General features: G+C 57.7%; 89 protein-coding genes, 1 tRNA gene and 1 pseudogene (1 of these 91 only partly in view). 43 read left to right on the top strand and 48 right to left on the bottom strand.

The window, feature by feature from the left end:
* Positions 1-63: 63 nt before the first annotated feature.
* Together UH5x_RS14690 and UH5x_RS14685 are read right to left on the bottom strand one after the other, a co-directional pair.
* The gene (locus UH5x_RS14690) at positions 64-4,071 is read right to left on the bottom strand and encodes a PVC-type heme-binding CxxCH protein (RefSeq protein ID WP_482632829.1); all 4,008 of its coding nucleotides are present in this window, start codon (positions 4,069-4,071) and stop codon (positions 64-66) included.
* A 633-nt stretch (positions 4,072-4,704) separates the two neighbouring features.
* Positions 4,705-6,288 (bottom strand): alkaline phosphatase D family protein, encoded by a 1,584-nt coding sequence (locus UH5x_RS14685; protein ID WP_482632828.1) that lies wholly within the window; start codon positions 6,286-6,288, stop codon positions 4,705-4,707.
* Between the two features lie 420 nt (positions 6,289-6,708).
* On the opposite strand from UH5x_RS14685, the gene UH5x_RS14680 reads away from it, so the two are divergent.
* The 3 genes from UH5x_RS14680 to UH5x_RS14670 all read left to right on the top strand — a co-directional run bounded on the left by UH5x_RS14680 (position 6,709) and on the right by UH5x_RS14670 (position 10,192).
* Complete coding sequence (locus tag UH5x_RS14680; protein ID WP_047815698.1) at positions 6,709-8,145, top strand: alkaline phosphatase PhoX; 1,437 nt, start codon at positions 6,709-6,711, stop codon at positions 8,143-8,145.
* Positions 8,146-8,694: 549 nt separating this feature from the next.
* Positions 8,695-9,744, top strand: a complete 1,050-nt coding sequence (locus UH5x_RS14675; protein WP_482632827.1) for a DUF1559 family PulG-like putative transporter — start codon at positions 8,695-8,697, stop codon at positions 9,742-9,744.
* A gap of 19 nt (positions 9,745-9,763) precedes the next feature.
* Positions 9,764-10,192: a peptidase associated/transthyretin-like domain-containing protein gene (locus UH5x_RS14670; RefSeq protein ID WP_236696414.1), complete on the top strand. Its 429-nt coding sequence runs from the start codon at positions 9,764-9,766 to the stop codon at positions 10,190-10,192.
* A gap of 47 nt (positions 10,193-10,239) precedes the next feature.
* Here UH5x_RS14670 and UH5x_RS14665 read toward each other — a convergent pair whose 3' ends face one another.
* Together UH5x_RS14665 and UH5x_RS14660 are read right to left on the bottom strand one after the other, a co-directional pair.
* Positions 10,240-11,202 carry a TFIIB-type zinc ribbon-containing protein gene (locus tag UH5x_RS14665; protein WP_047815722.1) on the bottom strand — a complete coding sequence of 321 codons (963 nt, stop codon included), beginning with the start codon at positions 11,200-11,202 and terminating at the stop codon, positions 10,240-10,242.
* Between the two features lie 7 nt (positions 11,203-11,209).
* Positions 11,210-12,148, bottom strand: a complete 939-nt coding sequence (locus UH5x_RS14660; protein WP_047815699.1) for a TFIIB-type zinc ribbon-containing protein — start codon at positions 12,146-12,148, stop codon at positions 11,210-11,212.
* A gap of 486 nt (positions 12,149-12,634) precedes the next feature.
* Between UH5x_RS14660 and UH5x_RS14655 the strand changes: the two genes are divergently transcribed.
* On the top strand, positions 12,635-14,989 hold the full coding sequence (locus UH5x_RS14655) for a hybrid sensor histidine kinase/response regulator (RefSeq protein WP_482632826.1): 2,355 nt from the start codon (positions 12,635-12,637) through the stop codon (positions 14,987-14,989).
* Positions 14,990-15,028: 39 nt separating this feature from the next.
* Here UH5x_RS14655 and UH5x_RS14650 read toward each other — a convergent pair whose 3' ends face one another.
* The 5 genes from UH5x_RS14650 to UH5x_RS14630 all read right to left on the bottom strand — a co-directional run bounded on the left by UH5x_RS14650 (position 15,029) and on the right by UH5x_RS14630 (position 19,612).
* Positions 15,029-15,778: an MIP/aquaporin family protein gene (locus tag UH5x_RS14650; RefSeq protein WP_482632825.1), complete on the bottom strand. Its 750-nt coding sequence runs from the start codon at positions 15,776-15,778 to the stop codon at positions 15,029-15,031.
* A 61-nt stretch (positions 15,779-15,839) separates the two neighbouring features.
* Positions 15,840-16,595 (bottom strand): SDR family NAD(P)-dependent oxidoreductase, encoded by a 756-nt coding sequence (locus UH5x_RS14645; RefSeq protein ID WP_482632824.1) that lies wholly within the window; start codon positions 16,593-16,595, stop codon positions 15,840-15,842.
* Positions 16,596-16,649: 54 nt separating this feature from the next.
* Positions 16,650-17,780, bottom strand: a complete 1,131-nt coding sequence (locus tag UH5x_RS14640; RefSeq protein WP_482632823.1) for an Mrp/NBP35 family ATP-binding protein — start codon at positions 17,778-17,780, stop codon at positions 16,650-16,652.
* Positions 17,781-17,819: 39 nt separating this feature from the next.
* A complete protein-coding gene (locus UH5x_RS14635; protein WP_482632822.1) occupies positions 17,820-19,157 on the bottom strand; it encodes a hypothetical protein in 1,338 nt (445 codons plus the stop codon).
* Between the two features lie 251 nt (positions 19,158-19,408).
* The gene (locus UH5x_RS14630) at positions 19,409-19,612 is read right to left on the bottom strand and encodes a hypothetical protein (protein ID WP_047815705.1); all 204 of its coding nucleotides are present in this window, start codon (positions 19,610-19,612) and stop codon (positions 19,409-19,411) included.
* A 352-nt stretch (positions 19,613-19,964) separates the two neighbouring features.
* Between UH5x_RS14630 and UH5x_RS14625 the strand changes: the two genes are divergently transcribed.
* From UH5x_RS14625 to UH5x_RS14585, 9 genes are all read left to right on the top strand, one after another.
* Entirely contained in the window at positions 19,965-21,338 is a 1,374-nt protein-coding gene (locus tag UH5x_RS14625) for a prolipoprotein diacylglyceryl transferase (RefSeq protein ID WP_482632821.1), read from the top strand.
* Positions 21,335-22,333 (top strand): 2-hydroxyacid dehydrogenase, encoded by a 999-nt coding sequence (locus UH5x_RS14620; protein ID WP_047815707.1) that lies wholly within the window; start codon positions 21,335-21,337, stop codon positions 22,331-22,333. The genes UH5x_RS14625 and UH5x_RS14620 overlap by 4 nt, the downstream gene beginning before the upstream one ends.
* Positions 22,330-23,085, top strand: a complete 756-nt coding sequence (locus UH5x_RS14615; RefSeq protein WP_047815708.1) for a methyltransferase domain-containing protein — start codon at positions 22,330-22,332, stop codon at positions 23,083-23,085. Before UH5x_RS14620 ends, UH5x_RS14615 begins: the two co-directional genes overlap by 4 nt.
* Positions 23,028-24,413, top strand: coding sequence for an NAD(P)/FAD-dependent oxidoreductase (locus tag UH5x_RS14610; RefSeq protein ID WP_482632820.1), 1,386 nt, complete (start codon positions 23,028-23,030; stop codon positions 24,411-24,413). The genes UH5x_RS14615 and UH5x_RS14610 overlap by 58 nt, the downstream gene beginning before the upstream one ends.
* On the top strand, positions 24,410-25,516 hold the full coding sequence (locus UH5x_RS14605; protein ID WP_047815710.1) for a type III polyketide synthase: 1,107 nt from the start codon (positions 24,410-24,412) through the stop codon (positions 25,514-25,516). The genes UH5x_RS14610 and UH5x_RS14605 overlap by 4 nt, the downstream gene beginning before the upstream one ends.
* 83 nt (positions 25,517-25,599) lie before the next feature.
* Complete coding sequence (locus UH5x_RS14600) at positions 25,600-26,463, top strand: fumarylacetoacetate hydrolase family protein (RefSeq protein WP_047815711.1); 864 nt, start codon at positions 25,600-25,602, stop codon at positions 26,461-26,463.
* A 28-nt stretch (positions 26,464-26,491) separates the two neighbouring features.
* Positions 26,492-27,400 carry a hypothetical protein gene (locus UH5x_RS14595; protein WP_482632819.1) on the top strand — a complete coding sequence of 303 codons (909 nt, stop codon included), beginning with the start codon at positions 26,492-26,494 and terminating at the stop codon, positions 27,398-27,400.
* On the top strand, positions 27,337-28,149 hold the full coding sequence (locus UH5x_RS14590) for a class I SAM-dependent methyltransferase (RefSeq protein ID WP_482632818.1): 813 nt from the start codon (positions 27,337-27,339) through the stop codon (positions 28,147-28,149). The genes UH5x_RS14595 and UH5x_RS14590 overlap by 64 nt, the downstream gene beginning before the upstream one ends.
* 185 nt (positions 28,150-28,334) lie before the next feature.
* Positions 28,335-29,117: a hypothetical protein gene (locus tag UH5x_RS14585; protein WP_482632817.1), complete on the top strand. Its 783-nt coding sequence runs from the start codon at positions 28,335-28,337 to the stop codon at positions 29,115-29,117.
* Positions 29,118-29,550: 433 nt separating this feature from the next.
* On the opposite strand, the gene UH5x_RS14580 is transcribed toward UH5x_RS14585, so the two are convergent.
* Positions 29,551-31,389, bottom strand: coding sequence for an AAA family ATPase (locus UH5x_RS14580; protein WP_482632816.1), 1,839 nt, complete (start codon positions 31,387-31,389; stop codon positions 29,551-29,553).
* A 198-nt stretch (positions 31,390-31,587) separates the two neighbouring features.
* On the opposite strand from UH5x_RS14580, the gene gyrA reads away from it, so the two are divergent.
* Positions 31,588-34,536 (top strand): DNA gyrase subunit A, encoded by a 2,949-nt coding sequence (gene gyrA / locus UH5x_RS14575; protein ID WP_482632815.1) that lies wholly within the window; start codon positions 31,588-31,590, stop codon positions 34,534-34,536.
* Between the two features lie 946 nt (positions 34,537-35,482).
* Here the strand turns inward: gyrA and UH5x_RS14570 are convergent.
* Positions 35,483-35,767: an acylphosphatase gene (locus UH5x_RS14570; RefSeq protein WP_482632814.1), complete on the bottom strand. Its 285-nt coding sequence runs from the start codon at positions 35,765-35,767 to the stop codon at positions 35,483-35,485.
* A 130-nt stretch (positions 35,768-35,897) separates the two neighbouring features.
* Between UH5x_RS14570 and UH5x_RS14565 the strand changes: the two genes are divergently transcribed.
* The gene (locus UH5x_RS14565; protein WP_482632813.1) at positions 35,898-36,824 is read left to right on the top strand and encodes an alkaline phosphatase family protein; all 927 of its coding nucleotides are present in this window, start codon (positions 35,898-35,900) and stop codon (positions 36,822-36,824) included.
* Position 36,825: 1 nt separating this feature from the next.
* On the opposite strand, the gene UH5x_RS14560 is transcribed toward UH5x_RS14565, so the two are convergent.
* The 4 genes from UH5x_RS14560 to UH5x_RS14545 form a co-directional block, all read right to left on the bottom strand.
* Positions 36,826-38,688 (bottom strand): alkaline phosphatase D family protein, encoded by a 1,863-nt coding sequence (locus UH5x_RS14560; protein WP_482632812.1) that lies wholly within the window; start codon positions 38,686-38,688, stop codon positions 36,826-36,828.
* Positions 38,689-38,764: 76 nt separating this feature from the next.
* Entirely contained in the window at positions 38,765-39,760 is a 996-nt protein-coding gene (locus tag UH5x_RS14555; protein ID WP_047815906.1) for a cation diffusion facilitator family transporter, read from the bottom strand.
* A gap of 23 nt (positions 39,761-39,783) precedes the next feature.
* Entirely contained in the window at positions 39,784-40,725 is a 942-nt protein-coding gene (locus tag UH5x_RS14550) for a ZIP family metal transporter (protein ID WP_482632811.1), read from the bottom strand.
* Between the two features lie 40 nt (positions 40,726-40,765).
* Positions 40,766-42,352: an ABC transporter permease family protein gene (locus tag UH5x_RS14545; protein ID WP_482632810.1), complete on the bottom strand. Its 1,587-nt coding sequence runs from the start codon at positions 42,350-42,352 to the stop codon at positions 40,766-40,768.
* A gap of 95 nt (positions 42,353-42,447) precedes the next feature.
* Here UH5x_RS14545 and UH5x_RS14540 point away from each other — a divergent pair, with 95 nt between their 5' ends.
* Positions 42,448-44,154, top strand: a complete 1,707-nt coding sequence (locus UH5x_RS14540; RefSeq protein ID WP_482632809.1) for an ABC1 kinase family protein — start codon at positions 42,448-42,450, stop codon at positions 44,152-44,154.
* Positions 44,155-44,453: 299 nt separating this feature from the next.
* On the opposite strand, the gene UH5x_RS14535 is transcribed toward UH5x_RS14540, so the two are convergent.
* Positions 44,454-44,630, bottom strand: coding sequence for a hypothetical protein (locus UH5x_RS14535; protein ID WP_482635999.1), 177 nt, complete (start codon positions 44,628-44,630; stop codon positions 44,454-44,456).
* Positions 44,631-44,867: 237 nt separating this feature from the next.
* Here UH5x_RS14535 and UH5x_RS14530 point away from each other — a divergent pair, with 237 nt between their 5' ends.
* Positions 44,868-45,974, top strand: coding sequence for a hypothetical protein (locus UH5x_RS14530; RefSeq protein ID WP_482632808.1), 1,107 nt, complete (start codon positions 44,868-44,870; stop codon positions 45,972-45,974).
* 2 nt (positions 45,975-45,976) lie between these two features.
* On the opposite strand, the gene UH5x_RS14525 is transcribed toward UH5x_RS14530, so the two are convergent.
* Complete coding sequence (locus UH5x_RS14525) at positions 45,977-46,426, bottom strand: nucleoside deaminase (protein WP_482632807.1); 450 nt, start codon at positions 46,424-46,426, stop codon at positions 45,977-45,979.
* A gap of 123 nt (positions 46,427-46,549) precedes the next feature.
* Between UH5x_RS14525 and UH5x_RS14520 the strand changes: the two genes are divergently transcribed.
* On the top strand, positions 46,550-47,509 hold the full coding sequence (locus tag UH5x_RS14520) for an alpha/beta hydrolase (protein WP_482632806.1): 960 nt from the start codon (positions 46,550-46,552) through the stop codon (positions 47,507-47,509).
* Between the two features lie 1,741 nt (positions 47,510-49,250).
* On the opposite strand, the gene UH5x_RS14515 is transcribed toward UH5x_RS14520, so the two are convergent.
* Entirely contained in the window at positions 49,251-49,889 is a 639-nt protein-coding gene (locus UH5x_RS14515; protein ID WP_482632805.1) for a protein phosphatase 2C domain-containing protein, read from the bottom strand.
* Between the two features lie 714 nt (positions 49,890-50,603).
* Complete coding sequence (locus UH5x_RS14510; RefSeq protein WP_047815896.1) at positions 50,604-51,359, bottom strand: RNA polymerase sigma factor; 756 nt, start codon at positions 51,357-51,359, stop codon at positions 50,604-50,606.
* A gap of 808 nt (positions 51,360-52,167) precedes the next feature.
* Between UH5x_RS14510 and UH5x_RS14505 the strand changes: the two genes are divergently transcribed.
* Together UH5x_RS14505 and UH5x_RS14500 are read left to right on the top strand one after the other, a co-directional pair.
* Entirely contained in the window at positions 52,168-53,118 is a 951-nt protein-coding gene (locus UH5x_RS14505) for a ComF family protein (protein WP_482632804.1), read from the top strand.
* A 47-nt stretch (positions 53,119-53,165) separates the two neighbouring features.
* Positions 53,166-54,349: pseudogene (locus UH5x_RS14500) on the top strand (DUF502 domain-containing protein).
* A gap of 41 nt (positions 54,350-54,390) precedes the next feature.
* Here UH5x_RS14500 and UH5x_RS14495 read toward each other — a convergent pair.
* Positions 54,391-54,885: a 6-pyruvoyl trahydropterin synthase family protein gene (locus tag UH5x_RS14495; RefSeq protein WP_482632803.1), complete on the bottom strand. Its 495-nt coding sequence runs from the start codon at positions 54,883-54,885 to the stop codon at positions 54,391-54,393.
* 638 nt (positions 54,886-55,523) lie between these two features.
* Between UH5x_RS14495 and UH5x_RS14490 the strand changes: the two genes are divergently transcribed.
* The 4 genes from UH5x_RS14490 (at position 55,524) to UH5x_RS14475 (ending at position 60,599) form a co-directional block, all read left to right on the top strand.
* On the top strand, positions 55,524-56,369 hold the full coding sequence (locus UH5x_RS14490; protein ID WP_482632802.1) for a hypothetical protein: 846 nt from the start codon (positions 55,524-55,526) through the stop codon (positions 56,367-56,369).
* Between the two features lie 116 nt (positions 56,370-56,485).
* Positions 56,486-57,865, top strand: a complete 1,380-nt coding sequence (locus tag UH5x_RS14485; RefSeq protein WP_482632801.1) for a Gfo/Idh/MocA family protein — start codon at positions 56,486-56,488, stop codon at positions 57,863-57,865.
* 188 nt (positions 57,866-58,053) lie between these two features.
* Positions 58,054-58,977, top strand: a complete 924-nt coding sequence (locus UH5x_RS14480) for a dihydrodipicolinate synthase family protein (RefSeq protein WP_047815893.1) — start codon at positions 58,054-58,056, stop codon at positions 58,975-58,977.
* Positions 58,974-60,599, top strand: coding sequence for a sodium:solute symporter family protein (locus UH5x_RS14475; protein WP_482632800.1), 1,626 nt, complete (start codon positions 58,974-58,976; stop codon positions 60,597-60,599). Before UH5x_RS14480 ends, UH5x_RS14475 begins: the two co-directional genes overlap by 4 nt.
* Here UH5x_RS14475 and UH5x_RS14470 read toward each other — a convergent pair.
* Entirely contained in the window at positions 60,566-61,261 is a 696-nt protein-coding gene (locus UH5x_RS14470) for a GntR family transcriptional regulator (protein ID WP_482632799.1), read from the bottom strand. The two genes, UH5x_RS14475 and UH5x_RS14470, sit on opposite strands and share 34 nt — an antisense overlap.
* A gap of 188 nt (positions 61,262-61,449) precedes the next feature.
* Here UH5x_RS14470 and UH5x_RS14465 point away from each other — a divergent pair, with 188 nt between their 5' ends.
* The 5 genes from UH5x_RS14465 (at position 61,450) to UH5x_RS14445 (ending at position 69,670) form a co-directional block, all read left to right on the top strand.
* Positions 61,450-62,820, top strand: a complete 1,371-nt coding sequence (locus tag UH5x_RS14465; protein ID WP_482632798.1) for a YidR family protein — start codon at positions 61,450-61,452, stop codon at positions 62,818-62,820.
* A gap of 105 nt (positions 62,821-62,925) precedes the next feature.
* Positions 62,926-65,271, top strand: a complete 2,346-nt coding sequence (locus tag UH5x_RS14460) for an FG-GAP repeat domain-containing protein (protein WP_482632797.1) — start codon at positions 62,926-62,928, stop codon at positions 65,269-65,271.
* A 112-nt stretch (positions 65,272-65,383) separates the two neighbouring features.
* Positions 65,384-67,057, top strand: a complete 1,674-nt coding sequence (locus UH5x_RS14455) for a ribulokinase (protein WP_047815890.1) — start codon at positions 65,384-65,386, stop codon at positions 67,055-67,057.
* A 20-nt stretch (positions 67,058-67,077) separates the two neighbouring features.
* Positions 67,078-68,706 carry an L-fucose/L-arabinose isomerase family protein gene (locus UH5x_RS14450; protein WP_482635998.1) on the top strand — a complete coding sequence of 543 codons (1,629 nt, stop codon included), beginning with the start codon at positions 67,078-67,080 and terminating at the stop codon, positions 68,704-68,706.
* Positions 68,707-68,842: 136 nt separating this feature from the next.
* Positions 68,843-69,670 carry an endonuclease/exonuclease/phosphatase family protein gene (locus UH5x_RS14445; RefSeq protein WP_047815888.1) on the top strand — a complete coding sequence of 276 codons (828 nt, stop codon included), beginning with the start codon at positions 68,843-68,845 and terminating at the stop codon, positions 69,668-69,670.
* Positions 69,671-70,071: 401 nt separating this feature from the next.
* On the opposite strand, the gene UH5x_RS14440 is transcribed toward UH5x_RS14445, so the two are convergent.
* From UH5x_RS14440 to rho, 4 genes are all read right to left on the bottom strand, one after another.
* Entirely contained in the window at positions 70,072-71,187 is a 1,116-nt protein-coding gene (locus UH5x_RS14440) for a Gfo/Idh/MocA family protein (RefSeq protein WP_047815887.1), read from the bottom strand.
* A 338-nt stretch (positions 71,188-71,525) separates the two neighbouring features.
* Positions 71,526-72,839 carry an L-serine ammonia-lyase gene (locus tag UH5x_RS14435; protein WP_236696467.1) on the bottom strand — a complete coding sequence of 438 codons (1,314 nt, stop codon included), beginning with the start codon at positions 72,837-72,839 and terminating at the stop codon, positions 71,526-71,528.
* A gap of 225 nt (positions 72,840-73,064) precedes the next feature.
* A tRNA-Ser gene (locus UH5x_RS14430) sits at positions 73,065-73,147 on the bottom strand.
* Between the two features lie 52 nt (positions 73,148-73,199).
* Complete coding sequence (gene rho / locus UH5x_RS14425; RefSeq protein ID WP_047815885.1) at positions 73,200-74,546, bottom strand: transcription termination factor Rho; 1,347 nt, start codon at positions 74,544-74,546, stop codon at positions 73,200-73,202.
* Between the two features lie 862 nt (positions 74,547-75,408).
* Here rho and UH5x_RS14420 point away from each other — a divergent pair.
* The 9 genes from UH5x_RS14420 to UH5x_RS14380 all read left to right on the top strand — a co-directional run bounded on the left by UH5x_RS14420 (position 75,409) and on the right by UH5x_RS14380 (position 87,586).
* Positions 75,409-76,452: an AAA family ATPase gene (locus UH5x_RS14420; RefSeq protein WP_047815884.1), complete on the top strand. Its 1,044-nt coding sequence runs from the start codon at positions 75,409-75,411 to the stop codon at positions 76,450-76,452.
* 3 nt (positions 76,453-76,455) lie between these two features.
* Complete coding sequence (locus UH5x_RS14415; protein WP_482632796.1) at positions 76,456-77,331, top strand: DUF58 domain-containing protein; 876 nt, start codon at positions 76,456-76,458, stop codon at positions 77,329-77,331.
* Between the two features lie 2 nt (positions 77,332-77,333).
* Positions 77,334-78,338, top strand: a complete 1,005-nt coding sequence (locus UH5x_RS14410; protein ID WP_482632795.1) for a hypothetical protein — start codon at positions 77,334-77,336, stop codon at positions 78,336-78,338.
* A complete protein-coding gene (locus UH5x_RS14405; protein WP_482632794.1) occupies positions 78,335-79,408 on the top strand; it encodes a vWA domain-containing protein in 1,074 nt (357 codons plus the stop codon). The genes UH5x_RS14410 and UH5x_RS14405 overlap by 4 nt, the downstream gene beginning before the upstream one ends.
* Positions 79,405-81,474: a vWA domain-containing protein gene (locus UH5x_RS14400; protein ID WP_482632793.1), complete on the top strand. Its 2,070-nt coding sequence runs from the start codon at positions 79,405-79,407 to the stop codon at positions 81,472-81,474. Before UH5x_RS14405 ends, UH5x_RS14400 begins: the two co-directional genes overlap by 4 nt.
* A gap of 8 nt (positions 81,475-81,482) precedes the next feature.
* Positions 81,483-84,371, top strand: coding sequence for a BatD family protein (locus UH5x_RS14395; protein WP_482632792.1), 2,889 nt, complete (start codon positions 81,483-81,485; stop codon positions 84,369-84,371).
* 311 nt (positions 84,372-84,682) lie between these two features.
* Positions 84,683-86,122, top strand: coding sequence for a hypothetical protein (locus UH5x_RS14390; protein WP_482632791.1), 1,440 nt, complete (start codon positions 84,683-84,685; stop codon positions 86,120-86,122).
* Between the two features lie 75 nt (positions 86,123-86,197).
* Positions 86,198-86,362, top strand: a complete 165-nt coding sequence (locus UH5x_RS14385) for a hypothetical protein (RefSeq protein ID WP_482632790.1) — start codon at positions 86,198-86,200, stop codon at positions 86,360-86,362.
* Positions 86,363-86,494: 132 nt separating this feature from the next.
* Positions 86,495-87,586 (top strand): DUF1349 domain-containing protein, encoded by a 1,092-nt coding sequence (locus UH5x_RS14380; protein WP_482632789.1) that lies wholly within the window; start codon positions 86,495-86,497, stop codon positions 87,584-87,586.
* A gap of 320 nt (positions 87,587-87,906) precedes the next feature.
* Here the strand turns inward: UH5x_RS14380 and UH5x_RS14375 are convergent, their stop codons facing one another.
* Genes UH5x_RS14375 through aroH form a run of 6 tightly spaced genes read right to left on the bottom strand, consistent with a single transcriptional unit; the run spans position 87,907 to position 93,141 of the window.
* A complete protein-coding gene (locus UH5x_RS14375; protein ID WP_482632788.1) occupies positions 87,907-88,821 on the bottom strand; it encodes a dihydroorotate dehydrogenase in 915 nt (304 codons plus the stop codon).
* Positions 88,822-88,827: 6 nt separating this feature from the next.
* On the bottom strand, positions 88,828-89,484 hold the full coding sequence (locus UH5x_RS14370) for a phosphopantothenoylcysteine decarboxylase domain-containing protein (RefSeq protein WP_482632787.1): 657 nt from the start codon (positions 89,482-89,484) through the stop codon (positions 88,828-88,830).
* Positions 89,481-89,921 (bottom strand): tellurite resistance TerB family protein, encoded by a 441-nt coding sequence (locus UH5x_RS14365; protein ID WP_047815877.1) that lies wholly within the window; start codon positions 89,919-89,921, stop codon positions 89,481-89,483. Before UH5x_RS14365 ends, UH5x_RS14370 begins: the two co-directional genes overlap by 4 nt.
* Positions 89,918-91,723, bottom strand: coding sequence for a sigma-54-dependent Fis family transcriptional regulator (locus tag UH5x_RS14360; protein ID WP_047815876.1), 1,806 nt, complete (start codon positions 91,721-91,723; stop codon positions 89,918-89,920). The genes UH5x_RS14365 and UH5x_RS14360 overlap by 4 nt, the downstream gene beginning before the upstream one ends.
* A 4-nt stretch (positions 91,724-91,727) precedes the next feature.
* A complete protein-coding gene (locus UH5x_RS14355) occupies positions 91,728-92,711 on the bottom strand; it encodes a hypothetical protein (RefSeq protein WP_173442701.1) in 984 nt (327 codons plus the stop codon).
* 4 nt (positions 92,712-92,715) lie between these two features.
* Positions 92,716-93,141, bottom strand: a complete 426-nt coding sequence (gene aroH / locus UH5x_RS14350; protein ID WP_047815875.1) for a chorismate mutase — start codon at positions 93,139-93,141, stop codon at positions 92,716-92,718.
* 370 nt (positions 93,142-93,511) lie between these two features.
* Here aroH and UH5x_RS14345 point away from each other — a divergent pair, with 370 nt between their 5' ends.
* The gene (locus UH5x_RS14345) at positions 93,512-93,850 is read left to right on the top strand and encodes a DUF4430 domain-containing protein (RefSeq protein ID WP_482632786.1); all 339 of its coding nucleotides are present in this window, start codon (positions 93,512-93,514) and stop codon (positions 93,848-93,850) included.
* 635 nt (positions 93,851-94,485) lie between these two features.
* Here UH5x_RS14345 and UH5x_RS14340 read toward each other — a convergent pair.
* The 13 genes from UH5x_RS14340 to UH5x_RS14280 form a co-directional block, all read right to left on the bottom strand.
* On the bottom strand, positions 94,486-95,562 hold the full coding sequence (locus tag UH5x_RS14340; RefSeq protein WP_047815873.1) for a sugar kinase: 1,077 nt from the start codon (positions 95,560-95,562) through the stop codon (positions 94,486-94,488).
* 197 nt (positions 95,563-95,759) lie between these two features.
* On the bottom strand, positions 95,760-96,569 hold the full coding sequence (locus tag UH5x_RS14335) for a D-mannonate oxidoreductase (protein WP_482632785.1): 810 nt from the start codon (positions 96,567-96,569) through the stop codon (positions 95,760-95,762).
* Between the two features lie 113 nt (positions 96,570-96,682).
* Positions 96,683-98,482 carry a single-stranded-DNA-specific exonuclease RecJ gene (recJ, locus tag UH5x_RS14330; RefSeq protein ID WP_482632784.1) on the bottom strand — a complete coding sequence of 600 codons (1,800 nt, stop codon included), beginning with the start codon at positions 98,480-98,482 and terminating at the stop codon, positions 96,683-96,685.
* Between the two features lie 39 nt (positions 98,483-98,521).
* Positions 98,522-98,686 carry a 50S ribosomal protein L33 gene (rpmG, locus tag UH5x_RS14325; RefSeq protein ID WP_007324504.1) on the bottom strand — a complete coding sequence of 55 codons (165 nt, stop codon included), beginning with the start codon at positions 98,684-98,686 and terminating at the stop codon, positions 98,522-98,524.
* A 210-nt stretch (positions 98,687-98,896) separates the two neighbouring features.
* On the bottom strand, positions 98,897-99,754 hold the full coding sequence (locus tag UH5x_RS14320; RefSeq protein ID WP_482632783.1) for a DUF1559 family PulG-like putative transporter: 858 nt from the start codon (positions 99,752-99,754) through the stop codon (positions 98,897-98,899).
* Between the two features lie 94 nt (positions 99,755-99,848).
* A complete protein-coding gene (locus UH5x_RS14315; RefSeq protein WP_482632782.1) occupies positions 99,849-100,175 on the bottom strand; it encodes a hypothetical protein in 327 nt (108 codons plus the stop codon).
* 197 nt (positions 100,176-100,372) lie between these two features.
* A complete protein-coding gene (locus tag UH5x_RS14310) occupies positions 100,373-100,912 on the bottom strand; it encodes a hypothetical protein (RefSeq protein ID WP_482632781.1) in 540 nt (179 codons plus the stop codon).
* On the bottom strand, positions 100,909-101,334 hold the full coding sequence (locus tag UH5x_RS14305; protein ID WP_047815868.1) for a type IV pilus modification PilV family protein: 426 nt from the start codon (positions 101,332-101,334) through the stop codon (positions 100,909-100,911). Before UH5x_RS14305 ends, UH5x_RS14310 begins: the two co-directional genes overlap by 4 nt.
* Positions 101,334-102,404: a type II secretion system F family protein gene (locus tag UH5x_RS14300; protein ID WP_482632780.1), complete on the bottom strand. Its 1,071-nt coding sequence runs from the start codon at positions 102,402-102,404 to the stop codon at positions 101,334-101,336. The genes UH5x_RS14305 and UH5x_RS14300 overlap by 1 nt, the downstream gene beginning before the upstream one ends.
* The gene (locus UH5x_RS14295; protein ID WP_482632779.1) at positions 102,401-103,489 is read right to left on the bottom strand and encodes a type II secretion system F family protein; all 1,089 of its coding nucleotides are present in this window, start codon (positions 103,487-103,489) and stop codon (positions 102,401-102,403) included. Before UH5x_RS14295 ends, UH5x_RS14300 begins: the two co-directional genes overlap by 4 nt.
* Positions 103,486-104,553 carry a hypothetical protein gene (locus tag UH5x_RS14290; protein ID WP_482632778.1) on the bottom strand — a complete coding sequence of 356 codons (1,068 nt, stop codon included), beginning with the start codon at positions 104,551-104,553 and terminating at the stop codon, positions 103,486-103,488. The genes UH5x_RS14295 and UH5x_RS14290 overlap by 4 nt, the downstream gene beginning before the upstream one ends.
* Positions 104,550-105,167 carry a hypothetical protein gene (locus UH5x_RS14285; RefSeq protein WP_482632777.1) on the bottom strand — a complete coding sequence of 206 codons (618 nt, stop codon included), beginning with the start codon at positions 105,165-105,167 and terminating at the stop codon, positions 104,550-104,552. Before UH5x_RS14285 ends, UH5x_RS14290 begins: the two co-directional genes overlap by 4 nt.
* Positions 105,160-105,732: an RNA polymerase sigma factor gene (locus tag UH5x_RS14280; protein ID WP_482632776.1), complete on the bottom strand. Its 573-nt coding sequence runs from the start codon at positions 105,730-105,732 to the stop codon at positions 105,160-105,162. Before UH5x_RS14280 ends, UH5x_RS14285 begins: the two co-directional genes overlap by 8 nt.
* Positions 105,733-106,005: 273 nt before the next feature.
* Here UH5x_RS14280 and UH5x_RS14275 point away from each other — a divergent pair, with 273 nt between their 5' ends.
* From UH5x_RS14275 to UH5x_RS14265, 3 genes are read left to right on the top strand one after another with little or no spacing between them, the layout of a single operon-like run.
* Positions 106,006-106,401 (top strand): GntR family transcriptional regulator, encoded by a 396-nt coding sequence (locus UH5x_RS14275; protein WP_482632775.1) that lies wholly within the window; start codon positions 106,006-106,008, stop codon positions 106,399-106,401.
* Positions 106,398-107,393: an ABC transporter ATP-binding protein gene (locus UH5x_RS14270; RefSeq protein WP_482632774.1), complete on the top strand. Its 996-nt coding sequence runs from the start codon at positions 106,398-106,400 to the stop codon at positions 107,391-107,393. The genes UH5x_RS14275 and UH5x_RS14270 overlap by 4 nt, the downstream gene beginning before the upstream one ends.
* A complete protein-coding gene (locus UH5x_RS14265; protein WP_482632773.1) occupies positions 107,390-109,219 on the top strand; it encodes a hypothetical protein in 1,830 nt (609 codons plus the stop codon). Before UH5x_RS14270 ends, UH5x_RS14265 begins: the two co-directional genes overlap by 4 nt.
* 151 nt (positions 109,220-109,370) lie before the next feature.
* Here the strand turns inward: UH5x_RS14265 and UH5x_RS14260 are convergent, their stop codons facing one another.
* From UH5x_RS14260 to UH5x_RS14245, 4 genes are all read right to left on the bottom strand, one after another.
* The gene (locus UH5x_RS14260; protein ID WP_482632772.1) at positions 109,371-111,818 is read right to left on the bottom strand and encodes a serine hydrolase; all 2,448 of its coding nucleotides are present in this window, start codon (positions 111,816-111,818) and stop codon (positions 109,371-109,373) included.
* A 58-nt stretch (positions 111,819-111,876) separates the two neighbouring features.
* Positions 111,877-112,959 (bottom strand): dipeptide epimerase, encoded by a 1,083-nt coding sequence (locus tag UH5x_RS14255; protein WP_482632771.1) that lies wholly within the window; start codon positions 112,957-112,959, stop codon positions 111,877-111,879.
* Positions 112,923-113,990, bottom strand: coding sequence for an N-acetyltransferase DgcN family protein (locus UH5x_RS14250; RefSeq protein WP_482632770.1), 1,068 nt, complete (start codon positions 113,988-113,990; stop codon positions 112,923-112,925). The genes UH5x_RS14255 and UH5x_RS14250 overlap by 37 nt, the downstream gene beginning before the upstream one ends.
* Positions 113,991-114,200: 210 nt before the next feature.
* Entirely contained in the window at positions 114,201-114,569 is a 369-nt protein-coding gene (locus UH5x_RS14245) for a hypothetical protein (protein ID WP_482632769.1), read from the bottom strand.
* Between the two features lie 193 nt (positions 114,570-114,762).
* Here UH5x_RS14245 and UH5x_RS14240 point away from each other — a divergent pair, with 193 nt between their 5' ends.
* Positions 114,763-115,343: the beginning of an MBL fold metallo-hydrolase RNA specificity domain-containing protein gene (locus UH5x_RS14240; RefSeq protein ID WP_482632768.1), read on the top strand. The gene runs 754 nt beyond the window's last position; only the first 581 of its 1,335 coding nucleotides appear in the window; the start codon lies at positions 114,763-114,765; its stop codon lies beyond the right edge, outside the window.

The following is a 115,343-nucleotide window of genomic DNA, read 5'->3' as shown; positions in this document are numbered from 1 at the left end:
TTCAAGATAGTCGGTATGAAAACCTAGGAGTTGCTGAGAAGGAGAAGCGAATTTCCTTGCGGATCAGTTTTTGATCTTCGCTTTCTTCTTCAACTGGTTCAGCGTCTTCGTGCCGCCTTCGTTGACTTCGAAGATGAACTTGGCGAGATCCAAGAACTCTTGTCGATCCTTCAGCATGTTGACGAGTCCGGGCGGCATGGTCGAGTTTTGTGACTCGAGCACGTCTTCCACATCATCGATTGGGATGGTGCGGGGTTTGCCTTGATCGGCGGCGATGCTGAGCGTGATCTTGTCGTCGGTTTCTTCCACCAGGAAGCCAGACAGGATGGCACCGTCGACCGTGATCACGTTCACGGTTTGGTAGCCTTCCAGAATCTTCTCGGAGGGTTTCAGGATCGATTCGATCAAGTGCTCATGCGTGATGTCCTCCCGTGTTTTGGTGAGGTGAGGTCCAAGTTGGTACCCTTCGTTGACATCGTGGCAAGTCGCACAGGCGGTCTTGGAACCATAGAAGGATGTGGCACCTCGAACGGCATCGCCTTGTTCACGAGCATCGCGAACCAGATCGCTGAGTGACTCCGCGAGGAGTTCCGTTTCGAGTTGGTTGGTGGCTGGTTCCTCCTCCATCAGTTCTGGGCGGCTGCCCTCGGGGAACGGATGCATCTCGATCAGTTCTTCGGGGCTGTAGAAGCGTTGCCGGTCCTCGGTCACCGCACGGATGCGTTTGACTTCGTCGGGTGTGATTTCGCTGGCGTCATTGCCCCAGCTGTTTCGAACATAAGTCAGAGCGGCCGCGATTTCTGCATCGGAGAACATGTTGCCGATCGCGGTCATTGGCGGCACGCCTTGGGTTGGTTCAAAGACCTTGCCGCGAACACGGATTTCTCCCCAGATGCCGTGCAGAGTCAGCTTGATCAGGCGTTCGGAGTCGCCGGTGATCCATTCACTGCCAGCAAGCGGCGGGTAGATTCGAGCGATGCCTTCCCCGTTGTCACGGTGGCAGGCGTAGCACGATCCTTCTTCGAAGAAGACTTGCTGACCCAGGTTGTAGGTCTGAGCAAATTGCTTGTTCTTGAACTTCTTTGACTTGGTGCGGTAGTCCTTGGGTTTGGCGGCACCTTCCAATTTGCCAGCGAGCAATTGCTTGTACTCCACCAGCAAGTTTTCCGGATCGAACGCTTTCGCTTCAATCAATTGTTCGACATCGTTTTTCAGCAGCGGCATGGCGCTGTTGAGTGCATTGCGAATCCAGCGATCTGTCTTGTAGGAGGCGACCGTGAGTAGCACTTCTGCACCGGGTTTGCCGCCCAGCCAAGAACCGGCCGAGAGAGCTTCCAGGCGAACCCGGGGGTGTTCATCCGCGGCAGCGGCCATCAAGTAAGTTTCGGGATGGTCGAGCAAGTGCAGGCAGTGCCGGACGACTCGAACCGCTGCGGAGCGAACCCGGTGGTCTTCGGCTTGCAGGCACTGGTCAATCAACTCGGTGGACGGTTCTTGGTGACCCCAGGTTGCCCAAAGAGCTTCCAAGACCAAGCGTTCGTTGTCCGCATTGTCGCTGGCGAATTTCATCGCGGCAGAGATCACGGCTTGTTTGTCACGACCGCGTAATTCGAGGTGTGAACGTTTGCGAGCGTTGAGTTCCGGCAACTTCATGTTCTCGAACAATTGTTCGATATCGGCGCCGTCAACCGTTGGCGGTTCGACCAAGTCACGTTCCGCGTAGGTGATGCGATAGATGCGGCCGTATTCTGAATTCCGCATCGGATCACGAGCGCTGTGTTGCATGTGACCGATCAACGTGTTGTGCCAATCGATGAAGTACAGGCTTCCATCGGGAGCCACTTCCAGATCACAAGGACGGAAGTTGCCATCGGAAGACTGGATCAAGTCTTGGCGGAATTTGCCTTTGATCTCAACGCCGTCTTCGACCGTCTTGTATTGCTTGATTCCCAGGAAGCCAATTGTGTTGGCGTACATGTAGTCGCCTTGGACTTCGTCTGGGAAGTGACGGCTGTAGAGGAATTCCGATCCGGAAGTCGGGCGTGTGTGGTGTTCGTAGTTGAACTTCGAAACCTTTGGAATCTCTTTCGAGTGGGGGACCTTGATCGAGTAACCCAGCATCCAGTACTGGGCACCACCGGAGGCATCGTTGACAAAGGTTTGGCCGTATTCGTCGTGGGCGACGCCCCATGGATTGTTGACGTCCGACTGCATGACGCGTTCGACTTTCCATGACTTGGGATCGAAACGCCAAATGCCACCGTCCGTCATGCGTTCAGGGCCCCAAGGGGTTTCGACTTGCGAGTGCAGGAAACGACCTTCGCACATGTAGATCCCGGCACCGTGGTCGACATCAAATGCTGAGATGGCATGGTGCGTGTCGTGCGGGTCGAAGCCGTCGAGCAGGACTTCTTTCTTGTCGGCGCGGCCGTCGCCGTCGGTGTCCTTCAGCAGCACCAAGAACGGTTCTTGCGAAAGGTAGACGCCTTCGGGAGCCAATTCAAAGCCGATCGGCATGTGCAATCCATCGGCGAAGACGGTTTCTTTGTCCGCGCGTCCATCCCCATCGGTGTCCTCGTAGATGAGGATCATGTCGTTGGGTTTGGAGTCACCCGGTTTGTAGTGCGGGTAGCTTGGCAGGGTCGAAACCCACAGACGGCCCTTGTTGTCAAACCGCATTTGGGCTGGGTTGCCCAGGTTCGGGAAGTCTTGCTCGGAAGCAAACATCGAGACTTCGTAACCTTCTGGCAGCGTGAACGTTTTCAGGGCTTCTTCTTCGACCTTGAGGTAGTCCGGGTTGCCGTTCTTCTCGCTCATTTGGAAGTTCGTTTCCACCGTCGACAAAGGCCGAGTGATCGAGTCATCGACTTCGAGGGTGGACGATTTTCCTTGCGCGATCGCCCAAATGTTGTGGTCTCGCAAGACCGTCATCTGACGGATCTTTTCGATCTCTTCGGGATAGTTGAAGTTTCCGTAGGGAGCCCAACGACGGCCATAGGCGTGCACACCGTTGAGCATGCGGAAGTCATTTCGCCAGAACCAGGCTTTGTCTTGGACGGCCGCATGCAGCAACGAATCAGCCGGGGCGACACCCGAATCAGCACCAAACAATTGCTGCATGATGACAGGAGCGAGTTTGCGATAGCCTGCTTCGGACAGGTGGACGCCGTTGATTGTCAGAGGTTCATTGGAAGACTGAAACCATTCCAAGGTGGGCGAATAAAGGTCGATGAAGCCGACATGTTTTTCATCGGCCACCGCACCCACGGCATCCGCGTACGCCTTCAGAATCGCGTTGCGATCATCCGCGTTGGGGAGATTGAATTCGGGAAGTTGCTGCGTCGCGATCGGGGTCGCCAGCACCAGACGAGGTGGTTTGGATGCGTCACGTTCGTAGGAACGCGAGAGGGTGTGATCGACGAAGGCACGCAGTTCGTTCTTGAAGTTTTCGACCCCGGCCAGGCCGTCGAAGGATTCGTTGAACCCGAAGAAGGCGACGATCGTGTTGGCTTGGACGATGGTCAGCCATTCGTCTGGTTTGGGGTAGTGGCCTTCGCCGTAGTGCCCCTGGATTTCAGGACGGAACTTTTCGGCACCTGGAAATGCCCAGGGATCGTCTTTGCCGGCTTCGGGACGATAGGCCGGGGTGTGGCCGGGAAAGCCCATGTTTCGGAAGGTCAATTCCTTGTCGGGGAACTGCCGGTAGAGCGCTGTCTCAAACGCATTGAACAACTCCATCCGCGAGGCCAAACCGCTGCCGAGGAAGGTGATGGTTTCGCCTTGGGTCGGCTTCAGCGGCAACGACGTGGCGGCGGCTTTGGTTTCCACCGCGACGGGTTGCAGGTATTCCGGACGGACCTTTTTGGTCTGTTGGGTTTCATTGTCGGTGAGGGTCGTGATGACCTCCGGTGCCTTTTGTGCGTCGCCGGATTTCTCATCCGCTTTCGCCAGCGACAAACCGCCTGTCAGCAGACAGGCGAGGCAAGCAAGACCAAGGGGAGTCAATGTCGACGCGGGGCGTCGCAATTGGTTCTCTGTGAGTCGCAAATTGTTTGGGAGTGTCGGATTCATTTTGAGGCAGGTTCTTAGCAGCGAGTTTGGGACGCCGAAGACGGTGAGAGGAGGGAGGATGTGTAAGGGGGTCATTCTAGTTCATCGGGCTCGCTTGGGGATCAGGGAAGCTCGCTAGAGGCCAACCTTTTTGTCGCGTTCGGGGCTTCGGCCAGCGTTTGATCTCGATCGATTCACGCCGCCAGCAGACGAAACAATCCCGGCTGCGACGAATGTTGCTTTGTCACTACGAAAGCATCTCGTAATAAGATCGGGATCCAGCGGAACGTCGCAGGCGGGCTGTTGGTCTATTGAGCCGTTTCGGCGTTCGCCTCGGTTCCACCATCACCGAACCGGGGCGAACGCCCAAACGGCTCACGTTCAAAATCGAATACGGCCTCAATCAACAGCGGGAAGCCGTCGGGTGCCGCGAATCCGGAAGTCTTTCGGCCAAGGCTGCTCAACTTGAAACCGGGAAAATGGATTCGGGACCGTTCCTCGAGAGCCCAGTTGCGAGAGGGATGGCTCGCGTTTCCAGAGTGTGCTTCGGTCGTGTTCGTCGTCGCTGCGATCGACCGAGCATCAGGGAAGAAGAGGCGTCTCGCCAGCGGTGGGCTGGCGAGACGGAATTGAAAAGAAGCAGCAAGCGAACGATCAGGCTTGATTCAGTTTGGGGGAGCCCGATTCGACGACAAAGGAATTGCGGACGAACGTTTTGCCGCCTGGTTTCAGCACATCGTCCACGACCATGTAGTCGGACGTCCAGCTGTCGGGAGTGACGTCGCAGCGGATGTAGCCACGTTCGGCATTGTGCCATTTGACACAAGCGTTTTCTGCCAGCACTGCGTCCACGTTCTTGGGTTTGTCAGGGCCGTTGCCGCCACTGGAAAGCGAGGTGGCAACGAACTCGGTGGCGACGAGTCCTTGTTCCGTTTGTCGATCGTCGACGCGAAGTTCGTTGGCCCAGTTGGAATGAATGTCGCCGGTCAGGACGACGGGATTGCTGACTTGTCGGTCACGAATGTACCGCAGCAATTCCATTCGTTCGTGGGCGTAACCAGGCCATTGGTCCATCGAGAACTGATGATTGTCTGGATCGCCTGAGCGATTGACCATGCCCATCATGACTTGTTGTGCCAGCACATTCCAAGTCGCGTTGGAGCGGATCAAGTTGCGGGACAACCAACCGCGTTGCTTGGTTCCCAGCATCGACTGCGTTGGATCCAGTGCGGCTTCATTCAGTGGGCTCTTGCGATCGTCATTGGGTTGGTCGGATCGGTACTGCCGGGTGTCCAGGATCGAGAAATCGGCCAGTCGTCCGAACTGAGCCGAGCGATACAAACGCATGTCGCTGCCACGAGGAATCTGGCGCAGTCGAAGCGGCATCATTTCGTAGTACGCTTGGTATGCGTTGGCTCGCCGCGAAAGAAAGGAGGGTGAGTCGACGCCGGCCTGCTCTGAAACATCGCAAGCACAGTTGTTGTCAAATTCGTGATCATCCCAGGTCACCCACCAAGGGCACTGGGCGTGCATGTTCTGCAGCAAAGGGTCGGATCGGTATTGAGCGTGCCGCACGCGGTAGTCGCCCAACGACATGATTTCGGACCCATGGTGCGTGCGGACTTTCCCGTTGCGACCGGCTTCGTATTCATAGATGTAGTCGCCCAGGTGAAAGACCAAGTCGACATCGTCGGCCGCCATTTGTTCATAGGCAGTGAAGAGGCCTTGTTCGTAGTTTTGACAGGAGGTCACGGCGAAGCGGACCTTGTCAGGGAGTTGGTGCGGCAGTGGCATCGTGCGGGTGCGAGCGATGGGGCTTTCGGCGTCGCCACATCGGAACCGATACCAGTACCACCGATCGGGTTCAAGTTGGTTCAGTTCGACATGAACGGAGTGGCCAAGTTGAGGTGTTGCCAGTTGAGTGCCGGATGCAACGACGTTTCGCATCGTGTCATCGGTGGCAACTTCCCAGGTCACTTCCACCACTTGAGCGGGCATGCCGCCATCAGGCAGCAAGGGTGAAGGGGCCAGGCGAGTCCATAGCACCATGCCGCGGTGATCGGGGTCGCCGGAGGCAACGCCCAGGCTGAACGGGTCATTGGAAAATGAAACCTTGGCATCCGCCCAGGCGTGCTGGGTCGAGATCACAAACGCGGGAAGGGCACTGGAGAAAGCGAGGAAGCGTCGGCGATTCCAAGCGGCGTCAGAGACGCGAGCGGCGGCGGAAGGTCGTGGCATGAGTGGCTGTGGGGGAAGGAGGGTGCGGCGAAACGAATGTCAACAGGCAATGCGTTGGCCGCGGGGCGGGGACGTTCCTTGGTTTGTTCCCGCGGTCTCGAGCGACCATTTCGCGGGAAGTGTATCGATCGCTCATTTTGAACCAATGCGATCGCGTCTTGCCTGCTCGGATTTCAAGAAATCTTCACAACTTCTTGGGGCGGTCTCTCCGGCGGAGCCAACCATGTGAACATACCGTGAAATTTCGTCGTCTCTGAGGAACTGCGAGAGGCGGTGCGAACCAAATGGGATACTCTGTCGCGAACGCAGGGGAGCGGTGAGCAGGTGTTCTCAGGCGTCTTTCATTCCCGTTCAATTCAACGGATCACTGGGGCGTTTTTCGCTCTGGATGGTCCTCTCTTGGTAGGAGCGACTCTTCTGATGACCGATCGCAATCGACGGCAATTTCTAAGTGATAACTTTTCCGCTTTGGGTTCTTTTGGCGTGACCGCTGCGATCGCGGGATTGGGCCAAGGCGTGGTTCAGGGTGGGCAAGCGGATGCCGCCGCCTCGAGCTTGCGACCGACGGCGGATGAAACCACTGGTTTGGAGCTGCTGCGACTGCCAGAGGGTTTTCGGTATCGCACCTTCGGTTGGACGGGGGACATCATGAGCGATGGAACGCCGACCCCTCACGCTCACGATGGCATGGGGGTGATTGCCAGCGAGGGAGATGTGTTGAGGATTTGTCGGAACCATGAGGTCAGCGATGACGGTCGCGCGATCGCCTTTCAAGCCGGGAAGGCGTACGATCGCCGAGCTCAAGCCGGTTGCACCGAGTTGCGATTCGACAGCGCGAAAGGGGAGTGGTTGGACAGTCGCGTCGTGTTCTCGGGAACCAGTCGCAACTGTGCCGGCGGAGTCACGCCCTGGGGAACGTGGCTGACCGCCGAAGAAACTGTCCTGGGGCCCAAGGACGCCGATCACTACAAAGACGACAAAGTTCGCACGTTCGAAAAGACCCACGGCTGGGTTTTCGAAGTGGGGCACACCGATTCCGACGGCAACCCGGTTCCGTTGAAAGACATGGGACGCTTCGTTCATGAAGCGGTCGCGATCGACCGAAACAGCGGGATTGTGTATCTCACCGAAGACCGTTCTACCTCGGGCTTCTATCGGTTCTTGCCCAACACGCCCGAGAAGTTGGCTGACGGCGGACGCTTGGAAATGGCCGAGATCGTCGGCCAAGCCGATTTGCGGGGCGGCTTCCAGGACGGTGTCGAGTTTGACGTGCGTTGGCACTTGATTGACGATCCGACTTTGGCACACAGTCCCGAGTCATTGAAGAACGTTTCCAAAGAAGGCGAGGTGGGAGACGAACTGGGCGTCTTCAAGCAAGGGCAATCCCAAGGCGGATCGACGTTCTCTCGATTGGAAGGGTGCTGGTTTGGCAACGGCGTGGTTTACTTTGATGCGACCAGTGGTGGTGCCGCCAAAGCCGGGCAGATCTGGCAGTTCGATCCTGAGAAGCAAACCTTGAAGTTGTTGTTTGAATCACCGAGCAAGCCGACGCTCAATATGCCTGACAATCTGTGCGTCAGTCCCCAGGGTGGGTTGGTGTTGTGCGAAGACAATGACTACGGAGCGAACGAATACCCGCAGCGTGCGTTCACTCTTTCGCAAGACGGGAAGTTGAAGTTGCTGGCAGAGAACAACGTTCAGCTCCAGGGAGAAAAGAACGGCTTTCAAGGTGATTTTCGCACCAAAGAGTGGGCCGGAGCAACCTTCAGCCCCGATGGGAAATGGTTGTTCATCAACCTTCAAAGCCCGGGCATCACGTGCGCGATCACGGGGCCTTGGAAAGACGCTTTCGCCTAACGATCGGTGGTCATGCTCAACTCCGTTTTGAGGTGGAACGGTACTGGATGAGGCAACGAATCCTCTGGCCCGATTGCACCTCAGGGACTCGTTGCTTTGTCTGTCAATCGAAAGCCGAGTTGCGGCGGAATGCTAAGCAGGTACGCAGGAATGAACGGGGGCGATCTCGTGAGCCGTTTGGGCGTTGGCCCCGGTTGTGCGTGGGAACCGTGGCTAACGCCAGGCGGCTCACATACCCGATGACACCTGCGTACCTGCTTAGTGTGGTGCAATCTCTCCTATCGCATCAACCAGGTTTTCTGAGAGGCCGCTCGGGGTTTGAGAGGTGAATTTCACGCCTATTGGCACTCCAGGGGCCCCTGGACGGTGTATTCTCCAGTCTCTGTTTGGTTTTTGCATTTGGCAGTGTGGAGGCAGAATAGATTGGTTCTTAGGGCACGCGTGGCGGTGTGGTCCTGGAGAACCCTCGGGTGATCGGCAGTGGACATCGGCATAGAACCGATGTGCCGGCACGTTGCAATCGGCGAGAGAAGCACAGAGCGAGTGGCGATGAGACGAAAGACACGGAACAGTGGCAGCACGGAAGGCGAGATCAATCTGATTTCGCCTTGGGGGGCCCGGACTGGTTTCACGTTGGTGGAACTGTTGGTGGTCATCGCGATCATCGGGATGTTGGTGGGGTTGTTGCTGCCCGCCGTCCAGGCCGCTCGCGAGGCGGCACGGCGAACTGATTGCAGCAACCGATCCCGGCAGCTCGCCCTTGCGATTCACAACTATCATTCCGCGTACCGCAAGTTGCCGCGAGCGTGGTGGTTGGAAACGCCGCCGAAGGCATTCAACGGTGGCAACTGGATGATGGCGATTTTGCCCCAGTTGGAGCAGCAAGGTTTGGACGACCGGATCGATCGCAGCATTTTGCCGGTCGATCAACTCAGTCCCAGCAACGTGGCTGCTCTGCAGACTCCGATGTCGATCTTTGTGTGCCCTTCGACGCCCGGCGGCATTGAATCTCGACGTTACCTGTTCGATTCAAGTCCGGCCGGGCTGCCCTTCACGGCAACCAATTTGGCGGCCGCGGATTTCACTCCGACCACCGGTGTGCGTGGCACGTACGCGAACTTTGCTTACGGCGCGAGCTTGAGTGGTGGCCGCGAAGGGGCGCTGCAGGTTGTGAGTCCGATTTTTGGTGGGGACCAGGACGGTCGGTTTGCCGACATCTTGGATGGCTTGTCCCACACGACCTTGTTCGGAGAACGCACCGGCGGCAATGTGGTTTACAGTGCTGGTCGCGAAGATCCAGTTGCCACTGCCGCTTTGATCGGGGTGGAAGGTGGCGGTTGGGGGGATCTGCTGAACGGTGAGCACTGGTTGCAAGGTTCCTTGCGAAGTGGCCTGAGTTGGCCGCCGGTTGGCGGACCCTGTGCGATCAATTGCACGAATGCCCGCGGGTTTGGTTTTCATAGTTTTCATGTGGGAGGTTGCCACTTTGCATTCGCCGATGGCTCGATTCGTTTCATCAACACCAGCATCGAACCGCGGGTGTTTTCCTCGCACGTCACGCGGCGTGGACGGGAAGCGATCGCGGACGATGGGATCTAGTCTGTTGGGAAAACGAAGGATGGCGATGGAGAGAGCGGGTCACCGATGGGGTTTGTTTCTGCTGCTCGGGTTGCTGGGCGGATGTGGTGGCAACCAGCCCGATGACGGGATGGTCCCGGTCAGCGGTGTGCTGGAAGTGGACGGCCAACCCGCCGTGGGAGTCGTGGTTGAATTGCATCCGCCATCGAAGGCACCGGCACTCGCCAGGGGCATCACATCAGAAGGTGGTCGCTTTGAAATCAGCACGCTGACACAGGGCGATGGTGTGAAGCCGGGGGCGTATGATGTGACGTTCGTTTGGAGTGAATTCAACATTGTCACCCGTTCGCAAGAAGGCGATCGGTTGAACGGGCTGTACGCGAAGCCGGACCAGTCACCGATTCACTGGACGGTTCCCGACAAGGATTCTTGGGACGCTGGCACCATTCAGTTGGCCAGTAAAAAATAGCTTTTCCGTGAGCAGACACTCCGTGGCTTGGCCACTGGGACGCTTGGTCACTGGGACGCTGCGATCACGATCAGGAATAGCAGCGCGACCACGACGGCGGCGCCAATCGTGAGTGCAATTTTGGCGGTGGAGTAGGGGGCGGTTCCCGTCAGGTGCTTGGCATTTTGTCCGCTGATCACGACTCGGTAGAGCTGGTCGTGATAGCGATAAGCCAGCACGTAGGCGGGCAACGACAATCGTCGTGTGGTGAGCCCTTTGACAACGGTCTCCACGTGAACATTGCGAAATCGCGAGCCGGGGATCTGCGTGTTCTCGACATGCTGTTGGGCCATCAGTCGCAAGGCGTCGCGAACTTGCCGGCGGGCTTGCGACCGTTGGACGTCAAATTGTTCTCGGGTGACGCCGTCCTCCAGGTTGGGGGTTGCTCGAGCGGTTCTCAGGTCCAGTCCTTGGCTGACCGCGACCGCTTCGGATTGTGAGAGACCGCGCGACGCGGACACGAGGATGTTTTGAAACACCACGTCTGTTTGTCCCGAATGGGGTGCCCAGCTTGATCGTCGCGAATTGGCGTTGGAGTCAGCGGCCCAGCTGATTTTGCACTCCGTGTCGAAGACCCAGGCGACCCAGTACAGCGGATGCAAGTCATCGATGTGCGAAGCAGAAATCAAGTCGCTTGGTCGGAACCAACCCAGTGAGCCAAGCCATTGTCGGAGTGCCCGCTGGGCGTCATCGGGAGTCAGAATGAATGGCAGGTAGGCTTCGGTTTGTTCCATCGGATCGACGATGGTTTCAATCTCGACGATCCCATCGCAGAACGAACATCGCAATGCTTGATGGTCCGGATCAAAGGCGACCGCCGCCCCGCATCCTTTGCATCGCAAAATTTTGGCGACCGTTTGCTGCCTCGCCGATTCATTGGGAGGTGACGATTGGCCACAGATTGAGCACCGCAGGTCACCATGTTCGAGTGGTGTGTTGCAGCGAGAGCAGAGGGAAATGATTTCGGGCATCGTCAACTCACTGCATGGCGAAAAGAAGCACGATGAACGCGATGAACAACAGCACCGCACCGATCACCAACGCAACTTTGGTGGTCGAGGTGGGGACATTGCCAGCCACACGGCCGGTTTGTCCGTTGACCAAGATTTGGACCGGAGGTTGCTCCTCGTCGTAGCGAACTGCAAAGCACCAGATCGGCAGCAACGTCAAGTCGATCACTTCACGGGAGAGCTGAGTGCGATGTTCCAGGTTGCGATGGGAGTCACCTGGTAGGAAGTGTTTGAGTTGTGCACCGACTTTGGCAATCGTTTCGCCGTGGGCCAATTGAAAGCAGGTGGCTTGGTCTTTGGAGGGAAGTTCCGCCAGCCACCCTGTGATGATGGATGGCGAGTATCGTCGAAGGGCTCGCAAGTCGAACGGTTCGATGGCCTCGAGCGAATCATTGTTGGTGCCTTGGGAGGCGGTGACAATCACATCCAAGACGTAGCACGAGTGGTGCCCTGCGAGGCTTCGCCATTCCGTTTTGGTGACGGTTCGAGTCCTGGTGACTCGATTTCCTTTCGAGTCAGTGGTCGTGTAGGTTTCCGTTTCGGTGTAGTTCTCGCCGATGCTGGCCGAGTACTGGGTGTCCGCAACGGCGCCGTACAGGTAGGCGGGCAAATAAACGCCCCGGGTGCAGTCCGGTGCGGCACGTTTGAAGTCGGACCGAGCGAACCAATGAGCTCGGTTCAGCCATTGTTTGACCAATTCGGTCGCTCGTTCTTGATCGACAACGAAGCCGATGGCGAAGGTCGGGATAGGGCGATTCGCCGACGGAGGCCGTTGGATCACGGATGGCGAGGCGCAATACGGACAAATCGTCGCCAGCATGCCGGACAGACCCGTCAACGCCGCACCACACGACTGGCAGGCAATCTCTAGCTGTTCGGGCTCGGTCGTCACTTCCGCAGCGGGCATTCTGGGTGGGCTCGGTTTTCTTTCCAAGAGGCGTGGAATGGGCGATCAACTTCGGGCGGGCATTGGTTCAGGCCCCTTTTTCGGGGGCAGGGGGCGCCGGGTGGTTGGTTTCAACAGGAGGATTTCTTCAAGTGTGCCTCGTATTCTTTCTAGGTGGCGCACATTCGGTGGTGGATCGTCGACAATCGCAGTGAGAGAATACACTCAAAACCGGATGGGAATGAGGGCTTCGATCGCCTTTGCCTTCGGCTCGATCCAGCAGCGCGATTGACCAAACAGAGAGGATGGATTTCAATTTCAATCTGACAAAGGTGTCAATCGGTGTGAGTTCCACTGGATGGGGAGCGGCGGGATTTCATAGCTTCTGGGGAACAGGCGGCACGCCCATTCGTTCTTGCGAACCGGTTCCGCATCAAGTGGTGACATTGTGCATCGTGGCCCGTCATCGTGACGCGAGCCCATTTCCAAACGTTCTTTCACTCGAGGATGGAAGCACGAGTGAACTCAACGGCGACGACCGAGAATCAACGCAGTCTCACTCGCAGCCTCGTCAATCCGTTGGCGGTGGCGGTGGTCATCATCGTGTTGATCATCAGTGGTGTCATTGCGTTTCACAACATTCGCGAACTTCAGGAAACACGGCTCAAAGTCGGTTTGACGTTGAAGGTGCTGGCATCGTTGGCAGAGATCGAAGGCGCTGTGATGGACGCCGAACGCGGCCAGCGGGACTACTTGATCACCGGCGATTCCCGACATTTGGACCCGTTCAGTGAAGCCGTCAAACGCACCCAGCAGGGGCTGCGCCAATTTGAAGAGCTGACCGAAGATCACGCGGTTCAGCGAGCCAAGTTTGATGAACTGCGGCCGTTGGTCGAAGAACGCATTCGGCATCTCAACGCGGTTTTGAAGGTCCGAGCAGAAGAAGGCCCGGAGGCCGCTCGGAATGCCGTCATCGAGAATTCGCGATGGAACTTGATGGGGGACATCGAGAAGCTGGCAATCTCGATGCGAAAAATCGAAGAGGATCTGCTGGTCGTTCGCGAAGCGATGGCGACGCGAGCTTATCGCAGTGGGATCGTGACATCGGTGTCCTCCACGCTGATCGGTTTGATCTTGGTTGGCAGCGTGCTGTATTTGTTGGAACGCAACCGCCGCAAAGCGGAGCGGGATGCGCTGATGTTGAACGCGACTCGAGAGCGAGTGCAGTTGGCACTCGACGCTGCAGAAATGGGGGCCTGGAACATCGATCCCACGACCCACACGCTGCGAACAGATGAACGGTACCGCCGAATTCATGGGGTCGAGCACAAGGAGATGACGCTCGAAGATTCGTTGAAACGAATTCATCCAGACGACCGGGCGAGGGTTCGGCAAGCGGTGCGAGCTTCGATGTCACCCTTGGACCCTTCGCCGTATTCGGTGGAGTACCGCGTGGTGCACAAAGACGGGTCGATTCGGTGGGTGTCGGGGAAGGGAATCGCTCGAGGCACCAAACGCCGTGGCAAACCTGTTCTGACCAGTTTCGATGGCACGGTGGCGGACGTGACGGAACGCAAACGCCAAGAGGAACGCCTGCAACGCAGCGAGCAAATTGCGCTGGCGGCCAATCAATCCAAGAGCGAATTTCTGGCGAACATGAGTCACGAGATTCGGACCCCGATGGCTGCGATTCTGGGGTACGCGGATGTGTTGCTGGGCCACTTGGAAGACCCTGACAATCGCAACTGTGTGATGATCATGAAACGCAACGGGGAGCACCTGTTGTCGTTGATCAATGACATTCTGGATTTGTCACGCATCGAGGCTGGCAAGCTCAGCGTGGATGCCGAGCAGGTTCCTCTGCCACGTTTGGTGGGTGACATCCAGTCCTTGATGCAGGTCCGTGCGGATGAGAAAAACGTTGACTTCCAAGTCGAGTTCGAGGGCCGCGTGCCGCAGTCCATCGATACGGACCCGACTCGATTGCGGCAAGTGTTGATCAACTTGATTGGCAATGCCATCAAGTTCACCGATGAAGGCAGCGTGCGTTTGAAAGTTCGCTTTGTGAAAGGTGCGGATCCGCCGGTGATTGAATTTTCAATTGTCGACACGGGCATTGGCATCAGCAAGGAGCAGCAGAACCGATTGTTCAAACCGTTTTCGCAGGGCGATGCCTCGGTGACGCGGAAGTATGGCGGCAGTGGATTGGGGCTGGCCATCAGCCAGCGATTGATCGAGATGATGGAGGGGGAAATGTCACTGGACAGCGAACTGGGCGAAGGTTCGACGTTCTATGTGCGATTGCCGGTTCATTCCCTGGATGGCATCGAGTTGGTCAAGCCGGATTTGGTCAAGCAGCCTCCTCGTCCAGAGGAGGTGTTCGCCGAAACACCGATCTTGAAGTGCCGGGTGTTGGTGGTCGACGATCGACGGGACGTCCGTCACATCAGCCAACACTTTCTGGAAAAGGCGGGTGCGAAGGTCGCCACCGCGGAAGACGGTCAACTAGGTTTCGACGCTGCCATTCAGGCTCGTGATGCCGGCGATCCGTTCGATTTGATCGTGATGGACATGCAGATGCCTAAGGTGGATGGGCTGCAGGCGACGGCGCTGTTGCGGTCCGCTGGCATTGATTGGCCAATCATTGCTTTGACCGCGGATGCAATGAAAGGCGACCGCGATCGGTGCCTCAATGGTGGTTGCGACGACTACCTGTCCAAGCCCATCGACCATGTCCAATTGGTCAACATGGTGGCCAGCTACACGCATGACATGGATGTCAACGAATTGGTGGAGCGTCGCCATCTGCGAGCGAATCAATTGCAAGAAAAGATCGAACGCGAAGGCAGGTTGCGACGTTGAACAAGTGAGCCGGAATGGCTCTCTCTGGCCGTTTTTAGCTTATAAAAACGAGTTGACCAGGACGGCCAAGGCAGCACCGGTGAGCGGACCCAGCACGGGAACCCAGGCGTACTGCCAATCGCTGCCTTGTTTTCCATTGATGGGTAGCAAGGCGTGGATCAATCGCGGGCCAAGGTCCCTGGCTGGATTGATCGCGTAACCGGTTGGTCCTCCCAGTGACAGTCCAATGCCAAACACGAGCAAGCCAACGGGCAACAACCCAATCGATCCCAGGCCTAGCATCGGAGCGTTCTCAGTCGGTTCTGCCCCGGCACTGAAGCCCGGGTCCACCAACAAGAAAATGGGCAGGATCAGAGCGAACGTTCCAATCATTTCGCAGACAAACGCTTGGGGGAGATTGCGAATGTTCGGAGCCGTGCTGAAGCAGGCCAGCATCCCATCCGGATCGTCGGACGCCTGGCGAAAATGTTCGCGGTAGAACACATAAACCAGCAACGCGCCAGCCATCCCACCCAGCATTTGGGCGCCGATGTACCCGCCGCTGTCGACCAGACTGAACCCTTCGTCCGCCAAGTACATTGCGAGTGTGACCGCGGGATTCAGATGAGCCCCACTGAATTCATTGGCACAGAATGCTCCGATGAAAACAGCGATCCCCCAGCCTGCAGCGATCACGATCCAGCCCCCGTCATTCCCTTTCGTTTGGGGGAGAACGACGTTCGCAACCACGCCATTTCCAAACAAGACCAGGAACATCGTCCCGATAAACTCTGCCACATACGGATGCATGGATCCACCTTTCTACGATTTGATAATGTCGGGCGAGATGCTGGGATTCGACGAATGAGTTTCAGCCGAGTGTTTGGCCGCCGTCGACAGGCAGCAATTGGCCGGTCGTCATGCTGGTTCCCGTCGCAAAGAACAGGACTGCGTCGGCGATGTCTTCTGGCTGAGAAGCTTTGGGCAACGGGTAGTCCGCGACCATTGCCTCCAGGTCCCAGTCGGGATTGCCTTGCCGAATCCAGCGGCTATCGATCGGACCGGGACAAACGGCGTTGACGCGAATTTCGGGGGCGAGGGCTCGTGCCAGAGATTTGGTCAGCGTGTTCAGGCCACCCTTGCTGGCACAGTAAGCGATCGAGGACCCTGAACCGGTGATTCCTGCGACCGAGCTGACGTTGACGACGGAGCCACCCTCGCCTTCGCGAAGCAGATCTGCGGCGGCACGCGTGACAAAGAATGGCCCTTTCAAATTCACGCCGAGAATGCGGTCCCACATCGGTTCCGTGAGCGTTTCCAATTGGGCGTGTTCAATGAACTCGGTCGTGGCCGCGTTGTTGATCAAGCAATCCAGGCGACCGAACGTTTCGCGAATTTGATCGATCATCTCGCGAACGTCTTGGTCGACCGAAACGTCGCAGCGAACCAACATGGATTTCGCGCCCAGGGCTTCCACGTCGGCAGCGGTTTGCTTGGCTTCGGTTTCACTGCGAGAGTAATTGATCACGACGTCGTGCCCTTGTCGGGCCAGTCCGATCGCACAGGCTCGACCCACACCAGTGGCGGCGCCGGTGACCAGAGCGACGGGGCGTGATTGGGAAGGCATCGAGGACTCGGTGGGAACGGAAGAAAGCGAACTGGATCAAGCGACTTGCTGAACTCACAGTGTTGGGAGCGAGGCCTTGGGCGGCGCCGAAGCGGCTTTCGCAGCCAGATTTCGGACCAAGGATCGAGCGACTTGATCAAACGGGGCGCGGGCACGGTGGTCGGTGGCGATGACCTCCGCCAATTTGCCTGCGTCGCCCGCTTCGCGAAGCGTGATGTCGATTGGCAACCCGCCCAAGTAGGGAACACTGAGTTGTTCGGCTTTGTCGCGTGCCCCGCCACGACCGAAGATGTCGTAGGTCTTGCCGCAATCCGGGCAAGTGAAGCCGCTCATGTTTTCAACCATGCCCGCGATCGGAATGTTGACCTTGCGGAACATGCTGATGGCTTTGACGGCATCCAGCAAAGCGACTTCTTGTGGCGTGCAAACCACAACCGCTCCGGTGATCGGAATCGCTTGGGAGAGCGTCAAGGCGATGTCGCCGGTGCCCGGTGGCATGTCGATGACCAAGTAATCCAGTTCGCCCCAGGACGTGTCTCGAAGGAATTGTTGGATCGAACCGTGCAGCATCGGGCCACGCCAGATCACGGCTTGATCGGGTTCCAGCAAGAATCCCATCGACATCACCGGCATGGCGCCAACTGTTTCAGGTGGGACTCCTGATTCGCCGTTGGGACCGAGGCGAATCGGTTCGATCTTTTTGTCCTCGGAGATCGCCGGTCGTCCTGACAATCCCAGCAGGTGTGGGACGCTGGGGCCGTACACGTCGGCGTCCATCAGGCCAACGGTTGCCCCCAAGCGACGAAGCGTCAGTGCAAGTGAGGTTGCCACGGTGCTCTTGCCGACGCCGCCCTTGCCGCTGCCGACCAGGATCACGCTTTTGGCTTTCAAGCCAACCTGGCCCAAACGAGCCGGCGGGCGAGCATGCACAGGTGTTTGCACCTCGATGGTTTTGCCCGGTGCGACGGTCAGGGCCAGATCGCGAATCGTGTCCGCGATTTCGTCGGCGATCGGTTGGCAGTGGGACGTGATCCCGACGGACAGCTTGATCGTGTCGCCGTCCAGCGTGATTTCACCCAATTGCCCGGTGCTTTGGATCGGCCGGCCGGTTTCGGGATCCGGGTGTTGGCCGATTCGTTCGCGAAGGGAGGCGATCAGGGGGTCGGGTTCGACGGGAGTCGTCATTTCAAAAACCAGGGGCGATCAAGATCAAAGAAAGCGGTGTCACGAGTTGGCATCCAGCAATTCGCCGATGTCCAGCAGGTGAACTTGGCGTCCGCCTTCGTTCTGGTCAACCGCGTGCGGGCTGTCGATGGCAACGGTTCGGCCATCGGGGCTGCATCTTGGGTGTGTATCACAACGCCATTCGCCGGTGTAGCGTTTGGGCGACGGGAAATGGCCCAGGTCAAACCGGCGGTTGCTGGGGACGTGGTACAGATAGACCGTTTGGCGTCGGGAACGATCGGGATAGGTGTCGTTGAGAATCCAGTCCCCGTGGTCGCCCGCCAAGTAGGTGTTGTGCCCATTGCTGGGCATTTTGTCAGCCCCCACCGGGCGAACGACGTCGGTCTGGTCGTCAAAAACATAGAAGCCGTTGGGTTGGCCGGCGGGACGAGTCCACATCGTCACAGCGTCATCGCCTTTCCAGATGAAGTGCGAGGTGTATCCGGAAGGGTCCAGCACATGCAGGTCGGATCCGTCCATGTTGGCGGTCAGCATGCGCGTCACGAAACCGCCTTTGTACTGCAGTGTCGCCGGATCGAACTCGGGACGATATCGATGCAGCACGATGAAACGTGTGCCGGAGGGATTGATCAGAAGGTGGTTGAAATAGTGCCAAGCGTCGGCGTGTTTGTCGCCGTCCGGCCACGGCAATTGAGCGACTTGGGCCAGCGACAGGATCAGTTCGCTGCGACCGGTTTGCAAATCGACCCGCCACACGCCGGATTCCTCGGGGGCACGCTCGTCGACATGTGGATCAGCCAGGCCGGAGTAACCGTATCCCGGACGGAGGTTGTTGATCCGCCGGAAATCGGCGGACAAACCGGTCCGGCCGTCTTGGCTGATCGTGTAAATCGGGCGATCGATGGTTCGGGTTTTTCCTGAATCCAAGTCATGGAGACGGCATACGAAGCGGTCGCCATCTTGGTCGTTCCAAAGCACTCGCTTGCCGTCTTGGCCGACGAACTGCAGCATGCATCCTTGTTGCCATCCCCAAGCTTGGCTGGTGCCCAGCGGGGTCCATTGGTCGTCGTTGGCCGTGTCAACGTAGCCCACACCGATGCGATCCTCGGCGTTGGGGCTGCGGCCTTCGAAGTCGATTTCATTGGACAACACAAAGCGGCCCGTGGGATCGAACTCTTGTTTGTCGTAGTACCCGAACCAGTGGAACTTTGGCCCGTGGGTGATCGTGCGGGTGGGCACGAGCGTTTCCAGGGGTCCCGTTTCGCCCGCCGATTCTTTTGCGAACGCAAAGGGGGACGTGTTCGCCAAGAGAGCAGAACCCGCGGCCAGGTTGGTGGCCAGAAACTGACGGCGGTGCAGGGGGGACGATGGGCGCATCGAGGAGACTCCAGGGGAAAGGAGGGAGGGGAGTTGGGGCGGGAATCGGAGGGCAGGAGGTGGGTGGGCCTAGGGAACGGCCCAGCAGTTTAATGCATTGGCTGTGCCCATCGGGGGAGGGAGGGCATCAGGACACGCCGAATCGATCGCCGGCGGCACAGAGGCAGGGCGGGGTGCGTTCCGAAAAACGTGCGGTCGAACAGGGGGACCGGGAGAAACGCGGCGATCGAGAATTGCCGCCGAGGCGTCCGCTAACGCTGTTCGCGATAGGTGGTGAAGCTGAGAAAAGCCAGCAATCCAGCGAAAATGACGAACCCGAAGTTCATCAACATGCTGGCCGACCCGAGGGGAGCCATGTCGCTCATTCCAGCCAGCCCCAGAAGCAAATCGGCTCCGAACAGCACCAGCAGCAGGATGGACGCCACAAGGCTGATTAGACAAAGAGCCTTGGGCATGGACGGGAACCTCAATCGATGTCGGAGAATCAGGGTGCAGTTCGGTCGGGACGGGGCCCGGTTCAGGCGAGCGAGACAGCTCGCGAGGCAAGGATAACAAACTCGCCTTCTAGGTTTGGCCGTCAGTATAGTTCGATGAAAAGAAAATACCCAAGTTCACGCGATTTCGCCATTTCCTCATCGCAGTTCGGTCGGGTTGGACCGCTCGCAGCAGTTGTCGGGACCCAATCCGCCTATCGTTTCAAGCGGATCGATGCGACGATAAAGGCATCTGCCACGGGAATTTGTTGTGGCGAGCGCGGTGCGAATTACGCACGCATTTGATGGATAGACCCTCTTTCGACAGGCAACCATGCGTCGGACGCTGTTATTGTTCCCACATGAATTCGCGGGCTGGCCCCTTTTTGGGGTGGGTTGGGCGTTGTTTTTTTTGGTGATCGCCGTGTTGGCCTTTGTGGGCTGGGAATCTCGTCGCGGTGGCGTGGGGGCAGTCGCCGCCATTCGCCAAATCGCTGGCTTTGCCCTGATGGCGGCGGTGATCTTGGTTTTCGTGGTTCCGCGAACGGAGCTGGTCAACTCGCTGGGCGAACCGGTCGGGGTGGCGGTCCGCGGGTACGGGATGTTCCTGATGCTGGCGGCGATCGCGTCGGTGGGCTTGGCTGCCTGGCGGGCGGAGCGTGCCGGATTGGGGGCAGATTCGATTTTGCAGCTGGCCCCCTGGACCTTCATCGGTGGCTTGCTCGGAGCCCGGATTTTCTATGTCACGCAGTACTTCGAAGATTTTCTGCGGCCGACCTGGACGGAAACGCTGCTGTCGATGGCGGCGCTGAATCAGGGCGGTTTGGTCGTCTATGGCGGCTTCATCGGTGGGTTCATCGCTTCGTTGATCGCGTTGAAACGGCACGGGACACCGATCTGGCGAATCGGCGATGTGATCATCCCCTGCATCTTTGTGGGGTTGTTGTTTGGCCGCTTGGGGTGCCTGATGAACGGGTGCTGCTACGGGGGCGCGTGTGAATCCGGGCCATTGGCGGTTCGGTTCCCGGCTGGATCCCAGGTTCACGCGGAGCAACTGTTGTCGGGCGAGTTGTTGGGAATCCAAGGGCGACCGATCTCATCCGAAGATGAAGTCCCGCCCGGTCAGTCGCGATTGATCGTGGATGCGGTGCGTCCCGATTCTTTGGCCAGCCAAGCAGGAATTGAAGCCGGGCAAACGTTGAGGATTGCTTTGGACAGTTCTTACCGAGACCAGGTGCCGCTGGACCGGCCGGTGGAAGAAGCCCTGCCCGGGGTGTTTGTGCTGGAAGGTGACGAAGTTTTGGCGAGATTTTCGCCGCAGGATCTGCCGGCGATTGCGGAGCCCGTTTGGGGCACGCAAATTATCAGTTCTGTTTTTGCAGCCATCATGTTCGTCGTATTGCTGATCGTGGAACGAATCCTGCACCGAGCACCCAAGCGAACCAGTGACGCCGCGACTGAGCGAGCAATCTCAGGAGGGAGTCGGCCGGGAGTGTTGATGCTGATTGGTTTCATCGCCTATGGCGTGTTGCGAATCGTGTTGGAATGGATTCGCGTCGATGAGAAAGGTCAGTTTGGAACCTCGTTGTCGATCTCTCAGTGGGTCAGTTTGATGGTCATTGCGGCCAGTTTGATCGCTTTGTTCATTCGTTGGCGAGGTGTGGCTGGAAACGAGAATGGACCCATGGAAAACGAGAACGATTCATGAAGATCGCCTGTTTCAGCACCAAGCCTTACGACGAGAAATTTTTGTCGGCGGCGGCGGAAAACTTCAGTCATGAAATGGTGTTCTTGGAACACCGCTTGGACGCTTCCACCGTGGTCTTGGTGGATGGCTGTGACGCCGTTTGCGCATTCGTCAACGACACACTCGATGCGTCCGTTCTGGAGAAGCTCAGCGAGTTTGGGATTGGCTTGCTGGCGATGCGGTGTGCTGGCATCAACAACGTGGATTTGGATGCTGCGGCGAAATTCGGAGTCCGAGTCGTGCGGGTCCCTCGCTACTCGCCGTACGCGGTTGCGGAGCACACGGTGGGGCTGATTTTGACTTTGAATCGCAAGATTCACAAAGCTTACAACCGAGTGCGTGAGAACAACTTTTCCATTGACGGGTTCTTGGGATTCGATCTGCACGGACGAACGTTCGGTGTGATTGGAACCGGTGCAATCGGTCGCGTTTTGGCGCGGATCATGAACGGGTTTGGGTGCCGGGTGTTGTTGTACGATCCCTACCCGAACGAAGAAGCCAAGCAGCTCGGCGAGTATGTTGCCTTGGAGCGTCTGCTGGCGGAGTCCGACTTGGTTTCGTTGCAGTGCCCGCTGACGCCGGAAACACACCATTTGATCAATGCGGATCGACTCAGCAAAATGAAACGTGGCGCGATGTTGGTCAACACATCACGTGGCGGTTTGGTGGACACCTCGGCGGCCATCGAAGGACTGAAATCCGGGCAATTGGGCGGGTTTGCATTGGATGTGTACGAAGAAGAATCCGGTGTGTTTTTCGAAGACCTTTCTCAGGAAGTCATGCAGGACGATGTGCTGTCACGATTGATGACGTTTCCCAATGTCTTGATCACTTCCCACCAGGCGTTCTTCACCCGGGAAGCTTTGGAAACGATCGCTCAAACCACACTTCAGAGCATCGATGCATTCAGTCGGGGTGAAGAATTGGTCAATGAGGTGGTTGCCACACCATCATGACTTCCGCACGTGTTCGCAGTGATGAATGGATGGACGATCCGGGGTTAGATCCTGAGCGTCATCGACAAGCTCTGGCTGGATTGGCTCGGTTGAACCGAATCAGTTTGGTTTCAAGGGTCTTTTATCCTCGGTTGGTCCGCTTGGCGGCCCAGCAGCCGCGGCGGCCTCTGCGGGTCTTGGATGTTGCCAGTGGCAGCGCTGATTTGCCGATCGATTGGCTGAGGCGAGCCAAGCGTCAAGGCATTCGGATGGAAGTCACGTCGCTGGATCGCAGCGAGTACGCGATGGACGTGGCGTTGGAATCGGCCAAGGCTGCCGGCGTGACGTTGGGAACGGTCGTGCGAGATTGTTTGACCGATGGATTGCCGTCGGGGTTTGATGTCGTGACCAATTCGTTGTTCATGCACCATTTGGAAAACTACCAAGCGGTCCGATTGATCCAAGAGATGTGGCGTGTGAGCGAACGCTCGGTGTTGATCTGTGATTTGGATCGTTCGTCCGTCAATCTGGCCTTGGTTGCCGCCGCGTCTCGTTTGGTTTCGCGGAGCGATGTGGTTCACCACGATGCCACCGCCAGTGTTCGTGCCGCGTTCAGTCGTCCCGAGTTTTCGGCGCTGCTTCGACAAGCGATGGGGTACGACATTCCGGTCCGGATTTCTTTTCCGTGTCGTTACTTGGCAGTGATTGACCAGGCTTGCGTGGCAGAATTGGCGGGGAGATCGTCGCCGATTCTGTCGGGTGCCATTCCGTGACCGGGGACGACGAAACTCGGGACTTGGGAAAGGTCGCGATCCTTGGCGCGGGCGTGGCGGGATCTGCCGCAGCCATTCGGTTTGCTCAGCGAGGTGCCCGGGTCACGTTGTTCGAAAAGTCGGTGTTCCCACGCGAAAAAGTTTGCGGGTGTTGCTTGGGAGCGGCGGGATTGGCGGCTTTGGATGCGATTGGCGTTGGTCAATCGGTTCGAGAACGCGGCGTTCCGACGAAGTTCTTCCAAGGTTTCTTTCAATCGTCTTCGTCGAAAGCGGCTTCCGCGGCAGAAATGAGTGCTTCACGACGGCCTGTGCCTGGTGTCTGCATCGGGTTCCGGGAAGGCGTTGCACTTTCGCGGGCGGAGTTGGACCAGCATCTGCTTCAGCTCGCCATTCAGTCCGGCGTTGAGGTGCGTCAGCCTTGCGAGGCGACCATTGTCAGGGAGTCGCAGGAGCAGGTTTGGATCGAGACTGGTTCGGGTTCGCCGGAGACGTTTGATTTGGTGGTTGTGTCGGCGGGGCTGACGGGTCGGTTCCGGCAGCGTGATGCGGCGGATCTTCCGTGGGTTGAAACCCCCCATGGTCCGATGGGGATTTCCGCGCACATGAGCGAACGTGACGCCCAGCAAATGGGGTGGCAATTGGACCTCGGCGAGATCCAAATGCATTGTGGAGCAGAGGGTTACGTGGGGATCGTGCGGCTTCCTGGTGGTGCCTTGGATCTGGCGGCCGCGATTCATCCGAGAAGGAAATTGGCTTCCGACACGGGCGGGGGGCGGCAGGCCATTCAGTCGCAAGTGCTGTCTCTGTTGTTGGCCTCGGGGCGGTTCAATTCATCGCAATCCCAGCAACTGGAGCATTGGTTCTGCGAGGTCGCTGATTGGCAAACAACCCCGCCGCTGCGGCGAAAACGGGTGAGCGGACGGGGGCGAATCGTCGCGATTGGCGATGCGGCTGGGTACGTGGAACCGCTCACCGGCGAAGGAATGACCTGGGGAATTGAGAGCGGTTTGGCGGTGGCTGATTTGTGGGCTTTGTATCGGATGCCGCAGATGACGCCTAACGGTGGAGGCGATTTTGGTGCAAACTGGGACCTTCGAGCATTGAAGTTTCAAACCCGCCGTCGGCAATTGTGTCGCTGGGTCACCAGGATGGTTCGATACCGTCCGGTTCGCTGGTTCGCATGTCACGGTCTCCGACGTGCAGATTGGTTGGCAGTTCCTTTCACTCGTAGTCTCGCAAACGGCCCGCGTTTCGACACAACGTCCCCCATCCACCGCACCGCATCGAGCTTCGCGGACACTTCTCTTCGGACTCACGTCTCTTCATGACTGCCCAGATTCTTTCCATCGCGACGGCTCATCCGACAAATCAAGCCGACCTCGCGTTTTCGACCCACTGCGCACAAAGCATGTCGTGCGAGGACGAAACCCAAGCTCTCAAGCTGGCCAAACTCTATCGCCGAACCGGAGTCGACACACGCGGCAGTGTGCTGGTCGAAAAAGGTGATGCGGGCGAGCTGACCCAGTCGTTCTACCCGCCTTTGGCAGACGGTGCTGATCGTGGGCCCACCATGGCCACTCGCAACGAACGGTATGCGGCCGAAGCGCCCGTGCTCGCATGCCGAGCGGGACAAGCTGCTCTGGATGGCAGCGGCATCTCGCCGGACGACGTCACGCACGTGGTCACCGTCACTTGCACAGGGTTCACCGCGCCGGGAATCGATGTGCAGCTGATTGACCAGCTCGGCTTGCCAATCACAACCCAGCGAATCCAAGTTGGGTTCATGGGTTGCCATGGGTTGGTCAACGCTCTTCGTACCGCACGAGGGTTGGTCGCGGCCGACGCCGATGCGGTGGTCTTGATCGTTTGCATCGAGCTTTGCAGCCTGCACTATCAGTATGGTTACGACGCTCAGCGGATTGTGTCCGGGTCGTTGTTCGCCGATGGTTCCGCTGGGTTGATTGTTGCCGGGGACGATTGTCCTGAATCAAGCAGTGTCGATTCCCCGCTGGGCGAAATCGTCTCGGTGGGATCCTGCCTGATTCGCGACAGTCACGATGCCATGACGTGGCGGATTGGTGACAACGGATTCATCATGACACTCGAATCCAGTGTGCCCGGATTCATTGAAAAGAACCTGCGAGACTTCATCGTGCCTTGGCTGGCGAAATCGGGATTGGATTTGGATTCGATCGGCGGTTGGGCGGTGCATCCCGGCGGCGTGCGGATTTTGCAGTCGGTCGAAACCGCGTTGGAGTTGCCAGCGGACGCGCTGGACATTTCTCGGGAAGTGTTGCGGGAGCACGGCAACATGTCGTCGGCAACGCTCGGGTTTGTTCTGCAGAAGTTCCAGCAACGAAACGTGCCTGGTCCGTGGTTGATGCTGGGATTTGGTCCCGGCCTTGAAATCGAAGTCGCCGTCATTCGCTGAGCGATTGCGACTGCTTCTCGGGGGAGCGTCACTTTTGGCCCGGAGGTCTTCTGACAGGGCCGGGCCGAGGGTATTCTGTTGGCATGAATATCACCAAATGCATTGATTCAGCCGGCCAAATTCGCGTTGCTTTGGTCGAAGACGGCAACCTGATCCCGCTTCAAACGACGGCGGAGCTTCCCACGTTGTCTGCGATTCTGGCGGCGGAGAATCCCAAGGCCGCGGCGGCGTCCTTGGCCCGCGATCAATCCATCGCGATCGATGATTCAACGCAGTGGTTGCCACCCATCGATCAGCAAGAAGTTTGGGCCGCCGGGGTGACCTACAAACGCAGTCAAACGGCACGGATGGAAGAGTCCGAAGCCGCCGCGTCGTGCTACGACCGGGTGTACAACGCGGATCGTCCAGAGATCTTTTTCAAGGCCACACCATCCCGCGTCAGCGGCCACCAACAACCGCTTCGCATTCGAACCGATGCCAAGTGGAATGTGCCGGAACCGGAGATCACATTGGTGCTCAGTCCCGCGTTGAAGATCGTTGGATTGACGGTCGGCAACGACATGAGCTCGCGGGACATCGAAGGGGAGAACCCGTTGTACCTGCCACAGGCGAAATGCTACGACCAATGCGCGGGGCTGGGTCCGTGGATCACGTTGATGGATGAGCTGCCCTCGGCCGATGCCATCACCGTGGACCTGAAGATCGTGCGCGATGGAGCCATCGTTTTTGATCAAGCGACGTCGGCGGCTGAGATGGCTCGCAAGTTTGACGATTTGGTTCAGTGGCTGGGACGTGACAACACGATGGCCGACGGAGCGTTCTTGATGACCGGAACCGGAATTGTTCCCACCAGTGATTTCACGCTGCTTCCCGATGACGTTGTGAACATCACGATCGGTGGTGTGGGCACGTTGTCCAATCGGATTGTTCAAGGTGCAGGATCCTGAGCCCAGCTCAACGCCAACAGCAGTGTTTGTGTCGCTTCAGCCAACGGTGACGCCTGCCGAGCGACTGCCGTTGGCCTGTTGGCTCAACGTGCTGTCGTTCGATGCGGTCTTGGTCGCGCTGCTCTGGCAGTTTGTTTTTATCCTGGCATTCTGTGGGCGAACGCCACACTGGTACGAATCGTTTGTCTTGGCCTCGGTCGTGTGGCTGATCTACGTCGCCGACCGGTTGCTGGATGGGTCGCGATTGGATCTGTCGCGACCCCATCTGGTCCGCCACCGGATGCATCACCAACACGCGAGGGTTTGGATGCTGACTTGGGTGGCCGTTTTGTTGGCGGCCAGTGGGGTGGTCGTGGCCTGGATGGATACGGTCGTGATCCGGATGGGGCTGTTGGTTGCGACATCCGTGTTGGTGTATGGGGCTGGCGTGCATTTCTGGCCAGGACGCTCCACGGTCCGGCACGTTTTCGCGAAGGAAGTTCAGGTCGGTGTGATCTTTGCCGCCGGCGTCAGCTTGATCGCTTGGTTGGAGGCCCCCAGTGTTTCGTTGGGGGTGGCGTGTGCCGCGTCGGCACTGCTGTTCACTGCAAATTGCTGGGCGGTCGCGAAGCGAGAATCGGTGGCGGATCAAAATTTCGATGCAGATCGCTCCAGAAGCTCACGGTGTGAGCTGGTGGCAACGTGGGGCGTGGCGGCGGTGGCGGGAGTCAGCGGGATCGTCGGTGGGTTGCCTTTGCTGATGGCGGTTTGTTTGCTCGGCAGTTCCATCGCGTTGCTTGCAACAACCTGTTGCTGGCGATGGAAGGGCAGGGGCCTCAGTGAATGGAGTCGCTGGTCGTCATCGGTCGATGTCCGACGACCTTGGTTTGATCGATGGGTGCCCATGGCCGATTGGTCGCTGATCGTTTTGCCAGTGATTTGCTGGGCAATTCTTTGAGCGACTCGGTGCGAGGTTATGACCGTCTGGCTCGGTGGTATTGGTTGCTGGAGAAACCGGTCTTCCGCAATGAGCTGCAACGGGCTCGCATGGCGTTGTTGTCGGAGTTGCCGCCGGTCGCTCGCATTCTGATGCTGGGCGAGGGGGACGGCCGTTTGTTGGCGGAGGTCTTGCGAACGCAGCCTCATGCTTTCGTCACCAGCGTCGAACAAAGCCCGGAGATGTTGCGGCTTCAACGAGAGCGAGTGCTTCAGTGGGGGGCCAGTGATCGAGTTCGTTTGGTAGGTCAGGACGCGACGGATTGGAGTGCGAAGGGGCAGACGTTCGCTTGCGTCATCACGCCGTTCTTCCTGGATTGTTTTCGCGAAGCGGAATTGCGTTGCCACCTGCCCAAGTGGTTGGCGTTGGTCGAACCGGGAGGTTGGTTTTATCACGTCGACTTCGTGCTGCCTTCCTCGGGTTGGCGGCGTCTGCGAGCGAAGTTTTGGAGCGGTGTGATGCATCGCTTCTTCGCCTGGCAGACCGGGCTCACGTCGCAGTCTTTGGTCGCGGTGGAGCCGTTCTTGGGCGCGGACAAGTGGAGCGTGCATCGAACTCAGGTGCTCAATCACGGGTTTCTGCAGGCTCGTCTGTATCGTCGATTGCCCAAGCAGGATGGGCAGGTGTCCTCGTGGTCTGTTACAGCTGAATCTTCGGGTAGCGAAACTCGTCAAGGGTTTCGACTGTCCCGTGATCTTCGAAAGTCTTGACGACTTTCGCTACGTCTCTATTCGATCTATCCGAAAATCAAGCTGCGGTCGACCACGAGCGCGGTTTGCAATGGCACTTGTCAGTTTGGGACGCAGCCCCGACGATACGCGACCGCCCGTAGGCGGCATGGGGTTCCTTTTCGCTTTCGAAACGCTTTGTTTTTGCCGAGAATCGGCTTGCTTTTATGAATGATTCCACCCTCGATCCTCCTGGTTCCATTGTTGTGATTGGCACCACGGAGTTGGGGATTGAAGCGGCTCTGTATGGTCGTTTCCTCGGGTACGATGTGACTTTGGTGGGCGGCGCGGACGCCTGGGCTGACCGTCCAAATGCCGACGAACCGGCTCAGCGAATCGGTCCCACCTTTCGTGGGGATTGGTTCGGGCGGCATTGGTTGGATGGGCGTGAGCTGGCGGAATGCTGGGACCTTCCGTCTCCGATGTTGCCGGATCGAAGTCTGTCGCCGTTGGCTTTCAATGCGATCGCGGCGCAGCGTGGTGATGAGATTCCCGCTGCCTTGCCGGTGACGATTGGCGAGTGGATCCAGGACGGGTTGCTCGCGGTGACCCGGTCCGATTTGCTGCGAGGTCGGGTGTGGCCCAACGTGATGGTGACAGCGGTCGAAACCGTGGACGTTGTGGTCGAGCCCGATGAAGAAGCGGACGCTGACGATGAATCGGAGGTTTCCATCCCGCCGGACTACCGGTTGCAGTATCAGAATCTTGCCGGTGCCGATGACAACGCACCCGAATCACAGCAATGCGAATGTGTGATTGTGGCTGGGTTGCCGGAGGAGGCACGCGGGTTTGCCAAGCCTGACTCTGATGAGTATTGGTTTGAACTCGCCGGTGCAGAGACCAGCGACGCGGAAGAAATGTTGCGGGAAGGCCAACGCCAAATCGCAGCGATCTATGCGCAGTTGATGGGACGTGAAGAGTTGGACTTGTATCGTCCGCTTCGCGGTTGATCGATCGCAAAATGCCGCTGTGATCGACGCGAGTCGCGTGGTGCGACCGTTGATTTACAGAGCCGTTTCGGCGTTGGCCTGGGCTGCCCGATCTTCGGCGTTGGCGGCTTCTTGGGGACGTCTGTTTTGTTCCGACGTCAGTCCTTCTTCATCCCGGTAGGGATGCCAGATGGTAGCCTGGGGTTGCTGCGTAGCAGCGTACCCCAGGGAAACGAGCCGCAAAAAAACTCACCATCCCGCCGTGGCCATTGGCCACGGCGGGATGGTGAGTGGCGGCGTGGGAGGGCATGTCCATCGGTGGCGCTATCGCTTGCCGATGGCTACCATCTGATATCCCTACCGGGATAAAAGTAAAGACAAGGGCGATGCCCCTGGCTTCGATGAGGATGGCCGTTGGCCAACAAAACCCACTGCAACAGCGCAACTTCAAAAGTTATGCTTCGGGTGGGCTGACTTGCTCGGGGTGAGGTTCGGCGGGGGCTTTCAGGTCGATCACGGGACTGCCCCACTGGACGTCCATGGGTTCGCTGCACGAGGTGCAGTTGGTGGTCGTGCCCATCGTGGTGTCATCGATCACCTGAGGCGTGTCGCAGTGTGGGCAGGTGACTCGGATCATGCCGCTGGGTTCGGTCATGGCATCGAGTTGAGCGTCGGTGAGGTCTGGGATTTCGATGTCGGAAGGCTGAAGCGTGGTCAGCAATTCTCGCGTGATTTCCATGGAACCTGCGATTCGGTTTGCCAAGCGGCGGACGCTGCGTTCGAACGAGTTGCGAGACGTCCGGCCGTTGCCAAAGTGGCGATCGCGATTGAAGTACAGATGCGTGAAGCCACGCAGGAGTCGTCGTCGGCTCTGGGTGGGGATCACGTACTGGGCTTTGGCAGCGATCAGTTCAAAGATCCGGCACAGGGCCTCGGGGTCGTAGTCGTCGAAGTGCATGGTGGTGCCGACCCGTGAGCTGAGTCCCGGGTTGCTGCGGATCATCTTCGTCATTTCTTTGGGGTAGCCCGCCAGAATCACAACCAAGCGGTCGCGTTGGTCCTCCATCCGCTTCAGCAGGGTTTGGATGGCTTCGCGGCCGTATTGGTCTTGGCCGCTTTCATCGATCAACGTGTAGGCTTCATCGATGAACAGCACGCCATCGAGCGCTTCATCGATTTTCGCGTTGGTCTTGGGGCCTGTTTGGCCAGCGTATTCGGCGACCAAGCCACTGCGATCGGTTTCCACCAAGTGGCCCTTTTCTAGCACGCCCAGTCCGCCGTAGATTTCCGCGATGATCCGAGCGACGGTGGTCTTGCCGGTGCCGGGATTGCCAACGAAGGCCATGTGCAGGCTGGGTTTGGTCGTGGGCAAGCCTGCTTGGGCGCGGTGGCGTTCCATCGCCAGGAAGTTCGCCAGCGTTTGAATTTGATTCTTGATGGCATCCAGTCCGATCAAGCGATCCAGTTTGGCTCGCGCGTCGGCCAAGCGTTCTTCGGCCGTTCGTGCGTCAATTTCTTCCGGTTCCTTGGGGGTGGTTCGGGGGGTGTCGGCGGAGGCAGGGGGACCGCCACCGGCGCGTGTTGGCAGGGGCTTGTTCGCGGCGTCGTGGCCTGTGCCTTCATGCAGTCGTTTGGCTTCGGAACGCAACCAGGAGATCGCTTCGCGAGCATTGTCCAGGTCGGCTTGATGATCCAGCGTCGGGGACTCAGGCATTTCCGTCGTCGCGGTGACGCTGGTGGGTGACTTGGCGACGTGCTTGGCGTTTTCCAGGCCATCGAGCAGGGACTGCAATCGTGTGCGTTCATCGCTGCTGTCGTCCCCGTCGACCATCGCGATCAGGTTCGCCATCCGGGTTGCCGCAGTGATGACTTCGCCCCAGCGGTCGCGAAGCGAGGGGATTTCGAGGAAGGGGCGGGTGACTTCGTACCAGGAAAAGCCTTCGGCAGTGGTGATCAGCCAATCGATCGCTTCGTGCAGTTTGCTGCCTTGAACGGTTTCGCCCCACACGTGTTCCAGGAGGATCCGACCAAGCTGGCGTTGTTCGAGGTTGCGAGCGCTGCTGGCGGGCACCATGGTCGCGAACACCTTCATCACGAAACCTTCGTGCAGGTCAGCCATCTGCTGGGGCAGGTTGCGGTTGCTGGCTGATGCGGCCTTGTCGGCTCCTGCCAGCCAACCGTAGCTGCCCTCAGCGATTTCACCCGATTCGACGAACAGATTCAGCGTTTGCTGAAGGGCTTCGCGATACAGCCGAATGGATTGCAGGATCGCGTCGTCGCTGGGGGAACTCATGGCTGGAATCCGAGGGTGACAAGGGCATCAAAAAGACCGTCGTAAGTATTTGGAAAACAATGGCTTGCGTCAATGTTCAGAAAGCCCCACGGCGTTGTGAAAAACGATTGAACGAGGTAAAATAGGCATTCCAACTTTGGGCCTGCGGATCATTGATCGGCACCCGCCCGCTTCCCCCGCGATAAACGAGCAAATCCCTTGGCTGAAGACGGCGAAAATCAGGAACCAGGCGACGAAAACGCGGGCGAAGTGAACGGATCCGCAGAGGACAACGGCGGCCAGGAAAGCGGGGCTGACACCACCGACACCTCCTCCGGTGGCGGGATGGTCGATCCACCCAGTATTGGAGGTCCTCCCGGTGGTGCGGCCCCACCGCCTGGCGATGACGCCGGCCCTCCTGACCCTCACGGGGGGCATGGTGCGCTGCGGATGGTCAATCTGCCCATCCAAGACGAACTTCGCGAGAGCTACCTGACGTACGCGATGAGCGTGATCGTCAGTCGAGCCTTGCCCGATGTGCGTGACGGATTGAAACCGTCTCAGCGTCGGATCTTGGTTGCCATGAACGACTTGAATCTCGGCCCAGGCAGCAAGCGGGTCAAATGCGCTAAAATTTCCGGTGACACCTCGGGGAACTATCACCCGCACGGTGAAAGTGTGATCTACCCGACGCTCGTTCGGATGGCTCAAGAGTGGAACATGCGATGCTTGTTGATCGACAAGCAGGGGAACTTCGGGAGCGTCGCGGGGTTGCCTCCGGCTGCCATGCGATACACAGAAGCTCGCATGGGCGCCGTCGCAGCCGCGATGTTGGAAGACTTGAAACTCGACACCGTCGACTACATCCCGACCTACGATGAAGCGAGAACCGAACCAACGGTCTTGCCCAGCAAGTTCCCCAACTTGTTGATCAACGGTTCAGGTGGCATCGCGGTCGGGATGGCAACCAGCATCCCACCTCACAACCCGACTGAAGTTTGCGATGCCTTGATCAAGTTGATCGAAGAACCGGACACTTCGATCGATGAGCTGTGCGAGATCATTCCCGGCCCTGACTTCCCGACGGGCGGCATCATCTGTGGCCGCGCCGGCGTGCGTCGCGGTTACAAGACCGGACGAAGCACGATGGTCGTGCGTGCCCGTTGCCAAATCGAAGAGATGAAGGGCAACCGAAGTCGCATCGTCATCACCGAGATTCCTTACCAGCAATATCGCGACCGGATCATTGAAAAGATCGCGGCGCTCGTGAACGGAGACCGAATCAAAGGGATCTCCGGCATTCGCGATGAAAGCGATCTGAAGGAACCCGTTCGATTGGTGGTCGAGCTGAAACGTGGCGAAGATCCCGATGTGATCTTGAACCAGCTGTATCAGTTCTCGCCGCTGCAGGACACGTTCTCGCTGATCTTCTTGGCTCTCGTCGACGGCAAGCCTCGTGAGCTGACGTTGAAGGAGATGCTGGCAGAGTTCCTGCGTCACCGTGTCACGGTCATTCGTCGACGTACCCAGTTTTTGCTTGCTCGGGCCCGTCGTCGCAAACACACCGTGGAAGGTTTGTTGCTGGCACTCGCCAACATCGACGAGATCATTCAAACGATCCGCACCAGCCGCACTCAGCCCGAAGCAAAAGAACGCTTGATGGGCATCCAGTGCCCCGCATCGATGATGCAGCGGGCTCTTGGTGATGTTGGGTTCAAACAGTTCCAGTTGGAACGCGGCGAAGCCGATGCGTACACGCTGACCAGCGTCCAGACCGACGAAATTCTTCGCATGCGTTTGGGCCAATTGGTCAACTTGGAACAGGAGAAGCTCTCGGGTGAACACGCTGAGCTGCTGAAGGAAATCATCGACTACATCGAGATCCTGGCCAGCCCCACCCGGATCAATGGCATCATCAAGGATGACCTTGAGGAGATGAAGCGTCGCTTTGGCAACAAGCGTCGAACCGAGATCAGCAACGAAGAGCTGGGCAACATCGACCTGGAAGATTTGATCACGGAAGAGACGATGGTTGTTTCCATCAGTCACCGTGGTTACATCAAACGCACGCCGACCAGCGTTTACAACACGCAGCGTCGTGGCGGCAAAGGCATGAAGGGTGCCAAGAGCGACACCGAAGATCCAATTGAGCACCTGTTCGTCGCCAGCACGCACGCGTACCTGTTGTTCTTCACCACGGCAGGGAAAGTCCGTTGGCAGAAGGTCTATGACATCCCGCAGCTCGCTCGTGATGCCAAGGGCCGTGCGATCGTGAACCTGTTGCAAATGGAAGAGGGCGAGCAGATCGCGGAGTGCTTGGCCGTTCGCGATTTCAATCAGCCTGGTCACACCATCGTGATGACGACCAAGAGCGGCTTGGTGAAGAAGACTCCGCTCGAACAATACAGTCGACCAAAACGAGGCGGCATCATCGCCATCAAACTTCGCGAAGGCGATGAATTGGTGGATGCTGCGGTGGTTGGACCTGGCGATGAAGTCATTTTGGTCACGTCCGACGGCATGGCGATCCGTTTCCGTGAATCGGATTCGCGTCCGATGGGACGAAACACGTCTGGCGTGAAGGGGATCTCTTTGGTCGGCGACGACGCCGTGGTGGGAATGGTGGTGACCGATCCCGATGCGACCCTGCTGACGGTTTGCAAACACGGTTACGGCAAACGAACGCCGTTTGGACCCAATGTGTCAGACGTTGCCGAAAACGACTCGGACGACAGCAGCGATTCCAGCGAAAGCGGTGACGACGAAAATGCATCGTCCAGCGGTTCGGCTCGCTATCGCACCCAAAAACGTGGCGGCAAAGGTCTGCGCGATATCAAGACCAGCGAACGAAATGGCAAGGTGATCGGAATCGCTCGTGTCAACGACGATGACGAGCTGTTCTTGATGACCGCCAAAGGCAAGCTGCAACGAATCAGTGCCGGCGATATCAACGTGATCGGGCGTAACACACAAGGTGTTCGCATCATGAACGTCGATGACGGCGATGAATTGATCGCGGTCGTTCGCGTGCCAGCGGAAGAGAACGAAGGCGAAGATTCCGAAGCGGAAGCCACCACTGAAGCCGATCCCTCCGCCGAAGTCGCGGCAGAAGCCGAGGGCCCGACAGAAGCGGATGCCGGTCCGGAAACGGATGCGGCTCCGGAATGAGGTTAGATCAGGTCTGACCTGACAGTCACGGCGATGCGTTCGCGCAAAGCCGTCCCTAAGCACCACGTGAACAACAAGTGACTTAGCGGAAGGGCGCGAGCCCTCCGGTGCCTCACCGGGCGGCTTGCGCCACACCGCTAACATCGTCACTTGTTGTTCACGCGTTGCTAAGCAGGCATGCAGGAGTCTTTGGGGATGGGAGCCGTTTGGCGTTCGCTACGGTTCTCACGCCCAGGCTGACGCTGGACTGCTAAATGTTTGCTATTGGCGCTGCTGATAGCAGATGCAAATTTTCTTCCGGCTTCTGTCTTTCTCCATCCCGGTAGGGATGTCAGATGGTAGCGGGGGGTCGCTGCGTAGCAGCACACCCCCGGTAAGCGAGCCCCCCCTGATAAACTCTCGCTCCCACCGTGGCCGAGGGCCACGTCGGGAGGGAGAGTGGCGACGCGGGCATGTCCGTCGGTGGCGCTATCGCTTACCGACGGCTACTCTCTGAAATCCCTACCGGGATCAAAACTTGCGCAAACGAATACGCTCCACAACACCGAAATTTTCGCAGTCCAGGATGACGCTGGGCTGTTCAAAACTTGGTGTTGACACAGCGTTTTCGTGGACAGTTTCTTGGCTGTCACCTCTCCCCCGACAAAGTTGGGGGAGAGGTCGGAGCGAGCGTTCAGCGAGATCCGGGTGAGGGGGCACGCGATGTGCGAAACGAGGCCAAAAAGCCGGTTTGCTGTGAATCGCCCCCTCACCCGAACAGGGCCTCCATCGGCCTGTTCGACCTCTCCCCCAGCAAAGCTGAGGGAGAGGTGACTTGTTGATGCGAGGCAGAGACTTGCGCACACCAGAAACGCTGCAACCCTAAAGATTGAACAGCCCAGCCATACGCTGGGTTCAATGCTCGCCCTCCTCAGCTCATCGAACCTTGGCGTTTGATGTTTCTTTCTCAATAACGAATGGAGAATTTTTCGCGATCCGGCAGCGGGTCGCGGTCATCGATCGACGTCTCGTTGATCTTTCTTTCCATCGAGTCGCCGATCCGGCGAAGCAGTTCACGCACGTCTTTTTCCGGCCCTTGCACGTCCAGAAGGACGTCTCCGTCGGGTTCGTTGCGAACGAAGCCGGCCACGTTGAGTCCGCGTCCTTGATGAATCGCGTTGGCTCGGAATCCAATTCCCTGCACATCGCCTCGATAGCGAACGACCTTCCGTATTTGTTTGATAGCTTTCATTGGATTATGGTGACGCCGACTTTCAGTTTCGACAATCCAGATCACACCACACGGTCGGTTTATGAATTGGTTGCGTTTGAGTTCAGTTGGCGTTGCTTGGGTATGTTCGGCTTCCTTGCTTGCGGGGATCTTGAGTGCTGGCGAGCCCAAGGTGTTGACCATCGGCATCGATGGTTTGCGTCGTGATGCGTTCGTCACGGCCAAGACACCCCACTTGGATTCGCTGGCTGAAAACGGCACTCTGTGTCTCGAAACACGAGTGACCTCGGACGATGTCACGGACAGTGACACCGTCAGTGGGCCGGGGTGGACCACATTCCTAACAGGCGTTTGGGCGGATCGACACGGTGTGCTCGACAACTCTTTCAAGGGACGCGATGCCAAGGCCGCGCCGCACGGGTTTGCGTTGGCCAAGCAAGTCAAACCCAACTTGAGAACGGCCTCTTATCTTTGTTGGACACCATTGAGAACGCACGTGACAACCGATGCGGACATCGATGTCGTTGTCACACCTGGCAAGAATGCCACCGCTTCGACTGTCTGGACAGCAGCGGACCAGTCACTGGCTTGGTCGGCAATCCCTGTCTTGCAAAACGATGACGCTGATTGGACGTTCATCTACTTTGGGTCGACAGACGAAACCGGTCACTCGTATGGTTTTCATCCCAGCGTGCCACCTTATGTCGCCGCCATTGAGAACGTTGACCGGATGGTGGGTGAACTGCTCGAAGCGGTTAAGCAACGACAAACTTACTCCGCTGAGGACTGGTTGATTCTGGTGAGCACGGACCATGGTGGCGAAGGAACCGGGCACGGAGGCGGACGCGAAAATCCGAATGTCTACACGGTGCCGATGATCGTCAGTGGAGCTTCTGCAAAGAAGGGTGCCCAGGTTGAGCGACCTGTTGGATCAGCACTCCCCGCGACGGTGGATCTGGTCGCTCTCGCGTTGACTCACCTGCAGATTCCAATTGCGCCCGATTGGAAACTCGCCGGAAGCGTGGATGGATGGCTGGAGCCAGTGTCCACGGCATCCGAAGCCGATTCCAAGCAGTGATTCACTCTCGCGGTAACGAGACGGATTCCGCGTAAGCCAGTTCGCCTGTCCAGCCGTCGTAGTACTGGAACACCACCTGCGGATGCGGGTAGGCAACCAAGCGTTTGTCGCCTTGTTTGACCGGCATGTTGAAGACGTTGTTGACCTGCACCACACAGAAATGCGGGTACAGCCGTTCCAATCGTGGCAGGTCGGCCAGCACGTAACTGCTCCAGCGGATGTCACATTCACGCGGTCCGAATTGAAACCGCCCCGTCGCAGGGCGATTGCTTTCGTCGAGTTCTGGTACGTGATTGACGCTGTTGTGCGGGCCGCAACAGAATTCCCAGACGTTGTCGGTCACTCGAATCGCGAAGCTGTTGTGCAGGTCGCCCGTCATCACGAAGACTTGTTTGTCCATTTCGTCCCAGGCATCGATCAGCGTTTCTCGTTCGTCCAGGAAGCCTGTCCAGGCTTCTTCTTTGTTGGCTTCGTCGGCTTCGAACCCGCCCGCACCACTGTGTGGGATCATCATCGGGACGCTGGAAATCAGAAAGGTGAACTTGGCATCGCTGGCTTTCATCTCACGCAGCAGCCATTCGCGTTGATGTTTGCCCAGCATCGAAACACCTGGTTTGTCCCGCTGCGAAACATCGTGCATGTCGCGGTCGCCGCGAGTGTCGAGCAAAAAGAAGTCGCAGTTGGAGACACTGAATTTTCCATAGCTGCGTTGTCCGATGGAGTAGCTGACTTGGCCGTCGGCTTTGGCGGGCATGTGAAGTCGGACCGTGTGTTCATCGACCACTTCCACGATGTCATAGACATACGAGTTGGCTTCGCCGTCGTCGGTGTCGTAGATCATGTCATTGACGCCTGCGGTGTCGGTTCCCCAGTGCACGTGCAGGTTCAGCATCTCATTCAGTGGCAGTTGCCGGAAGTTGGTTTGGCGATCGATGAGCAAGTCACTGCCCGCGGTCAGTTTCGCTGTGCTAACATGCAATCGCTGTTTGGATTCGACGGGGTTGGCCCAGCCCAGGTAGTCGTTCCAGGCGTAAGTTCCGATGTCGCGGAAGACGGTTCGGCGGTGGCGTTTGCCCGCCTCGGAAGCTCCCCAAATGTCATTGACCAATTCGTGGTCATCGAAGGTGAACAGTGATGGCACGTTGCGATGCCAGGTCGACAACGCGTGGTTGCGAGTCAGGTAGAGTTTGTAGTTCTCCCAAACGCCGGTCACGGTTGGCATGGCTTCCACCACTTGCGGGAGCTCGTCGATGCCCTGCGTCAGTCGCCAAGCTTCGGCCGGGTACTCTCGAAGTTCTTCGTACAGCCAATCCCCGTTCATGATGTGAAAGTGGACTTTGTCCGCCCAGTCTTGATTGAGGTGTTTGTAGGTGGGGCTGTCGTGTCCGATTCCGTGAAGCGGATTTTGATTGGCGCACGAACCAATCTGGAAACGAAAGTTGAACAGCCCATCAGGATTGTGCTCCGATTCAGATCCTGCTTGGTCAGGCAGAGTGCGGAATGTTCCTGGCTCGCCTTGCGGGCGATCGTTGACGTAGATGCGGTAGTGATAGCGCGTGTCGGGTTGGAGATCGCTGAGCATCACCACGCCCGTGTTGTCATGTTCAATGCGTGTTCGGCCAGGTTCGCTGACGCGGTCCGACAAATCCCCGCCATGGTTTTCGGGTGGTCGTGTTCCGAAGTGAACGGTGAACTCACCCGCGTCCGACGTGCGAGCCCACACGGCCACGCTGGTGGCGGAAGGCTGGCCTAGCATGGGGCCGTGAGTCATTCGATTGGGATCACGCTGGGCTGAGGCGGTGGAAGGATCCGAGGCCAGAACCGCAAGTGCGAGGACGAGCACTGTCGAGAGAAAACGCGTCATGGGGCAATCTGTGTCGATGAGGCAGGGGGGGAGTGGGGGTTCCCAGTGTACCTGCCGGACGCGTGGCCCGTGTTTTCTAAGGGCAGTTGCCGTGGATCAGGTTGCCATCGGCATCGTGGCAGTCGGATGTGGCCGCGAATTCAAACTCCAGCGTGGAGTGGCGGATGTTGTGTTCGTTGATCAGATAGGTCTTGATGAGACGTTTGATGGGTTCGAGGTCTTCATACCTCGTGGGTTCGATGACCACATGGGCTTCGAGTGCTCGATGCGATTCGTCCAGTTCCCAGAGGTGCACGTGGTGGATTCCGGAGACGCCTTCGATCTTGTTGAGGTCAGCAATCATTTCGTCCAGTTTGAAATTGGCGGGCGCACCTTCCATCAAAATGCGAGTCGCTTCGGGAAGCATCTGCCAGACTTGGTAGAGGATGTAGGACGCGATCAACAGCGTCAGGAACGCGTCCACCCACAGCCAGTCCAGGTAGATGACGGCCGCAGCACCGATCAAAACGGCAACGCTGCCAGCGGCATCGACCAAGTTGTGAATGAAGGCAGCGCGAACGTTCAGTGAGCCCTTGCTCATCGCCCACAGCAGCAATGCCGTCCCAAGATCCACGACCAAGGCGATTCCTGCGGCGGCGGCCATCAACCAACCGATGATCGGTTGCGGGTCGAAGAATCGATGAATGGCTTCGTAAATCAAGTAGCAGCCGACGACCGCCAGGAGAGTGAGGTTGATCGTGGCCCCGATCAGTTCGGCGCGGCGGTAACCAAACGTGTACCGCTGGTTGGCTTCTTTGCGAGCGATTCGCCGAGCGATGTAGGCGATCAGCAACGAGTTGGCATCGCTGAAGTTGTGGGCCGCGTCGGACAGCAAGGCCACGCTGCCCGAGAAGATTCCCGCGATCACTTGGGCAACTGTCAGGAATTGATTCAGCAACACTGACCACAGCAACCTCGCATCGCTGACAGTGTCGAACTGGCCAGCGGAGGTCAGCCCGTGATGGTGCAAGCTTCCACAGCTTTCGGATTCACCAGCCGAGTCGCCCGAATGATGGTGGTCGCAACTTCCCATGGGAATGGTTCTGGGGCAGTGGGTTAGGGATTCACGCTGGTCGAAACGACCGGGGTTTCTGTCGGAGCCACGGAATGGCTGTGACCTGGCAGGCTTTCGATCCCAACGGCCAGGGCGACGCCCAGAAGCAACGCGGTGGTCAGCTTCAGGCGATCGTGGTCGTGAAAAGCAACCTCAGGAAGCAAGTCAGAGAGCGAGATGCAGATGAAGAACCCAGCCGAGAGTGCCAGCCCCCACCCGAGCAGAATATCCGTGTTGGCAAACTGTGTGGCACCAAAGTAGAACGCGATCGCGCCGATGGGGCAGGCCATGGAAAAGGTCAGGTTCACCATGGTTCGCTGAGCCGATGTCCAGCCACCTTTGCTCATCACCGATGTGATCGCAAAGGCATCAAGAGGCTTGTGAAGTGCCACCGCGAGGAAGGTTCCCAGGCCAGCGAGTCCGAGCCACGGCGAATGCTGGGATTCCGCAGCGATGCTGGCCGCCAAAGCCACCCCGTCCATCAGGGTGTGAAGCCCCAAACCAAACAACATGCCGAGCCAACCGAGCGGTTTGCTGCTGACGCGTTTGGCATTGGAGTGGGCGTGGTCGTGAGCGTGCCCTTCATGGCTGTGATCGTGATCGTGAGCGTGAGCGTGGGCGTCGTGATGCCCATGAGCATGATGGTGATCGTGCGATTCTCCGTGCCCATGCACATGCGTGTGGAACGTTCGCAGCAGGATGAACATCGTGATGATGCCAACCAAGACGCCTCCGCAGGCCTGGGACGCGGAGCTGATTTTGTGCAGCGAATGCGGCAGCAGGTGCAGCATCGCGATGCCCAGCATCAAACCAGCGACAAAGCTCATCAAGAGCTGGGTGCGGAGGTGTGTCATCCGCACCAAAGATGGCAACCAGCCACCACTGACCGAGGCCGTGATGATCAGCACACAGTACACCGCGAGCAGGGATTCGGGGACAAACAAGGCAATTGCCGAAGCGGGGGCACGGACGCGGCGAAACGCTTCAATCTACGCCTTTGCTTGAACGACGCAAGTGGAGTCGCATGGCCAGAATCGCTCCGCACAGCAGGATCACCATCCCGGTGTGAACCATCGCCAACGAGGCCTCCTGGTATCGGGCTCCGCTGTGCAACAAACCAAACAGTCGGGTGCCGGTCGTTGTCACACCGGGAGGCAGGGCTGGCATGGCGGCAGGGACGTCTCCTGCCGACACGATCGCCACGGCCGAGGCGGCAATGCCCAACCCGCGTCGCAGCAAGGGGAGTTCCAGGTGCCACCATCGCCAAGCGACGGGTCCATCCATCCGCCCGGACAGCCAAGTCGCGTCGTCGATGCCACCGTAGGCGTTCCGCAAAATGGCGTAGGCGACCAGGACGCTGCGCACGCCAACCGCGATCAAAGTGGGGACCAGTGTGTGGGTTGCCAGCCAATCCAGTCCCGGAAATGGCATGCGGAAGAAAGCCGCGACCGTCATTCCGATCACGGGGCCAGGTACTAAAAACAACATCGTTCCCAAGACATCGATGATCACGCCGGCCGTGCTGGAGGCACGCGCCCAACGAGCCAGTCCCAACGCGATGGGGAGCGTCCAGAGGATCGAGAACAGGGCCAGCTGAATCGTCCAGGCGATCTCGTCTTGAAACAGTCGTGGGGCTTCCGTGATCGCCCGAAGGGAGGCTTGCCATTGAAAGGTGGCTTGCCGTTGGCCGTCGACCACTTCGACGGAGTGTCCCGTTTGAACGACCAATCCAGCGAGTGGAAGCAACAGCAGCAACGTGCAGAGGCTCACGCCGACGCACGCGATGGTGTTCATTCCTCGCGTTGCTGCGTTTTCCCCAGCAGCATTCTTTGAGCTGGTTGACGTGGGGGTGGATTCCAGGCCTCCGTCCGATGCAACGTTCCAGCGACGACGTCGCAACCAAAACCAAAGCAGCGCCGGGACGCCACCGACCGCCATCGGAACCAACGTCGAAACCAGCACCGAGGTTGTGTTGGGATCGACGGAGTAGAACAGGTAGAACTGATCGGCCACGGTGCGGACACTGTGCAAATCCGCGACGCTCATTTCGGTCGATGCGAGCACCATCACGCCGATGACCGACGCGATGATCCAGGGCATCGCGATCGGCAACCGGACATGCCACCAACTCTGGCTGGGCGAAAAATCCAAGCTGGCCTGTTGGATCGCGATGGGAGAAATGCGGCGGGTCGCCCAAACGGTTGCCAGCGACACCAGGGCGACTCCGTGCATCCCATGGATCCACCCGACCCAGCCCAGGTTGCCTCCCGTCATGGTGGTGACCAACCAACCAAATTTGCCAGCGGTGGATTCCCAGGCTGCCGCCAGCAAGATCAGCGGCATGGCCAAGGTCACGAACGCGAAAAAGGTCCAGGTTCGAACCAGCCAGTGGTTCGGTCGCAGCAGGCTGACGAAAAATGCCGTGGGCACCCCGATCAAGATCGCGATTCCAGCCGACACCAGCATCAGCTCGATCGTCGTGGTGATGGCGGTCGCCCAATCATCGGCAAATGTCGGATCGGGGGCCGGCAATCCGGGCGGAACCAACGCTGCGAGCGGAATATTGGGCATAAAGGGAAGGTTTTCGAGGCCGAAAATTCGTCCTGCTCGACGATTTGCCGAACCGGCGATCACAATGGTGCGACCAACCACCTCCACGGAAACTCATGAAGCTGACATCGATCCCCCAGTTGTACCGCAATCTGCGCCGAGGACGCGAGATCCTGAGGGTGCTGCGCCGGTACGGGCTGGCGGATTGGATCAGTCGCACCCGTCGGTTGCCGCTGCAGAACTGGATCAAAGATCGCTCGGGCGTCCCGCTGACCCAGTACACACGGTCCCAGCGAATCCGGATGGCAATCACCGAGTTGGGGCCCACGTTCATCAAGGTCGGCCAGGTCCTCGCGGCTCGTCCTGACCTCGTCGGCAACGAGATCGCCGAGGAGCTGAAACAGCTCCGCAACGAAGTCTCGCCCGACAGCATGGAAGTCGTCGAAGCAACGCTGGCAGAAGAGCTTGGTCCGAACTTCCGCGAGCACTTCCGGCTCATCGAACCGGTGCCGCTGGCGACCGCCTCGATCGGACAAGTCCACCGGGCGGAGTTGATGGACGGACGACGGGTGGTCTTGAAGGTCCAACGCCGCGGCATCGAAAAGATGATGCGTGAGGATTTGGATGTGCTGGAAGGATTGGCCCAGTGGGCGGATCACGTGGAGGCACTCGCCGTGTGGGGCCCCTCGGACATGGTCCGGCAATTGATGCCGATGATCCTTCGCGAACTCGATTTTCATCGCGAACGCAGCAACTTGAAACAGTTCGCTCAGATTCTTGAGTCGGACAAAGCTGAGATTGTCATTCCATCCGTGTTGGATCCCTTGTGCACGCGGCGCATCTTGGTCATGGAAGAGATGATCGGCGAACCGCTGGCGAAAATCTTTGAGCGAGATGATCGCGAACCCACCGGCGAGTCGACCGAGATGACTCGTGCGGACCTGCCACCCGAGTTGGGCCGGACGCTGGCTCGAACCTATTTGCGAATGGTGTTCGAGGATGGATTCTTCCACGCCGATCCGCACCCGGGCAACTTGTTCTGCTTGCGAGACGGTCGCTTGGCGATTCTGGACTTCGGCATGACGGGTCGCATCGACGAATCGATGCGTGAGTCGATCGAAGAAATGTTGGCGGCGATCAACGCCGGTGACAGTCGACGGCTGACGCGATTGATTCGTCGGGTGGGCAACCCGCGAGTGGACCTGGATCAGTCGGCGTTGGAAATCGATGTGGCTGATTTCATCGACACCTACGGTCGTCAATCACTCGATCGTTTTGATCTCGCTGGGGCGTTGAATCAACTCAGCGAGATTCTTCACCGCCACGGGATCGGCTTGCCGAATCAATCCGCGCTGCTGTTGAAAATGTTGATCTCGTTGGAGGGAACCTTGCGAGAGATGGGCGTCGGGTTTGATTCACTTGATATCGTTCGCTCGTACCTTCGACGGGTGATGATCCGCCGCTTGACCCCGGCACGCCGGATCCGGCAGGCCCGGCGGATTTATCTGGAGAGCGAAGCGTTCATGGAGAACGCGCCGGAGCAGTTGCTGTCGTTGATGAACCAAGCTCGATTGGGGCAATTGCAAATTCGCTTGGAGCCCAAACGCTTTGCCCCGGTGGTCAACCGCTTGGTGGTGGGGCTGATGACAAGCGCGGTGTTCTTGGGTTCCGCGTTGATGCTGTCTTACGAGGTCTCACCGGTCTTGTTCCCCGATCAACCGATGTTCGGGATCCAGCGGGTCAGCATTCTGGGCTTGCTCGGTTTGATCGCCAGTTTCAGCGTGATGGTCGCCCTGTGCCTGGCGATTTTGCGAAGCGAGTAGGCACGACGACACGTAGCCCGATTCACACGGTTCGTCTCAGTCTCTCGTCTGTTGACTTGGGGGCAACACGACAGTCGAGTATGGCGACCACGTGCACTGCATCTGACGTGACGAGGTAGTAAATTGCAAACGGGAAGCGTTTCACGAGTGCGCGGTGAAATCCACGGTACAACTCATGCATGCCCGCCGTGGATCCTAGCAACGCCAAATCTTCACGCACGCAATCAAGAAAACGCTCACTTAGCCCAGGGGATATGTTTTCGTAAAATTCGGCCCCGTCCACGAGGTCAATTCTAGCTTCAGCCCTGAGTTCGACGTGCATCGAGCCGATCCCTGACGTCGTCAAATGCGGCATCCAGTCCCAATGGTGGTTCCGAAGACGGGTTCTGGCTCCGAGTTGCCAGAACGTCTCCGTGCCAATCGGGCGATACTATTTGCGTCGATGTAGCAGACAGATCCCGCCACAGGATGTCCATTGCGGCGATTTTTTCGTTGGGCGTCAAGGCTGACAGCATATTTTCGAGCGACATGTTTGCTCCTCCTACGATCCAGTGTACACCAAGCAAAAAGCTGAAAGGTTCCGCTCACATCCATTGGTAGTGAGAGGACCGCTATTCTGAACGTTTGAAAGTGGGATTTTCGCGAAGAATATTGAAAGCGTGGGCTCTAGGTTAAGGAATTCCATTCTCCGACGTTGGCATTGAGGCGAACAAATGAAGACCAAGAAACACCGCGGATCGTTCATGCTTCGCTTCATGGTTTTTGGATTCAGCGTCGCGGTTGGTTTGCTGGCGTTTTGGTTGCTCGGCTACATCGTTCGCGACATCGATCGTGTGCAGGGGCCGAACTACAGCCAGATGCTCGACGAGGTTTTGCCACAGGAATTGCAGGACGAGCGGCAATTGCTCGCGGCGCAGTTGGCGGATTTGAAGCAACAGATCGCTTCGGCCGAACGACGGCGAAAACTGACAACGCAAACGACTCGGGATTCCCAGCAGACGATCAATCAACTGCTGGAACTCAAACGCAACGCGGATGAGAACGCGACGTCGCTGAGTGAAGCTCAACAATCGGCGCTCACGGATAGTTTGCAATTGTTTTTGGCCAATCAGAGCCAGACACAAACGCTGAATGCCGAGCTGTCTGGTCTCAACGATCAGTTGGATGATGTGGAGCGGTTGCGGCGAGAGAACGAGCAAGTGATCACGCGTGAGAGTCGGCCCATTGCGGACGAGTACGAAACGCTTGCGGAACAACATCAATGGAAACTGGCGGCGTACAAGCTTGCGTTGTTGATTCCAATGTTGCTTCTCTGCAGTTGGTTGTTCGTGCGTCAAGCCGGCGGAACGTACGCGATGCTGGTGTATGCACTCAGTGGCGCCGTCGCCGCTCGTGTTTTGCTGGTGATGCACGATCACTTTCCTACGATCTACTTCAAGTACATTTTGATCTTGTTGTCGCTGGCCATTGCGACGGGAGTCTTGGTGCGGTTGCTGCGACTGATCGCCCGACCCAGTCGCGATTGGTTGCTGCGTCAGTACCGGGAAGCGTACGCTCACTTCTTCTGCCCGATATGCGACCACCCGATCCAACGTGGGCCATTGAAATTCGCGGTGTGGACGCGGCGGAGTTTGAAGAAACGCACTCCCGTCACGGTCGATGGCGATGCGGCCACATTCGACCAACCTTACACCTGCCCCTGTTGCGAAACGACGCTCTTTCACGCCTGTCAGAAATGCGGCGGCGTCCGTCACTCGCTCTTGCCCGCCTGTGAAAAATGTGGGGCAGGCGCGGAGGTTGAACAAGAGGTCGGTGCGTGATGTCAATCTTCCGTTGGCAGGCCGATGTCTTCGTTCCAGAGCGTTGGGTGGTTTCGGATGAAGTTCTGCATCAGCTCAATGCAATCCGGATCATTGACGATCTGCAAGTCGACGCCTCGGCTGCGGACGTAGGATTCCGGTCCTTGGAAGGTTTGGTTCTCGCCGACGATGATTCGCGGGATTTTGTAAAGCAGGGCAGCGCCGCTGCACATGTCACACGGCGACAACGTCGAGTACAGCGTGGATCGTGAGTAGTCGCTTGCGGTCAGGCGACCGGCACGTTCCAGGCAATCCATCTCGGCGTGCAAGATTGCACTGCCACTTTGGATGCGTCGGTTGTGGCCACGCGAAACGATTTCATGGTCGATCACCAGCACGGAGCCAATCGGGATCCCATTTTCTTGGAGGCCGAGGTGTGCTTCATCGAACGCGGCTTGTAAGAACGGATCCATCTTTGGGTCGCTCGGTGGTAACAGGGAGCAAAGGGATTGGCAACGGCATCGCGGCGTTGGTCTCGCATTGGATGAGTATAGTGTTGCATTCCCACTCAATCCCGTCCCCCAAGAAGATTGCCCATGCACCGCGTCATTTGCTTGGTAGCCTGTTTGTCATTGCTGGCAGAAACCTCCTTGTTCGCTGAATCGCCTGTGATGCAAGCCGATGACAAGGCAACGCCCGAGACAGGCCAAAATCAAACGCCCAAGAAGGCGAAGATGAAGCCGGCGCCGTTTGCTTGGGTGAATCCGATTCCGAAGCAAAGGCAACACCCGTCGCTCAAGCATGGAACGTTCCAAAGTCCATCGTTGAAGCGAGACGTGGGGTACGCGGTTTTGTTGCCGCCTGGGTATTCTAGTGGCGCATCGGCCAAGCGTTTTCCCGTTGTCTATTACTTGCATGGTGGACGGCCAGGCAGCGAGACAAAGTCACTCGCGTTGGTTCCGTTGATCCATTCCGCGATGGAATCAGAGCAGGTTCCGGGCATGATCTACGTCTTCGCCAATGGTGGGCCGGTCAGCCACTACAACATCCCTGGTGAACCAGCCAAGCAAGGTGCGGACGTGTTCATCAAAGAGTTGATCCCGCACATCGATGCAACTTATCGAACGATCGCTGACCGTGAGCACCGTGGAATCGAAGGGTTCTCGCAGGGCGGGCGCGGAACGATGCGATTGTCGCTGCGTCACCCGGAATTGTTTTGCAGTGCGGCGGCAGGTGGTGGCGGTTATGAAACCGAACGCAAAATCAGCGAGTCAGGAGGTCGCGAATCCGAGACACTGGTCTTTGCAGAAGACGACAACACTTGGGATTTGGCACGAGCCTATTCCAAAACGAAGACGCCCAAGGTGGATTGGATGATTTACGTTGGGACCAAAGGTTTCAACTACCAGAACAATCTGGAGTACATGAAGTTTCTGACCTCGCTGGGGATCCCTTTTGAACGCATCGTTGTCCCAGAGGTGCCACACTCGGGATTGAAAATCTACGAGCAACGCTGCGTTGAAATCATGCAATTCCACGCAGCGAATTTTCGCTGAGTCGAATGGCAACCGAGCGGGCGGGACGCTCCCGGTCGCTCGAACGAGTCTAGCAAGTGCGACTCCAGGTGGTCTCGCACCGGCGCTTCTGAGTCGCGGAGCGACGGCATTGGAACAGCCTTGGGTTTCGACCCAAGGTTCATTCGGACCAGAAACACCGCCCCAGTCGCGGAGCGACGACAGTTGCTAACAAGTGCGAACCCACCTGTCGCCGCTCCGCGGCTTGGAACCGGTGCAGGGTCAACAGGGACCTCGGGTTGAAACCCGAGGCTAGCAAATGTCACCGCTCTGCGGTTTGGGTGGAAAACATCTTGGGCGTTTCGCAGGCCAGTTCACCTGGTGGCTACCGGAGGGAGCAATTGAATTCAACGTCAGACATCACGGGGAACAGACGGATGACTCGGCACTTCAAACACCGCGCAAGCCGTCCTCCCGAGCATGTCATGGTTCTGTTCTTTATGTCGAGATGTTAGTCACTACGATGGTATCACAGAAGCGACATGTGCCAAATATGAGATCGATGAACGAGTGGTATGAACCCCAATGGCTGTCCGGTGCGAGCCTTCTGGAGCAAGGAGTGATGCAGAAGATATCTGTAGGGCATTTTCTCCCGTGACCACTACATTGCGGGTTTTTGCATTCGTGATTCAGGTCACCCTGTGACGTTCGCAGCCTTGCTCCGGTCCTGACTGTTGCGAAGGCATCGGAAGCATCAATCAGAGCTTGGTCATCGCGACTCCCATCGTATGAAGGGTAATTCTCTTGAATGGCGATAGCCCTCGCTTCCTGATAGGTGAAGGCAACGAGCTTCGCCCTAAAGCTTGGGAGAAATGCAGTCTCGATCATCGGTCGCTTCGATGATTGGTATTCTGAAACGTGAACAAGCTGGAGTTCGGTATTGCTCTCCACTCGGTACTGCAGAGCTGGGAGCCCAGATGCAAACGGGTAGTAAAGTGGCAAGATTTCATGCGGGAAGTCCTCCAACGGAAATGCAGCGGAAGACGCATCAAGCGTCGCAACTAGGTGGAGCGGTTGCAGCCATCCATCAGGGTGCGCATTGTGATGAGCAGGCTCACCTCCAAAGCTACACCGGCCGTCATCAGCTCGAACGAACCTAGCTGGGTGACAATCGATTCGGTGCCTAAGTTCTTTCATGTAGCAGAACGATTGCGATGACCGGGCCGCGGCGGTCGATCATCCAATTCAAAAAAACACGACTCCGCGTCCATTGCGTGGTTATCGCAGTTGTATGGAGATTGTGGCCATCATCGGAAGTCCGCGTTGGCAAGCAAGAGCCATAGTGTAACGACCGAAATAAAACCAAAGAAAACGGCTGAACAGAGCAAGTATGGGGACCATAGGAGTCGTCGAATCGATCGTCCAGTGAGATATGCGTATAGCGACACCAGCGGAATTGCGATCACCAATCCACACATCGCGCCGAAAGCGACGATGTCCACGATCGCAAATATGATCTCAGATCGGTACGACGCGTAGGCTACAAGTACGCAACTAAACGCAAGCAGCATAAGCACCGGCCAACGAACGTTCCACCGTTTTGGAGACTCTTCGGTTCCGGACGAGCTCGGCGGGGCGTATGGATCTCTCACTGTCGGCAAGTACCTCACGTCAGTACGATAACGGTGGCCGTCACCGGGTACGGCGAGTTGATTTTCCATTTGTAAACGCGCGACGCCGTACTCCGGTGCACGGCATTGTTCCCCGCGTTTTTTGTCACGCGTCAAATCGAGTGTCGTCTACGAGATGTCCTCGCGTGGCGCACCCGGCATACGACTACGGCAGTATCGTCCCAAAGGTCGCCGGAGGGAAGACGAACCATGTCGACACATGCACGCGGAACCGCAAAAAAGTCGGTGCGACCGATGAGCGGTGTAATTTGGTCGTGCTTGGCATAGTCGAAGAATCCGTCGGAACCGACCAGAAGGAGCCCGTTGAGTGGACCGTGCCAGAATGGAGCGGGTTTGGCCGCTTGAGAGCCAAGCAACGGCTTGCGATTCTGCGTGCGAGTCAAGTCAGTAATGTCAGCCCCGTCGATCACCCAAGCGCAACTATCGCCGACGCTGGCGCCCAGTATTCGATCGGGATGAAGGTCGACAATCACAGCGGTTGATTCACCAGTGTGCACGCGAAAGTCAAGTTGCGAGAGAAATTTGGACCAGTCAGTTGAGTTGTCAATCGCAGCGTAGTTCGCTCGTGTTTCGCGAATCACCGTTTCCGCCGCAAGGTGTCCGCCACCCGTGCCACCAGCTCCGTCGGCCACTACGATCAACGTGCGGTCGCCATCAGCTATGACGTCGATGCGATCTTCGCATCGTTCACGATATGCTTCGACAACGTGAGCAGTTTCAAACGATGTCATAGGTGTCCATCGCAGATTTCAGTCGGCGAACTTGTTTCTCAGCAGTTGGACCGACTGAGAAGAGGTGTTTGAGCGGTGTTCTTGCCGGTTTGGCGGTGAGAACAAGTCGAGCGTTTTGACTCCGCGGAAACTTGTTCTCAGTGAACCGGGACTTGTTCTCAGCGGGGCCTCCCCCCGCTGGGAGACTTCCAGTTTGCCCGATTCGCTGGGGCGATGCAAACCAGGGGATTGGCTGAGGCTGGGTGAGGTGGATGTTTGTGATTGTCCATTTTACTTTTTCAATGGACCCACGTGTTCGCGTTCGACCTCCCCTCGCTTCGCTTGACCCTCCTGCCAGGAGGGTGAATTCGTTCTTCGGTAGGACGTTGTGGCCGCAGGGGATTGCCCTCCCCCGGAAATCTCGCTGAACGCTCGCTTGCCGACCCCTCCCGTTTGCAACGGGCGGGGTTCTTAAGACGTAGGCCAGGTTTCACCTGGCACCGAGCCGATGCTTGGGAACCAAGCGAGGCGTCCGGGCAAGCTTTCATCACAAGAGTGATGTTGTTTGGCAAAGAGCCAGTGCCAGGTGGGACCTGGCCTACGAGCAGCAACGCGTCCGTCACAAGCTGACGTAGTTGCAAGACTGTAGCCGGATTCGCCAAGAATTCGGAGGCTCACCAGTTCGTGCCTCTGAATTCTGGCGAATCCAGCTACCAAGAGAGGCGTCCGGGCCAGTCAGACCGCTTGCGCGATCAGGGCGGAGTCACCGAGGGTGTCATCCGACCGATCGCGGGCTGATGGCATCGGCAAGACGGCCGGGGATTCGTCGGCACGGTCGTCCGCCGAATCCCCAAAAGCCATTTCGTCTTGCAGCGTTTCTGCCAGTCGACGTCGCGCGGTATGCAAACGACGCTTGATCGTTCCGACCGGGGCATCGAACGCGTCGCTCATCTCAATCAACGATTGTCCATTGAGATAAAACGCATTGAGCGTTTGACGGTCCAAGGTTCCCAGGCGTGCGATCCCGCTTCGTACCGCCGCAGCTTGCTCTCGATCTTGGGCCACGTTTTCAGGCGTGGTGTCATCGACGCAAGTCGCTTCCAGGGTTTCTGGATCGCACGCGGTGGCGGTTCGTTGTCGGCTGAACCGATTGATCGCCATGCGGTGCACGATCTGACGCAACCATCCACCAAACGCTTCTGGCACGCGAAGTTGATCCAGTTTTTGCATCGCTTGGATGAACACGTCTTGGGTCAATTCTTCGGCTTCGTGCAAGTTGCGAACGCGGCTGATCGCCAAAGCGACGATGATGGGTCGGTACCGTTCGAACAAATCACCAAATGCCAATTGATCTCCGCCTTGAGCGGCGATCACCAATTGGGCCACGGTTTGACCCGAGGCAGATGGGGACGCGGAGTTGCGAACGATAGCGTTGCCGTCAGTCGGCGAAACGGTGGTCGTAAAATCAGGGGTGATCTTCATGGTGTCCATCCTCCCGGGGTTCCGGGAATACTTTCCTGTTCAGGTCAGCCAAGCGGCTGCCTGCTGAATTGTTTCAAACCAGTTGGAAAACCCGATCGATGAATCAACTTCGTCAGCGAGCCCCGTGGACGGAAGCGAGAACTTCAGCGATGCACGACGTTTTGTCAGAGGTCTGTGAGGAAGACTTCTGCCATCGGTGTGAGCGATGGACGTGGGTGCAGGCGAGGTTCTGATCCGAGCGGGGCGCTGCCGACGCGAAACGCGATGGGCGGCATACGAAAAATCAACGGCGTGACCCAATGGGTCAGGCGTGCCAGAGACTTTTCGCGGCGTGCTTCAGTTCAATGCGAGGAAAAGGCGGGAGCCTTATCGCATATGCCTGTGACACGTTTGGTCGGTGGCAAAAGAAAACCGCCAGGGCTTTATTGCCGCAAAACTGGCTACCAGAGGCTCCGGGGCGCTGGACCCCGGATAACCGAGGCCCTCCCACTGCAATGAGCAGGAATGGATGACGACGCACAGAGTCTCGGCAGCATTGGTACGCATGACACCCACGATGTGGGAAATGCGGACAACACGTTGAGTCGAGATCAGGTTACGCATCGAATCCTCCCTGCGCCGATTTTCTCGGTGCGGTGATGGAGCTCAAAAACGGAAAGTAAGGACATCAGAATTCGTTACAATCGCGAATCGGTCAACGGGTTGTTACCCAGGGCCGAACGCTTCATGCAACTTCCCCGTCTCAACGGGGCGGAATGTCGCTGACTGGTTAGAGCTTTATTTCAGCAGAAGGTTCGCGGGAACACAAAGTTATTTTGTGAAAAGCACCAACTTTTTGATCGAAGGCGTGCGAAATACCGGCGAATTGCTGGCCCCGCTGCTGTTCCCACCGGTCTGCGTGTTGTGTGGCGAGCTGACCGGACCGGCTTCGGTGCGGAGGAATTCCTCAGTGGATTCGTCTGTCACAAGGCGGCGATTCGCGTCCTTTTGCCAGCTCTGCGAAACCTCGCTGGTTCAGTCCGCTCCGACGATGCAGTCGGCTTGCCTGCGGTGTGCCTGGCCCGCTTCGGGACACAACGATTCGGGGCAGGGCGATTCGGGGCAGGGCGAGTTGCCGTGCCCAGAATGTGTGCGACGAGAATCGCCGTTTGCATTCGCGTCCGCCACGGCCGTTTACCGGTATCACGAGGTGGTTCGCCAAGCGATCATCGCGGCAAAGTACCCTCGCAACACAGCGATCGCTCGCGAATTGGCGGTCCGGTTGGCGGATCGCTACCGTGTGGGAGAATCCCGCCGATTGGCGGACGAGTCTGGCTCCCCCGAGCCTGAAGCCGGCGGCACAGGAGCCCTCAGCCCCGAGGTGCCCGGGGCGAAGACGCAGGCGGAATCAGGGCGTTCGCGGGTCGTGACGCATGTGCCCAGCCCGTTTTGGCGTCAGTTTCGGCGGGGCGGTGTCGGGACCGGTTCGCTGGCCAGTCGCTTCGCTCGAGAGATGAATTTCTCGTTTGGATCGCTGTTGGAAACCACGCGTGCAGTACAAAAGCAGGCGTTCCTGGACGACATGGCTCGTCGTGAAAATGTGCGGGGAGCGTTTCAGGTTCGACGACGCTGGAGAAAACGACTGCTGGGGCGAGATGTTCTTTTGGTCGATGATGTGATGACAACCGGCGCGACCGCCGATGAAATCTCTCGGGTGTTGTTGGATGCTGGTGCTGCTCGAGTGGATTTGCTGGTGGTTGCTCGTGCGATTCGTGACGCACCAAAATGAATGGATGAGCGTATCCTTCCTTGCCGATTGGGTTGGTTGGGGCGAGTATGCGGGTTCGTGGATCGACATTCCGTGTTAAAGTCTGTCGTGCGGTTGGACGCGGCGGCGGAAACAACGTCCCATTTCACGATGACTTCTCTTCCTGTTGGGCGAAGTCCTTTTGGCGAGCGATCGTCCCAATGATCTTCTCATCCGGTTTTCCCGCACGATGACTGAATCGACCGACACTTCTCTCGAAAGCCAAGGCGAAACCTCCGGACACCACAAAGGTGGTGCCCGCCGCGCGATCGTTCGCGGGTTGGGGGTTGTTCTGCCTCCCCTGTTGACGATTGTGGTCTTGATTTGGGCTTGGAATGCGATCGAAAACTACGTGTTGTTGCCGGTCGAGACTGGCATTCGACGCTTCGTGCTGATTCCAGCGGTGAGCGAGACATACGAACAGCCACCGGAAGGTTCGATCATCAATGATTCGCCGGACGGATCCCAGGGAAAACTCAATCAACGCGGCTTCACTTACAAAGGTTTGTCGTACGTTCCCGATCCAACCGGACGACGTTTCCTGCCGGGGTACGTTGTCCAGCGAGTTGATTCGGAGATCGATGCGTTTGGACCCGCTGCGGTTCCACCCAACAGTGCGATGGGTTACTGGGATCGTTTCGTCCAGCTTCAGTACATGCCGCGATCGGTGGTCGTCCCGGTCTTCTTGATCGTGTTCTTCATGCTGCTGTATTTCCTCGGGCGTTTGTTCACCGGGGGAATTGGGCGATGGTTCGTGACGACGTTTGATGCCGCGATTCTGCGGATCCCCATCGTCAACAAGGTCTACGGAAGCGTGAAGCAGATCACGGACTTCGCGTTTGACGATCGACAAATCGAGTTCAATCGCGTGGTCGCGATTCAGTACCCGCGCGATGGCATCTGGTCGCTCGGGTTTGTGACCGGCAATGGCATGCGTGAGGTTTCCGAAGCGGCTGGCGAACCGATGTTGAGCGTGTTGATGCCAACCAGTCCGATGCCGATGACCGGGTTCACGGTCAGCGTTCGCCGCAGCGAAGCGATCGACTTGAATTTGACAATCGACGAAGCCTTGCAGTTCATCGTCAGTTGCGGCGTGGTGGTCCCCATCAATCAGCGATACGACTTGCCCGGCGGGAAACCTGCCAAGCAGATTGTGGTTCCAGCGATTGGGGATGCCGTCGCCCGGGACGGTGCCACCTCACCAAGTGCTTGAGGAGACAAATGCCCGAGGGACGCTGAATGCTGAATGATTTCTCATTCGTTCCAGGGCAGTTTGCAGACGCCCCATTGGCCCGCGTTTTCATCGACGGCGACTTCGATCGATGACAATGCATCGCCGAATTGTTCTCGTGTTTGTTCGCGAACGTTTTCTGCGATCACACGAGCGATCTCCTCTGCCGTGGTGTTGATCACCGGCAAGAGGATGCAGTCCTCGTTGGGAAAGACCCAGCGTCGTTCTCGAAAACGTGCGGTGGTTTCGGTCTCGTCCTGCGTGATCAAGATCTCTTTGTGATCGCGTGGCAGGATCACGTGGTGGTCGAGTGCCTGGGTTTGCTTCAGCACGGCATCGCGCAGGGCGATGAAGTCGACGACGTAACGGTTCTCATCCAGCGGCCCTTCCACGCTGACTCGGACGCCGTAATTGTGCCCATGAATGCGCTCGCAAATGTCGCCCGCGAACGTGATGAAGTGTGCAGCGGAGAAAATGAATTGTTCTTTGGAGACGTCGACGCGAAACGTGGCTGACATGAAGTGATGGCATTCAAAAAGGAGTTGTGAAGAAAGGCGGTACTCAGGAACGATCGGGCAGGGCCATGTGAGCCGTTTGGGCGTTCGCCTGGACTGCTGAATGTTTGGCGTTGTGACGCACTGTGGTCGCGTCAGTTTTCATCCCGGTAGGGATGTCAGATGGTAGCCGTCGGTAAGCGGTTGCGCCACCGACGAACACGTAAAACCCACGTCACCACTCTCCATCCCGCCGTGGCCGATGGCCACGGCGGGATGGAGAGTAGTTCTTGGGGGCTCGTTTGCCGGGGGTACGCTGCTACGCAGCAACCCCCGGCTACCATCTGACATCCCTACCGGGATGAAGAAAGGCGGAAGAAGAGTTGCATCCGCTATCGGAGCGTCAACACCAAACATGGACCAGTCCAGCGCTAGCCCCGTTGAGTGCGGGAACCGTGGTGAACGCCCAAGCGGCTCGCATGCCCGATGACACCTGCGTACCCGTTTGGATGCGGCGCAGAACCAATCATAGACGAGTGTCCCCTCAGGAGCACGTGACGCCCGTGTTCGGTTGAGGTTGTGCTAACTTGTGCAACCAGATTGCTTGTTTGGGTTTGCTGTTGGTTGATGCCTTTGCGGGGTTGGTTTGAATGGAAGCGTTGATGGAAAGGCTCTCCGAGATGGAGTGGCAACGTGTCGTCCCCGAAGTGTTTGGCAAAGCGGTGGGCGTTCTGCTGGGAATCGCGATCAGTTGGTGGGTGCTGTTTCGCAAGCGTTTGAAATACCTGGACCGGCTTCGTCGTGGCGATTCGGACGAACTGCTCTTTCAGGCCCACTATTTATTGCCGGTCGATGAGGAAGATGGGACGGTGCAGTTGGTCTTTCGCAACGTTGCTCCCAGGCGAACGATCGACGATGCTTACGACAATCCTTCCGCTCGGGAGACACTGCGTCAGTTGGCTCGTTCGACAACCTTGAACGCACCGATCGTGCCGACGGAAGGTCGAGTCGGATTCGAGATCCTGAATGACGCTGCCAGCATTCTGACCGGATGGCTCGCGACCTCCTCCATGCCCCGCAAGGTTTGGTTGTTCTGCATGACGTGCGAGGACCGCCATGTGGTTCGCAAAGAATGCATCCGTTGCTTCCTGTTCCAGGAGGATGAATTGCTTCGTTTTGCGGATTGGCGTTGGTGCCGCGATCACGTTCGTGTTGAACGACCTTGGCATTGGTTGCGAGTCGTGACGCTGCACCGGATTGCTTGCTACCACCGGGATGAACAAATTGCTTTGCCGGTCGTTCCTGACCGCAGTATCCCGCTGGTCGATGATCAACGTCAGCACCGCCGGATCATGCGTTTGGCGCTCGGGGTGTGCGATTCGGAAGTGGCGACCAGCGAGCCGTGTCGCGTCGATTGGGGCGATAAAGAACCCATCTTGATCCGGCGTGGGGTGTTAATGTCTTCTCAGACGCCTTCGTCGCCCAGGAAGGGGGAGTCGGAGGTCTGAGTGTCACAGATGCTCAAATGACACATTACAATGTCGGCTCGTTCGGTCCGGGGCAGGCACGCGCTGAAGGTGCTCGTTCCGGCTGACTCAATGCATTTGACACACGAGGATCACCGATGAAATCCGCCCGCTCTGTCGTCTCGTCCGCCACCCCCACGCCATCACAGCCGAAATTGGGAGCGACGGTCGATCGTCGTCAATGGATGCAGTGGACCGGGGCCACCATGGGACTGGCCGCCACGTCACACCTGAGTGCACCGGTGGCGAAAGCCGCCAAGGACATTGACCCCGATCGGCCGTTGAACTTGGCCGTCATTGGGATCGCCAATCGCGGTGCTGCCAACGTGGCTGGGGTGCAGTCTCAGAACTTGGTCGCGCTCTGTGATGTTGATGCAAACTATTTGAAGGCGGGCGGAGAACGATTCCCAAAAGCCAAGCTGTATCGCGATTACCGCGAAATGCTTCGGGAAGAAACCGAGCTGGATGGGGTGGTGATCAGCACGCCGGATCATCATCACGCACCCGCAACCATTCGAGCGATTGAGCAAGGGCTGAACGTCTATTGCGAAAAGCCTTTGACTCACACCGTTGCTGAGGCTCGCGCCATTCGACTGGCGGCCAAGGAAGCAGGGGTGGTGACTCAAATGGGAACGCAGATTCATGCCGGTGGAAACTACCGCCGTGTGGTGGAGATGATCCAAGACGGGGTGATCGGCAACGTCACTCGAGTTCACGTGTGGGTTGGCAAGGGCTGGGGCGCGACTGAGTTGCCCGCGCCTCAAGGTGAAGCACCCGACAACGTTGACTGGGATCTGTGGCTTGGCCCCGCACCCAAAATCGCCTACACGCCAGGTTTGCACCCTGCTTCGTGGCGCCGTTACCGTGCCTACGGTGCTGGCACACTCGGAGACATGGGGTGTCACTACGTTGACTTGCCATTCTGGGCATTGGGTTTGCATCTTCCATCGAGTGTTGTTGCGGATGGGCCACCCCCATCGGATGACTACTGCCCAACCGGTTTGAAGGTCCGCTATCACTTCGATGCAACCGACAAGCATGACGAGTTGGATCTGACTTGGTACGACGGTGACCGTTCGCCCAAAGAACTGGAAGGCATCTCGGTGCCAGGCAGTGGCGTTCTGTTTGTGGGCGACAAGGGAATGATGATCGCGACATACGGCAGTTACACGCTGCTTCCCAAAGACAAGTTCGCGGACTTCAAACCGGCGGCTCCGCGGATTGCTGATTCGATCGGTCACCACATGGAATGGATGCAAGCGATCCGAGGGCAGGGCACTCCGCTTTGCCAATTTGATTATTCCGGACCGTTGACCGAAACGGTTTTGCTGGGCACCGTCGCTCACCAATGCGGGCGGGAGTTGAAATTCAATGCTTCGGACATGGTTTGCACGGGCGACGAGCAGGCCACCTCGCTGTTGAGCAAAAACTACCGCGAGGGCTGGTCGGTGGATGCGGCGGCCCGCACGACCGTATAGACTGTTGCCCTCTTTCGCCGATCGGATTCCATTTGGTTCGTGAAAGATAAAAAAACGAATTCGTGAACGACCGGCCGTTTCTGGACGGTCGTTCACTTTTGGGTGTCGTGCCCAACCCCGCCTCCATCCCCCCGCTTTTCGTCTGTCCCCACAAGATGAAATCTCCCTCCCACTCTGCCGCTCGCGATATGTCCCGTCTGTTCACTGCAGGCAATCGCTTGCAAGGCATCGTGCCTCCTTTGATCACCCCCCTGAGCGCTCGTGATGAGCTGGACCAGGAGGGATTGGAACGCTTGATCGAGCATGTCATCGACGGTGGCGTTTCGGGGGTGTTTATCCTGGGAACAACCGGTGAGGCACCCAGCCTGAGCTATCGATTGCGGCGTGATTTGATCACCATGACCACACGGTTGGTCGCCGGACGCGTGCCTGTGTTGGTGGGAGTGACCGACACCGCGTTTGTGGAATCGACCGCACTGGCTCGTCATGCGGCGGATGCGGGAGCGGATGCGGCGGTCCTGACCACGCCGTACTATTTCCCAGCCGGCCAGACGGAACTGACGGCGTATGTTCAGAACATCGCTCCTGAAATTCCGTTGCCGTTGATGCTTTACAACATGCCGGGATTGACCAAGGTTTGGTACGAAATTGAAACCTTGAAGAAGCTTTCAGAAATTCAGTCCATCGTGGGTGTCAAAGACAGCAGCGGTGATCTGGATTACTTCCGCCGTCTGTGCGAATTGCGAAACGAAGTCCGCGATGATTGGTCGGTCTTGCTGGGCCCCGAAGCCCTGCTGCCAGAGGCTCATGAATTGGGCGGTGATGGTGGTGTGTCGGGGGGAGCGAACGTGATGCCACGTTGTTTCGTGGATTGTTACGAAGGGCTGACAACGAATGACGCGGCCAAGACGGAAGCGGCGATGGTCAAAATTCGGCGTTTCCAAGACATCTATGACGTTGGCAAGTATGCGTCACGTCATATCAAAGCCACCAAGTGCGCTGCGTCGTTATTGGGGATCTGCAGCGATCTTCCCGCCGATCCATTTCATCGCTTCTTTGAACCCGAGCGGGAGAAAGTGGCCGCGGTCCTGCGTGACTTGGGAATCCTATGATTGCGGCGATGGCGTTCACGGGCCTGGACTACACGGTCCTGGTTGTTTACTTCGTCGCCATCATGGCGATGGGGTTTTACTTCTGGGCCCGCAACCGATCGGCGGATGATTTCTCCGCCGGTGGTCGATCCCTTCCCGGTTGGTTGTGTGGGCTGTCGATTTTCGCGACTTACTTGAGCAGCATCAGTTATCTGGCGCTGCCCGGCAAAGCGTTTGTCGACAACTGGAATGCGTTCATGTACTCGCTGGCGATTCCGATCGCGGCTGCGATCGCGGTGCGTTGGTTTTTGCCGCTTTACCGAGAGAGCGGTGAAGTCTCCGCGTATTCGCTGTTGGAGCGGCGTTTTGGGCTTTGGGCTCGGCTCTTTGCCAGCGGGTTTTACCTGCTGTTTCAGATCGCTCGGATCGGCGTCGTGATGTACCTGATGGCGTTGCCGATGGCGGTACTGTTTGGATGGGACATCCGATTGGTCATTGCGTGCACCGGAGTGGTGGTCACGATTTACTCGTTTGTGGGCGGGATCGTCGCCGTGATCTGGGCGGATGCGATCCAGGCGATCGTGTTGTTGGCCGGAGCGATTTTGGCGTTGGCAATCTTGTTGCTGGGCATGCCAGGTGGACCCGCCGAAGTGTTGTCGGTTGCGAACGAAAACCACAAATTCTCTTTGGGCGACAGTTCTTTCCTGGTGTCAGAATCGACGATCTGGGTCGTGTTGGCATTTGGGTTGTTCGACAACCTACGTAACTTTGGCATCGATCAAAGTTACGTGCAGCGCTACATCGCTTCTCGGTCGGATCGCGAAGCGGCCAAGAGCGTTTGGGTGGGCGCGTTGTTGTATGTCCCCGTCAGCGCGTTGTTTCTGTTCATTGGATCGTCGTTGTACGCCTACTACGAAGGGCATCCTCAAGACCTGGATGAAGTCCGGAGGATTGTTGCCGAACAAAAACTGATGCAGGCAGGTGTCTCCCTGGACGCCCCAGATTATTCGACGCAGTTGACGGAGATGTCTTCGAGTTTGTCCGAAGGTGACTTGGGCGATCGGGTGTTCCCACACTTCATCGCGGCTCACTTGCCACAAGGTGTTCGTGGGTTGTTGATCGCAGCCGTTTTCGCGGCCGCGATGAGCACTGTTTCGACGTCGCTCAATTCATCAGCGACGTTGGTGATGAGCGACTTTTACAGGCGGTTGTTTCGGCGGGATTCGACGGACGCCCAGAACATTGGTGTGTTGCGATTGTCGACCATTGCTTGGGGAGCCATGGGAACCGCGATGGCACTGGCGCTGGTTCGATTGACCGACAGCACCCTGGATGTTTGGTGGACGTTGTCGGGTGTGTTGGGCGCCGGGATCGTCGGTTTGTTCTTGCTCGGAATCACGGTGCCGCGTTTGCACGGGGCGCCGGCCATCACCGCTTTCGCGATTGGTGGTTTGGCGATCGCCTGGATGACGATTTCTCAAACCAGTGTCTGGCCCGCAGCATGGGAGGCATATGCCAACCCGATGGACAAATTCATGACGATCGTGGTGGGCCCATGCTTGATGATCGGTTTGGGATTGCTGTTCACGACGATCGGTCTGACGGGTGATCAGGCTTCGCGAAAGGACTGGAGCGAAAGTTGAAGTCCCTTCAAGATGTGATTCGATGCCGCTTCATGCGCCGCTTCTGCATTCCCGTTTTGAATGGCGGTGAAGATTTTTTCGTGCTCGTTGCAAGTGTTCTCCATCACGTCAGCACCTTGGCGGTGCATCCAAATACCAAACACGCGAGTCAGAATGTTGGACTGAGTGGAGGTTCGAACGAGTGTGTGGTTGCCGGTCGCTTCGACGATTCGCAAGTGAAAGTTGTGGTCCGCCTGGTTGAATTGGTAGGCGATTTCCTGGCTTTCTTCCGGCGAGTCGGTTTGCTTCTGGCGTTCCACCAACTCCCGCATGGTGTTGTATTCCTTCGCGATCAGCTGGATGTCTTCCGACGTCGAGCGTTCCGAAGCACGCGCGGAAGCGAAGGGTTCGATCAGATTTCGAACCTCATAAAGCTCTTGCACTTCCGGTTCGTTGATCGATCGCACGACGGCCCCGATTTGAGGCACCAATTCGACCATGCCCTCCGTCGCGAGCTGACCGGCGGCTTCTCGAACCGGGGTTGCCGACACGCCGATTTCTTTGCCGATCGGTCCATACAGCAATCTGGTGCCAGGTTTGAATTCACCCGAGATCAGCTTTTGACGCAGATGATGATAGGCACGGCTGGCGTGCGTTTCGACTTGGTGACGCCCTGGAGTCATTGTCGTGGAGTGGGTGTGGGGAGGGACGAGATGGATCCGGGGCCGATGCGTCGGAACGCGATCGGGTCACTCATTCTAACAGCGAGGCAACATTGGTCCTATGCGTCTATAGATGACAGGCAGCGTTATGAGCGTGCTGAAGTCGATGCATGGACGACCGACTCAGAGCAGGCGAAACGATTGGGCTCATGGCAATGCAAGTCATGGGTGGCGGCATGATTTCCCAGCTCACTCATCGTCAACAGCATCATCATCTGACCAACACGCATGTTTGGTCTTGGGATGGGCGATGGGTCTACTACGACATTCGCAGTGATGCCGACGGGGCCGTCTTCGATGGTCCGCGAATTGAGCGTGTCAACACGAAGACCAGCGAAGTGGAAGTCGTGTACGAAGCCTCGCATGGTGCCTGCGTTGGCGTCGCGACCGCCAGTCCCACGGAAGACAAGCTCGTTTTCATTCACGGGCCGGAGGACCCCACGTCGGATTGGAATTACTCGGCTTCTCATCGCCGTGGCGTCGTGATGTGTCCCGGGCAAGCTTCGTCGGTGCAAAACTTAGACGCTCGCGACATCGTGGATCCTTTCACGCCGGGGGCACTTCGTGGCGGCAGTCACGTGCACGTCTTTGACGATGAAGGCCAGTGGGTCAGTTTCACTTATGAGGACCATGTGTTGGCGATGGAGCCAACCGGCGGTCAGAAGAATCAACGCAATGTGGGGGTGTCGATTCCGCACCAGCCTGTGTCGGTGCCGAGCACGCATCGCCGCAATCACGAGGGGGCGTTCTGGAGTGTTTTGGCGACACGGACACACGATCGACCCGAACCAGGATCCGACCAGATTTGCAAAGCCTACGAAGACGCTTGGGTGGCCAAAAAGAAAGGTCAGGTCCCAAGCGGCAAGACCTCAGCAAAGGCCTTGGCGTTTTTAGGCGACGTGGTCATTGAGACGGACTCCATGCAAAGAGGAGGGGCGTCGTCCGGGACGCAAGAGCATCCGCGGAAGACGGTTCCGGAATTGTTTGTGGTGGATTTGCCGGTTGATTGTTCGGTTGCGGGATCGGAGCCTTTGCAGGGCACCGCGACCACGCGTCCGGCACCGCCAGCCGGAACGGTGCAGCGGCGTTTGACCCGCACCACCGACCGGCCGTATCCAGGCGTGGCAACGGATGTGCGGCATTGGCCGCGAAGCAAACCGGATGGCAGCGAAGTCTGTTTTTTAATGCGAGATGACCACGGTGTGATTCAGTTGTGGTCGGTGCCGCCGGATGGTGGGTCGCTCAAGCAAATCACCCGTGGGAAAGAGTCGGTCGCGTCCGCATTCACTATTCATCCCGGCGGCAACCATGCGGCATGTGTGATGGGGAACTCGGTGTGCGAAGTCGACTTGAGTGATGGACGTGTGGAGACATTGGCGGAAGGTGGAGAGCAGTTTCGCTGTTTGCCTTTTGCGGTTGTGTACTCGCCTGATGGAAGTCGCGTTGCCTTTGGCGGCGCTGTTTCGAGTGGCGACAAATCATGCAACCAAGTCTTTGTGGTCGACTCAACAGCGGATTGAGTACCGCGGTGGATGAAACCTGTTGGACTGTGAGAATCAAACCTACCCGCCACTCTGGGCAATGTGTCTGGAAGCGGCGAGCAACCTGAGAAAGCGAGAGCAACCATGAGTGTTTACAGACGGTCGTTGCAACCATTGGCGTTGGCAATGGGATTGGGATGGATGCTGTTGGTCCAAGGCGGGCAACTGTTGAGTGCGGACGAGAACGTGAAGTTGATGCCGCTGAAGTACAACAACCCTGGGTTGGAAGTTGACTTGGGCGTGGGGCTGTGGGCTTATCCGCTGCCGATGGATTACGACGGTGATGGTGACTTGGATTTGTTGGTTGGCTGTCCCGACAAGCCTTCCAATGGGACCTTTTACTTTGAGAATACAAGTCAGGACCCAAGTGTCAAAATGCCGGTCTTCGAAGCACCGGTGCGACTCGGGCGGGCGTTTCACAACATGTTGGCGAGCGAAGTCAACGGTGAATCGCGGGTTTTGATTCCAGGCAAGTACTTTGCACAGGACCCGTCCACGGGGAAGTTTGATTTTGACAAACCCACCGGTATCTCCGCGCCGGCGAAACCGCTGGCCACTCCGGGAGCCAGGATTCGCGGCAACATGTGGCGTTACGTCGACTACGACGGTGACGGCGATCACGACTTGATCGCAGGTGTCGGCGATTGGTCCGATTTGGTTTGGGACCATGCTTACGATGAGAAGGGCGATTGGCACAACGGGCCGCTGCACGGTTATGTGTTCTTGATGTCCAATGCCGGGGACGATGCCAAGCCGGATTACAAAAAGCCCGAGATGATTTTCGCGGGCGATCAACCCATCGATGTTTTTGGGTGGCCGTGTGCAAGCTTGGTGGACTTCGATGGGGATGATGACCTGGACATGATCGTCGGGAATTTCCTGGACTACTTCACTTACTTTGAAAACGTGGGGACTCGTGAAAAGCCTCGTTATCAAACTGGGAAAGAGCTCCAGGATGTCGATGGCGAACGGCTGACGATGCACTTGCAGATGATCACGCCAACCGCGATCGACTGGGACCGCGATGGTGACGCCGATTTGATCGTGGGGGATGAAGACGGTCGCGTTGCGTTCATTGAAAACACCGGCGAATTTCGCGACGGCCAACCTGTGTTTGAGAATCCCGTTTACTTCCGCCAAAAAGCTGACACGCTGAAATTTGGTGCCCTGGCAACGCCCTATGTGTCAGATTGGGATCAAGACGGTGACGATGACATCATCTGCGGAAACACAGCCGGCAACATCGGATGGTTCGAAAACCTTGGTGAAGGCGAAGGTGGTTTGCCGAAGTGGGCGGAACCCGTGTTGCTGAACGTTCGGGGGGAGGATGGAGCGGAAGAACCGTTTCGGATTTTGGCAGGCGAGAACGGATCGATCCAAGGTCCCTGTGAAGCCAAGTGGGGCTACACCACGTTGTCACTCGCTGACTGGGATGGTGATGGCGACGATGACATCATTTACAACTCGATCTTGTCGGAGGTCGGTGTGTTGCTCAATGAATCTGGCATCTTGGTGGAACAGGATTTGGAATCCGCTCCCGTCGAAAGTCCACCAGCCTGGTACCCTTGGAAACCAGCTACGAAGAGGTCTCTGACGCAGTGGCGGACAACACCGGTTGCTCTGGATTTCGACGGCGATGAGGAACTGGATTTGGTGTTGATGGATCAGGAAGGGTATCTGACGCTTCGTCGTTCGGCGGGGGACGCGGAGCGATTGTTTGTTGATGAATCAGGTCGCCCGATTCGTTTGGCAGTTGGCACCGCTGGTCGATCTGGTCGCGTCAAGATCGCCGTTGCCGATTGGGATTCCGATGGGCGTTTGGATGTGTTGATCAACTCTGAGAATGTGACCTGGTATCGCAATGTCGCTGATCAAGACGGCAAGGTCGTGTTGAAGCGAGTTGGGAATTTGGCTCGCCGCAATGTCGCGGGTCACACGGCCAGTCCCGCGGTCTCTGACTTCAACCGAGACGGGAAGTGGGATCTGATCGTTGGAAGTGAAAACGGTCGGATTTACCACATTTTCCATGACGATTGCATTTCGTTTTCGGGAGCAGAGGTCGCCGGGGATGTGCAGTTCGAAAAAGCGTTGCCAGCCCAGCCGGTTGATCCCAAGGTGGATCGCGAAGACGCGATCTCATTTGATTCCACGCGGGGCCGGATTGCCGCTTGGATCGAATCGAACAAGGAGGAGGCGAAGTCCGACCTGGTTCGGTACCGTTATCATGATGGAATCAAATGGTCCGGTCCGATGACGGTGCTTTGGGATCAGCCCGATTCCGGAAAGGTCGAATGCACGAAGTTGCGTTTTGATCCCAGCAGCGAAGACGGCCGAATCGTGCTGAAGTTTGACGCTCAGGTTGGCGATGCAACGCAAACCGTGTCGAAGATCAGCTACGATCGGGGGCGTTCGTTCCGCGATTCCAAGTGATCTTTGCACGCGAATTCTTGGATGACTGATTGTTCACGATGGGTTCAGAGGGTCTGAACCCATCGAGGGCGAGTTTTTGTTTCTGCTTTTTATTCACACGATCCGACATCTTATGCCTGTCATTGCTCTCGGTCTCGATTTTGGAACGGAGTCCGTGCGTGCCATCTTGGTGGATTCCGAGGGCCGCGAAGTGGGTTCCGCGGTCAGTCCGTTTGAGCATGGGCAGATCGTGGATTCATTGCCGGGCAGCGATGAGCCGTTGCCAGAGCGATACGCTTTGCAGTGCCCAGCGGACTGGATTCAGTCCGCCGCGGCGGCAACGAAAGAAGCCGTGGCCAAGGCTGGTTTGACGGGCGAGGAGATCGTGGGCATTGGCGTCGACTTCACCAGTTGCACGATGTTGCCGGCCAAGCACGACGGGACGCCGCTTTGTGAGTTGGAGTCGCTGCAGTCACGTCCCCTGGCTTGGCCAAAGCTGTGGAAGCACCATGGAGCGCTGGAGCAAGCCGAACGCATGACTTCGATCGCAAGGGAACGCGACGAGTCGTTTTTGAGGCGGTATGGCGGTGTGATCGGGTTGGAATGGTTCTTTCCCAAAATGCTGGAGACGATTGAACAAGCTCCTGAGATCGCTGAGTCTGCGGACGTGTGGTTGGAGGCAGGCGATTGGTTCGTGTGGCGACTGGTCGGTGGTGACAGCGATTCGTTGGTCCGTTCGACCTGTCAGGCTGGTTACAAAGCAATGTGGTCGGCCGGCGACGGTTATCCGTCGCAAGACTATTTTCAGGCCGTTCATCCGAAGCTTGCCGAGGCGGTTGCCAATCGGATGCCCGGTCAATCGGCGGAGCAGATGCGGTCACCGGGCCAAGTGGCTGGGCAGCTGACACAAGCGATGGCAACCCAGTTTGGGTTGCCCGTTGGGGTTCCCGTGTCGGCCGCAATCATTGATGCTCACGCCGGTGTGCCAGGAGTTGGTGCGGCCGAGCCAGGCACCTTGGTGATGGTGCTGGGGACCAGCAGTTGCCACATGCTCAACGCGACCAAGATGGTGGACATGCCCGGTGTGGCTGGCGTGGTGGAGGGCGGCATTTTGCCTGGATTGTTCGGCTATGAAACGGGGCAGGCGGCGGTCGGAGATGCGTTCGCTTGGTTGCGGAAACTACTGAATCGCGATTCGTTCGATGACTTGGCCGAGGAAGCGATGAGCTTGCCTCCCGGTGCCGAGGGCGTCTCGTGTTTGGATTGGATGAATGGTTGCCGAACGCCGCTGATGGATGGTTCGGTTCGCGGGGCCTTCACCGGGTTGGGAATGCAGCATGGCCCCGCTCACCTTTATTTGGCCTTGATGGAAGCGTCCGCCTTTGGTGTCCGCTGGATCGTGGAGATGCTTCGTCATGGGAGTGCTGATCTGCCGGAGGCGAATCAGGCTGAGCCGACGAGCTCAAGCAACAAGGGCGTGCCGATCGATCGCATCATCGCCACCGGCGGTTTGCCACACCACAACCGAGCCTTCGTGGAGGTGTATGCGGACGTGCTGGGGATGCCAATTGAAATTCATCCTTCCTCGCAGGGGCCAGCGGTTGGTGCGGCGGTTCTGGGGATGGTTGCGGCTGGTCCCGAGAAGACACCGTTTTCCAGCATCGCTGAGGCTGCGACCGCGATGGCTTCTGTTCCCGAGAATCAGCGAGATTTGATTCTGCCTCGCTTGGAACGAACGCAAGCTTACGAACAACTGTACGGTCGCTACAGGCAATTGGCCCACGCGGTCGCTCAACGACGAATTTGAAATCCTCTTCCTACTCTTCAATGGCTGACGAGACGATGCCTCAAACGATCACACTGATTGCCTCCGGCGACTTACGAGATTCCGCGAACCAGGTTTGCTGGGAGGCCCAGAAAGAAATGGAGTCGCGGTTGATCGCTGCGATTGAATCTTTTGGCCACCAGGTCAGTCGCGGGCACGAGTTCGATGAAGCTCGCGGGCATGGGTTCATTCGGTCGCAGCGGCAGGGAATGGATGTGTTCCGGGCCATTGACCCCAACGCTCCGCTGATTGTTGCAGAAGCGGTCTGGCAGTACTCGCATCATGTTCTGGCTGGTTTGATGACGCATCGCGGGCCGATCTTGACGGTGGCGAACTGGTCAGGGCAGTGGCCGGGGTTGGTCGGGTTGCTGAACCTCAATGGGTCGCTCACCAAAGCAGGGGTTCAGTACAGTTCGCTGTGGAGCGAGGAGTTCTCGGACGCCTTGTTCCTGGGCAAACTGAAGAGTTGGTTGGACACGGGGTCTGTCTCACATGAAATGGACCATGTGACGCCATTCGAGATCACCAGTTGCGATGCAAACGCACGGGCGAAGGCGTTGGAAATCGCAGACACGATTCAACGCGAAAAAGCGATTTTGGGTGTGTTTGATGAAGGCTGCATGGGAATGTTCAACGCGATCATTCCCGACCACTTGCTTCATGCGACGGGAGTTTTCAAAGAGCGATTGAGTCAATCGGCGCTTTATCATGAGTCGCAACAGGTCAGTGACGAAGAGGCTCAGGCCGTCCGCGATTGGTTGAATCAGGCGGGAATGAAATTCCATACTGGGCCCAATCACGAAACCGACCTCACCGACGCGCAGATTCTTGGTCAGTGTCGTGTCTACATCGCGGCGATGCGCATTGCGGATGACTTCGGTTGCGATGCCATCGGGATTCAGTACCAGCAGGGGCTGAAGGACTTGTTGCCCGCCAGTGACTTGGTGGAAGGCATGCTCAATGATTCCGTTCGCCCGCCCGTCTTCTCTCGCGATGGATCTCGGGAACTGTATGCCGGCGGTCCCTTGACTCACTTCAATGAGGTCGATGAGTGTGCGGGACTGGATGGGCTGATCACCAACCGGGTTCACAAAGCGTTGGGGCAGCCGGTCGAGAACACGCTGCACGATTTGCGATGGTCCGATCGCGATGCCAGCGGCACGACCGAGGAAGAGGTTTGGGTGCTAGAAATCAGTGGCGCCGTACCTGCCTCGCACTTTCAAAACGGTTGGGCGGACGCCGAAGGGTTCCGTCAGCCACCGATGTACTTTCCATCAGGTGGGAGCACCGTTCGAGGTGTCTCGAAACCCGGTGAAGTGGTTTGGTCGCGGATTTTTGTTGCTGACGATCGGCTGCACATGGATTTAGGGCGAGCAACAGCGATCGAATTGCCAGCGGAAGAAACGCAGCGACGCTGGGATTCAACGACGCCTCAGTGGCCGATCATGCACGCGGTTCTGCATGGGGTTTCTCGGGATGAGATGATGGCACGCCACAAAGCCAATCACATTCAAGTTGCCTATGCAAACTCGGCGGAAGAAGCGGACTTGGCGATGAAAACCAAGGCCTCGGTCGCGGATCAGTTGGGCATGATTGTCAGCTACTGCGGCGTTCGTCCGGACGCTCCCTGAGTCAAACGCACAGCAATTGGTTCCATTCGATTACACCATTCCAAGGGGTTTCCTTGGTTCCCGGAGAAATGAAATGACATTGAGACAATCAGCTTTCACTACGAAATCCGCTGCATGGCTTGCCCTTGTTTGTGGCATGCTCTTGTTCGGTGGTGTTGGGTCGGGGGCGGTCGTTGCAGATGAATCGTTCACCGCGATGACCTACAACATTCGCTATTTGAATTCTCACGATCGACTCGACCTTTGGTCGATGCGGCGTTCGAAGGTGATTGAAACCATTGCGTCTTCGGATGTTGTCGGGTTGCAAGAAGTCACGGTGAAGCAACTGCGTGACGTCCAGGCAGGCACGCCCGAGTGGACTTGGTATGGGGTGGGGCGCGATGACGGAGAAGAAGGTGGCGAGTTTGCTCCCATCGGATATCGTCATGATCGATTCGAAGCGGTGGACCATGGGACGTTGTGGTTGTCGGACACGCCCACCGTGGTGGGATCGAAAGGCTGGGACGCAGCGTTGCCTCGCACGATGACTTGGATGGTGCTGCGACACAAAGTGGATCGAGCTGAATTCTTGGTGATCAATTCCCATTTTGATCATCGAGGATCGCAGGCACGCGAAGAATCTGGACGCCAGGTTGCTGAGGAGGTCGATCAGCGTGCAGTGAATTTGCCGGTGATCGTGATGGGCGATTTCAATGCGACGTCCGAGTCCGCGCCGTTGAAGGCGTTGCAAGCTGGGAAGCGCGTGTCGTTGCTGGACGCTCGCGACATGGTCGAAGGAAAACCCACCGGTCCAACGGGAACTTGGAATGGATTCAAAGCCATTCAGCCTGATCGCCGGATTGATCACGTGCTGGTCAGTGACCGTGTCACGGTGCAGGAATACAAGACGCTGGACCCGCGAACCGAAGCTGGTCGTTTCGCGAGTGATCACTTGCCGATTGTGATTCGCGTTGAGCTGAAGTAGAGCGGGCCTGGGCGGTTTCCTCTGACAGGAAAGGCTGGCCTTGGGGTGAAAACCCAAGGCTTTCGGCTGCTGTCGCTCCGCGACTGGTGGTGCGTGTCCGGGGGATTGAACAACCGCGGAGTGGTGGCAGTTGTCAGCCTTGGGTTTTCAACCCGAGGTCTCGAGCATCACCCCTGACTCGGACAACCGCGGGGCGGCGACAGGTGACGAGCGATGAGATGGGGGAGATTGAAAAAGTAAAATTGTAAATTGACAAATCCGGGCGGTTGGGCCGGTGACGGGACGCGAACCGGAGGAGCGTTCGACGGCAATCCTCGCCCCGGATGGGGCCGGCGTTCTTAGCTCGGGGTGGAAGCCCCGAGATTGCTGGCGCTGGGGCGTTGATCGTTCAACGAGTCGGTTCAGCTGAAGTCGGGGAGGCGAACCAATTCGCCACCCTTCATGGCCGATTGATGGGCGCACAAACCGGTGCAGGTCCAGTTCGCAGCGGTCGGCGCGTTGGGCCACGGATCGCGATCCTCTTTCACGGCGGAAATGAATTCGTGCACCATGTGTGGGTGCGATCCGCCGTGGCCGCCGCCTTGCACGAACGACAGATGGTCGGCGTCGTGGATTTCAGCAGGCAGCGTGAAGCGTTGGATTGGCTCAGGCAACAGGTGCGCGAAGTCAGGGATCTCGATCTTTTCCGGGATCTCGTTTTCGGGTTTCTTCGCGGTGTGAAGAACGTGTGGTTCGTTTTCGATCAGCGTCCACTCGAAGCTGCGTTTGGTTCCGTAAACATCGAAGCTTTCACGGTATTGCCGAGCAACGTCGTAGAGGAACCGCCAGATGTGAGCGGTGATGTCGCTGTCTTTCAGTTTGATGTGACAGCTTTCCACTGCGAATGGGCTGCCTGACTTCTTGGCGATGTCTTCACGGACGGTGCCGGAGCCGAAGCAACTGACCGATTCTGCGATCGCGTTCGTCAAACCTAAGCAAGGGCTGACGACGTGGGTGGCGTAATGCATCGGGATCATCTCTTCCCAGTAGCTTGGCCATCCGTCCATGTCTTGCGGGTGAGAAGCAGCGAGGTGCTGGATCTTTCCCAGTTCGCCTTTCTCGTACATGTCTTTGATGAACAGGAATTCCCGGCTGTAGACGACCGTCTCGGCCATCATGTATTTCAAACCGGTCTCTTTGACCTTCTCGCAAATTTGTTGGCACTCTTCGATGGTCGTTGCCATCGGGACCGTGCACATCACGTGCTTGCCGGCATCGAGAGCCTTCAGGGACATCCAGGCGTGATCCGCGATCGGGCTGTTGATATGAACGCACTGGACTTCTGGATCGGCCAACACCGCGTCGTAGTCGGTGTAGCGGCGATCGATGCCAAATTGATCGCCTGTCTTGTTCAGCTCGGTTTCGTTGCGTCGGCAAATTGCCACGACGTCAGCGTCCGGATGAGCTTGATAGATCGAAATGAACTCCGACCCGAAGCCCAAGCCGACCATTGCCATCTTCACTTTGCCATCACTCATCGAATGGGGTGTCCTTTGCCATCGAATTTATCAAGGGAGGTTGAATTCGACGCTCAGTATAAAGGGATGTCCCTGGGGGCAGATGTGAAATGGCGAAACGCAGTTGTGATATTTGACGTTTCAGGTCGGTTGGCGGGAATGATTGGGGAGGAGCATGGGAGACCGTTTGAACGTTCAGCAGTGTGGCAGGAATGATCGGGCGAAATCATGTGAGCCGTTTGGGCGTTGGCTCCGGTTGTACGTGGGAGCAACGACGCTTACCGAAACAGTCCAAATGCCGAAAGGCTCCTGCCGACCTGCTTGGAAAGTGCTTTTGGCTGGGGGAAGGGTGGAGGCGATTAGCATTCGCTGATGTTGACGGCCAAGCCCCCGCGGGAAGTTTCTTTGTAGCGAGCGGACATGTCCGCGCCGGTTCGCTTCATGACGCGGATCACACGATCCAGGGAAACGAAGTGTTTGCCGTCACCGCGAAGGGCGAGTCGGCTGGCGTTGATCGCCTTCACCGCTCCCATTGCGTTGCGTTCGATGCAGGGGACTTGGACGAGTCCTTTGATCGGATCGCAGGTCAGTCCAAGGTTGTGTTCCATGCCAATCTCGGCGGCTTCTTCGACTTGGTGTGGCGTCCCACCGAGTGCGTCGGTGAGGGCTCCCGCGGCCATCGAGCATGCCACGCCCACTTCGCCTTGGCAGCCAACCTCAGCTCCCGAGATCGAAGCGTTGCGTTTGTAAAGCGATCCAATCACGGCGGCGGTCAGCAGGAAGCGTTCGATGGTTTCGTCGGTGACATCCGGGCAGAAACGCTGGAGGTAATGCAGCACCGCGGGGATGATTCCCGCGGCCCCATTGGTCGGTGCGGTGACGACGCGTCCGCCCGCTGCGTTCTCTTCATTGACCGCCAATGCATACAGGTCGACCCAGTCCAGGACGCACAATGCATCTCGGTCCATTGGGGCGCTCCGCTGGGTCAGTGATTGGTAGAGAGCCGGGGCGCGTCGTTCCACCTCCAGGCCGCCGGGCAGGATGCCTTCGGTTTGGCAGCCTTTTTCGACGCACTCCTGCATCACGGTCCAGATCCGCTGAAGGCCAGTTCGAATTTCTTCTCGGGACCGGAACGTCAGTTCATTTCTCAGGGCGAGTTCGTTGATTGAAATTTGGTGCTGTTCGCAGAGTTGCAGCACTTCGTTTGCGGACGTGAAAGGGTAGGGCACTTTGGACGAGCACTTTTGGTGTGCGGTGCCAGTTTGTCCTTCGCGATGGATGAAGCCGCCGCCAATCGAGAGGAACGTGGCGTCGAGGGCTGGCGTGTTGGGATCGTCGTCCGTGAAGGCTGTGAAACGCATCGTGTTGGGATGCATGCCTTTGACCGCTCGTCGGTGCATGACCAGATCGGTGGCTTCGGAGAACGGAATGGGGTGGTCACCATTGAGTGCGAGTCGCTTGGATTCGCGAATGGAGGCGAGTTTCGATGCCACCGTGTTGGTATCGATCTGGTCAGGGGTTTCGCCTTGAAGTCCCATCAGCAAGGCGATGTCGGTTTGGTGTCCCAGTCCGGTCAGGGCCAGCGAGCCGTAGAGGTCGATTTGGACCCGCGAGACGCGTCGCAGCAGGCTGGTTTCTTGCAGTTCTTTCAGGAACGCTTCGGCGGCTCGCATCGGGCCCACCGAGTGAGAGCTGGACGGTCCAATCCCGATTTTGAAAAGATCGAAGACACCAAAGTATGGGGTCAGGGTTTCTTGGGGCTGGGTGGGTTGGCTCACGAGGCAGCGTTTCCTGTTCGAAGATTGCGGTCGGATCGCACGAATGCAGGGAAATCAGGCGAAGCGGGCATGAAAAAAGCCCCGTCAGAACCAGGTTCTGACGGGGCCATTTCGGTGTAGCGGAGGACACGGGATTCGAACCCGCAGCCCCTTACGGGGTACCTCAGTTCCAGTGAGGCCGCTCGCCAATTCGCTTATCCTCCGTAGCGGTTCAATAGTTTGGTTGATCCGCTTGTTTTTGGCAACCGTGCCTGATCAGGCGAGTTTCGCACCTGAGATCAGTTTGAGGAAGCCTTCGTTGTCGTCGAACCGGCCCAATTGCTTGGTCAGTTGTTCCATCGCATCGACCGGGTGCATTTCGCTGAGCGTTCGTCGCAGCATGGAAACCGTTTCGTAGGTTTCTTCGTCCAGCAGCAATTCTTCGCGGCGGGTGCCGGACTGTGAAATGTCAATCGCCGGATAGACGCGGCGGTCGGCCAAGCGTCGATCCAGGATGACTTCCATGTTCCCGGTTCCTTTGAACTCCTGGAAGATCGCGTCATCCATTCGAGAGTTCGTGTCGACCAGGCAGGTGCCCACGATGGTGAGGGACCCACCTTCTTGGAACGCACGTGCGGTTGCGAACAGTTTTTTCGGAATGTCCATGGCTCGGATGTCCAGGCCGCCCGTGCCGGTGGCGCCGCCGCGACCGGACTTGCCAACCCATTTGTTGAAAGCGCGGGCCAAGCGGGTGATCGAGTCGAGCATCAAGAAGACGTCTTGTCCCATTTCGGCCAAGCGTTTCGCACGATCGATGACCAATTGGCTGAGTCGAACGTGGCTTTCAATGTCCATGTCCAAGCTGCTGGCGATGACTTCACCGCCTCGGATGCTCCGGCGCATGTCGGTGACTTCCTCAGGGCGTTCGTCGATCAACAGCACCATCATCGTCAATTCGGGGTGGTTGGTCGAAATGCCTTCGGCGATGTGTTGCAGCATGATCGTTTTCCCGCTGCGTGGCGGTGCGACGATCAAGGCACGTTGGCCTTTGCCCAGGGGAGCCAACAAGTCGATGACTCGGTTGGTCAGGGGCATTTTGCCGTGTTCGAGCTTGAGAGGCTGCTCGGGGTTGATTGCCGTCAGGTCGTCGAATTTGGCGACATCGAGGTAGGCCTCCGGCGACATGCCATCGACATCCAGGATTTCCCGAACGCGGGGGCCTTGTTGTCGCTTGGCTTGCTGAACCATGGTTTTGAGCATCAGGCCTTGCCGGAGCCCAAATTTTTCGATCATTGTGCCGGGCACAAATGGATCGGTGCGTTCCCGCGAATAATTGTTCTTGGGGCTGCGAAGAAAGCCGTAGCCATTGGGGTGCAACTCCAGGATGCCATCCCATTCTTCGAGCGGTGCGTCGCTAACGAAATCGGCTGGTTCGCCATTGTTGCCACCACCACCGTTTCCGCCTCCACCGCCGCCACTACCGCGGCGTCGACGTCGCGAACGTGATTTTCCACCACCGCCAGCATTGGCGCCCCCGCCCTGGCCGCCTTGGCCTTGGCCCTGACCGCCATTTTGGGAACCAAAACCACCTCGACCACGCGGGGCACGTTTTTTCTTCGCCATCTGTTATTCCTGTTGCCATTCACCAGAATCCCGGAGGATCAACTTGGTTTGTCACGCTTGGAAAGATCGAAATCGATCGAGACCATGAGACGGAAGTCCATGGTGGCATCCAAGCACCAACTCGCTTTGGCAACCAATCAAGAGTAACCGCGTTTGAAATACGAGGTCTGATGCGTCGAAGGTTGCGGTAACACCAACAACGCGACCGTTGGACATTGCTTGTGAGTCAAACTGCTTGAAGATCAAACTGCGTTTGAGCCAAACTCATCGCGACAGGCAATTCCTTGCCGTGGGGAGATTCCCGTTGGACGAGTCCATGACCCGCCGTGAAACAATACCGACCAAGGCGATTCAAAATGAACCTAACACGCAGTTAAGTCCACTTCATGCCCGTCTGCGGATGGCGACCCAATGGTCGTAACTCAGTTGCACGAGGGGTTACCTGAACCACAGTGAAAACACCACAGCACGGGAAAAACCGGCCTCGCACCACATCAAGTCATTGGGGGGCCTGAGGAAAGGGGAACATTGGCGACATCAGCGTTTCGATGCCTGTTCCACCCATCTTTCGAACGAACTATAGGCTGAACTGAGCCCGTGTCAAGTGAGTTTCACCTCGCGACCACGATCTGGGGGCAAGAACCGCTGGTTTGGGGAGAAAATCGGACATTCGGTGAGCCGACTCGAATTTCTTCCGTTCCCACTTTTCGCCGCCTCCTCCGCACTCTCCAACGCCTGGCAGCGTAGTGCTGTGGACTGACCGAGGCAGATGGGTATCTTCGACTGCATCGGATGCCAAGGTTGGTTGCTTGGCGTTGCTGCTCGAACCCTTTCTTCCAGTCGTCCTATCACGTTAGTTTCGATGATCGAACCGAATGCACCCACTGAAATTCCGTCTGATCTGATGCAATCAGAATCGGCGAAACAACAACAGCAACTGACCGAACGGATCGCTCACGCCAGCAGCCCGTTCCGGGAGATTGTGTTGCAGATCAATCATGTGTTGGTGGGGCAGAGTCATCTTGTCGATCGGATGCTGATCGGTTTGCTCACCGGTGGTCACTTGTTGATCGAGGGGGTTCCCGGGCTGGCGAAAACCACCGCGGTGGCCAGTTTGGCGAAAGCGATCAACACCGGGTTCCAGCGTTTGCAGTTCACACCGGACCTGTTGCCCGCTGACTTGATCGGGACCCAGGTGTACCGCCCTCAAGATCAAACGTTTGTGGTTCAGAAAGGGCCAATCTTTTCGAACCTGGTTCTCGCCGACGAGATCAACCGGGCTCCTGCGAAGGTGCAGAGTGCGTTGTTGGAGGCGATGCAAGAGCATCAGGTCACCATTGGCAGCGAAACCTTTCCGCTGCCTGAACCGTTCCTGGTGATGGCGACGCAGAACCCGGTGGAGCAAGAGGGCACGTACGCGTTGCCAGAAGCTCAGACGGACCGTTTCATGTTGAAGGTCATCGTCGATTACCCCAATCGCGAGGAAGAGCTGCAGATTCTTCGACGGATGGGCAAAACGGGAACGAAGTTGGAGGTCTCAGCGGTCGCTTCGCCGGAGGACATCTTGGCGGCGCGTGAGCTGATCGATGAAATTCACTTGGACGAAAAGGTGGAGGGATACATCGTTGATCTGGTGATGGCGACCCGCCGCCCCGAAGCCTACGGGCTGCAGATGGACGGGCTGATTCAGTTTGGCGGTTCGCCTCGCGCCACGATCAATCTCACGCTTGCGGCCAGAGCGGCGGCGTTCTTGGCCGGCCGCGCCTATGTGCTTCCGGCCGATGTGCGTTCGATCGCGTTGGATGTCCTGCGGCATCGTGTGATGATCACCTACGAAGCCGAAGCGGAAGACCTGACCAGTGAATCCATTGTGCAGCAAATCCTCGACCACATTCCGGCTCCGTAAACGATGACTCCCAGCGAGATCCTTCGCAAGATTCGTCGAATTCAAATTCGAACCAGCCACCGTGTCGACGAGATGTTGGCGGGGACCTGGCATTCGGCCTTCAAAGGACGAGGCATCGAATTTGAAGAGGTTCGTCCCTACCAAGTCGGCGACGATGTTCGCACGATCGATTGGAATGTGACGGCACGGCAAGACGCTCCCTTCGTCAAACTGTTCCGTGAGGAACGTGAATTGGCAGTGATGCTGATCGTGGATTGTTCGGCGTCCTTGGATTTCGGAACGCAGGCCCAAACCAAACGCGAATTGGTGACGGAATTGGGGGCGACGCTGGCGATGTCAGCGATCAAAAACAACGACCGGGTTGGTTTGACACTGTTCAGCGATCAGGTGGAGAAGAGCTTGCCGCCTCGTCAGGGATCGCGTCATGTGTTGCGATTGATTCGCGAATTGTTGACGCATCCATCCAGCGGAACCGGGACCGATGTTGGTGCGGCGCTGGAACACCTGCAACGGACGGCAAAGCGACGAACCGTGGTGTTTCTGATCAGTGATTTTCAATCCCAAGACTATACGAAGTCCCTCCGGGTGGCGGCTCGCAAGCATGACATCATTCCGGTGGTGGTCACCGATGAGCGTGAAATGAAATTGCCCGCCGTTGGATTGGTTCCTTTGCGTGACAATGAAACCGGAAGCGTTCGTTGGGTCGACACGTCCAGTCGCACGCACCGGCAACGCTACGAACAGATGGTTCAGTTGCAAGCCGAACGACGCGATGCTCTGTTCCGGCGTTACCGGATGGAACCTCTGCATTTGCGAACGGGAGAAGACCTCGGTGAACCCCTGCGTCGTTACTTCCACGGACGGGAGAATCGACGATGAACGTGAAACGAACTTTCGGAGCCTGGGCCGCCATTCTGTTCAGCGTTGTCATTGCGTCGTCTGGGAAGGCGGATGCGATCGTTCAGCGTCAATCGGATGGCCCGATTGAAATCCGTTTTCGCGTCTCCGACTCAGAAACGTTGGTCGCGGAACCGTTGGAAGTGGAATTGGAAGTCGTCGTGCCAGGCGATTTGCAAGTCGTGCTGCCTGAGTTCAATGAAACACTGGGCGACTGGGAGATCATCGCCAAAGAGATCCGAGAGGATTTGCCCCACGCGAGTGCAGCGGGCATCGATTCACGTCGATGGTGGGTGCGGTTGACGCTGGAAAGCTTGCAAGCAGGTGAGGTCGAAATCCCCAGCGTCGAGGTTCAAACCCTGCCGCGACAATCCGAAAATCAATCGGAGCAAATCGGCATCGACTGGGAGCAGGCTGGCTCGCTCGCAACGCAGCCCATTGTGATCGACGTGCGAAGCGTGCTCACCGAATCCGCGGACCCAATGAAACCGGAACCGATCGCCGAAGCCATCTCGTTGCCGGCCGAGACGACTCCTTCGGGTTCGTGGGTGCCCACCGCGGTGGTTGGGTTGGTCGGGCTGTTGATCGCGGGAGCAGTTGTGCTGCTTCGAATGCGAACTCGCCGGGGGATCTCGGACGCGGTTTGGGCTCGGCGACGCTTGACGGACCTGCGGACGCAGTGGCAAAAACAAAAGCTCTCCGCGGACGATTGCAGCCGTCAGCTGTCAAGCATTTTTCGCGACTGGATTGGTTCGATGATGGGACGCGAATCGGCGGTCACATCAGAAGACGCCTTGGGGTGGTTGCAGGAAACAGAACCAGCGATCTCAGAGAACTTGCAGGCGATGCTCACCCGAGCAGACGAAGTTGCTTTCGCCGGGATCTCAACGAACTCCGCGGAAGTGGAGGCTTGGTTGGATCGGGCGAATGACTGGATGGACCAGTTGGAAACGTTGCAAGCCCGATTCTCTCAGGAGGCGAATGCATGAACTTTGCATGGCCTCATGCATTTTGGTTGCTGGCGTTGCTTCCGCTGATGGCGTGGTGGATGTGGCGTCGTCGAGGTGTTGCCGCTGTCCCGTTCAGTTCGCTTGCCGCGGTGGATGAGCTTCCGCCAAGTTTGCGCCAGCGTTGGATGTGGTTGCCCAAGGCGCTCACGTTGATTGCTTATGCGTTGCTGGTCGTTGCTTTGGCACGCCCTCGTGAGGGCCGTGAGCAAACGGTTTCGGAAACCGAAGGGATCGCGATTGAAATGGTGATCGACCGCAGTGGCAGCATGCAAGCGATGGACTTTGAGATCGACGGTGAGCCCGTGGATCGTTTGACCGCGGTGAAGAACGTGGCTAGCAAGTTTATCACCGGTGGCGAGGACCTCGAGGGTCGCTTCAGTGACTTGGTTGGCCTGATCACGTTCGCGGCTTATGCCGACGCGGAGACACCGCCGACGCTGGATCATTCGTTCGTCGTGTCACGGCTGAACCAAACTCAAATCGTCAATCGCAGAGACGAGGACGGGACCGCAATCGGGGATGCGATTGCCCTGTCCGTTGAGAAGTTGAATGCGTTGGACGCCCGCCAAAAACGCAAGGTGAAGAGCAAGATCTTGATCTTGTTGACCGATGGCGAGAACACGGCGGGGCAACTCGATCCGGTTCAAGCCGCGGAGCTTGCCGAGACGATGGGCATCAAGATCTACGCAATTGGTGTGGGGACGAAGGGCAAGGCCCCTGTGCCGGTTCGGGATCCGTTTACCGGTCGCCAGCGGCTGCGTTACATGGAGGTGAACATTGATGAGGAGACGTTGCGAAAGGTGGCGGAACTCACCGAGGGCAAGTATTTCCGGGCCACCGACACGGACTCGCTGGATGCGATTTATCGTGAGATTGACCAGCTGGAAAAGACGGAGGTTGAAACACATCAATACGTCAGCTATCGAGAACTGGCGGTTCAATCTTGGCATTGGGGAACGGTCACGATTCCACCGGTGATCGCGATGGCGTTGGTGGTCTTGATCGTTCGGTCATTGCTGGAACACCTGTGGCTCAAGGAGTTGGTGTGAACACGTCGGAAATTCAATGGGGCAACCCAGAGGCGCTTGCGTGGTTGATGGTCGTTCTCGGCGTCGCGTTGGTGATGGTCTACGCTGGCGTCATGCGGCGGATCGCTTGGCGGCGATTCCTGGGGACGAGTCTGGTGAACTCGTCGGTCAATCCATCGAGGTGGAACCGGCCATTGCGCGCGGTCTGCGTGTTCGGTTCTTTAGCGATGCTTGTCGTCGCGATGTCCGATTTGCGATGGGGGAAAGCGTGGGAAGAAGTTCCTCAACGCGGCATCGAAGCGGTGTTCGTGCTGGATGTCTCTCGCAGCATGTTGGCGGAAGATGTTTCACCGAACCGGTTGGAAAGAGCCAAGCAGCAGATCAAAGACATGGTCGATGAGATGCCCGGCGACCGAGTGGGTTTGGTCGTGTTTGCCGGCGAGACTCGGCAGACCTTGCCGTTGACTCGTCATGTGGAGGATTTCAAGCAGACGTTGGAATCCGTTGGCATGCATTCGGTGCGTCGTGGTGGGTCGCGATTGGGCGATGCCATTCGAGTCGCGTCCGATGCGTTTTTGGATAAAACCACCGACCACAAAGCGATGGTGATTTTGACCGATGGCGAGGACCAAGAAAGCGATCCGGTGGCGGAAGCGAAACGGGCCTACGAAGAGCAGGGCATTCGCATTTTTACGATCGGGTTGGGCGACATGACCGAAGGCTCGCGGATTCCTGACGTGGACCCTGAGTTGCCGAACCGGCAGAGCGGTCGCTATGTGAAGCACAAAGGGCAAACGGTGATTTCGAAAATGAACGGAGCCATTTTGAAGGAGGTCGCCACGCAATCCGATGGGGCTTACATCCCCGCGGGAACCAAGCGTGTGGATATGTCCGACGTCGTGCATGGGTACATCGAGAACGTGGATGAAACGGATTTGCAAACGGCGAAGATCAACACTTACATCCCTCGTTTTCAGTGGTTCTTGATTCCTGCCATGGTGTTGTTTGGATTGGATGTGTTGCTCCGCGGGTGGCCTTCCACGCGGTCGGTGCCCGTGTCGCGTCACGCTTCGAATGCGGTCTTGGTTTTTTTGCTTTGGACGCTGAGCGGCGTGGCGCCGGTTCATGCTCAGGATGGCCTGGGTTCATCCGCTGAATGGACATCGGTCGTCGATCGAGCTGGCCGCGAGCAATTCAGCGCCGGTGTAACGCTGTACGAATCAGGTGAGCTCGAGGCCGCGGAGGAGCACTTTGTTGAAACGGCGACTTCGCCGGACACATCGCTGGCACTGCGGGCTCGGTACAACCTCGGCAATTGTCAGTACACGCGTGCCATCGCGGGAATGCAAACGGAACCGGCCGGTGCGAAAGAGTCACTGCTCGCTGCGATTGAGAGCTTTCGATCGGCGATCCAGGTGGCGCGGTCGGATGCGGATGGCAATGCGTCAAGCAATGAATCAACCCGTGACGTGGTCCGGCGGGCTCGTACCAATCTGGAGTTGGCACTTCGGCTGAAGCAGGAAATGGAACAGCAGCAGGAAGATCAGTCCGCGCAGTCCGAAGACCAGTCTTCGGAGGATGAATCCAAGCCTTCGGAAGATGATTCCTCCGAAGAACAGCAGGATCAAAACGGAGAAGACCAATCGGCCTCGGGGGACCAGAACGAAAGTGAATCCGAGAACGATGGTGGCGAATCGCAGGGAGATGATTCGCAGTCTTCTTCTGACGGCGAACAGCAGGATGGCGAACAACAGGGCGGCGAGGACGCAAAGGAAGGATCGGAAGAGGGGACACAGCAAAACGGTTCGGATCCATCAGACGGTTCGGACGAGGGGGAACAGCCTGCGGATGAGTCCAGCGGGGAGGCTCCAGAGGGCCAGTTGCAATCTCAGTCACAGGACTCGGGCGAGACCGAGGGCCAAGACGGGCAGGCGGGGGCAATGGCTCAGCAGGACATGTTGCAATCCATGACACGCGAGGAGGCTCTCAAAATGCTGCAAGCCGTTCGTGACCGTGACATGTTGCGGCGATTCGGAAAAGAACAGCGAGAACGATCGCGTCAGATTCCAGTGGAAAGAGATTGGTGAGGTCGATCATGCCATCCAAAACAACGGCGAACTTGAAGGGGCGTTTGGTGAATCTGAAATGCCAACTGCTGGTCGCATTGGTTTTCTGCGGGGTGTTCGTCTGTGTCGGCGAAACCCAGGCGGCCAATGTTTCTGCAAAGCTGTCGTCCAAGGAGGCTTATGTTGGGGCCGCGTTGACGTTGCAGGTTCGGATTGAAAATGCAGAGAAGTATGAACTTCCGGAACTGCCGCAGATCGATGGCGTGGAGATCGTTCGCGAGGGTGTGCCTCAACAAAGTCGGCAGGTCACCGTCATCAATGGACAGATGATTCAAAAGCAGAGCGTGACGTTTCTGTACCGGGTGACGCCGAAGGTAGCGGGATCGTTCGAGATCCCATCCTTGGGTATTCGAGCGGACGGGGAGGTGTTTCAAACGGAACCCATGACGTTCGTGGCGACGGTGAGCGATACCGGTGACCTGTTGTTCGTTGAAGTCGAAGGTGACAAGTCACACGTGTATGTCGGCGAACCGATTCCGTTGACGTTGAAGATTTGGCTGCGTCCTTATCGCCTCGTCGAGCAAGAGGCGACGCTCTCCGAAGGTGACATGTGGTCGATGATTTCTTCCCAAACGGAATGGGGGGAATTCACCAAAGCGATGGAGGAAATGGCAGCGAGAAATCAACGCCCCGGTGGCCGATCGGTTCTGCGAGAGGATGAAAGTGGTGAGTCACGGGAGTACTACTTGTATGAGATCGACGCGGAGATCTATCCCAAGAAACCAGGGGAAGTGGACGCTGGCGGCGTCGAAGTTGTCGTCAACTATCCCACTGAAATCGGGCCGGTGGCCCGGCGAGATCCGTTTGGCATGGGATCTCGTTTCTCGCAAATGTTTGATGATGATTTTTTTCGCTCTACGGTGGGACGAGAGCGACTGGCGGTTCGGAAGTCGCGTCCGATTCGAGCTGAGGCGGAGATTGACTCGATCGAAGTTCGTCCCATTCCGAGCGAGGGACGCCCCGCTGGGTACAACGGCGCGGTCGGCAAGTACACGATTGTCACTCAGGCCACGCCGCAGGCGGTCGAAGCCGGCGACCCCGTCAAACTCAAGATTGGCATCACCGGCGATGGCCCCATGGATTTGGTGCGATGTCCCAAGTTGTCGACGCTGCCAGAGTTGACGGCTGATTTCAAAGTCTCCGACCAACCGTTGCCTGGATTTGTTCAAGACAACATGAAGGTGTTTGCTCCGACGATTCGTCCCAAGCACGAAGGTGTGACAGAGATTCCGCCGATCGAGTTTCATTTCTTCAACCCAGAAACGGAATCGTTCGAAGTTGTCCGAAGCAAACCAATTCCGCTGCAAGTGCGAGCTTCGGAAACGCTCCAGTTGAATTCCATCGTTTCCAATGGTGATCGTTCGGATGATCAAGACTCCTCGAACGGGGCAGGGCAGGGCGGTCAGGACGCGAAGGATTCCTGGGCGGATTCGCTCTGGGGAATTCACACGTCCTCGGATGCTCTTGAGAATGTTCCGGTCCGGAAAGCACTTTCGACTTGGTGGTTGCTGACCGTGTGGCCGGGTTTGGTTTGGCTTGGTTTGGTTGTTTGGCAGAGTCGCGGCCGCTGGATGACTTGGTTGCCTGAGTGGAAGTCACCCGCCCAAAAAGCTGTGCTCGCAATGGAACAAGCGGATGACGAATTCGCGATTGGGCAGGCCATGGCGATGTATTTGCACCGACAGTTTGGAAGCGATGACGAATCCTCGAGTTGGTTGTCTGGGGTCGGTGGAGTGCGAGCAGCGGGTGAGTATGGATTGGCCGCGGAAGTGGAATCCTTCTTGGATCATTGCCAGCGGGAAGAGACCGCCATCCCTTCGGAGTTGACAACCACGATCGGGGAAGTGCGTTCGCGTGGTGTGGCATTGATCGAGCAGTTGGAAAGCTTTCGGCAGCAACAGCGTCCGTCGCGAAAGTTCCAGGCGAAACCAATTTCCGCTTTGCAGTCGCAAAGTGTTGCAAGGATTTTGGCGTGGGTGCTGGCGGGATGGTCTTTCGCGTTGGCGGGCAGCGCCTTGGCAAGCGAATCGGTGGAAGGCATGACACTGGATCAGGCATCCATGTCGGTGCTGTTCCAAGAGGCCAACCAGGCTTACGAACGCGGGATGCAGAGGCTCGAACAGTCTGAATCCGATGCCGCACCCAAGAAGGACTCGGCCAGCAAGGTCGACTCGGGGCAGGCGGCGGCCAAGGAGGAATTTGCTTTGGCAGCCACTCGCTATCAAACGCTGGTTGATGCCGGAGTTGAGAACCCGCAGTTGTATGCGAACTTGGGCAACGCTTGTCTGCAGTCCGGCCAAATTGGAAGAGCGATTGTGGCCTACGAACGAGCACTGAAGTGGGATCCGGAAAACGATTCGATTCGCACCCGTTTGTGGTTGGCTCGAGGTCAAGCCAACGAGTCAAGCGATCTCGATGAGTCATGGAAGCAGGAAGCACAGCGAGCGATTGCACCGTTGCTGTTCCGCCATTGGGGGTCGAGTCATCTGCGGTGGAGCGTTGTCGGTTTCGCGTTGGTCTTCTGGGCCATTTTGATCTTGCTTCGGCTCCGAACATTGGCACCCGAAACACGCCGCATGGCACGTTCGGCCGCGTCCTTTTTCGCGGTGCTGGCTGTGTTGGGCGGAGTCATGTGGTGGCTGGCAACCTCCGGGGTTTCGAAAGAATCCACCGGTTACATTGTCGTCGATCAGGTCACCGTTCGGACCGGCGATGCGGAGTCCTTCCCAGCTCTCGTGGAGTGGAGCGAGGCGGATGGTCGGGCCGTCGAGATTGCTCAATCACGAGGCGATTGGGTCCTCGTTCGCACCCCGTCCGCGACAGGCTGGGTTCCTGCGGACACCGTTGAGAGCACGTGAGAGGATTGTGGTTCGGGGACGGTCAAAGAGGCCGGCCTCTTTCGATGAACTTGCATCGTTGCGCTTTCACAAAGAGGCATCAATGACTTGTCCGATTTGATTTGAGAAAAGTGCCGTTTCCCTATCGCGAGCCCATGAATTGCGCTGGACACTTGGGCTGTTCAAGCGATCGCAAGCCACGCCCCCAAGCTCTTCGTTAATGTTCCACCTTTTAAAGGGGGGGGGATGCCGCAAGAGAATGGTTGCAGGTGCATTGGATGACATTGACTGCATTTTGATGCGATTGGATTTTGCTGAACCTTGTATGAGTTGTGTGTACCGCTAGTTTTGAATGGAAGAAAAATCACCCAGCGACTTTTGCCAGCAGAGTACAGATGCTTCCCGCTATTCAATTGGTCGTTCCACGAACGACAAAAGCCAAACCAATGCCGTTGCAACATGCCGGCCTTTTGATTTTTGTTGCATTGAGCATCTTCATAACTGCTGAAACGAATGCGGCTGAGGACCCGGTTCAAGTGCGCGGCGACATGTTCGAGGTGCAAGCGGACAATGTCCGAGCGATGGTGCATTTCGGCAAGCTGAAAGTCGGGGAAAAGCGAACCTTCAACATCAAGATCGCGAATACTCTCGGGTACCAATTGCGTCTCGGTGAAGCAGAGTCTTCTTCCGGTCGCCTCAGGGTTGTTGCAACCGACTCAACGGTGGAGATGGGGGCGGATATGGAAATGGAGGTGACCTTTGAGACACCGTCCTCTCCGAAGTCAACGTCGTACTCTCAATTCATACGGTTTGGAGACAGTTTCAACGGCAAGCAGTTGTTGCAGATCACGCTGAGTTGCGAACTGACTGGCGTATTGGCTCTTCCGCAATCAAGGCACTTCGTGTCGCTGCGAGAAGCGGGGGAAGAGGAAGGAACGTTTTCGATGCCGTTGGTGATCAGTGATCCGGTCCGCCCGGAGAATCTGACGGTTTCCATGAGTGAATCCATGTCAGGCGTTCTGGCGACGATCAAGCCGGTGGAAGACAAGGGGATCGAACTTGAGTTTGCGATTCCACCTGGAAACGTTCCAGATGAAGGAATTGGCGGTGCCGTCTTCGTCACGGACGCTGTTACAAAACAGAAGGTAAACGCCTACATCAATATCGTGAAGGATGCGGCAGTGAAGGTTGTGCCGCATGCGATTCAGTTTGTTCCCGACGGAGAAGGGTTCGCAAGAGCGAGTGCGATGATCCTTTTCTCAGATCGCTCGGACGAGAGTGACAATTTAGCAATCGTTGATGCCGCAATTGACGATTGGCCAGTTGAGTTATCAATGAAATCAATTGGGAAACATGCGGCGAGGATTTCGCTCAAGTTTCCTGAAGAGAAACTGGAAGACATCGCTGAAGCGGAACGGAAAATCAATTGGGTGATCCGTTCGGATCGTGGGGTTGATTATTTCGCTTCGCTTCTTGCCGAAGATCGAGTTGAACAGCCCGAGAGTTCTTCGATGCAGGGTGCTAGCTTTTTGGAAGCACTCATCGTCAATAACGAAGCGATCCAAGAGTTCGATGTTGGCATCTACATGAAGCAGTCAAACGAATCGGCTGGCGGTGCGATTTCAAGTTTGACTCGCAGGACTCGGTTGCAGCGAAGTTCACGAAATGCCATCAAGCCGCTCCGCAATCCTTCACATGCAAAATGGGAAAAACTTGAGAAATGTGGCGTCGAAGTTTCGATGGATCGAAAAGGAGGGCATTTGGCTACCTAGCTATGTGAGCCGCGCTGAGGTGACTTCGTCGAGCTACGAGCATGGGACTCCGGTCCACCTCATGGAATACACCGATTGCTGGATCACGTGTTTGCGGTGGAGACCGAGAAGCCGCTTTCTGAGACGCCGTTTTTCGATCCGGAAAAGTTGTCGACGATGGATCAATTGAAGGAGTTCCTCGATCCAGTGAAGTCGATGGCGGACTCGGAGGAGCCTGGGCTGCAAAATACATCGAACTGATGCTCGCCCGCCCGGTGAGTTGCCCCGGTCGTTGCCGTGATCGCATCCTGATTTCACTCGGCGGGCAATGCTGGGGTGGGTTCGGTACACTGAAGGAAACGATTTTGTTTCCTTGTAGGCGGGGTGATCAGAATGTTGTCCGAGCGTTTTCGTTTTCGGGGCGTCGTTGTTGCCTCGCTTGCTTTGAGTTTGGCGGTCGTCAGTTCTCGCTTGTTTGCCGATGAACCCAAATCGCTGTTCGTCGATGAATTTGATGGCAAGGTGAGTCCAAAGTGGAATCCGGTTCGGCCTGATCCTGATCTTGTTTCGCTCAGCAGCCATCCTGGCAAGCTCACGTTGACAACGCATTTGGGAGCGATTGGTGGTGACGTCCGGAGGCGTCGAACGCCACTGACGAAGAACCTTTTCTTGATTGCCAACCCAACGCAAGGCGACGGCGATTTTGTGGTCATGACTTGCATTGATTCCTTTCGTCCGACCATGAAATACCAGCAAGCTGGATTGTTGATTTACGACGACGATGACAACTATCTGAAGTTCGACTTGGAATCGAATGGGAGCCAGCCTGGTATCAAACATATGCGAGAGAAGGACACTTTTCGCTTGGTCGACACGGATCCGAAGTTCCAACCCGTGGATCGCATTTGGTTCCGGTTGATTAAACGTGGGAATGTCTACGAGCGGGCTTACAGCACGGACGGCAAGAAGTTTGAAGTCTTGGGCGAAGCGGTGTGGGGCGATGGCAGCCCGCAGCAGGTGGGACTCGTTGCGTGCAACGGTCCCATGGAAGCCGGTGAAATCGAGGCTCAGTTCGACTTCTTTCAAATTCGTGAATTGACACCTGACGAACGACAGGACCCCGTCTATCTGCAACGCCTGGAGCTTGCCGGTGCATGGGATGTGGTGTCAACAAAAGTGAATGGCGAAGATTTGGCCGAAGGTCCGATCACGGAGTTCAACTTCGATGGCGGCAACGTCTCGTTTGTGATCCAGAGTGAACTCACCGAAGTCGACTATTCGTTGAACGTCGATTCCGAACCGAAAGGTTTCACGATGTCGTCTCTGACCGTGGGGGCCAAAGAACCGGTCAACGGCAACTATTCGATTGACGATGACCAACTGATCCTGTGCCTGTCACTGCCACCGGGCACCCCCGCACCGGAGAAGTTGGAAACGCTCGAGAACGACGGGCACATTTTGCTCACCCTTCAACGTGCCGATTAAAAAGGTGTCAGGTACGAATGGCACGGGCATAAGCAAACGAAGCGATTTGCTATCACTAGATAGGGGATGTTCGAGGCGTGTCCTTGCCACATGTAGTGCTAGCAAATGAAGGAATCTTCTAAAGTTCGTGCCATTCGTGTCAGGTACCTTTTTGGAAGAATGGGTAGTTTGGCCGGGGGCGGTTTCGTCTCAATCGAGTCCAGCCAGATCGATTTGTCCCGTTGTTTCCTTCGCCCTGATCGAATGAAAGTCGGTTTTTAGCCTGGTTCTTGCGGTGGCAAGTGTTTTACCTACTTTGCCAAAAAGGTACCTGACACCTTTTAGAGAGTGCCGATGACTTCGGCGAGGGTGGTGGCGTTGAGTTCGGTGAGGGCGGCGGGGAGTTGGTCGATCAGCCGCATGGAGACCGTGGGGTCGTAGTAGTTGGCGGTGCCGATTTGCACGGCGGAGGCGCCCGTGACAAGGAACTGCATCACGTCGTCGATGTTGGCGACACCACCAATACCGATGATCGGAATGTCGACGGCTTGGCGGACTTGATGCACGCACCGCAACGCGATCGGTTTGATGGCGGGACCGCTGAGCCCGCCCATGCCGTTGCCAAGGATGGGGCGACGTTTTTTCCAGTCGACGGCCATGCCGAGGACGGTGTTGATCAAGCAAACGGCATCGGCGCCTCCGTCGGCTGCGCCTTGAGCGATGTCAGCGATGCGAGTCACATTGGGTGTGAGCTTGGCCAGGATCGGAACGTCGCAGGCATTGCGGGCGGAGGCGACGACTTCGCGGCAAGAATCGGCATTGGTGCCGAAGTCGATCCCGCCGCTGACGTTGGGGCAGGACAAATTCAGTTCAATCGCCGACACGCCATTGCACTGGCCGACACGGCGAGCGAGTTCGGTGAAGTCCTCGACCGTTCGCCCGGCAACGCTGACGATGATAGGCGTTCCGAGGCCAGCCAAGTACGGAAGATGGTGTTCGAGGAAGGCGTCCACACCGTCGTTGTCGAGCCCGATCGCGTTGAGCAAACCGGCCGACGTTTCCACGGTCCGCCACGGTGCGTTTCCGACGCGTGGTTCAGCGGTGATGGTTTTGGGCAGGATCCCACCGAGACGAGTCAGGTCAACGATGCCTTCCATTTCTCGCGCGTAGCCAAACGTTCCGGAGGCCACCAAGATTGGATTGGGAAGCGTCAGGCGACCGAGGGTGGTTTGCAGGTCAGTTTGCGTGGTGGTCATGAGGGATCAGGAAGAAAGCAGACGGTGATGAATTTGGTGAAGGAGTCGCTCGGCGACGTGTTCTTTGGTGCCGCGAATGTGTTCGATCACGACGCCGGACGGATCCAGCAGTTCGACTTGATTTTCGCTGGAGTTGATCGCTTCCGGTCCATTGCTGACCATCAGATCGCAAAGTTTGCGTTCCAGTTTGACGGTGGCACGAAAGCGGCGGTCATCGGTTTCCAACGCGAAACCGACCACCCATTGGTCCGCGCGTTTGCTTTGGCCGAGGGTGGCGATCACGTCGGGGGTTTCGATCAATTCCAACTGCAGGGGCTCTCCCGTTTTGGAGAGCTTTTGCGTCGAGACGTGGCGGGGCATGTAGTCACAGGGGGCGGCCGCACCGATGGCACCGTCGCAGTTTTGGAAGGCTTCGCCGGCGGCTTGAAGCATTTCTTGTGTGGTCAGCACGTTGATCAGTTCGACACCCTCGGGATAGTCGACCAACACCGGTCCCGAGACCATGACCACTTCGTGCCCGAGGGCCAGCGCGGCACCAGCGAGCGCCGCACCCATGCGTCCGCTCGACGCGTTGGTGAGGTAACGAACCGGATCGAGGTACTGCCGAGTCGGTCCAGATGTGATCAAGATGCGACGACGGGGGGAGGTGAAAGCGTCTGTCACGTGGGGCGGCCCAATTCGAGCTGAACGGATTGAATCAAGGTTTGCAGTCGTTGCCCGGTCAGTCCCATCTTGGCAGCTGCCAAGGCGAACAATCTCTTTTCGGCTTCGACAAATTGGCCATCGGCGGCCATCATGCGGATCAAGTCTTTCAACGTGGATTCACACACCTCGGGCTCAGTGGGCAGTTGCAGTTTGGCGCTGTCGCTGATGCCAAACGCCAAAGCGGCTTCGAGCTCGGATTCATGCAAGCCAAGTTCTTCGCAACGCGTGGCAACCAAGTGAACTTCGCGGTGGCTGAGCGATCCGTCGGCAAACGCCATCACCACCAGGTTGTGCAGGTGTTGTTTGCGTTGAGCAGAAATCCGCTCGTGGTCGGAGACCACCTCCTCCGCGGATTTCGATTTCATGGGGTCCTGGGAAGGCGATGGTTCGCTCATCGTTCGATCTCGTATTCCGTGATCTTGCGGTAAGCGGTTGCGCGGCTGATGCCGAGCAATTTGGCCGCTTCGGGGACACTGCCATCGCAACGATTGAGTGCTTTTTCGATCAAGCGTTTTTCCCAGACATCGATTCGCAGGGTATCGATCTGCGTCAGGCCTGCGTCCCGAAGGCCGAGATCGTCTTCTTGGATCATGGGTTCGTCGGCCATCACCACCGCACTGTCGATCACATTGCGGAGTTGGCGAACGTTGCCCGGCCAGGCGTAGCTTCGCATGCGTTGGCGAGCGGCATCGCCCAGCGACAATTTGGGGCGACCGTGTTGGCGGAGGAAGTGATCCAGGAAGTGATCGATCAAGATGTCGATGTCTTCGCCCCGTTCGCGAAGCGGTGGCACCGCCAATTCGAACACGCTGAGACGATAGTAAAGGTCTTCGCGAAAACGGCCGTCGCGAACGAACTCGGTCAGGTCTCGGTTGGTGGCGGCGATCACGCGAACATCGACGCTGACTTGCTTGGTGGCTCCGACGGGAAGGAACGGGTGACCTTCCAAGATCCGCAGCAGTTTGGCTTGTCCTTCCAAACTCAACTCGCCAATTTCGTCCAGGAACAGCGTGCCCTCGTTGGCTTGTTGAAACAGACCGTCGTGATCGTTGTCGGCGCCTGTGAACGATCCCTTTTTATGACCGAACAGTTGGCTCTCTAGTAGGTCGCGCGGAATCGCGGCGCAGTTGACGGTCAACATGGGGCGATCGGTTCGCGTCGAAGATCGATGAACGGCGCGAGCGACCAGTTCTTTGCCCGAGCCACTTTCACCTCGGATCAACACGGAACCGTTGGCGGCACCGACCCGTGAGATTCTTTCTTTGAGTCGCAACATGGATTTGCTGCTGCCGATCAGTTCGCCTTGGTCCGCGTTGCGATCGGCGATGCGTTGGTTTTCCAGACGCAGGTTTTCCGTCAGCGTTGACTGGGCGATTCCTTTGGTCAGCAGGCTGCCGGCGCCCACGGTCAGATCGAACAAGCGTTCGTCGTAAACCGCGCCGCTGCGATGCAGGACCAGCACACCGAGTGCGGTTTCGCCATCCAGAATGGGGACCATCATGCAAGCGTCTTGGCCCGATTTCCCGTTGTCCTTGGGATGGTCGCTGACGTAGGGTTTTTGCTCCTTGCTGACATGACGCAGGCGACCGCGGTCCAGTTTGATCGGTTGCGAATCTTTAGGGAATTGCCGGCGGATCTTCCAGCGTCCATCGCCCTGGTCGGCGACGAACGTCACCGTTTCGGACGCGGTGCGATCGAGTAACAATTCAAGCGTCGTGTTGATGACTTCGTCGGCGCGTTTGCCACCCAGCAACGAAAGGCTGAGCTGATACAGGTCCAGCAGGTCGTCCGGATGATCGACCAGTTGCCCTGGTTCTCGAACGCGATCGGGTTGCCGGGTTCGGTAGGACTCGAGTTCTTCGTAAACGGTTTGCGACAGTGCATCTTCGTTGAGCGAGTCTTCGTCCAGATTGATCATTTGCATGACCGTTTTTCCGATGACGACTTGCGTGTCATTGTTCAGTCGAGCGGTGCTGACTTTTTTTCCGTTGACGAGTGTTCCGTTGCGGCTCTCGGTGTCCCGTAGTTGCCAGTTGTGATCTTCGAAATAGATGACTGCGTGAAAGCGACTGCTGTTGGGATCGGTCAACATGATTTCGCAACCCGCAGCACGGCCGATGTGCATGGGGCGTTCCGGATCCAAAGGGAATTGGGTTCCCTTTTCGTTGCCGCCTTGGATGGCGAGGTAAGCGACCATCAATTCAAGCCGTATGAAAGTTGGTGGATGGATCGGAAGAGTCGTGTGCGGACAATGCGGCCGCAAGTTGTTTCAAGGCAATGGGCGTCGGTTGGTTGGTCAGCCCCACCTCGTTCCACCATCGCTCGACCACAGGGGCCTTGGACGAGGGAAGGTCGGGATGCCACATCGACAACGCTTTGGTCAGTGCAAAGCCATTGCTTGGAATCATTCCCGCATCGGCGGCCTTGGATAAAATCAACGGCGTGATGGCGGTCGTCCATGGCAGTTCCGATGATCCGCTGGTGTCGCCGGTGGCGGTGTCACTGCTGGATCGTGTGCCGCTGCTGCTGTTGTGTGTTCGTGTGTGCGAGCTGATCGCCATGCAACTGAGCTGGTAAACCAATCGCAGCCACTCGGGGACATCCGGATCCATGTCGGTCAGAACAGCTTCGATCCACACACTGGCTTGTTGAGTGCTGGCGCCCGCGGCACCGTTGGCGATCGGTTGCACAGCATGAACGCTGACCCGAGAAGGCCACCAATCGGTTGGAGGGTTGCCGTTCCAAATGGCTTTGCCGACCGAGCGAATCAATCCGGGGCCGTAGGATTCGTAGGCCTGTTTGAGGGGAGCGTAGCGAAGACGCAGTTGATCCGCCAAGCGAGGTGAACGTGTCGTGATGGCTCGCCGGCATGTTTCCAGGCTACGGTGGATCGCGATCGCCGTTTGGTCGGATTGCAGGTCGGAGTGCCCGCCGCGAATCAGTGCGATCTCGCACAGAGCGGGCGACAGATCCACATCGCTGTCCTGGGCGATGACTTCATCGATCAGGTATTCCCAGATCACCGCAGGGTCGATTGATGCGTTGATCAACCGAGTCGAGACGGACTGGACCGCGGGCTGGATCGCTTTCTGTAGCGATGCATCTTTCAATTCGCGTTGTCGACTGACCCACTGGACCATTCGCAAGAGGCTGAGGGTGGTGGACGGGATCCACTGCAATTTCACGGGGTCAGTCCTCTTTGAGGTGTTCCGCGATCCATCGCTCCAATTCCTCGACGTCGACTGCAGGAACCTTCGACAGGTCCGGCCGCAGCTTCACCGCGTCACGAATGTAGACGTGCTGGATCTCGGACTGCGACTTGGTCGTGTTCCAATGGAGCAGAACGCGAATGCAACGTGGCAGAGAGCCTTCCACGGAGACTTCGTACCCGCACAGCAACGGAACTTCGAGCCACCCGAGCTGGCGAGCCGCGAGAGCAGGGAATTCGCTGTGCAAATCCTTGGTGACCGTGAACGTCGCGCTGGCCAAGTCGGTGGAATCAATCTCGTTGCGGCGAATCATGAGCGCCAGCAACTGAGTCGTTGCTTTGAGAATCTCTTTGCGGTCATCCTGCTCGACGGTGGTGGCCCCGCGAACTCCCCGGCACATGGTCATTTCGTTGCAAATCCTGTTTTGAGACGAGCCTCTTTGTTCCGCTTACCATAGTCGCAATCTCAATTTGCGACTACTGGGGTTGAGTTCATCAAACCGCGAGAATCCCGTGAAACGCCACCCAGTTTGGCTCACTGAAGGCGTGTTTTCACGGTAAGTTGTGAAAAACCATTTCGCGAGGTTCGCTCGCCACCACGTTTCACAGGCAAACATCGTGTTTTCAAAACCGGCACGGAAGTCTCTCAACGCACCAGGACACTTGTTTGCGACCCCAAGTCGCAGGCGTTTCGGTTCGCTGTTCGGCGTTCTCTGGGGGGCCGTTTTGTTGAGTGTCGCTGGGTGCGGCGGCTCGACCGCCACGGTCGAGCCCCCCGTGATCGAAGATTACGCTCCGACGGGTGAGGTCACGTTCGACTTTGTGATCGACGATGAAACGACCAAGTCTTATGTCGTGGACAACGTCGCGGCAGGATCGACCTTGGAGACTCTGATGCGCAATCTGAGTTCTCCCAAGATGGAAATCGGCGGCGAAGGCACGACCGCCTTCGTCAACTCCATCGAAGGAATCGCCACCAACGCAACGCGGGGATGGACCTACACCGTTGACGGTGAGTTCGCGACGAAGGGGATCGGCACGATGGAACTGAATCCGCCGACCAAGATCGTGTGGAAGTACACGACCTTCGAAGAGGCGACTGCAGATCAAGAGTGATCGGTGTTTGAAAGGCTGTCTGTTGAGCCCCATCACCCGAATGTGGCTGAACGCTTCGTTGGGCCCGTCTGTCCAGCTTCCAGGTGTTGATCGGGCAGGACTCACCAGGTCACTTCACTTCCCGCCGCATCATCGACGACGGCCCCCGCCGGGGCGGCATCCTGATCTTCATCCTCGTTCTCGGGGCTTCCACCCCGAGCTAACAATGCCGGCCCCTGCCGGGGCGAGTTACGCGACTGGATCCGATGCTGGACCCTCTCCTCGCTTCGCTCGACCCTCCCGGAGGTCGTGCCGTTTTCTGGTGCTGCATTTTGGCGGGTTTTCACGCGGCGCACCTCTCCTGAAACGAAGTTTGGGGAGAGCGATATACTAGGTCGAGCGACGCCGTTCAGGCGTACGCGAGGGTGAGGGCCGAGCATGGGAAGTGACTCGGAATGCCCTCCCCCGGAAATCTCGCTGAACGCTCGGTTTCCGACCCCTCCCGCTGCGCGGGCGGGGTTCTCAAGGCGTTCCTGGCACAGCACTTCAAAACTGCACGACCTCTGCAACGGGCGGGGGTCTTGAGGCATTGCAAGCACTGCACTTCAAAACTGCACAACCTCTGAGGAAGAGGTTGTCGATGCACCCTGCGACGATCAGCGTTGGACGCGGGCGTTGCCCTTCCAGATGCTCCAGACTTGGTCTTCGTCGGCAGGTTGGCCGTAGTCGGTGTAGAGCGTTGCGGTCAAAGCACCGGTGGCCCAGCCGAACTGCGAGCTCTTCTCGGCGTCCCAGCCTTGGAGCACGCCGTAGAGCAGGCCGCCGACGAATCCGTCGCCGCCGCCGATGCGATCGATCACGCCGATTTCGCGAGGCTCGATGACAGCGAACTCGGTGCCGTGTGAAACGATCGCGCCCCAGTGATGCAGGTTGGCGCTCTCGACTTCACGCAGCGTGGTTGCGAACAGCGTTGTGTCGGCGTATTCCTTTTTGACGCGATTGATCATTTCTTTGAAGCCATCGATCTTCGCGGTGATGTCACTGCCGCCGGCTTCAGGGCCTTCGACACCCAAGCAAAGTTGGAAGTCTTCTTCGTTGCCGATCAGGATGTCGGACAGGCTGGCGATCTCTTTGAACTGAGCCGCCAGTTTTTCTTCGCGACCTTTCCAGAACGAAGCACGGTGGTTCAGGTCGAATGAAATTCGCGAGCCATGTTTCTTGGCCGCACGAGCGATCTCCAGGCAGAATTCGCTGGTCTCTTCCGAGAGTGCAGCGATCAAGCCGGACAGGTGAACGATCTTGGCGCCTTCAGTACCGAAGATGCGATCGAGGTCGAAGTCTTTGACGTTCAGTTGTCGGCCAACTTCACCGGCACGGTCGTTTTGCACGCGAGGTCCACGCGAACCCCAGCCGCTGTCGGCCATGTTGATTTGGTGACGCACGCCCCAAGGGTTGTCTTGAACGAATTCAGGACCTTCGTAGTCCATGTGACGGCCGGCCAAGTCATCTTTGATGAACCGGGCGACGGGGCTGTCTTTGACAAACGCGGTCAAGACTTTGACGGGCAATCCCAGGAACGAAGAGATGCTGCCGACGTTGGATTCAGCGCTGGTGGCCTGCATCTTGAACGTGTCGCTGCAGTGGAACGGTTGGTGGTCCACTGGCGTGAGGCGAATTCCCATGCTGGTGGGAATGACCATGGCGTATTTGGCGTCGCTACGTAGTTCAATCATGGGACAGTGCGGATGTGGAAGGGGGAATCGGGAATGGGCTTGAACCACTGGTTCTCAGGCTCTGGCCTGGGAATGCACTGCACCGCAGGCTGGGCCTGCCGGGATCGGAACAGGAGGCGGAGCCTCCAGAGCAGTGTGTTCCCAGGCAGGAGCCTGGGAACAAGTCTTGGTTCACATGTTTACTTCTGCATGGGTGTTTAGATCGTGACGGATGCGAATCCGCCGTCGATGGCAATGTTCTGACCGGTGACAAACGAGGACGCTTTTCGCGAAGCCAGCCAGATGGCAGCGCCGGCGAGTTCTTCCGGTTTTCCAAAGCGAGCCATCGGGGTGTGGCCGATGATTTGGCCACCACGTTCGGTGTAAGAGCCGTCGTCGTTGTAGAGCAGTTTGCGGTTTTGTTCGGCGGGGAAGAAACCGGGGCTGATCGCGTTGACTCGAACGCCGGTGGTTGCCCATTCGCGAGCCAGCCACAAGGTCAGGTTGATCACCGCGGCTTTGGCGGCCGAGTAAGCCACGACGCGTGACAGTGGGATGATGCCCGACATCGAGGCGATGTTGATGATGCTGCCGACGCCGGCTTCGATCATCGCGGGCGCGAACACTTGGCTGGGCAACAAAGCTCCGCCAACCAGGTTCAGGTCGAACACGTGTTGCCACGCTTCGCGAGGCAAGCCGCAGACATCGCCGCCGGGTGGAATCGTCGCGTCGGGATGGTTCCCGCCCGCGGCGTTGACCAGGATCGTGGGCGTTCCGGCCCAAGCCGTGATCGCGTCGCGAGCTTCGGCCAAGGAGTCCGCCTGCATCCCGTCGACGGCGAAGAATTTGGCTTCGCCACCGCCCGCGGTGATCGCTTTGACTTTCCCTTCGCCGCGTTCCGCGTTGCGTCCCAAGACGGCGGTGCGAGCCCCGGCCGATCCGAGTGCCTGGGCCATGTGGCCGCCGAGCTCGCCTGTGCCGCCGATCACGACCGCGACATCATCGTTCAATTCAAAAAGAGTATTCATAGTGGCGGTACTTTACTCGCAACGCGACGCAGAGAACAGCACGCGAAACAGGGAAGTTTTGCCAATCGAACGACGCATGGTCTATGGAGGGCGGGCTCTGATTCTCGCCCGTCTCAGGTTTGTTTTCGCCAGTCCACCAGGTGAACTTCGACACTGCGGTAGCCGTTGAACTCGTTGATGACGGGCCGGTAAGCGATCTCGATCGGGCCGTTGTGCTGGTTCAGCGGTTCGCACCAATCGGCGGCACCAAAGGCGACGCCGCGAATCACGCGTTCGCCTTGTTTCAGACGCACGGACAGGTGGTTTTCACCCTTGCCCATCTTTTTGGCCGGTTCGCTGAGTTGAATGTCGCGGCCCATCAACACCGGTCGCGGGTTGCCGGCGCCAAACGGAGCCATCGTTTCGATCTGCTTCATCGTTTGCAGATTCAATTGGCCAAGCGGCGCTTCCGCATCGATTTGAATGGCCGGCGCCAACTCTTGCTCGGACCACTGCTTCGAAACCGCTTCGCAGAAGTCGCCACGGAAGGCTTCGATGTCAGATTCGCGAATCGTCAGGCCGCCTGCGGCTGGGTGACCGCCGTAGCGAATCAGCCGGTCGTCGCATTCTCGCAGGGCTTCGTAGAGGTTGATGCCGGTGCCGCCGACGCGTCCCGATCCGGTCGCGTCGACTTTGCCCGCGGTGTCGAGCGAGAGAATGATCACGGGTTTGGCGTATTTCTCTGCCAAGCGACCCGCGACGACTCCAATGACTCCGGTGTGCCAGCCGACTCCGGCCAGGACCAGCGCGGGATCTTTTTCGGGATCGAAGTCGGCGTTGGCTTGTTTTTGTGCGGCCAGTTGAACGCTTCGTTGCAGCGTGTCGCGGGTTCCGTTGAGCTGATCGATGTACTGAGCCAGCGCGACGGCGCGGTCGCCGGCTTCGATCGTCAGCAGCTCGATGCCCAGTTGGGCTTGGCCGAGTCTTCCGGCGGCATTGAGTCGCGGGGCCAAGCCGAAGGAGATGTTCTCGGTTGTCAGTTCGCTGGCTTGATCGAGTTTGGTCAGCTTCATCAGCTCCCACAAGCCCGGCAGCGGTTCGGTCTGCATCACTCGCAGGCCGTGATTGACCAGCACGCGATTTTCGTCGAGCAGTGGGACCACGTCGGCGATGGTTCCGATGGCGGCCAGCGACAGCGATTGCATCAAGAATCGCTTCATCGGGGGCGTGACTTTCTTCTGCCCGCATTTGGCTTGGCACAGCGACCAGGCAAGTTTGAAGGCCACGCCAGCCCCGCAAAGTTCGCCAAACGGGTAGGCTGTTCCGGGCAGTCGCGGGTGGACAATGATGTCAGTGTCGGGCAGTTCGTCGCCGATCTGGTGGTGATCGGTGATGATCAGCGTCACGCCCAGTTCGCGGCAGAGTTTCGCGCACTCCAGGCTGGCGATGCCGCAATCGACCGAAACGATCATTTGCTTGCCGCGAGCAACCAGTTTGCGAATCGAGTCCTCGTTCAGGCCGTAGCCTTCCTCGAGTCGATTGGGCACGTGGTAGCTGACCTCGGCCCCGAGCAATCGCAGGCAATTGACCAGGATCGCGGATCCGGTCATGCCGTCGGCGTCGTAATCGCCGTAGATGACGATCGGGGTTTTGGCTTCCGCGGCCGCCAGAATTTTTTCGGTGGCGGCAGGCACACCGGGCAGCAACTGCGGATCACGCAGGCTGGTCAGTTTGGTGTCCAAGAACGTGGCCGCATCTTCTTGCGAATAAACGCCGCGACTGACGAGCAACTGAGCGACGACCGGAGGCAGTCCCGTGGTGCGAATCAGTTGTTCGACCAACGGAGCATCGTGCGGAGTGATCCGCCATTCCCGCTTCGTCCCGGAATCAACAAGCTGGTTGGAATCGGAAATCGAGCTGGAATCGGTACTCAAATCGACCGTCGTCCTTGAATGGGTGCTGCGCTGAGAAGCTTACTTTTTCTTTTCAGCGTGCCAGGTGTGCTTGCGCAGGTTGGGGTTGTACTTCTTCAAACGAAGTTTTTCCCCACCAGGCTTTTTGCGGAGGGTGTAGTTGTACTGTCCGGTTTCTTCGCAGACCAGGAAGATGGTTTCTGCTTTTTTCTTGCTCTTGGACATCAGACGTGCCGGCGTGGTTTGTCGAGGAAATGAGATTTTCGAGCCCCAGAGTATGACTAGCCCGATGCGATTTTGGCAAGTCGTACTTTTTTGGGGCGAATCAGGGGGAAAGTTCGTTGATTTGGTTGGGGAGGGTGATGCTCCTTTGGTCGACATCGTTCATTGAGTGGACGCGGAAGCATTGGGAGGACGCGGAAGTGGAAACGCCCGCTACATCTCCCCGTCGACAAATTCTCCGTCGGCTCGGTGACCCAGGTAGGTGAAAATCTGTGGGTCGGTGTTCTGAGACAGGAATCGGACGGAGCCATCGGCGAAGCCGAAATTGCCACCGCCGGGGTGCTCGCTGGCAAAGCCGCCGACAAACTCGGGGGGATTTTCGTTCATGCCCGCGGCACCCAACGCTCGAATCCCGCCGCCAATTTGCGAACCGGTGTTTCGTAGCGAGCTTCGTGTCCCGGACGCCCAACCAAGTGATTCGACGGTGGGGATCATTTCGCCAATCAGGATCGTGTGGCTGCTGCCGTCGTAAATGTCGCTGTAGCGAACCTCACTGTTGAGAAACAGCAGCCCGTTGTTGTCTTCCTCGATCGGGGCTTCGACGTCGTGATGGCAGCCGGCGTAGTTGGACAGGCCAGCCGTCTTCTCATCGTTGATGCCAAATGGAAACGAAGGGCAGAGGAAGGCGGAGATTTGGTAGGAACGGACCTTGGCGTTGACCGGAGCGTAGACACTGGCGGTCAAATCAAAGTCGTCGGCAGCACCTTGTTGTTCGATGTAAGGCAGCATGCGAACCAGGAATCCGATGTGTTCGCCGTTGGGTGTGTTGACGATGGGACCGGTCGGGTTGGTGGTTCCTGGCGGCAAGTGCTCCATCGCGAATTCGTAGTTGTGAGTGGCCAGGGTGATCTGAGCGATGTTGTTGGCGCAACTCATCCGCCGCGCCGCTTCCCGTGCGGCTTGGACCGCCGGCAACAGCAGGCCGACCAAGACGCCGATGATGGCGATCACCACCAAGAGTTCGACCAGCGTGAACGTGCGCCGTGGCGAGGAGGAGAATGTCGTGGCCATGGTAAATTCCTGGTTTCAAGGTGTGGCTGGTTGGAAAGGGCAGGGTGGGGCGATGTGGGGGCACGTTAAAACGCGGCGGCGATGTGGGGGCACGTTAAAACGCGGCGGCGATTTGCCACGTGTGGGAACGCTGGATGCGAGGGGGGTTTTCGGGTTCTTGCTGGCCCAAACGAGCGGACACGCGAACGATCAGGGAATCCTCCGAGGCGTCGTCTCGCGTCACTTCGATTTCGATTTCAGCGGGTTCGTCACCGCGAATCGCATCGCTGACCGACCAGATTTCTCCCGTGTAGGTGCTGTCGTCGCGGAGTTGTCGGTGAGCTCGGACCAATCCAGCTTCCAGCAACCAATCGGTTTGTTCAACGCGAAGGAGGTGGCTGGTTTGTCGGCGGTGAGTCAGGCTGCTTTTCAGAGAGGTCATGACCAGCGAAACCGAAATGCCCAGGCACACCAGCACGTAGATCAGGGCGGCTCCTTGATGTGGCGGCCTGGGGGATTGTGTGCTGAGTTTCTGCTTGGCCCTCCCCTCGCTTCGCTCGACCCTCCCAGAGGGAGGGGGAAGAGCGGAGGTGATTCGCTCGATCCTTTCGAAGGGAGCGTGAAGTGCGGGTGTTTGTCTCATGGCTTCACTCCAAATCGTGCGTACCGATTCAGTTCCATCCGCAGATGCAAGTCGTTGCGATTGGTCGTGTCCGAGTTGGGCGAATTGGATTCGTTTGTTTGCGGCAGTCGACTTGGGATGGGAGTGCCGCTGGAACGTTTGATCTGCAGCGTGATCGCTTGGGGCAGTTCGGTGTCGTTCCAAATGACACGTGAACCCGGTTGCAATTCAAAGACATCCGTTCGCGTGGTGCTGGCGTCGATTTGTTCGGTCCGCTGAATGATCGGGCCGTTGACTTGGTACACGACGTTCAAAGAAGCCAGAGTCAGTTTTGACCCATCGACGGAGGCTTCGCTGGCGGCGCGAGCGTCGTCACGAATCATCCGTGATAGACGGGTCAAGTTGGTTTGGTGAGCTTGCCGGGAGTGCATTTGTTTGGAGAGTTTCATGGATTGGTGGATCCAGCCGACGGAAACCGTGATCAGTGATGAAAGCACTGAAAGCACGATCATCAGTTCCACCAAGGAGTGCGCGTGGCGTTTGGGGGAGCGATTCATGGCGATGTTTCCTCCTCGGTGTCCGTGCTCAAAACCCAACCGACCAATTCGAGCGGGATGCCTGGATGGCGGCGTTTCCAGTTCAGACGCAGGGCGACACGCGGGCCGAGTTCGTCATCGAGAAACTCACCTGACCATTCGGGTTCAGGCAACATGTTTTGGAGTTCCGCGGAGGCTTGGAGTTGGTCGAGAGCGGTCGCGATTTCATCCGTTGGAAGCGACGTGATGCGTTCCAGTTCGCTGGACACCGCCCAGGTTGCGAGGCGTTGTTGGTTGGTGTCTTGCCAAACCCCGTGAATGCGAAACGTCAATGAGGTGACCACGGACATCAGCGCGATCATGATCGAGGCGGCGACCACCAATTCGATCATCGTGAAGGCATTGCGAGATGGCGAGGTTCGGCTTGTGGAGCAATGGTTCATCACGCGAGGGCTCCGATCAGGCTTGTGAGGACAAGGAAGACCGCGATGCAAACCCAGGCCACGACCCCGGCTAGCAGAAGCAGACTGGCCAAGGAGACCGCTCGCGTCAGCAAGTGGCGGTGAATCGAACGCTTGTCAAATCGCGATTCTGCCAGCCATTGCAGCAACCAGGCTTGGACGTCGCTCGAGCCGGCTACCGACAAAGCCTGGGATTCTCGTTTGGTCAGGATCCTTTCGTTGGCCAGCGTGGTCCAAGGATCTTCGCCTCGTTCCACTCGTTCGCAGGATGCGGCGAGTCGACGTCTTGTTTGGGGAACGTGGTGACACTTGGAGAGTGTTTCCAGTCCCGAGGCGATGGGACGGCCGGAGCCGACCACAATTGCCAGGAGTGACAGCAGGTTCACGGACGGTGGAACGAAGCGTTCGTGCCAACGAAACGGGTTGAATCGCTGGGGGCGTTTCTCGCCGAAGAACAGCAGACGCCCCAGGAGGAGCATCATGAAAATGGCGATCCCGAAAAAGAAAAACTCGCCACCACGATGGCTGACCGAGATCAGCGAACGAGTGATCGCAGGAAGTTCCAGGCCAAACTCCTCGAACATTTTCTCAAAGGTCGGCATGATGAAGATCATCAAGAACGAAAGGATGAACCAAGCAAAGACAAAGCCGAGGGTCACCCGTGTGAATTCCGAGCGAGGATTCCGCCAACTGGAATCAGTGGACTCGGATTCCAGTCCTTGGTCGGAGATCAGGGCTTCGTAGGTTTCATTCAGCGTTCCGGTTTCGCTTGCCAATCGAATCGCCATCAGGCCGGAAGGGGCCAGGATGCCTGGGGTTTGTTCCAAGGCATCCGCGACGGGGGTGCCCTCTTTCAAGAGCATGGCCAGGTGATTCATTCGCATTCCAATCGGGCCGCCGAATTCGGCCGCGAGAAGATGCACCCATTTGGCTGGGTTCGTGCGTTCTTGATGAGCGACCAACAGAGTCCGAATCAAGGCTCGTTGCGGGATCGACGAAAGAGCCAGCAAGCCATCGGGTGTGTTGTGCGTTGGGGCGGATGGCGTGCTCATGTCAAACCACTGATGAGTTGGACGAGGGGCATGAAGAGCGCAACCATGACCCAGCCGATGGTCATCCCCAGCATGCAAACGATCAGTGGCGACACCCAAGTCAGAATGTCACGGCGTTGGTGCCGTTCACGATCACGATAGATTGCGGCGACATCTCGCATGCAATCCGCTTGCTGGGGAACCGTTTGGGTTTGCACGGCATGGATCATCAGGTGGCATGGTTTGCCATGGATGTGTGTGGGGCCAGAAAGTGGAACCCTGCCGTCGTCGATTGACTGAACACATCCCTTGCTGAGCGTGGACATCCAACCAGATGGGCTGCTTTCACCTGCGATTTGGTAGGCCTCTCTTCGGGTCAGGCCGACGTCCAGCATCATCGCGACATGCTCGGCCCAGGAGGCCCAAACCAATCTGGCGGGCATGAACAGTCGACGGCCCAAGCGGACCCACGGTGGATGTTGGCCGACGCGGTGCGCCTGATAGCGAACCAGTTGCGAGACCAGCACGATGGCAACCAAGGCGGCGAGGAGCCACAAGCCATAGTCGCGAGTGAAATGGGAAACGGCGAACACAGTTTGAGTGGAGTAGGGCAGGGCTAGGCCAAACTCATCCATCATCTCTTCAAAGGATGGCACCAGCAGCACGCAGATGACCATCAAGATTGTGATGCTTGCGAAGGCGAGAACCAACGGGTAGACGAGAATGATCCACAGGCGGTTTCGAGTCGGTCGGCTCGATAGCGTGCTTTCCCAATGTCTGACAGCGTCTTCGAGTCGGGTTTTCTCATGGGCAACTTCGGCGGACGAGTGCTCCTTCGAAGCCACCAGCAACGGTTGGCAGATCGCCAGGGCGTCAGGGTGATGCAGCACGTCGTCCGCGGTGATTGGTTGGTCGAACCACCGGCTCATCCATTCCATTTGCTGGGCCACGGGGCCGACCGATTGCTGAGCGGCTTGGTGCAATTGCAATGCGATCATGGATCGTCGCAGTAGCAACTGTTCGATCTGCTGTTGAACGCATTGCAATCCAGGTGCTCCCGGTGCAACCAGTTCTGGGATCAATTCGTCGTCAGGAGTGGCTGTCATGATGTCACTCCTGGCGTGAATCCCTCGTTTGCGTCTCGGGTTGGTGTGGGATCAACGCGTCCTTCCGCGATGGGTGGAGGAGCAATCGGTGGTTTCGGAGCCCAGTTCGTTGGCAGGTTGCCAGTGGGAAGCTCGCGAGTGGGCTTCGACAGGTCATGGATGAGCGACACCAGCGGGTTGAACAACGCCAGGCTGTATGCGAGCGCACCGGTTCCGCCGATCAAGCACGTCAGCGCGATCGGCAACGCGACTTTCAACACGCTCATCCGGTTGTTGGCGCTGGTTCGGAAGTGAGTTCCCAGTCTCAGCAGCGTCACCTCGGACGCTGCGTTGAGCGTTCTGCCGCGAAGCGTGGTTTGCACTTGGTTGCGTGCCGCCGGACTGCTGCCGAGCAGATCGCAGCTCAAGTTCACCGCTTCTTCAGCCGGGACACCGGTTTTGGCCATCGCGGCGATCGATCGCATGGCAACGGCCGAGGCGTTGTCACGGATGTACGCGGAGCCACCGAGTCGGGTGGCCCATCGGGAGACGCCGCCGGTGATCCAAATCAACAGACAGGTGCCGACCAAGATGAAAGGCGCGACGACGAGCACTGTCGGCAGGAAATCAATGATCGGATCCGAGCGAGGGACCATTGGTGTGGAAGGAACCAGTTCCATGTCGGCACGCAGGGCATTGATGCTGGGCCCAATGAAGTGGGTGAAGAATGCCAGTCCCAAGTAACCAACCACCGCCAAGGTCAGCAAGTAGATGCACGATCCCCACAGCAAGCGAGACAGCGTTCGTTCGGAACGCGTGTTGTGGGTCAGTCCATCCAAGACGATCTGCATGTTTCCAGTGCGGTCGAACACTTCTCGTGCCGCCCGGTATCGGGTCGGCCATTCCGCCGCTGGTTGCCGCTTCAACAAGCCGACTTTTTCCAGCGTCAGCTTTCCACTCACGGACCCGCCGGTTCCCAAGTGAATGGGGACGCGAGCCATCACCGCGGCCGCGAGTCCATCGTGAAAGGCATCGGCCTGAGCAGCGGTGGTCGCAGGTCCTGAAGAGAAGCGAGGTTCGCTCATGGTCGGCGTCCCGCTGCTTGATTGGATTGGACGTTGTGTGAGCCCTGTTTCGTTGGACGTTGGTCATCCATCACTTCCATCAACGCCCAGTCCAACGATTGGTTCGTCAGCGATGATCGCAGCATGGCTTTTTGTTCCACTTCCTCGCTGCTCATCCGCGGCAGCGGTGGGATGGATTGCATTGACTGTCCCACCCAAACGAAAGAAAGCATGGCGGCCATGCCCAGACCAATCATTCCCAATGCGCCGCCGGTTTGTTTTCGCGTTTGCTTTTGGTGGCGAACGGATTCGAGAACCCGTGGACGAAGCTCGGATGATGGTCGCACGTAGCGACCCGCATCGCGGATCAAGTCTTCGATGGATTCACCGTTTTGAAGTTGCCAATTGTCCAATTCGTAGCCGTGGTTGCTGAGAGGTGGGTCGGGCAATGCCGTGCAGCGTTGCTTTCGATCGGCGTCGTGCGTTCTTTGCGTCGCGAAAGTCGTCAAGACTTTCGGTTTCCGGCGATCGTCGTCGAAACTCTTGACGAGTTTCGCTACCAAATCCTCGAAACTCTTGACGAGTTTCGCTACCAGGTGCTTTGCAGTGTTGAGGAACGAGTTGCGATCAGCCATGCGTGGGGACCTCCGATTCGACGTCACCGCGAAGAAGCTGGGTCATCTTCTGCATTCCATAGCGATAGCGACTGGCCGATGTGCCAGGAGTGATCTCCAGGACGTCGGCGATTTCAAGGAACGTCATTTGTTCCCAGATCTTGAGCACGATCACTTCGCTTTGTTCGGTGGGAAGTTTGCGAAGGGCTCGCCAAACCTCTCGAATCGTTTCTTCTTGTTCCAGTTCGTCGACTCGCCGGACGGTCAGCAGGTCCGCCAGGTTGTCGATCAGGCTCCAACGAGGTTTTCGTCGCGCGATCAGCAGTGATTCGTTGCGGACCATTCGCAGCAAGTAATTCCAGGGCTGGTCGGCATCGCGGACCAACCGTGGCCGCTCAGCGACTTTCACCAGCACCGTTTGCACTGCGTCTTCCGCGTCGTGCTGGTTCCGCGTGATCGTCGTGGCAAACCGCACCATCCGGCTCGACGTCAGGTCGATCAGGCCAGCGACCGCATCCCCGCCGTGAACGACCATGTGGTCGACGCACTGGAAAACGCGTTGCGAAAAGGGAGTGGGGATGCTCATCAAACAACAGGATGCGCCCCAGCGAGTCATTTGTCTAAACAATTTGAAAAAATGTTTGCCGCCTCGCCCTCGCCCTCGCCCTCGCCCTCGCCCTCGTGCTCGTGCTCGTGCTCGTGCTCGTGCTCGTGCTCGTGCTCGTGGTTTCGATTACGAGCACGAGCACGAGCACCGGTCTCCGACCTGAGCACGACGGAGCGTCAGGCGGAAATTCAAGAAAACAGTTGACTCGTGGCTGCGACAGTTGTATCAATGGGTTAACACAAGGGGTCAGTTGTGCAGATTCATTTATCCGACGACGGCGTGCCGCTCTACCAACAGGTGGTCCAGCATATTCGACATCGAATTCTGTCGGGCCAGCTTTCCGGCGGAGACGAGATGCCCGCCATCCGAACGTTGGCGGAGCGATTGCGGGTCAATCCGAACACCATCGCGCGAGCCTATCGCGAACTCGAACAAGCGGGCTTGGTCGAGAAACGTCGCACCCGAGGCACGTTTGTCTCGTCGTCGCCAACGTCGATGTCCGCGAAAGGAAAGCGGGAAGCGATTGAGCCCGCGATCGATCAATTGCTCGTGCTCTCGCAAGGGCTGGGCGTGGATGCGAAAGAGTTGTCGCAATGGATTCTCCGTCGCGATGAAGAGTTGCAACGCAAACGGGGGGAATCGTCATGAACGATGTTCAAGAGTCGTCGGTGCCGGACGCCGTGGTGGTCGAAAACCTAAGTCAACGATTCGGCCGGACGGAAGCACTGGACGATGTTTCGCTGAAGATCCCGCAGGGAACCGTGTTTGGGTTGCTGGGACTCAACGGTGCCGGCAAGACAACTTTGCTGCGTCACTTGTTGGGGTTGCATCAACCGCGAGTCGGCAGGGTCCGCGTGCTGGGATGCAACCCGATCACCGATCGGGAAAAAGTGATGCGGCGAATTGGGTACCTTTCTGAAGAAGACAGCTTGCCGACTTGGATGCGAGTCCGTGATCTGACGGGATTTTGCGAAGCGATCTATCCGAGGTGGGATCGAGCGTACGCGGCGGAGCTGTGTGAATGGTTCGAGTTGTCACCGGACACCAAACTTCGTTCGCTCTCCAAGGGCGGTCGAGCAAGAGCGGGTTTGATTGCCGCGATCGCTCACAAGCCGGACTTGTTGGTTTTGGATGAACCCGGCAGCGGGCTGGACCCGATCGCTCGCGATGACATTTTGCAAGCGATCATTCGGACAGTCAGCTTGGAAGGCCGGACTGTGATTTTCAGCAGTCACTTGCTCGACGAAGTCAGCCGAGTGTGTGATCAAGTCGCGATCATGCATCAGGGCAAACTGATTGAATCCATGCCGATGATGGCGGTCGACGAACGCTACGAAGAATGGATATTGCGATCACGTGACGAGACGATCACGACGCAGCACGCTCGGAGAGATTGTCCGGTGGAAGCAGGTTTGGGCTGGCATCAGGAAGACGGTGAATGGTCGCTGTTGGTGCCCCGGCAAACCGATTTGTCGCCCGCAACACTGCCGCCCGAGTGGCAATGGATCGAAAGTCGTCATGTGACGCTGAAGCGATTGTTCGAAGCTCATGTGCGAGCCCCGCGGCAGTCAGCGACGGCTGGGGATCATTCGGACAAAATGTCAGGCCGCGAAGATGCCTCGATGGAGTCCGTGTCATGAACGCATCGACCATTCAGCCATCGACGGGGGCTAGTTTGCCCGCGAATGACACGTTCGACAGCGACCGTCGGAACGATTGGCAAAAGGACTGTCTTGCTGCCGCGCGGTTGCTTTGGGCTCGCTGGGGCGGTGTGTGGCAAAGGCTTTGGTTGCTGTCCTTGGTTGGTGTCGCTCTGGCCGCGTGGATACACCGATTGTTTGGGACGGATGTTTTGCTCGCGTCCAATGCGATCGCGGGGGTCATGGCGGTGACGCAAGCCCCGTTGTTGTTGTGGTCAATTTTCGCAATTGATTGGTCGGGACCGGACGTGGAGCGGAAAGCCTCTGGATTCGACGCATTCCTGCTGCGCAGTCCGGTTCCATCGAGCCGATTGGTGTTGGTCGCCGCTGTGGCTCGGCATGCGGCGATTGCGATCTCGTTGTTGATGATCGCGTCCGCGATTGAGTTGTCGATGGTGGACCGCAGTGAACATGAGCGTTGGATCTATCCTGCCTTGTGGATTTCACTCGGCACCGGATCCATGGCGGTGTTGGCGTTTTGTTGGCGACCATTTTCTTGGAACGGGTATCGAGTCCTCACTTTGCTGGTGCTGATTCCGACCGGATACATGGTGATGTGTTGGCCGTTCCTAGCACTGGATCCGGATCATCCGAAATGGTTGCTGCTCGCGTATTTTCCATGGCTGTTGCTCTTGCTTTGGGGTGGAACTCTTTGGGTCACGTATCGATCACTTGAGCTTGCCCGAGCCAACTCGTATGGCCTGGATGATGCTGGTTCGATCACGGCGAGGATTCGTGAGTTTGCATCATCGATCGGCGAGTGGATTCTTGGTGTGGGGGCGTCGGTGCGGCGAAGTGGACAAGCGTCGGCGCTGGCGTGGTTTGACGGTCGTCAGTCACGGGCAATGCGGTGGTCGATGATCGCGTGGATTGGCTTGCCGACGCTGGTGTTGCTGGCTTGTTTGCCGCTTAATTTTGCGTCCGTGGTGGTCGCTGGTTTGATCGTGTTGACGTACACCGCGTTGTCGACAGCGGGCGGTTGGGGAGAAGTCAGCGGCATGCGACGAGGGTCGCAGGGCAGGGCGATGCCATTGTTGTTGGCGGTCAGCCCGGTTTCGCGAGAAGTTCTGGCCGCGATCAAAGTGTGGCGAACGATCCGATTGGTGTTGTTGACATCGTTGGTCACGTTTGGCGTGTTGGGTGCCTTTGCCATCCCGTCCAACCAGTCGGTGTGGAATCGATGGTCCGAGTCGATGGCGTCGGGTACCGGAGTGAGTTCTGTTGCGATGGGAGTTCGGGTGTCACTTGCGATTGCGATGTTCTCAACCGTGGTTTTGGTTGGACGAGGCCTGGCCATGTTGTGGTTGGCGTTGATGGCCGATCGCCGAGTCACCGCCGCGGTCACGTTCTTGGCCAGTGGGCTGTTGATTTGGGGAGCGTATCGCTTGGGATCTTGGTTCGTCAGCCAAAGTGAGTGGGAGGTCATGCTGCAGGAGTTTCGACTTGGCGTTTTGCAAATTCCAACTTGGGTCACTTGGTTGCTATGGGCGAAGGTGGCCACGGTCTTGGTGGCTTTCGTGCAGGCCATTCGGCAACCGGGGACACCCAAAACTTGGATCGCAAAATCAGTCGCGGTGTGGTGTGTCACCGTGGTTTTGCTTTCCGCTGTTTTGATGATGGTGTTGCCCGAGCGAATCAATTTGGGAGAACCCTGGAATAATTGGACACCGATGTTCTTGCCGATCGCGATGGTGATCGCGTTGGTGATACCGCTGGCGAGAGTTTTGATTCTGCCATGGGCCGTCGGACGTGACCTTCACCGATGAGTGGTTGTCGGCGGTAGTGGACAAAGCCACGAGTTAACGTAGTGGATGAGGCCACGAATCCTTGAGTCAGCGATGGAGTGGATGAGGCTACGAATCCTTGAGCGAGGGACTCCTGGCCTCGTCCACTACCGAGATGACGTGGGGCTGAGCTTCAATTGGAAATCTCTTCGAAGGGAAGATTGCCGATTCGATACTTCTGCCAGCCGTCGAAATCGAAGTGCCACCATTCGTACTCATACACCTGAAAACCGGCGGACTCCATCGCTCGTCGAAGCAGGCCGCGGTAGTATCGTTGTCGCTGGGTGCCACCGGGATACAGCGGGAAGGAACGTTTGCTGAACTCGTCGTACCCGGAAACCATTGGGATGGGATCGCGAGTGGAGCGGTCGAACAAGGTTAGGTCGAGCGCGCAGCCTCGATTGTGCCGTGAGCCCTGCGCTGGGTTGGCGACGAAGTTTTTCATTTCGCTGGGGGTCGCATCCCAAAACATCTTGGTGACTCGCCAGGGACGATACGCGTCATGGATCAGCAGGCCCAGGTTTTGTTTCGCCAACTCTTGGTGCACCTTCGCGGCGGCTTCGGCGGCGGGACGCTGCGCGAACGCGCGCGGTTGTTGATAGAAGACCGTGTCCATGAAGTTGTTGGTCGTCGCGTAGCGGATGTCCAATTGGATGCTGGGATCGAGCTTGGTCAGTTCGGTCAGTTCGGAGGCACGGAAATCACCTTCTTCACGAGGAGGTTCGGCAGACTCAGCCAGTTCTCGCAGTTTGTCGACAGGAAGTTCCCGCTTGATTTTGAAGGTCTCGCCGGCTTTGGTTCCCACCTCGCGTTTTTCAAAGCCAACCTGGGCGGCGATGACTTCGGTGATCTCGCCTGATTCTTCACGTTGAAAAACCAGCTCTTCGCCGTGGTAAAGGCCGTGGTCGGGGAAAGCGAAGCGATCTTTACCAACCGGAGTGAGCGGGTAGTAATAGAACCACTCGATCAAAGCGTGGAGTTGGCCGTGGCGTTCGAGGATGAAAAGCGTGTTGTGGTCCCAGCCGTACTCCCCGATGAGGTCTCGCCATTCGTCGCGAATTTCTGGCGGGGGAGCATCGGAAAGTCGCGTGTAGGTCGCATCGTCGATGACCAGGTATGACTTGTCTTGTCGGATCGTTGTGCCGAACCCAAAGCGATCGTCCAGGACCAGTTCGCCCGTGTCCGAGCGGCTGCGGATTTCTCGTTGGAACGTTCCCTTCCACAGCAGCAGGCGGTCGCCGATCCAGTCCACCGTCACCGTTCGAGAGGCGTCGCCGGGCCTGGAGGAGTAGATGCCGGCCAAGCTACGAGCCCGTGAGCGGGGCACTGGCTCGGTGGAGACGGAGGGTGGGATTTCTTTGCCGCTTCGGACGGCGAGCATGCCCTCAAGTGCTTGATCGCAAATGCGAGTGATCCAGTTGTTCGTTCCGTCGAGTGAGCTGGCAGCGATGACAGCGATCTGTTCAGCGGGCAAAATTTCGAGCTGAGTTGAAAATCCATACACGGCCCCTCCATGACCGACACGACGATGGCCGTGAAAGTCGCTGATTCGAAAACCGATTCCGTAGGGCAATGGCTTCCCATCGGGGGTCTCACCGGGTTGCAGCATTTCGGTGAGCGAAGCGTCCTCGAGAATTTTCTTGGGATGCTGCCCCATCACGAACAAGCTGAACTGGGCCAGGTCTTCCACGCTGGAATACAGGTTCCCTGCGGGACCGGTGCCCAGCAGGAATTCAGGGGCGGCAAACGCTGGGCGGTCATAGCCCCACATCCAACCATCGGCGGTGTGCTTTGCCAGGGCTTTGTCTTTTTCGAAGCTGGTGTGTTTCATCCCAAGTGGTTTGAGCACCTGTTCTCGGACGTAGTCGGGATGCGGCATCCCGGCGGCTTGCTCGACCGCCTGTCCGATGACGGACACGCCCGCGTTGGAGTACTTCGTTCGACTGCCCGGAGCATAAACGGATGGCGTGCTTGCAAGGCTGGCGACAGTTGCTTCGAGGCTTGGTTCAGTGGGGTCGAAGTAGTTCCCCACCGGTGATTCACGGACGATGCCGGCGCGGTGCTGCGTCAGTTGCCGAAGCGTGATTTTCGAAGTGTGTTCGGCATCGGCAATCTTGAATTCAGGCAACACCTTTTGGATGGGTTGATCCAAATCAAGTTCACCTTTCTCGACCAGTTGCATCAAGGCGACGTCGGTCAGCAGCTTGGAGATCGAGCCGACTCGATAAACCGTTTGCCCGGATGCTGGGACCGTTTTGCTGGTGTCTTGGAATCCAAATCCTGCGGAGGAGACAACCTTCCCATCCGCCACCAAGGCGATCGAGAAGCTTGGGATTTGTTTCTGTCCCATCTCGGAACGAATCGACTGGTTCAGCTGCTCGATGAGTTGGCGGTAGTCATGCTCCGTGGCGTTTGCCGCGGGTGATTCGTCGGCATGCAGGGAGGTCGAAGTCATGAACACCAACGCAATTCCTGCCAGCCAGCTCGCTGAAGCTGCTCGGCTGTTTCGTCCAACGAAGGGCGTCGGTGGGACGAGGGATCGTTTCGGAACGATGTGACCGGAGAGCTGTTCGTGGTTCATGATCGTGCGTTGTGGCTGGGTGAAACGAAACACAGGAAGCAGAGGATTGCTAAGTGGTTCACTGGATCAGGAAGTGGGGCAGGGCGGTGGGGACCAATTCCGCACCGGTTCCCAATTGGACTGGCAGCTTCAGGTGCCCACGCATGACTTCAACGCCATGGGCGGGGCTGTCTGAGATCAGATTCGCCCCATCCAAATCGGCGAAATCGAGCAGCGGCGCGAGCTGGGCGGCTCCGCTGATGCCGATGGGCGATTCCACCATGCACCCGACCATCGTGAGTTTGCCGTGCCGTTTGGCTTCGGTCAGCATCTTGCGAGCCGGGGTCAGCCCGCCGCACTTGCAAAGTTTGACGTTGATTCCGTGGAAGAATTCGAAGCAAGTTTTCAAGTCGGCTTCGGTTTGGCAGTCTTCATCCGCGATGATTGGAAGCGATGATTCTTCGAACACGCGTTGCTTGTCAGCGGGATCGGCGGAGCGGGGCAGGGGTTGTTCGATGAATTGAACGCCCAAGTGCCGAAGTTCTTTTGAGTAGTCGATTGTCTGTTGAGCCGACCAGGCGCAATTCGCATCGACGCGAAAAGTCGCCGTGGTGCATTGACGAAGTTGGCGGATGATTTCCAGGTCGTATTCGGTGCCCAGTTTGATCTTGTAGAGGTCCCAGCCGGAGTCGGCGTCCAGCTTTCGCCGCATCTCTTCCATCGAATCGATGCCAATCGTGAAGCTGGATTGCAGATCGGGGTTCCATGTCAGTCCCCAGTGATGCCAAAGCGTCGATCCGGAACTTCGTGCGTGCCAGTCGTGGCTGGCCATGTCCAGTGCTGACAGCGAGAACATGTCACCGCCGAGTTGCTCTGATAGACGCTGCCAATGGTTCTCCGGCGGGTGCTCACAACACATTGCCAGATCGTCCTCGCTCAGGCTTTTTAGAGCATCGCTCATCGCGGAAAGCGTGTGCCCGTAGTAGTCGTTGGCGGTGACTTCGCCGTAGCCCGTGATCCCGCCATGTTCCAACGCGACGACCAGGCTGTCTTGGTGCGTGATGGTTCCTCGCGAGATTGTGAACGGGTCGCGCAGGGGCAAGCGAATTGGATACATGGTCAGTGTCACGCGTCGGTCTCCTGCAGGGCGCTGGGAACGCATGCGGTTTGCAGTTCCAACGCGGCTTGAACCAGTTTGTCAGCACCGTCGCGGTAAACGTCGCAGGCCGGCAAACCGAATCGATGTTCGGCTCGTTCCACTTCGCGTTTGGCATCTTCAAGCGACAGGTTTCGAGTGTTGATTGAAACACCGATGAACTTAGAAGGTCCACGCAAATTCGCGAGTTGTTCGATTGCCTGCATCTGTTGCTCGAGCGGTGGGATGGCACAACCATCGAATCCTTTGACTTCGCTGCGACCGGCTTCGTAGCAGAACACCAATCCCTGTGGGGCACAGCCATGCAGCAAGCCCAGGGTGACCGCGGAATAGGCCGGGTGGGAAATGCTGCCTTGTCCCTCCACGATCAGAAAGTCGGCGTCCTCGTTGTCACGCACCAGGTATTCGACGGCACCGTTGACGAAGTCGGAGACGACACAGTCCGCGGGAACGCCGCGGCCGGAAATCATGATTCCGGTTTGGCCAGTTGCGAGGAAGCGGGACGATTTGCCTGCGGCTTGAAGGCCTCGATCGATTTCGATTGTCGTGACCATCTTGCCGATGCTGCAATCGTGCCCGACTGCATGGATGCGAACGCACTCTTCACGGAAGGGTTTCCCGGTGGCAGTTTCTTTCCAGTGGTTCTTGCGGACATCGATGATTTGAGACCCCGACTGCTTCGCGAGGTGACACCATTCGCTGTCTTCGGAAAGGAAGTCGTGAAGTCCTGAAACCACATCGACGCCCGCACGAATGGCGGCTTCCAGTTGAGGACGCCAGGCGTGGGGGAGTTTGCCTCCGGGAGGGGCGATGCCGATGTAGATCGCATCGCAGTCCAATTCGGGCGACCACTGAGTGACGATGGGGGCGTCGCCTGCACCGAACAGTTCCGCTGAGGTTTTGCCCGCATGCTCTTGGTCGATCACCGCAACCATGTCAGGGCTGCGATAGCGCAACAGGCTGATGGCGGTCTTGGCCAGGAACGGCGTGGAGGCACCATCGGTGAGCAGAGCGATTCGTCGATGCTGGGTTAACAACTGGATCTCCATCGATCACGAGTTCGTGAAAAGGGGGATCGGATCCACAACCGTCTTGGGGTGGGGAGGTCTGTTGAGAGAGACTGTCCCAACCCAAGGCAATCGTCGAAGCCGTGTGGGATTCGAAATAGGCTAGCAACCGACTTGGATCGAGTCTTGCGCCGCTGCGTAAATCTGTTTCGAAAACGCGCACGGCGGAATTCGAGGAAATCACGCACGCCGCATCATTTGTTGCAGTCGATCGAGGGTGAGCACCATCTGGTTCCACTCCGCGACGACTTCCATGGTCGGCATCTCGGCGCAGTCGTTGCGATCGTAACCGCGTTCACTGATTCGGACTCGGCCGTCCAGGACCGCGACCGGCGTGGATCCAGCGGGCGGGCTGGCGGGGGACTGGCAGTCTGGCGACTGGCTGGCGGGGTTGTTGTTGGTCCCGGATGCGGGCAGTGAGTCGTTGTCTTCGTCCGTCGGCAGGACTTGCTGCATGACTTGGTGGACCGCCCACAAAGCGGCTTTGCGAGCCGAGTCAGCGGCGACAACACTGCGGAAAGTACCTGATTGCACGTAAAACTTGGCCATGGGAGGTGTCCTGGGGTGTTTCGAAGGGGGGAGAAGCGGCGACACCCAAGACATCGGACGGAGGCGTGACACGTTTGGTCATCGGGCGGGATCTCGCTGCGGGCCCTCGACCCATTCCCCGCGTGGTAAACTGCTGCGGTGATGTGACGGACCGCTCGCGTTGTTTCTCCTTGTCTTGCTTCTGATGTCGCTTATGAAATTGGTTCACCACGGTGCACACGACGGTGTCACTGGTTCTTGTCACCAACTTTGGGTCGATGATTCCAAGAGTTTGTTGGTTGACTGTGGCTTGTTCCAAGGCGAGGACGCTCGGAAGAGGCCCAACCCTGAGATCGAGTTTTCGCTCCGAGGGATCCAGGCACTGTTGCTGACCCACGTGCACATCGATCACGCGGGCCGGATTCCCTATTTGTTGGCGGCGGGATTCAGCCATCCCATCCTGTGCAGTGTTCCGACGGCGAAGTTGTTGCCGCTGGTGATGGAAGACGCCTTGAAGATTGGGTTCACGCGTTCCAAGCGGCTGATCAAGCAGTTTCTGGGGAAAATTCGAAAGCTGTTGGTGCCGCTCGCTTACCATCAGTGGCATGACTGTCCCGGCGGGGTGAAGGTCCGGTTGTTGCCGGCCGGTCACGTGCTGGGGTCGACCATGTTCGAGATCGAATTGGCGGACGGTCGGCGGGCTGTTTTCAGTGGTGATGTGGGAGCGGGAACCAACCCGCTTTTGAATCCGCCGGTCAGTCCAGAGCGAGCGGATTTGTTGGTGCTCGAAAGCAC

This window comes from Rhodopirellula sp. UH5 (assembly GCF_056839225.1).
This window is presented reverse-complemented; position numbering and strand designations above follow the sequence as displayed.

Excerpts from the sequence above, each read along its gene's own strand:
- UH5x_RS14260 (WP_482632772.1), bottom strand. The coding sequence starts at position 111,818 with ATGAACCACGAACAGCTCTCCGGTCACATCGTTCCGAAACGATCCCTC.
- UH5x_RS14435 (WP_236696467.1), bottom strand. The coding sequence starts at position 72,839 with ATGCGAGCCGCCGAAGCGTTCCTGAAAGAACTGCAAGAAACCAGCCTG.
- UH5x_RS14615 (WP_047815708.1), top strand. The coding sequence starts at position 22,330 with ATGACTTCCGCACGTGTTCGCAGTGATGAATGGATGGACGATCCGGGG.
- UH5x_RS14640 (WP_482632823.1), bottom strand. The coding sequence starts at position 17,780 with ATGACGACTCCCGTCGAACCCGACCCCCTGATCGCCTCCCTTCGCGAA.
- UH5x_RS14460 (WP_482632797.1), top strand. The coding sequence starts at position 62,926 with ATGAGTGTTTACAGACGGTCGTTGCAACCATTGGCGTTGGCAATGGGA.
- UH5x_RS14265 (WP_482632773.1), top strand. The coding sequence starts at position 107,390 with ATGAACGCATCGACCATTCAGCCATCGACGGGGGCTAGTTTGCCCGCG.
- UH5x_RS14375 (WP_482632788.1), bottom strand. The coding sequence starts at position 88,821 with ATGACCACCACGCAAACTGACCTGCAAACCACCCTCGGTCGCCTGACG.
- UH5x_RS14630 (WP_047815705.1), bottom strand. The coding sequence starts at position 19,612 with ATGCCCAAGGCTCTTTGTCTAATCAGCCTTGTGGCGTCCATCCTGCTG.
- UH5x_RS14395 (WP_482632792.1), top strand. The coding sequence starts at position 81,483 with ATGCCATCCAAAACAACGGCGAACTTGAAGGGGCGTTTGGTGAATCTG.
- UH5x_RS14620 (WP_047815707.1), top strand. The coding sequence starts at position 21,335 with ATGAAGATCGCCTGTTTCAGCACCAAGCCTTACGACGAGAAATTTTTG.
- UH5x_RS14465 (WP_482632798.1), top strand. The coding sequence starts at position 61,450 with ATGGCAATGCAAGTCATGGGTGGCGGCATGATTTCCCAGCTCACTCAT.
- UH5x_RS14545 (WP_482632810.1), bottom strand. The coding sequence starts at position 42,352 with ATGCCCAATATTCCGCTCGCAGCGTTGGTTCCGCCCGGATTGCCGGCC.
- UH5x_RS14670 (WP_236696414.1), top strand. The coding sequence starts at position 9,764 with ATGGCGATGGAGAGAGCGGGTCACCGATGGGGTTTGTTTCTGCTGCTC.
- UH5x_RS14475 (WP_482632800.1), top strand. The coding sequence starts at position 58,974 with ATGATTGCGGCGATGGCGTTCACGGGCCTGGACTACACGGTCCTGGTT.
- UH5x_RS14645 (WP_482632824.1), bottom strand. The coding sequence starts at position 16,595 with ATGCCTTCCCAATCACGCCCCGTCGCTCTGGTCACCGGCGCCGCCACT.
- UH5x_RS14600 (WP_047815711.1), top strand. The coding sequence starts at position 25,600 with ATGAATATCACCAAATGCATTGATTCAGCCGGCCAAATTCGCGTTGCT.
- UH5x_RS14315 (WP_482632782.1), bottom strand. The coding sequence starts at position 100,175 with ATGACCTCTCTGAAAAGCAGCCTGACTCACCGCCGACAAACCAGCCAC.
- UH5x_RS14270 (WP_482632774.1), top strand. The coding sequence starts at position 106,398 with ATGAACGATGTTCAAGAGTCGTCGGTGCCGGACGCCGTGGTGGTCGAA.
- UH5x_RS14685 (WP_482632828.1), bottom strand. The coding sequence starts at position 6,288 with ATGCCACGACCTTCCGCCGCCGCTCGCGTCTCTGACGCCGCTTGGAAT.
- UH5x_RS14515 (WP_482632805.1), bottom strand. The coding sequence starts at position 49,889 with ATGACATCGTTTGAAACTGCTCACGTTGTCGAAGCATATCGTGAACGA.
- UH5x_RS14305 (WP_047815868.1), bottom strand. The coding sequence starts at position 101,334 with ATGAACCATTGCTCCACAAGCCGAACCTCGCCATCTCGCAATGCCTTC.
- UH5x_RS14650 (WP_482632825.1), bottom strand. The coding sequence starts at position 15,778 with ATGCATCCGTATGTGGCAGAGTTTATCGGGACGATGTTCCTGGTCTTG.
- UH5x_RS14560 (WP_482632812.1), bottom strand. The coding sequence starts at position 38,688 with ATGACGCGTTTTCTCTCGACAGTGCTCGTCCTCGCACTTGCGGTTCTG.
- UH5x_RS14405 (WP_482632794.1), top strand. The coding sequence starts at position 78,335 with ATGAACTTTGCATGGCCTCATGCATTTTGGTTGCTGGCGTTGCTTCCG.
- aroH (WP_047815875.1), bottom strand. The coding sequence starts at position 93,141 with ATGACCATGTGCCGGGGAGTTCGCGGGGCCACCACCGTCGAGCAGGAT.
- UH5x_RS14360 (WP_047815876.1), bottom strand. The coding sequence starts at position 91,723 with ATGGTCGCTTACCTCGCCATCCAAGGCGGCAACGAAAAGGGAACCCAA.
- UH5x_RS14340 (WP_047815873.1), bottom strand. The coding sequence starts at position 95,562 with ATGATTGAACTACGTAGCGACGCCAAATACGCCATGGTCATTCCCACC.
- UH5x_RS14440 (WP_047815887.1), bottom strand. The coding sequence starts at position 71,187 with ATGAGTGATGGCAAAGTGAAGATGGCAATGGTCGGCTTGGGCTTCGGG.
- UH5x_RS14280 (WP_482632776.1), bottom strand. The coding sequence starts at position 105,732 with ATGAGCATCCCCACTCCCTTTTCGCAACGCGTTTTCCAGTGCGTCGAC.
- UH5x_RS14245 (WP_482632769.1), bottom strand. The coding sequence starts at position 114,569 with ATGGCCAAGTTTTACGTGCAATCAGGTACTTTCCGCAGTGTTGTCGCC.
- UH5x_RS14580 (WP_482632816.1), bottom strand. The coding sequence starts at position 31,389 with ATGAGTTCCCCCAGCGACGACGCGATCCTGCAATCCATTCGGCTGTAT.
- UH5x_RS14450 (WP_482635998.1), top strand. The coding sequence starts at position 67,078 with ATGGCTGACGAGACGATGCCTCAAACGATCACACTGATTGCCTCCGGC.
- UH5x_RS14690 (WP_482632829.1), bottom strand. The coding sequence starts at position 4,071 with ATGAATCCGACACTCCCAAACAATTTGCGACTCACAGAGAACCAATTG.
- UH5x_RS14380 (WP_482632789.1), top strand. The coding sequence starts at position 86,495 with ATGTTGTCCGAGCGTTTTCGTTTTCGGGGCGTCGTTGTTGCCTCGCTT.
- UH5x_RS14660 (WP_047815699.1), bottom strand. The coding sequence starts at position 12,148 with ATGCCCGCTGCGGAAGTGACGACCGAGCCCGAACAGCTAGAGATTGCC.
- rpmG (WP_007324504.1), bottom strand. The coding sequence starts at position 98,686 with ATGTCCAAGAGCAAGAAAAAAGCAGAAACCATCTTCCTGGTCTGCGAA.
- UH5x_RS14455 (WP_047815890.1), top strand. The coding sequence starts at position 65,384 with ATGCCTGTCATTGCTCTCGGTCTCGATTTTGGAACGGAGTCCGTGCGT.
- UH5x_RS14320 (WP_482632783.1), bottom strand. The coding sequence starts at position 99,754 with ATGGCCACGACATTCTCCTCCTCGCCACGGCGCACGTTCACGCTGGTC.
- UH5x_RS14365 (WP_047815877.1), bottom strand. The coding sequence starts at position 89,921 with ATGAGCGAACCATCGCCTTCCCAGGACCCCATGAAATCGAAATCCGCG.
- UH5x_RS14480 (WP_047815893.1), top strand. The coding sequence starts at position 58,054 with ATGTCCCGTCTGTTCACTGCAGGCAATCGCTTGCAAGGCATCGTGCCT.
- UH5x_RS14295 (WP_482632779.1), bottom strand. The coding sequence starts at position 103,489 with ATGACAGCCACTCCTGACGACGAATTGATCCCAGAACTGGTTGCACCG.
- UH5x_RS14655 (WP_482632826.1), top strand. The coding sequence starts at position 12,635 with ATGGAAGCACGAGTGAACTCAACGGCGACGACCGAGAATCAACGCAGT.
- UH5x_RS14520 (WP_482632806.1), top strand. The coding sequence starts at position 46,550 with ATGCACCGCGTCATTTGCTTGGTAGCCTGTTTGTCATTGCTGGCAGAA.
- UH5x_RS14680 (WP_047815698.1), top strand. The coding sequence starts at position 6,709 with ATGACCGATCGCAATCGACGGCAATTTCTAAGTGATAACTTTTCCGCT.
- UH5x_RS14525 (WP_482632807.1), bottom strand. The coding sequence starts at position 46,426 with ATGGATCCGTTCTTACAAGCCGCGTTCGATGAAGCACACCTCGGCCTC.
- UH5x_RS14335 (WP_482632785.1), bottom strand. The coding sequence starts at position 96,569 with ATGAATACTCTTTTTGAATTGAACGATGATGTCGCGGTCGTGATCGGC.
- UH5x_RS14445 (WP_047815888.1), top strand. The coding sequence starts at position 68,843 with ATGCTCTTGTTCGGTGGTGTTGGGTCGGGGGCGGTCGTTGCAGATGAA.
- UH5x_RS14540 (WP_482632809.1), top strand. The coding sequence starts at position 42,448 with ATGAAGCTGACATCGATCCCCCAGTTGTACCGCAATCTGCGCCGAGGA.
- UH5x_RS14290 (WP_482632778.1), bottom strand. The coding sequence starts at position 104,553 with ATGAGCGAACCTCGCTTCTCTTCAGGACCTGCGACCACCGCTGCTCAG.
- rho (WP_047815885.1), bottom strand. The coding sequence starts at position 74,546 with ATGGCGAAGAAAAAACGTGCCCCGCGTGGTCGAGGTGGTTTTGGTTCC.
- UH5x_RS14310 (WP_482632781.1), bottom strand. The coding sequence starts at position 100,912 with ATGAATCGCTCCCCCAAACGCCACGCGCACTCCTTGGTGGAACTGATG.
- UH5x_RS14535 (WP_482635999.1), bottom strand. The coding sequence starts at position 44,630 with ATGGACATCCTGTGGCGGGATCTGTCTGCTACATCGACGCAAATAGTA.
- UH5x_RS14590 (WP_482632818.1), top strand. The coding sequence starts at position 27,337 with ATGGGTGCCCATGGCCGATTGGTCGCTGATCGTTTTGCCAGTGATTTG.
- UH5x_RS14530 (WP_482632808.1), top strand. The coding sequence starts at position 44,868 with ATGAAGACCAAGAAACACCGCGGATCGTTCATGCTTCGCTTCATGGTT.
- UH5x_RS14485 (WP_482632801.1), top strand. The coding sequence starts at position 56,486 with ATGAAATCCGCCCGCTCTGTCGTCTCGTCCGCCACCCCCACGCCATCA.
- UH5x_RS14635 (WP_482632822.1), bottom strand. The coding sequence starts at position 19,157 with ATGCGCCCATCGTCCCCCCTGCACCGCCGTCAGTTTCTGGCCACCAAC.
- UH5x_RS14255 (WP_482632771.1), bottom strand. The coding sequence starts at position 112,959 with ATGCGTTCCCAGCGCCCTGCAGGAGACCGACGCGTGACACTGACCATG.
- UH5x_RS14585 (WP_482632817.1), top strand. The coding sequence starts at position 28,335 with ATGAATGATTCCACCCTCGATCCTCCTGGTTCCATTGTTGTGATTGGC.
- UH5x_RS14675 (WP_482632827.1), top strand. The coding sequence starts at position 8,695 with ATGAGACGAAAGACACGGAACAGTGGCAGCACGGAAGGCGAGATCAAT.
- UH5x_RS14625 (WP_482632821.1), top strand. The coding sequence starts at position 19,965 with ATGCGTCGGACGCTGTTATTGTTCCCACATGAATTCGCGGGCTGGCCC.
- UH5x_RS14285 (WP_482632777.1), bottom strand. The coding sequence starts at position 105,167 with ATGGCTGATCGCAACTCGTTCCTCAACACTGCAAAGCACCTGGTAGCG.
- UH5x_RS14415 (WP_482632796.1), top strand. The coding sequence starts at position 76,456 with ATGACTCCCAGCGAGATCCTTCGCAAGATTCGTCGAATTCAAATTCGA.
- UH5x_RS14665 (WP_047815722.1), bottom strand. The coding sequence starts at position 11,202 with ATGCCCGAAATCATTTCCCTCTGCTCTCGCTGCAACACACCACTCGAA.
- UH5x_RS14605 (WP_047815710.1), top strand. The coding sequence starts at position 24,410 with ATGACTGCCCAGATTCTTTCCATCGCGACGGCTCATCCGACAAATCAA.
- UH5x_RS14495 (WP_482632803.1), bottom strand. The coding sequence starts at position 54,885 with ATGTCAGCCACGTTTCGCGTCGACGTCTCCAAAGAACAATTCATTTTC.
- UH5x_RS14300 (WP_482632780.1), bottom strand. The coding sequence starts at position 102,404 with ATGAGCACGCCATCCGCCCCAACGCACAACACACCCGATGGCTTGCTG.
- UH5x_RS14490 (WP_482632802.1), top strand. The coding sequence starts at position 55,524 with ATGGAAAGGCTCTCCGAGATGGAGTGGCAACGTGTCGTCCCCGAAGTG.
- UH5x_RS14555 (WP_047815906.1), bottom strand. The coding sequence starts at position 39,760 with ATGGGAAGTTGCGACCACCATCATTCGGGCGACTCGGCTGGTGAATCC.
- UH5x_RS14470 (WP_482632799.1), bottom strand. The coding sequence starts at position 61,261 with ATGACTCCAGGGCGTCACCAAGTCGAAACGCACGCCAGCCGTGCCTAT.
- UH5x_RS14570 (WP_482632814.1), bottom strand. The coding sequence starts at position 35,767 with ATGAAAGCTATCAAACAAATACGGAAGGTCGTTCGCTATCGAGGCGAT.
- UH5x_RS14510 (WP_047815896.1), bottom strand. The coding sequence starts at position 51,359 with ATGGACACCATGAAGATCACCCCTGATTTTACGACCACCGTTTCGCCG.
- UH5x_RS14420 (WP_047815884.1), top strand. The coding sequence starts at position 75,409 with ATGATCGAACCGAATGCACCCACTGAAATTCCGTCTGATCTGATGCAA.